Annotated in this window: 99 protein-coding genes, 1 tRNA gene and 1 pseudogene (1 of these 101 cut by a window edge); 31 read left to right on the top strand and 70 right to left on the bottom strand. The window is 70.0% G+C overall.

All coding sequences use genetic code 11. The features are described 5' to 3' along the window. Window positions 1-29: 29 nt before the first annotated feature. Complete coding sequence (locus tag AC3IF1_RS15220) at window positions 30-275, top strand: hypothetical protein (RefSeq protein WP_243967646.1); 246 nt, start codon at window positions 30-32, stop codon at window positions 273-275. 71 nt (window positions 276-346) lie between these two features. On the opposite strand, the gene AC3IF1_RS15215 is transcribed toward AC3IF1_RS15220, so the two are convergent. Next, window positions 347-1894, bottom strand: coding sequence for a sensor domain-containing diguanylate cyclase (locus tag AC3IF1_RS15215; protein WP_489218266.1), 1548 nt, complete (start codon window positions 1892-1894; stop codon window positions 347-349). Between the two features lie 297 nt (window positions 1895-2191). On the opposite strand from AC3IF1_RS15215, the gene AC3IF1_RS15210 reads away from it, so the two are divergent. Next, complete coding sequence (locus AC3IF1_RS15210; RefSeq protein WP_489218265.1) at window positions 2192-2419, top strand: hypothetical protein; 228 nt, start codon at window positions 2192-2194, stop codon at window positions 2417-2419. Between the two features lie 466 nt (window positions 2420-2885). Continuing rightward, window positions 2886-3761: an FkbM family methyltransferase gene (locus AC3IF1_RS15205; protein WP_489218264.1), complete on the top strand. Its 876-nt coding sequence runs from the start codon at window positions 2886-2888 to the stop codon at window positions 3759-3761. A gap of 446 nt (window positions 3762-4207) precedes the next feature. Here the strand turns inward: AC3IF1_RS15205 and AC3IF1_RS15200 are convergent, their stop codons facing one another. Next, window positions 4208-4471 carry a hypothetical protein gene (locus AC3IF1_RS15200; protein WP_489218263.1) on the bottom strand — a complete coding sequence of 88 codons (264 nt, stop codon included), beginning with the start codon at window positions 4469-4471 and terminating at the stop codon, window positions 4208-4210. A 272-nt stretch (window positions 4472-4743) separates the two neighbouring features. Here AC3IF1_RS15200 and AC3IF1_RS15195 point away from each other — a divergent pair, with 272 nt between their 5' ends. The 5 genes from AC3IF1_RS15195 to AC3IF1_RS15175 all read left to right on the top strand — a co-directional run bounded on the left by AC3IF1_RS15195 (window position 4744) and on the right by AC3IF1_RS15175 (window position 10077). Continuing rightward, the gene (locus AC3IF1_RS15195) at window positions 4744-5034 is read left to right on the top strand and encodes a BTB/POZ domain-containing protein (RefSeq protein ID WP_243967656.1); all 291 of its coding nucleotides are present in this window, start codon (window positions 4744-4746) and stop codon (window positions 5032-5034) included. Between the two features lie 246 nt (window positions 5035-5280). Continuing rightward, on the top strand, window positions 5281-6000 hold the full coding sequence (locus AC3IF1_RS15190; RefSeq protein WP_489218262.1) for an FkbM family methyltransferase: 720 nt from the start codon (window positions 5281-5283) through the stop codon (window positions 5998-6000). A 44-nt stretch (window positions 6001-6044) separates the two neighbouring features. Then, window positions 6045-7160 carry a class I SAM-dependent methyltransferase gene (locus tag AC3IF1_RS15185; protein WP_489218261.1) on the top strand — a complete coding sequence of 372 codons (1116 nt, stop codon included), beginning with the start codon at window positions 6045-6047 and terminating at the stop codon, window positions 7158-7160. A gap of 569 nt (window positions 7161-7729) precedes the next feature. Beyond that, entirely contained in the window at window positions 7730-8776 is a 1047-nt protein-coding gene (locus AC3IF1_RS15180; protein ID WP_243967663.1) for a radical SAM/SPASM domain-containing protein, read from the top strand. Continuing rightward, window positions 8773-10077, top strand: coding sequence for a glycosyltransferase (locus AC3IF1_RS15175; protein WP_489218260.1), 1305 nt, complete (start codon window positions 8773-8775; stop codon window positions 10075-10077). The genes AC3IF1_RS15180 and AC3IF1_RS15175 overlap by 4 nt, the downstream gene beginning before the upstream one ends. On the opposite strand, the gene AC3IF1_RS15170 is transcribed toward AC3IF1_RS15175, so the two are convergent. Beyond that, entirely contained in the window at window positions 10014-11264 is a 1251-nt protein-coding gene (locus tag AC3IF1_RS15170) for a glycosyltransferase family 2 protein (protein WP_489218259.1), read from the bottom strand. The two genes, AC3IF1_RS15175 and AC3IF1_RS15170, sit on opposite strands and share 64 nt — an antisense overlap. Before the next feature lie 550 nt (window positions 11265-11814). Beyond that, window positions 11815-13248: a phosphohexomutase domain-containing protein gene (locus tag AC3IF1_RS15165; RefSeq protein WP_409564793.1), complete on the bottom strand. Its 1434-nt coding sequence runs from the start codon at window positions 13246-13248 to the stop codon at window positions 11815-11817. 173 nt (window positions 13249-13421) lie between these two features. On the opposite strand from AC3IF1_RS15165, the gene AC3IF1_RS15160 reads away from it, so the two are divergent. The 3 genes from AC3IF1_RS15160 to AC3IF1_RS15150 all read left to right on the top strand — a co-directional run bounded on the left by AC3IF1_RS15160 (window position 13422) and on the right by AC3IF1_RS15150 (window position 15209). Beyond that, window positions 13422-14015 (top strand): acyltransferase, encoded by a 594-nt coding sequence (locus AC3IF1_RS15160; RefSeq protein WP_489218258.1) that lies wholly within the window; start codon window positions 13422-13424, stop codon window positions 14013-14015. 269 nt (window positions 14016-14284) lie between these two features. Further along, the gene (locus AC3IF1_RS15155; RefSeq protein ID WP_489218257.1) at window positions 14285-14668 is read left to right on the top strand and encodes a Dabb family protein; all 384 of its coding nucleotides are present in this window, start codon (window positions 14285-14287) and stop codon (window positions 14666-14668) included. A gap of 58 nt (window positions 14669-14726) precedes the next feature. Then, complete coding sequence (locus AC3IF1_RS15150) at window positions 14727-15209, top strand: hypothetical protein (protein WP_243967673.1); 483 nt, start codon at window positions 14727-14729, stop codon at window positions 15207-15209. A 630-nt stretch (window positions 15210-15839) separates the two neighbouring features. On the opposite strand, the pseudogene AC3IF1_RS15145 reads toward AC3IF1_RS15150, so the two are convergent. Continuing rightward, window positions 15840-16478, bottom strand: a pseudogene (locus AC3IF1_RS15145) (DedA family protein); the annotation flags it as partial. Between the two features lie 84 nt (window positions 16479-16562). After that, window positions 16563-17162, bottom strand: a complete 600-nt coding sequence (locus tag AC3IF1_RS15140) for an acyltransferase (protein WP_489218256.1) — start codon at window positions 17160-17162, stop codon at window positions 16563-16565. Window positions 17163-17570: 408 nt separating this feature from the next. Between AC3IF1_RS15140 and AC3IF1_RS15135 the strand changes: the two genes are divergently transcribed. Both AC3IF1_RS15135 and AC3IF1_RS15130 read left to right on the top strand, forming a co-directional pair. Continuing rightward, window positions 17571-18644, top strand: coding sequence for an FkbM family methyltransferase (locus AC3IF1_RS15135; RefSeq protein ID WP_243967677.1), 1074 nt, complete (start codon window positions 17571-17573; stop codon window positions 18642-18644). A 228-nt stretch (window positions 18645-18872) separates the two neighbouring features. Further along, entirely contained in the window at window positions 18873-19223 is a 351-nt protein-coding gene (locus tag AC3IF1_RS15130) for a hypothetical protein (RefSeq protein WP_243967679.1), read from the top strand. Window positions 19224-19335: 112 nt separating this feature from the next. Here the strand turns inward: AC3IF1_RS15130 and AC3IF1_RS15125 are convergent, their stop codons facing one another. The 16 genes from AC3IF1_RS15125 to AC3IF1_RS15050 form a co-directional block, all read right to left on the bottom strand. After that, window positions 19336-21393 (bottom strand): glycosyltransferase, encoded by a 2058-nt coding sequence (locus tag AC3IF1_RS15125; protein WP_489218255.1) that lies wholly within the window; start codon window positions 21391-21393, stop codon window positions 19336-19338. Further along, the gene (locus AC3IF1_RS15120; protein WP_489218254.1) at window positions 21390-21974 is read right to left on the bottom strand and encodes a hypothetical protein; all 585 of its coding nucleotides are present in this window, start codon (window positions 21972-21974) and stop codon (window positions 21390-21392) included. Before AC3IF1_RS15120 ends, AC3IF1_RS15125 begins: the two co-directional genes overlap by 4 nt. Before the next feature lie 306 nt (window positions 21975-22280). Further along, window positions 22281-23711 carry a mannose-1-phosphate guanylyltransferase/mannose-6-phosphate isomerase gene (locus tag AC3IF1_RS15115; protein WP_489218253.1) on the bottom strand — a complete coding sequence of 477 codons (1431 nt, stop codon included), beginning with the start codon at window positions 23709-23711 and terminating at the stop codon, window positions 22281-22283. Between the two features lie 88 nt (window positions 23712-23799). Next, window positions 23800-24798, bottom strand: coding sequence for a GDP-mannose 4,6-dehydratase (gmd, locus tag AC3IF1_RS15110; RefSeq protein WP_489218252.1), 999 nt, complete (start codon window positions 24796-24798; stop codon window positions 23800-23802). A gap of 419 nt (window positions 24799-25217) precedes the next feature. Beyond that, window positions 25218-25712, bottom strand: coding sequence for a hypothetical protein (locus tag AC3IF1_RS15105; protein ID WP_243968884.1), 495 nt, complete (start codon window positions 25710-25712; stop codon window positions 25218-25220). Between the two features lie 169 nt (window positions 25713-25881). Beyond that, the gene (locus tag AC3IF1_RS15100) at window positions 25882-26787 is read right to left on the bottom strand and encodes a hypothetical protein (RefSeq protein ID WP_489218251.1); all 906 of its coding nucleotides are present in this window, start codon (window positions 26785-26787) and stop codon (window positions 25882-25884) included. Between the two features lie 11 nt (window positions 26788-26798). After that, window positions 26799-28667: an O-linked N-acetylglucosamine transferase family protein gene (locus AC3IF1_RS15095; RefSeq protein ID WP_489218250.1), complete on the bottom strand. Its 1869-nt coding sequence runs from the start codon at window positions 28665-28667 to the stop codon at window positions 26799-26801. Between the two features lie 10 nt (window positions 28668-28677). Beyond that, entirely contained in the window at window positions 28678-29184 is a 507-nt protein-coding gene (locus AC3IF1_RS15090; protein ID WP_489218249.1) for a hypothetical protein, read from the bottom strand. A 267-nt stretch (window positions 29185-29451) separates the two neighbouring features. Then, the gene (locus tag AC3IF1_RS15085; RefSeq protein ID WP_243968876.1) at window positions 29452-30309 is read right to left on the bottom strand and encodes a hypothetical protein; all 858 of its coding nucleotides are present in this window, start codon (window positions 30307-30309) and stop codon (window positions 29452-29454) included. 288 nt (window positions 30310-30597) lie between these two features. Next, complete coding sequence (locus tag AC3IF1_RS15080; RefSeq protein ID WP_489218248.1) at window positions 30598-33741, bottom strand: glycosyltransferase; 3144 nt, start codon at window positions 33739-33741, stop codon at window positions 30598-30600. Window positions 33742-33999: 258 nt separating this feature from the next. Further along, a complete protein-coding gene (fcl, locus tag AC3IF1_RS15075; RefSeq protein WP_489218247.1) occupies window positions 34000-34974 on the bottom strand; it encodes a GDP-L-fucose synthase in 975 nt (324 codons plus the stop codon). A gap of 277 nt (window positions 34975-35251) precedes the next feature. Beyond that, window positions 35252-36295 (bottom strand): hypothetical protein, encoded by a 1044-nt coding sequence (locus tag AC3IF1_RS15070; protein ID WP_243968298.1) that lies wholly within the window; start codon window positions 36293-36295, stop codon window positions 35252-35254. A gap of 329 nt (window positions 36296-36624) precedes the next feature. Further along, complete coding sequence (locus AC3IF1_RS15065) at window positions 36625-37344, bottom strand: class I SAM-dependent methyltransferase (RefSeq protein WP_489218245.1); 720 nt, start codon at window positions 37342-37344, stop codon at window positions 36625-36627. Window positions 37345-37669: 325 nt separating this feature from the next. Then, complete coding sequence (locus AC3IF1_RS15060) at window positions 37670-38638, bottom strand: alginate O-acetyltransferase AlgX-related protein (protein WP_489218244.1); 969 nt, start codon at window positions 38636-38638, stop codon at window positions 37670-37672. A gap of 197 nt (window positions 38639-38835) precedes the next feature. After that, window positions 38836-39966, bottom strand: a complete 1131-nt coding sequence (locus AC3IF1_RS15055) for a DegT/DnrJ/EryC1/StrS family aminotransferase (protein WP_489218243.1) — start codon at window positions 39964-39966, stop codon at window positions 38836-38838. Next, on the bottom strand, window positions 39963-40976 hold the full coding sequence (locus AC3IF1_RS15050; RefSeq protein ID WP_489218241.1) for an NAD-dependent epimerase/dehydratase family protein: 1014 nt from the start codon (window positions 40974-40976) through the stop codon (window positions 39963-39965). The genes AC3IF1_RS15055 and AC3IF1_RS15050 overlap by 4 nt, the downstream gene beginning before the upstream one ends. A 662-nt stretch (window positions 40977-41638) precedes the next feature. Here AC3IF1_RS15050 and AC3IF1_RS15045 point away from each other — a divergent pair. From AC3IF1_RS15045 to AC3IF1_RS15035, 3 genes are all read left to right on the top strand, one after another. After that, complete coding sequence (locus AC3IF1_RS15045) at window positions 41639-42094, top strand: hypothetical protein (RefSeq protein WP_489218240.1); 456 nt, start codon at window positions 41639-41641, stop codon at window positions 42092-42094. 75 nt (window positions 42095-42169) lie between these two features. Then, the gene (locus AC3IF1_RS15040) at window positions 42170-44347 is read left to right on the top strand and encodes a glycosyltransferase family 4 protein (RefSeq protein ID WP_489218239.1); all 2178 of its coding nucleotides are present in this window, start codon (window positions 42170-42172) and stop codon (window positions 44345-44347) included. A gap of 225 nt (window positions 44348-44572) precedes the next feature. Further along, window positions 44573-45316, top strand: coding sequence for a class I SAM-dependent methyltransferase (locus tag AC3IF1_RS15035; protein ID WP_489218238.1), 744 nt, complete (start codon window positions 44573-44575; stop codon window positions 45314-45316). Between the two features lie 57 nt (window positions 45317-45373). Here the strand turns inward: AC3IF1_RS15035 and AC3IF1_RS15030 are convergent, their stop codons facing one another. From AC3IF1_RS15030 to AC3IF1_RS15005, 6 genes are all read right to left on the bottom strand, one after another. Continuing rightward, window positions 45374-46489 carry a glycosyltransferase family protein gene (locus AC3IF1_RS15030; RefSeq protein ID WP_489218237.1) on the bottom strand — a complete coding sequence of 372 codons (1116 nt, stop codon included), beginning with the start codon at window positions 46487-46489 and terminating at the stop codon, window positions 45374-45376. Beyond that, window positions 46486-48168 carry a hypothetical protein gene (locus AC3IF1_RS15025; protein ID WP_489218236.1) on the bottom strand — a complete coding sequence of 561 codons (1683 nt, stop codon included), beginning with the start codon at window positions 48166-48168 and terminating at the stop codon, window positions 46486-46488. The genes AC3IF1_RS15030 and AC3IF1_RS15025 overlap by 4 nt, the downstream gene beginning before the upstream one ends. Window positions 48169-48511: 343 nt before the next feature. Beyond that, window positions 48512-48586: transfer RNA gene (locus AC3IF1_RS15020), tRNA-Gln, on the bottom strand. Between the two features lie 60 nt (window positions 48587-48646). Beyond that, window positions 48647-50224: an aldehyde dehydrogenase (NADP(+)) gene (locus AC3IF1_RS15015; protein ID WP_489218235.1), complete on the bottom strand. Its 1578-nt coding sequence runs from the start codon at window positions 50222-50224 to the stop codon at window positions 48647-48649. Between the two features lie 36 nt (window positions 50225-50260). Continuing rightward, on the bottom strand, window positions 50261-51931 hold the full coding sequence (locus AC3IF1_RS15010) for a thiamine pyrophosphate-binding protein (RefSeq protein WP_489218234.1): 1671 nt from the start codon (window positions 51929-51931) through the stop codon (window positions 50261-50263). Window positions 51932-52049: 118 nt separating this feature from the next. Beyond that, a complete protein-coding gene (locus tag AC3IF1_RS15005) occupies window positions 52050-52739 on the bottom strand; it encodes a GntR family transcriptional regulator (protein ID WP_489218233.1) in 690 nt (229 codons plus the stop codon). 179 nt (window positions 52740-52918) lie between these two features. On the opposite strand from AC3IF1_RS15005, the gene AC3IF1_RS15000 reads away from it, so the two are divergent. Genes AC3IF1_RS15000 through AC3IF1_RS14985 form a run of 4 tightly spaced genes read left to right on the top strand, consistent with a single transcriptional unit; the run spans window position 52919 to window position 57839 of the window. After that, the gene (locus tag AC3IF1_RS15000) at window positions 52919-53638 is read left to right on the top strand and encodes a ribonuclease activity regulator RraA (protein ID WP_243966529.1); all 720 of its coding nucleotides are present in this window, start codon (window positions 52919-52921) and stop codon (window positions 53636-53638) included. Window positions 53639-53692: 54 nt separating this feature from the next. Continuing rightward, window positions 53693-55039 (top strand): MFS transporter, encoded by a 1347-nt coding sequence (locus AC3IF1_RS14995; RefSeq protein ID WP_489218232.1) that lies wholly within the window; start codon window positions 53693-53695, stop codon window positions 55037-55039. Window positions 55040-55055: 16 nt separating this feature from the next. Then, window positions 55056-56786, top strand: a complete 1731-nt coding sequence (araD, locus tag AC3IF1_RS14990) for an L-arabinonate dehydratase (RefSeq protein WP_489218231.1) — start codon at window positions 55056-55058, stop codon at window positions 56784-56786. 48 nt (window positions 56787-56834) lie between these two features. Beyond that, window positions 56835-57839: an SMP-30/gluconolactonase/LRE family protein gene (locus AC3IF1_RS14985; protein WP_489218230.1), complete on the top strand. Its 1005-nt coding sequence runs from the start codon at window positions 56835-56837 to the stop codon at window positions 57837-57839. A gap of 237 nt (window positions 57840-58076) precedes the next feature. Here the strand turns inward: AC3IF1_RS14985 and metH are convergent, their stop codons facing one another. The 8 genes from metH to AC3IF1_RS14945 form a co-directional block, all read right to left on the bottom strand. Then, window positions 58077-61829 (bottom strand): methionine synthase, encoded by a 3753-nt coding sequence (gene metH, locus AC3IF1_RS14980; RefSeq protein ID WP_489218229.1) that lies wholly within the window; start codon window positions 61827-61829, stop codon window positions 58077-58079. Between the two features lie 253 nt (window positions 61830-62082). Then, on the bottom strand, window positions 62083-62334 hold the full coding sequence (locus tag AC3IF1_RS14975) for a hypothetical protein (protein ID WP_489218228.1): 252 nt from the start codon (window positions 62332-62334) through the stop codon (window positions 62083-62085). A 46-nt stretch (window positions 62335-62380) separates the two neighbouring features. Further along, the gene (metF, locus tag AC3IF1_RS14970; RefSeq protein ID WP_243966505.1) at window positions 62381-63301 is read right to left on the bottom strand and encodes a methylenetetrahydrofolate reductase [NAD(P)H]; all 921 of its coding nucleotides are present in this window, start codon (window positions 63299-63301) and stop codon (window positions 62381-62383) included. A 59-nt stretch (window positions 63302-63360) separates the two neighbouring features. Then, complete coding sequence (locus tag AC3IF1_RS14965; RefSeq protein ID WP_489218227.1) at window positions 63361-64401, bottom strand: ArsR/SmtB family transcription factor; 1041 nt, start codon at window positions 64399-64401, stop codon at window positions 63361-63363. Window positions 64402-64507: 106 nt separating this feature from the next. Continuing rightward, entirely contained in the window at window positions 64508-65404 is an 897-nt protein-coding gene (locus AC3IF1_RS14960) for a bestrophin family protein (protein ID WP_489218226.1), read from the bottom strand. 112 nt (window positions 65405-65516) lie between these two features. After that, window positions 65517-67268, bottom strand: a complete 1752-nt coding sequence (locus AC3IF1_RS14955; RefSeq protein ID WP_489218224.1) for a hydrogenase maturation protein — start codon at window positions 67266-67268, stop codon at window positions 65517-65519. Window positions 67269-67602: 334 nt separating this feature from the next. Further along, window positions 67603-68523, bottom strand: coding sequence for an ROK family protein (locus AC3IF1_RS14950; RefSeq protein ID WP_489218223.1), 921 nt, complete (start codon window positions 68521-68523; stop codon window positions 67603-67605). Next, window positions 68523-69896, bottom strand: a complete 1374-nt coding sequence (locus AC3IF1_RS14945) for a dicarboxylate/amino acid:cation symporter (RefSeq protein WP_243966495.1) — start codon at window positions 69894-69896, stop codon at window positions 68523-68525. The genes AC3IF1_RS14950 and AC3IF1_RS14945 overlap by 1 nt, the downstream gene beginning before the upstream one ends. A 253-nt stretch (window positions 69897-70149) precedes the next feature. Between AC3IF1_RS14945 and AC3IF1_RS14940 the strand changes: the two genes are divergently transcribed. After that, complete coding sequence (locus tag AC3IF1_RS14940; RefSeq protein WP_489220395.1) at window positions 70150-70572, top strand: L,D-transpeptidase; 423 nt, start codon at window positions 70150-70152, stop codon at window positions 70570-70572. Between the two features lie 107 nt (window positions 70573-70679). Here the strand turns inward: AC3IF1_RS14940 and AC3IF1_RS14935 are convergent, their stop codons facing one another. The 3 genes from AC3IF1_RS14935 to AC3IF1_RS14925 form a co-directional block, all read right to left on the bottom strand. After that, window positions 70680-71702 (bottom strand): hypothetical protein, encoded by a 1023-nt coding sequence (locus AC3IF1_RS14935; RefSeq protein WP_489218222.1) that lies wholly within the window; start codon window positions 71700-71702, stop codon window positions 70680-70682. A 374-nt stretch (window positions 71703-72076) separates the two neighbouring features. Further along, window positions 72077-72487, bottom strand: coding sequence for a peptide-methionine (R)-S-oxide reductase MsrB (msrB, locus tag AC3IF1_RS14930; RefSeq protein ID WP_489218221.1), 411 nt, complete (start codon window positions 72485-72487; stop codon window positions 72077-72079). Window positions 72488-72555: 68 nt separating this feature from the next. After that, entirely contained in the window at window positions 72556-73746 is a 1191-nt protein-coding gene (locus AC3IF1_RS14925; protein ID WP_243966424.1) for a YihY/virulence factor BrkB family protein, read from the bottom strand. Between the two features lie 121 nt (window positions 73747-73867). Here AC3IF1_RS14925 and AC3IF1_RS14920 point away from each other — a divergent pair, with 121 nt between their 5' ends. The 3 genes from AC3IF1_RS14920 (at window position 73868) to AC3IF1_RS14910 (ending at window position 76054) form a co-directional block, all read left to right on the top strand. Further along, window positions 73868-74941, top strand: a complete 1074-nt coding sequence (locus AC3IF1_RS14920; protein ID WP_489218220.1) for a UV damage endonuclease UvsE — start codon at window positions 73868-73870, stop codon at window positions 74939-74941. 42 nt (window positions 74942-74983) lie between these two features. Next, the gene (locus AC3IF1_RS14915; protein WP_243966412.1) at window positions 74984-75535 is read left to right on the top strand and encodes an RBBP9/YdeN family alpha/beta hydrolase; all 552 of its coding nucleotides are present in this window, start codon (window positions 74984-74986) and stop codon (window positions 75533-75535) included. A 294-nt stretch (window positions 75536-75829) separates the two neighbouring features. Further along, window positions 75830-76054 (top strand): hypothetical protein, encoded by a 225-nt coding sequence (locus AC3IF1_RS14910; RefSeq protein ID WP_243966409.1) that lies wholly within the window; start codon window positions 75830-75832, stop codon window positions 76052-76054. 52 nt (window positions 76055-76106) lie between these two features. On the opposite strand, the gene AC3IF1_RS14905 is transcribed toward AC3IF1_RS14910, so the two are convergent. From AC3IF1_RS14905 to AC3IF1_RS14870, 8 genes are all read right to left on the bottom strand, one after another. Further along, a complete protein-coding gene (locus AC3IF1_RS14905) occupies window positions 76107-77132 on the bottom strand; it encodes a YcjF family protein (protein ID WP_489218218.1) in 1026 nt (341 codons plus the stop codon). A gap of 163 nt (window positions 77133-77295) precedes the next feature. Next, entirely contained in the window at window positions 77296-78741 is a 1446-nt protein-coding gene (locus AC3IF1_RS14900; protein ID WP_243969670.1) for a YcjX family GTP-binding protein, read from the bottom strand. Between the two features lie 124 nt (window positions 78742-78865). After that, window positions 78866-79987, bottom strand: coding sequence for a hypothetical protein (locus AC3IF1_RS14895; RefSeq protein WP_489218216.1), 1122 nt, complete (start codon window positions 79985-79987; stop codon window positions 78866-78868). A gap of 451 nt (window positions 79988-80438) precedes the next feature. Further along, entirely contained in the window at window positions 80439-81227 is a 789-nt protein-coding gene (gene hisN / locus AC3IF1_RS14890) for a histidinol-phosphatase (protein ID WP_489218215.1), read from the bottom strand. Window positions 81228-81344: 117 nt separating this feature from the next. Beyond that, the gene (locus AC3IF1_RS14885; protein WP_489218214.1) at window positions 81345-83351 is read right to left on the bottom strand and encodes an AI-2E family transporter; all 2007 of its coding nucleotides are present in this window, start codon (window positions 83349-83351) and stop codon (window positions 81345-81347) included. Between the two features lie 113 nt (window positions 83352-83464). After that, window positions 83465-84916 carry an MmgE/PrpD family protein gene (locus tag AC3IF1_RS14880; protein WP_489218213.1) on the bottom strand — a complete coding sequence of 484 codons (1452 nt, stop codon included), beginning with the start codon at window positions 84914-84916 and terminating at the stop codon, window positions 83465-83467. 115 nt (window positions 84917-85031) lie between these two features. Then, window positions 85032-86324, bottom strand: coding sequence for a nicotinate phosphoribosyltransferase (gene pncB / locus AC3IF1_RS14875; RefSeq protein WP_489218211.1), 1293 nt, complete (start codon window positions 86322-86324; stop codon window positions 85032-85034). A gap of 126 nt (window positions 86325-86450) precedes the next feature. Further along, window positions 86451-86954, bottom strand: a complete 504-nt coding sequence (locus AC3IF1_RS14870; protein ID WP_243969658.1) for a pyridoxamine 5'-phosphate oxidase family protein — start codon at window positions 86952-86954, stop codon at window positions 86451-86453. A 198-nt stretch (window positions 86955-87152) separates the two neighbouring features. On the opposite strand from AC3IF1_RS14870, the gene AC3IF1_RS14865 reads away from it, so the two are divergent. After that, window positions 87153-87401, top strand: coding sequence for a hypothetical protein (locus AC3IF1_RS14865; RefSeq protein ID WP_489220394.1), 249 nt, complete (start codon window positions 87153-87155; stop codon window positions 87399-87401). Window positions 87402-87414: 13 nt separating this feature from the next. Here the strand turns inward: AC3IF1_RS14865 and AC3IF1_RS14860 are convergent, their stop codons facing one another. Then, window positions 87415-87939, bottom strand: a complete 525-nt coding sequence (locus AC3IF1_RS14860; protein ID WP_489218210.1) for a GNAT family N-acetyltransferase — start codon at window positions 87937-87939, stop codon at window positions 87415-87417. After that, window positions 87936-88247, bottom strand: a complete 312-nt coding sequence (locus AC3IF1_RS14855) for a type II toxin-antitoxin system TacA family antitoxin (protein ID WP_489218209.1) — start codon at window positions 88245-88247, stop codon at window positions 87936-87938. Before AC3IF1_RS14855 ends, AC3IF1_RS14860 begins: the two co-directional genes overlap by 4 nt. 172 nt (window positions 88248-88419) lie before the next feature. Here AC3IF1_RS14855 and AC3IF1_RS14850 point away from each other — a divergent pair, with 172 nt between their 5' ends. Then, on the top strand, window positions 88420-89568 hold the full coding sequence (locus AC3IF1_RS14850) for an Mrp/NBP35 family ATP-binding protein (RefSeq protein ID WP_489218208.1): 1149 nt from the start codon (window positions 88420-88422) through the stop codon (window positions 89566-89568). 4 nt (window positions 89569-89572) lie between these two features. Further along, window positions 89573-90184 (top strand): molybdenum cofactor guanylyltransferase MobA, encoded by a 612-nt coding sequence (gene mobA, locus AC3IF1_RS14845; RefSeq protein WP_489218207.1) that lies wholly within the window; start codon window positions 89573-89575, stop codon window positions 90182-90184. Between the two features lie 81 nt (window positions 90185-90265). Here mobA and AC3IF1_RS14840 read toward each other — a convergent pair whose 3' ends face one another. The 6 genes from AC3IF1_RS14840 to AC3IF1_RS14815 all read right to left on the bottom strand — a co-directional run bounded on the left by AC3IF1_RS14840 (window position 90266) and on the right by AC3IF1_RS14815 (window position 95687). Beyond that, on the bottom strand, window positions 90266-90724 hold the full coding sequence (locus tag AC3IF1_RS14840) for a peptidylprolyl isomerase (RefSeq protein WP_489218206.1): 459 nt from the start codon (window positions 90722-90724) through the stop codon (window positions 90266-90268). A gap of 80 nt (window positions 90725-90804) precedes the next feature. After that, complete coding sequence (locus AC3IF1_RS14835; protein ID WP_489218205.1) at window positions 90805-91302, bottom strand: hypothetical protein; 498 nt, start codon at window positions 91300-91302, stop codon at window positions 90805-90807. Between the two features lie 7 nt (window positions 91303-91309). Further along, the gene (locus tag AC3IF1_RS14830; RefSeq protein ID WP_489218204.1) at window positions 91310-91858 is read right to left on the bottom strand and encodes a peptidylprolyl isomerase; all 549 of its coding nucleotides are present in this window, start codon (window positions 91856-91858) and stop codon (window positions 91310-91312) included. 16 nt (window positions 91859-91874) lie between these two features. Beyond that, window positions 91875-92378, bottom strand: a complete 504-nt coding sequence (coaD, locus tag AC3IF1_RS14825) for a pantetheine-phosphate adenylyltransferase (RefSeq protein WP_243969644.1) — start codon at window positions 92376-92378, stop codon at window positions 91875-91877. Between the two features lie 62 nt (window positions 92379-92440). Beyond that, complete coding sequence (gene gyrA / locus AC3IF1_RS14820) at window positions 92441-95203, bottom strand: DNA gyrase subunit A (protein ID WP_489218203.1); 2763 nt, start codon at window positions 95201-95203, stop codon at window positions 92441-92443. Window positions 95204-95378: 175 nt separating this feature from the next. Continuing rightward, complete coding sequence (locus AC3IF1_RS14815) at window positions 95379-95687, bottom strand: hypothetical protein (protein WP_243969640.1); 309 nt, start codon at window positions 95685-95687, stop codon at window positions 95379-95381. Window positions 95688-95929: 242 nt separating this feature from the next. Here AC3IF1_RS14815 and AC3IF1_RS14810 point away from each other — a divergent pair, with 242 nt between their 5' ends. Further along, entirely contained in the window at window positions 95930-96781 is an 852-nt protein-coding gene (locus tag AC3IF1_RS14810; RefSeq protein WP_489218202.1) for a S49 family peptidase, read from the top strand. Between the two features lie 11 nt (window positions 96782-96792). On the opposite strand, the gene AC3IF1_RS14805 is transcribed toward AC3IF1_RS14810, so the two are convergent. Continuing rightward, a complete protein-coding gene (locus tag AC3IF1_RS14805; RefSeq protein WP_489218201.1) occupies window positions 96793-97662 on the bottom strand; it encodes an NAD(P)-dependent oxidoreductase in 870 nt (289 codons plus the stop codon). A gap of 98 nt (window positions 97663-97760) precedes the next feature. Here AC3IF1_RS14805 and AC3IF1_RS14800 point away from each other — a divergent pair, with 98 nt between their 5' ends. Then, on the top strand, window positions 97761-98792 hold the full coding sequence (locus AC3IF1_RS14800; protein WP_489218200.1) for a P1 family peptidase: 1032 nt from the start codon (window positions 97761-97763) through the stop codon (window positions 98790-98792). Between the two features lie 286 nt (window positions 98793-99078). Here AC3IF1_RS14800 and AC3IF1_RS14795 read toward each other — a convergent pair whose 3' ends face one another. From AC3IF1_RS14795 to AC3IF1_RS14780, 4 genes are all read right to left on the bottom strand, one after another. Continuing rightward, window positions 99079-99360 carry a hypothetical protein gene (locus AC3IF1_RS14795; protein WP_243969633.1) on the bottom strand — a complete coding sequence of 94 codons (282 nt, stop codon included), beginning with the start codon at window positions 99358-99360 and terminating at the stop codon, window positions 99079-99081. Further along, window positions 99357-101747, bottom strand: a complete 2391-nt coding sequence (locus tag AC3IF1_RS14790) for a hybrid sensor histidine kinase/response regulator (protein WP_243969632.1) — start codon at window positions 101745-101747, stop codon at window positions 99357-99359. The genes AC3IF1_RS14795 and AC3IF1_RS14790 overlap by 4 nt, the downstream gene beginning before the upstream one ends. 52 nt (window positions 101748-101799) lie before the next feature. Further along, entirely contained in the window at window positions 101800-102696 is an 897-nt protein-coding gene (gene rarD / locus AC3IF1_RS14785; protein ID WP_489218199.1) for an EamA family transporter RarD, read from the bottom strand. A gap of 109 nt (window positions 102697-102805) precedes the next feature. Further along, window positions 102806-103741: a methyl-accepting chemotaxis protein gene (locus tag AC3IF1_RS14780; RefSeq protein WP_489218197.1), complete on the bottom strand. Its 936-nt coding sequence runs from the start codon at window positions 103739-103741 to the stop codon at window positions 102806-102808. Here AC3IF1_RS14780 and AC3IF1_RS14775 point away from each other — a divergent pair. Continuing rightward, window positions 103731-104417, top strand: coding sequence for a hypothetical protein (locus AC3IF1_RS14775; RefSeq protein WP_489218196.1), 687 nt, complete (start codon window positions 103731-103733; stop codon window positions 104415-104417). The two genes, AC3IF1_RS14780 and AC3IF1_RS14775, sit on opposite strands and share 11 nt — an antisense overlap. Before the next feature lie 362 nt (window positions 104418-104779). Here AC3IF1_RS14775 and AC3IF1_RS14770 read toward each other — a convergent pair whose 3' ends face one another. The 7 genes from AC3IF1_RS14770 to AC3IF1_RS14740 form a co-directional block, all read right to left on the bottom strand. Beyond that, entirely contained in the window at window positions 104780-105382 is a 603-nt protein-coding gene (locus tag AC3IF1_RS14770) for a pyridoxamine 5'-phosphate oxidase family protein (protein WP_489218194.1), read from the bottom strand. After that, window positions 105379-105711: a lipid-A-disaccharide synthase N-terminal domain-containing protein gene (locus AC3IF1_RS14765; RefSeq protein WP_243969625.1), complete on the bottom strand. Its 333-nt coding sequence runs from the start codon at window positions 105709-105711 to the stop codon at window positions 105379-105381. Before AC3IF1_RS14765 ends, AC3IF1_RS14770 begins: the two co-directional genes overlap by 4 nt. After that, a complete protein-coding gene (locus AC3IF1_RS14760) occupies window positions 105705-106490 on the bottom strand; it encodes a glycosyltransferase family 2 protein (protein WP_243969623.1) in 786 nt (261 codons plus the stop codon). Before AC3IF1_RS14760 ends, AC3IF1_RS14765 begins: the two co-directional genes overlap by 7 nt. After that, the gene (locus AC3IF1_RS14755; RefSeq protein ID WP_489218193.1) at window positions 106487-108436 is read right to left on the bottom strand and encodes an ArnT family glycosyltransferase; all 1950 of its coding nucleotides are present in this window, start codon (window positions 108434-108436) and stop codon (window positions 106487-106489) included. The genes AC3IF1_RS14760 and AC3IF1_RS14755 overlap by 4 nt, the downstream gene beginning before the upstream one ends. A gap of 63 nt (window positions 108437-108499) precedes the next feature. After that, window positions 108500-109933, bottom strand: a complete 1434-nt coding sequence (locus AC3IF1_RS14750) for an MmgE/PrpD family protein (RefSeq protein ID WP_489218191.1) — start codon at window positions 109931-109933, stop codon at window positions 108500-108502. Further along, the gene (metC, locus tag AC3IF1_RS14745) at window positions 109930-111120 is read right to left on the bottom strand and encodes a cystathionine beta-lyase (protein ID WP_243969618.1); all 1191 of its coding nucleotides are present in this window, start codon (window positions 111118-111120) and stop codon (window positions 109930-109932) included. Before metC ends, AC3IF1_RS14750 begins: the two co-directional genes overlap by 4 nt. Before the next feature lie 108 nt (window positions 111121-111228). Beyond that, entirely contained in the window at window positions 111229-111402 is a 174-nt protein-coding gene (locus tag AC3IF1_RS14740) for a hypothetical protein (RefSeq protein ID WP_243969616.1), read from the bottom strand. An 88-nt stretch (window positions 111403-111490) separates the two neighbouring features. Between AC3IF1_RS14740 and AC3IF1_RS14735 the strand changes: the two genes are divergently transcribed. Beyond that, complete coding sequence (locus tag AC3IF1_RS14735) at window positions 111491-111760, top strand: hypothetical protein (protein WP_243969614.1); 270 nt, start codon at window positions 111491-111493, stop codon at window positions 111758-111760. A 60-nt stretch (window positions 111761-111820) separates the two neighbouring features. Here the strand turns inward: AC3IF1_RS14735 and ntrC are convergent, their stop codons facing one another. The 3 genes in view from ntrC to dusB are tightly spaced (at most 47 nt apart) and all read right to left on the bottom strand, a layout consistent with a single transcriptional unit that may run on beyond the window. After that, the gene (ntrC, locus tag AC3IF1_RS14730; RefSeq protein WP_489218190.1) at window positions 111821-113287 is read right to left on the bottom strand and encodes a nitrogen regulation protein NR(I); all 1467 of its coding nucleotides are present in this window, start codon (window positions 113285-113287) and stop codon (window positions 111821-111823) included. Window positions 113288-113334: 47 nt separating this feature from the next. Further along, window positions 113335-114477: a two-component system sensor histidine kinase NtrB gene (locus AC3IF1_RS14725; RefSeq protein ID WP_243969610.1), complete on the bottom strand. Its 1143-nt coding sequence runs from the start codon at window positions 114475-114477 to the stop codon at window positions 113335-113337. Continuing rightward, window positions 114474-114574: the 3' end of a tRNA dihydrouridine synthase DusB gene (gene dusB, locus AC3IF1_RS14720; RefSeq protein ID WP_489218189.1), read on the bottom strand. Its footprint extends 925 nt past the window's final position; the window shows 101 of its 1026 coding nt (coding positions 926-1026); its start codon lies off the right edge, out of view; it ends in the stop codon at window positions 114474-114476. The genes AC3IF1_RS14725 and dusB overlap by 4 nt, the downstream gene beginning before the upstream one ends.

The following is a 114574-nucleotide window of genomic DNA, read 5'->3' as shown; positions in this document are numbered from 1 at the left end:
CAGACCGAATCGGCAGTCCGGCGGCCCGCATGCTCTTCATCGTGATCGCGTCTTTGGGCCTCGTCGCCGCCCGTGAGTTCTCGTGGTTCGGCGTGTTCGCCATCAGCACGGTCCTGGCCGTCGCCCTGGGTGTCGAAGGCGCCATCCATGATCGGACTATCCTGAAGGTGCTGCATCGTGACTGGGAGGTCATCGTCACCTTCCAGTCCGCCTATGTCGCGCACATCGTGTGGGACGCCTACGGTCCGCGCCTGATGGCCCGTCTCGGCCGGTAAAGGGCCCGGAACCGAGATCCATCCGCGCGAACCGCGCCGTGTGCGGGCGGTCGCTATCCGGCGCGGTGCGGTCAGGAGGTCTTCACCAGCTGCAGAGGGCCCCGCTGGGACGGCGCCGCCGCGGCCTGCGCGGCGGCCATGCGGGTCTGGTTGCGACCGCCGTGCTTCGCCTCGTAGAGGGCGCCGTCTGCCAAGCGATACAGGTCCGGCGGCGCCGCGCCGCGTCCGCCGTCCGGCCCCGTACAGGCGAGGCCGATGCTCACCGTAACGGCGCCCGCTCCGATCCCCGCCGACCCGACCGCCAGCGCGGCGACCTCGGCATGGACCCTGTCGGCGATGCGCCCGGCGCCGGCCGCGTCGGTATCCGGCAGGAGGATGGCGAATTCCTCGCCGCCGATGCGGCTGACGAGATCCTGGGGACGGTGCACGCTCGCGGCGAGGCTGCGGGCCAGACCCTTCAGGATCTCGTCGCCCACCGGATGCCCGTACCGGTCGTTGTAGCGCTTGAAATGGTCCGCATCGACGATGAGCAGCGACAGCGGCTGGCCGCCGTGTCGCGCCGCCTCCGCGGCCCGGGCGAACCGGTCCTCGAAACAGCGGCGGTTCGGCAGGCCGGTCAGGGGGTCGGTGCGCGACAGCGCGGCCAGGGCGTCCTGCGCCGCCTCGCGGCGGCGCAACTCCCGCCCGAACAGGAACGAGAGCGCGATCGTGAGGCCGCACAGCACCAGGACGATGCCGCCGATGACGACCGCCTTCGCCAACCAATCGGCCTCCACGTCCTGGGTGGCCAGGGCGACGTTCAGGATCAGCGGGAGGGCGCCGATCCGCGTGAAGGTGTAGGCGCGCTCGATCCCGTCGCGCACGGAGGTGCTGACGAAACGGCCCTGTCGCTCGCGCATGAACCGCTTGAAGGTCGCAGCCTTCGCGATGTTCGCCCCGAGGTCCGCGGCCTCGTAGGGATAGCGCATCAGGCGGGTGCCGTCGGTCAGGTACAGGTTGATCGCGCCGCGCGGACCGAGGTCGATCTCGCTGAACAGATGCGTGAAATAGGACAGCTTCACGCTGCCCAGGACCACGCCCCCGAAGCGCCCGTCGGGCTTGTTGATGCGCCGGCTGAACGGGAGCATCGGCTCGCCGGTCAGGCGCGAGACGATCGGGCGGCCGACATAGAGGCCCAGCCCATCATGGTCCTCGTGGACCTTGAAATACGCGCGGTCCGCGTAGTTGCCCTGCCGCGGCGGCACGGCGCCGATGTCGTCGAGGATCTGGCCGTGCTCGTCGATGACCAGCATCACGCCCATGTCCCGGGCGGTCGCGGCGCGGTCGAACAGGATGAGCTGGCGCAGCCGCGGGCCGGCCTCCGCGAGACCGGGTGCAGCCAGGTTCTCCACGGCGGCCCGGAGCGAGAGATCGTAGATCTCGATGTTGCGGGCGATGTCGCGTTCCAGGACCTGCACGAGGTTCCTGGACGTCTGCTCGGCCCTGTCCCAGGCATCCTGACGCAGGTCGGCCAGCATCACCCCGGAGAGCGCGACCATGCCGATCGGCGCCAGAATGCCGAATGCGAGCCACGTTCGGGCTGAGCGGAGCCAGCCATGGAGGCGTCCCAACGAGATCATCGGCACGTCCACGTGAATTCGTCGTCGGACACCAGTATATGTTCAAATGTGACTTAAACGTTACTTTTATACCGCTACGGTTGATGAGCATTCTCGGGCAAAGCTCTGCCGTGCCGCCGGAGCCCCGCGAAGCGTCGGATTCCCGCGGGCCGCGATCAGCGGCCCTGGAAAGGTTCGGCAATCCCGCGATCCGGCGGTGCAAGTATCCACAGTCAATGCGCGGGCGCGCAAGTCTGTACCGATACCGGGAAAGGCCCCGCGGACTTATGCTGCTCCGCATCGAAGTGGGAGAGTGGCATGTGGGATGAGGATGCTTTCGCCCAGGAGATCGCAGCCCTTCTGATCGCCGACATCAAGACGTCCGGCGCACGCAGCCGGGCCGAACTCGAGGAGGCCTGCCGGATCTCGCTCAGGAGCCTCCTGGGCGACGCCGAGGTACCACACCAGATCGCCGTCCTGATGCCCATCGGCCTGGATCGCTGGCCGCGGGTGGTCGTGAAGGGGCGGCGCATCCCGGACCTCTGAGCGCTTGCCCTCCCGGCAGGATTGTTGAGAGCGTCGGTGGCCCCGCGACGGGCGATGCAGCCGAGGCGTCCGGCGCACTCGCGTAAGAGCCCGCCCCGATGGCTGAGTCAGCCGGATGCGCGTTCGATGATCGCCCGCCGTGGTTCCGGCCGGCGTCCGCAACGCCGTCGCCGGGTCAGAACCCGTATCAGATCCGCGAGCGGACTCGTGTCGATCCAGCGCCGCGGACAGCCCGCAGGCAACGCCCGCCGAGGGCCGCCGACCCGCAGGTGCCAGGCACGCGCCCGGCCGCGGCGGTTGCGCCCGGACGGCCGGGTGGAATTCGGGCTCGCACGCGCAAGATCGGGGCGGCTGTTTGAGTCGCTCAAATAGGCTCCTGAATAATTGAACTGTTGCTTGCAATGTTGAGTGAAATACGCAATATGCTGCCTCTTATGTCCGATGCTGTAACTGAGGCAAGATTCGAATGCTGGAGGTGATTTATAGAAATGCTCCCTTCGGAAAGAAAAATTTATATCTACTGATAAACTATTTTCTTAAAAGAACAGGAATATCATTTATAACACAAACAAGATATGGTTTCAAAATATATACTAACACAACTGACTTCATTCAGCGGGCGGTATTTAACTTTGGCGTTTGGGAGCCGGATGTCTCGGCGGCCATTTCAAAAATGCTGAAACCGGGCGATTTGTTTGTCGACGTTGGTGCAAATATTGGATACTATACATTGCTTGCGAGCAAGATAGTTGGACGGACTGGAGAAGTTATTTCGATCGAAGCACACCCTAATATATTTCGGCTGCTAAATAAAAATGTTGAACTCAACTCTGTCGAAAATGTCACGACAATAAATATTGCGGTCAGTGATTTAGAGAAAGAAATTGAATTTTTTACGGGCCCTCAGAAAAGCCTCGGTGAAAGTACAACAGTCAGCAAAAGGGGATTTACGTCGATCGGCAAGGTGGCGGCCAAGCCAATCACACATATTATTTCTCACGATAAACTAAGCAAAATATCATTGATCAAAATTGATATCGAGGGAGCGGAAGCCGAAGTTTTGCGGGATATAATGTCAAATATAGAACTATTTCCCAAAGATCTCAAAATTATTTGTGAGATAGCGTCAGAATCAGAAGAACGGAACTACATTTTCGATACATTGAAATCGCACGGGTTTCTAGCATACGCTGTGCACAACGACTATAGCGAGACGTACTATTTCAACTGGACCGCTGGTAAGGTTCCAGTCAGGATTTCTGAAATCCCCTTGGAACAGTGTGATGTCATATTCAGCCGAAACGATATCTCAGGATTGATCGGAAGCAATCGCAAAAATTGACTTCACGATGAAAGCCCCGTGCGATGCGTATGGCGACGATCATAGCGTCCGCCGGGGCCGACAAGGCGGGCGCAGAGGAAACGGTTGCTTTTTGCCGGCCAGGGCAGAGTTTCATCAGCACGAAGATGGCCCCTGACGGGACGCTGCAAATCCGCGTCGGACGGGACGTCGTCCGGGTACGGGAAAGCGTGTTCCGCCCTCCCGTTGAGACGCCGACCGCGCGCAAGGGCGATGCGGGGTTGATGTGTGCGTGCGGCATCTCCGTGATTGAAGCATGCCGATTCAAACCCCTTCAGAGCCAATCTGCCTGCCGATGGGGCGAAGCCGTGCCGCCCATCCGCCCTCCGATCCGCCCCGTCAGGCGGATGCCGTGGTTGCACCCGAGACAGAGCGGGACGGCCGGCTGAGGCGCCCGCCCCGGAGCCGGCTTCCCGAGGGCGCGGCCCTCAGCGTCCGATCACTCCCGTACGGCCGATGGGGCCGATCGCGTTCGGGCCGGTATTCGGGGCCGGCTCCGCGGCCAGGTTCCGCTGGCTGTCCATGCGGAGCATGTCGGTCTGGGTGGTCTGGTCCTGCTGCAGGGCGCGCAACTGGCCGGTGCGCTCCATCGATTGGTTCGCACCATTGGGATTGTTCTGCTGCACCTGGGCCAGGACGGGCGTGGCGACGGCCGGTGACAGGCAAAGGGCGGCGGCGATGAGGATGCGCATGGCGATGCTTCCGCGGTGGAGGGTGTCATGGGTCCGACGGATCGAGGGCCCGCCGCGTTCCACGCGATCGTCTACGCGACGCGCTCCGGCAAGTTCGGCCATGCGACGACGTAACCCTGCCGCCGGCGCGACGCGGCCGTGCTCCGGAGACAGGCCCGTCGGGCGCATGGCGCACCGGCATGGTTAGCCGATCCCTCCCTCCCGGCCCGCCTCTTTACGTCTTGTTAACGGCTCCGGGCGAGTCTCTCGGCGACGAGCGGGAGAGTCGCCTGATGCGTGTCTTGACGGAGGAGGACGAGCAAGCGGTCGAGCGCCTGACGCTGCAGCTTCTTCACGACGCATATTGCGACCTCGCGGCCGTGCTCCGCGGTGCGCAGCCGCAGGCGGCCGCGGCGATCCTCGGCGCCATGGAGCAGCGGGTGACCGACGTCCTCGGCCGGATCTGCCGGCAGGGTTTGGAAGGGCCGGCCTCGGTGGCGATCGCGATCGCCGTCGGCGAGCGGATCGGCGCCATCATGGATCAGGCTCACGGTCGGGACGGGCGGCCGGCGCTTGCGGCATGAGGATCGGCGCGTCGGAAGGCCCTGAACGTCGGAGCTCTTCGCGGGGCTGAGCCGAACGCGATCGCCGGGTTCGGAACGAGGTTCGAGAGACCTGCCCGGTTCGGCCGCGCGCGGCGGCGCCTCCGGCGGCCGGGTGGCCGGGAGATGATGTGCGGAGGGTCCGGGCCGCGCGCCCGTCCATCCGACGCTCGCGTGCGACGCGGGGCGAAGCTGGTGCGTGACTTCACAGGAAAGCCGTGTGCGCCCATGCAACGTTCCAATGCTGATCGGTTGGTCGTCGACCTGGGCATGAACAACGGCGACGACACCGCCTACTATCTCAGGCAGGGCTTCAGAGTGGTGGCTGTCGAGGCCAATCCCGCCTTGGTAAAGGCCGCGGAGCGGCGCTTCGCGGCCGAGATTTCGGCGCGCAGGCTTGCCATTCTGAATCGCGCGGTCTGGGACGAGCCGGGGTCGGTGACGTTCTATGTGAATGCCGACAACGATCACTGGAGCAGCATCGACGCAGGCTGGGCAGGCCGCGAGGACAGTCGCGTCGAAGCCATGCCGATCGAGACGATCAACCTCCGGGATCTATGTGCGGCGTTCGGAGTGCCGTACTATCTCAAGATCGATATCGAGGGCGCCGATCTGACGGCCCTCCGCCAGCTCGACCAACTGGCTGAACGTCCGGCTTTCGTGAGCGTCGAAGATTGCCGCTTCGGATTTGACTACATTTCCACATTGGGCGCCGCCGGGTACGCGGCCTTCAAGCTGTCCGATCAGTCGATCGTCCCGAGCCTCCGCGATGAGACCACCGGGGCGAACTTTCCGCCGGGCGCGTCCGGCCCCTATGCCGATGCCCTTCCCGGCCCGTGGCGACCGAAGGACGACTTCATCGAGCACTATGCGCGGACCGTGCGGGATCGAGCCGGCCGACGTCTCGCGCCTCGGACACAGTGGTGGGATATCCATGCGGCCCTGTGAGGCCGCCGCGTCGCGCGGATCGACTTTGCATTGAGTGCCAGGGCATGACGATTTCCGAGGTCGCGCTGAAGCGCACGTTGCGGGGCGGGCGTTATGCCCTCATCGGCGCCGGGCAACTCTGTGAGATGGCGCTCGATCTGTGGCCCGATCACGTGGCGCGCCCCGAATTCATACTGGATTCGCACAAGACCGGGACGCTGCGCGGTATCGCCATACGCGATCTGGCCGGACATCATCCCGTCGCGGGCGTGGCCTATCTCGTCAGTGCCTTCAAGATGTCCGCCCGGGATATCCGCGCCTGCCTCGAGCAGGTCGGCCAAGCCGAGATTCTAACGGCCTACGACCTGCTCGAAGAGTACACGCCCGAGACATTCACCAACGGCTGGAGCAACCTGTCCCCGCCGCCGGACATCCTGGCCGACGTCGCCCGGCTTCCGGACGCTTACGCCGATGCGGTCTCCCGCGGCATCTGCGAGGCGGCGAGCGCCTGGCGCTACGAGCGTCGTCTGGTGAGCGATTACCCGATCTGTCGGGAGGACGGGAAATACGATCTGCGCCTGCGCGGGCGGGCCGGCACGCATTACCGGTGTGTCTACGATTGTGGCTCCTACGATCTCAGCCTACCCGCCAGCCTTGCCCGCTCCGGCGTCACCTTCTCGCGTTTCGTCGCCCTGGAGCCCGATCCGAGGCGCTTCCAGGTCTGCGCCGCGCGGATGCCGGAGGTCGACACTGGGGCGGGTGGCGTCTTCGACCTGCGCCGGGAGGCCGTCAGCGATCGTGAGGGGACCGAACCGTTCCTGGCCAATGGCCTCTTCTCCGCGCGCCTGGTGGACGCCCGTGTCGCCCACCCGGCCGTCATGCCGGTTCAGACCTGCACGTTGGACACCCTCGACGAGACCCTGTTCGGTCGGGATGCGGCCGGCGGCGGTCGGGTCCTGATCAAGCTGCACGTGGAGAGCGCAGAGTTCCCGGCCCTGCGCGGTGCCGAGCGCCTGTTGCGCGACGTGCCCTGCGACCTGCTCGTGAACCTGTCGCATGACGAAGTTTCGTACCGGCAGATCCCGCCTTACCTCGCATCGTTCGGCTGCTTCGATGTGACGTTGCACGCGCATGCCCTATTCGGCGAGGGCCTCACGCTCTTCGCACGTCACCGGCTCTGATACGCCGCAGACCGCGTGTCGCTGGTCCCGACCGATGGTCGGGATCGGTGAGGTCCGGCGGACGGCCCCCGCCGCGCCGTCGCGGGGGCGGACCTCGATGAGCCGGGCGCATCAGGGTCCGGTATAAGCACCGCGCCGGATCGGGATGCGTCCGGAGCACCGGTGCCACGGGGTGCCGATGTCCGGAGCCGCTCCCCATCGACACGGCCGAGCGCTTCGCCGGCGCTGCGGCGATGCCGATCACAGGGACACGCCTTCTGTCCATCGTATCCGCCGCGCGGCGCGCGACTGCCGCCGGAGGGCCGAAGCGTTCATCAAGGACGCGCGACGGGCCTCCGGTCGGCGAGGCCAGGTTTCGGCCGTCCACGCATCGCGATCGCGCCGCCTCATAAAATTCGTCTGTTCCGGTGGAGCGGTAACGATTCGGTAACCGAATTTATACGAAATCAATGGGTTTAGCCGTGGTGCCTATTGGATTTCGGCTGTGCGTAGTGGTGGCTGGGTGATCCAGCCGCAATCATCGGGATCTGCGACGTCGAGGCCCGGTCGGGGAACAAGGTAGAGCGCTCATGAAAGCCCAGATCAAGCCGCGCATCAATCTTGAGGGACGCACGCCGCTCGAGACGGTTATTCCATTGGCGACCCCGTTCGTGGTCTTCGTTGATCCGGCGAGCGCCTGTAATTTTCAGTGCACGTTCTGCCCGACCGGTCACCGTGACATGATCCGCGACACGGGGCGCTATCAGGGCGCGATGCGCTACGAGGTCTTCACCAAGATCATCGACGATCTCAGCGAGTTCGAGAAGCCGATCCGGGTGCTGCGCCTGTACAAGGACGGCGAGCCCTTCCTGAACAAACGGCTCGCCGACATGATCGCCTACGCGAAGGCGAGCGGGCGGGTCGAGTACATCGACACGACCACGAACGGGACGTTTCTGACGCCGGACCGCGTCGGCCCGGTGCTCGAAGCGGGGCTCGACAAGATCAACATCTCCGTCGATGGAATGACGAACGCCCAGTATCGCACCTTCACGGGCTTCGACTTCGATTTCGATCGCTTCGTCGAGAACATGAAGTGGCTCTATGCCAACAAGGGTCAGTGCGAGGTCGTCGTCAAGATCCCCGGTGAGTTGATCACGCAGGCGCAGCGCCAGGAATTCTACGACACCTTCGGCGACCATTGCGACCGCATTTTCATCGAGAACTTCGCCCCGTGCTGGCCGGAATTCGACATCGAGGCCCATACGGGTATCAAGATCACGGGCGGCATCTACCAGCAGCCGATCTCCCAGACCGACACCTGTCCCTACATCTTCTACAGCATCTCGGTGAACGCCGACGGATTGGTCAGCTCCTGCTTTCTCGACTGGGGCCGTAAGCTCGTCGTCGGCGACGTGCGGCGGGACTCGCTGCGGGCGATCTGGTCATCGGATGCCTTGAATGACCTGCGGTTGCAGCATCTCGAAGGCCGGCGCTGCGAGAACGCCGTCTGCAACGCGTGCGGGCAATTGAGCCATTGCCTGCCCGACAACATCGACGCGCATCGGCCCCAGATCCTCGAGCGGTTCCGGGCTGCTCTGGCCGTGTCGGGCCCGCCGCCTGTGATCGCCGCGTGAGGATCCTCCACATCGCGCCCCATCTCGGCGGCGGCGTCGGCAAGGCGCACGCGACCGTGATGGAGGCGGAGCGGCGGGACGGGTCTTCGATCCGGCGCAGCTACGTCCTCTTGGAGGCGCCGCGCGACACGACCTATGCCGAGCGCGTCCGGGCGAGTGGTTGCGAGCTCCACGTGTCGCCGGATCCGGCCGAGATCGCCGCCCTCGCCGCCGAGGCGGATATCGTCCAGATCGAGTGGTGGAACCATCCGCGCCTCTACGGTCTGCTCGCCTCCGAGGTTCTGCCGGCGCTGCGGCTCGTGCTCTGGACACACATCTCCGGGCTCGCCGCACCGCTCATCCCCCGACGTCTGGTCGAGACCGCGGACCACGTGCTGTTCACGTCGCCCTGCTCCCTCGACGCGCCGAACCTCAAGGGCGAGATCCGGGCGAGGCCCGGTGCCTTCGGCGTCGCCAACAGCGGCTTCGGCTTCGACGGCATCGTGCGGGCGGACCGGACGCCCGGAACGCCGCTGCGCTGCGGGTATATCGGGACCCTCGACTTCGTGAAGCTGCATCCGCGGCTCTTCGATTTCCTCGACGCGGTCGAGAGCCCGATCAATGTCGGCCTATGGGGGGAGCACGATCCGCAGGGTCCCGTCGCCGCCCGGGCGGCCGCGATGCGCCGACCGGGGCGCGTGCGTTTCGAAGGCTATGCCGACAGGCCGGCCGATGTGCTGGCTGACCTCGACCTCTTCGTGTACCTCCTCGCGCCGGGGCATTACGGCACCGGCGAGAACGCCCTCGTCGAGGCCATGTCGGCGGGGGCCGTCCCGATCGTCTGGGGCAATCCGGCCGAGGCGGCGATCGTCTCGGACGGTGAGACCGGCCGCGTCGTCCGGTCGGGCGAGGACTTCGTCGCGACCATGGCCGAACTGTCGGCCGCGCCCGCCCGCCTCGCGCGGTTGAGCGCTGCGGCCCGGATCGAGGCGGCCCGGCGCCATAGCCCGGCGGCCACCGCGCTCGCTTTGGCGGATGCCTACCGGGCCGCTCTGTCGGGCACGAAACGCAGCCGCCCGTTTCACGAGATTCTCGGCCTCGACGCGCGGGCCTGGTTCGAGTCCTCGGTTGCCGAACTGATGAGCGAGGGGGCCGTGCGGCTCGTGGCCTCGCTGGCTGCCGCCAAGGGCAGCCTCGCGCATTTTCGCGCCTGTTTTCCGGCCGATCCCAGCCTCGCCGGCTGGATGCCCGCCGGTTCTCAGGCCGGTGGGTACAGCCCCGTCAAGAGTTCGGGCTCGCTGATCACGAGGTTCGGCGCGTAGCCCCGATTCAGGCAGGTCTGCCGGTCCGAATCCCGGGCCAGGAAGACGATGGTGTGCTCGGGCAGGGCATCCTCCGGCGGGCTGGCGCCGGCGTTCAGCGCGATGCGCTCTTCGAGGCCGGCTTGGCGCAGGAGCGGCATGAGGTGAGCGGCCTCGTCGACCCCGACGAGTTCCAGGCGCTCGACCCCGCCGACCGCGTTGGCAAAGCGTGCCAGCTTCTGCATGACGAGCATCAGGGGCAGGCGCTCCATCCCGGGTATGTTGCGCACCAGGGCAGGGTCGCGATAGGCCAGGCGGCAGGCGATGTCATGCGCGTTCATGTAGTCGCCGCGCTCCAGCCAGAGCCGCAAGGCGACCTTCATCCGTTCGGCGATGAACTGGTCGATCATCTCCTGAACGGCTTTCCGGTTCTCATCCGCGAGCGACACGCCGTTGCGCTGGAGTATCGTGTAGACAAAATATTCGAGGCCGCCGCGATAGGTGTCCCATCCGGTCATCACCTCCTCGATACCGGCCTGATCCCGGTTCGCCCGGACCGACGTGTTGACCACCGAGCGATAATAGGGCGCTTTCAGGAAGGCGATCTGTCCCTGTCCGATCGTGCCGGCGAGGAATACGAACGCCCAGAAACAGAAACGCGGCCATGCCATGATGCGGCGTACGGCGTCGGCACGGTAGATGACGATCTCCGGAAAGATGTGGCGTTCGATGATCAGGTTGAGGAGTTCGCCCTCCTGGCCAGGTCCGTAGAGCACGTCCCTGTCGATGGTGAAGAACTCTCCGACGGCCCGCTTGGCGACATCGTCGTAGAGCTGCCACGGGGCATACGCGGCTCGAACGTCCGGATGGGCTGTCAGGAAGGCCATCGCCTCCTCGACGGCGGCCGGGTCCAGGAGGTCGTCGTCGGCGAGGTACAGGACGTAGCGCCCGCTGGCGCGATGAAAGGCGGTGAGCAGGTTCGGGCCGCCGCCCTTGTTCTCGGTTTGACGATAGTAGCGGATCGGTAGACCGAGACCGGCGTGCTTGCGCACGACTGCCTCGGTATCGTCGGTCGAGGCGTTGTCGGTGATGAGGATCTCGTAGGGAAAGCTGAACGTCCAGGTCTCGGCGGCTTGGCCGAGCAGATACGCGAGGAAGTCTGCCCGGTTGTAGGTCGGCAGACAGATGCTGAGGAGAAGATCGGACATGGGCAACTCGTGTTAGCCGGTCCCGGCCGTCGCTCACGGGGCCCGCGGGCGAGGGATCGGGTTCTCAACCCCTCGATCTGGTCTCCCCGGCGCACCAAACGGGCGACTTACGCGCCGGAGACCTCGGATATCGTCGCGGAAGAGGCTCCTTGCGATTCGAGGGACGGCACGCCACGCATCAGGGAGATGATCGTGGACTGCGCACGATCTGTCGATGCGAAATCATGCGCCTGCGCCGGACGAGACGATCCGTGTATCGCGGCGGCGCAACGGCCTCGGAGGATGCGTCGAGAACGGTATCGGTGCCGCTCCGATTCTGACCGCACCGTTGCGCACCCCGCGTTCGGGCGCAGGGTCGGGACCTGCCCGACCGGCCCTCATGCGACAGAGGCGGGAGGGGCCATGACGGGCGCGACGACATCGGCCGCGCGATCGGATCCCTGCCGGTGCAGCCCGCGAAACGGTCCGACTCGGGCTGCGCGGGCTCAAGCCGGCCGCGGGGCGGGGACCGCCTATGCGGCCATGCCCCGGACCGGACCGGCTGCGGCCGTCACGTCCGCCCGGCCCGATCCGCCATCGCGGCGGCGGCGGCCCCGAGCCCCCACCGGACGAGATCCTGGGCGTCCCGCGCCGTCCTGGCCTCCGCGTAGCAGCGCAATTCGGGCGCGTTGCCCGACGCGCGGAAATGGATGGTCCGGCCCTGGTCCAGCCCGATCCTGATCCCGTCCTGCTGATCGATGTCCTGCGGCACGCCGACCGGTCGCAGGAAGTCGGCCCGGAACGCGGCCTCGCGGAGCCGTTCGAGGAAGGCGCCGCTCCGCTCCGAGGGCGTGTCGGGCAGCCGGTCGCTCGCCATCTCGCCCGCATCGAGCGACGTCACGAGATCCGCCAGCGACGTCCCGGCCGCGCGCGCGGCGGCGAGCGTGGCCAGGATCGGCAGCATCGCGTCCCGCGTCGGCAGGGCGGGGAGGATCCGGCCGTCGCGGACGACATCCGCGCCGAGCAGGAAGCCGCCATTCGCCTCGAAGCCGACAATGGTCCCCGCCCCGGCGGCCCTCGCCTGCTCCATGCCGGCGATGACGTAGGGCGACCCCACTCTGGTGCGCACGACCTGCCGGAAGCCGCCCGACCGCTCGAGGGCCGAGCCGGCGGTGACCGGCACCACGACCGCATCGGCATCGAGGAACCGCGCCGTGATCAGCCCGAGCACGTCGCCCCGCAGGATCCGCCCCGCGCCGTCCGCGATCAGGGGCCGGTCGGCGTCGCCGTCCGTGGTCACGAGGGCGTCGTAGGCGCCGGCCGCCATGACCTCGGCGATGAAGGCGATGTCCTCCGGGCGATGCGCCTCGGTGTCGATCGGCACGAAGGTGTCGGACCGGCCGATCGGCGTCACCCGCGCCCCGAACCCGGCGAGCAGGTCGGCCAGCAGGTCGCGGGCGACCGAACTCTGCTGGTAGACCGCGATGCGCAGGCCCTCCAGGATATCGGGCGCGAAGGCTTCGCCGTAGCGCTGGCGGTAGCGCGCGACGGCGCCGGGTTCGGGCGCGGCCGGGGGCGAGTCCGGCACCGCGCCGACGGCCGCGACATCGCCGAGGGCCGCCAGGATGGCCGCCTCGTCGGTCTTGGTGATCTCGCCGTCGGGCCGGTAGAATTTGAGGCCGTTGCGGTCCTCCGGGATGTGGCTGCCCGTGACCATGACCGCGCAGGCGCCGCGCCGCATCGCCTCTAGGGCGAGCGCCGGCGTCGGCAGCGCGCCGCAATCGATCGCCGTGAAGCCGGCCGCCGCCGCCGCGGCCGCCACCGTCGCGGCGATGCCCGGACTGCTGTCGCGCAGGTCGCGCCCGATCACGACTTCGCGACGGCCGCCCTCGGCCGGGACCGACCGGAAGAACGCGCGGGCGTAGGCGTAGCTCGGCCCGCCGACGAGATCCGTCACGAGGCCGCGCAGGCCACTGGTTCCGAATTTCAGACTGCTCACGGCGATTCCAACGGCCCGGACTGCGATGGTCTTCCGCGACTGATGCCGCGAATCACCCCCGATCACAATGCCCGATCCGTGGCGGCGCGGCCTCGCCCGGGCAGACATATCATTGCCCCATGGACCGGCAGGGCCCTAGACCAATCTCCGCGCACGCCCCGCGCCGGGAACAGGTTGGCATGACGGTCGAGATCAAAGGCAACCTCAGCGCCAACACCCTCGTGCTGTCCGAGAAATTCCGGCGCTACTCCACGGGCAGCATCCTGTTCACCGGCGAGGGGGCCCGCGTCGAGATCGACGGGCCGGTGACCAGCGGCGACATCGCCCTCGCGGTCGGCTCGCACGCCACGGTCACGATCGGTCCGGACTGCGTCATCGGCCGGCTCAGCCTGAACGCCTTCGGCGAGGGCGCACGGATCGACATCGGACGCGAGGTCGGCTTCGCCGGCATCGTGAACCTCAGCACGCACGAGGGCGGCCGGATCAGCATCGGCGCGCGCTGCCTCATCGCCGGCGACACGGTCTTCAGCGCCTCGGATTTCCACGGGATCTTCGATGTCGCCACCGGCGAGCGCATCAACCTGGCCCGGGATATCCGGGTCGACGAGCATGTCTGGCTCGGGGCCCGGGCGATGGTACTGAAGGGCGCGAATATCGGCCGCGACTCGGTCGTCGGCGCCGGCTCGATCGTCACCGGCAGCTTCGGGCCCAACAGCCTGATCGTCGGCAACCCGGCCCGGGTCGTGCGCGCGGGCGTCTGCTGGCGGCACTGACGCCCGGCGCCGGGCCGTCGGACGCACGCACCGCCGCCGGGCCGGTTGCCACGTCGGCGGAGCGCGCTTTAAGGACGTTCGAGACTGCTACGGGTGTTGTCCGGCCTCCGCACAATCGCACCGAGAGATTTCGTGAGGAACGGCCGCGGTTCGACGCCGTCGGTCCGGCCTCGGCGACAGGGGGAATGCGTGCGCCGCCAACAGGATCGGAGAGGGGCCGCCCGGCCCGGGATATCGGCCCCGGCCGGCGTCGAAACCGGGGCGGCCCGATGATCCGCCACACCCTCCTTCTGCGCTTCGACCACCGCACGCCGCCGCCCGCGTGCGATGCCGTCCTCCTGTCGCTGATCGCGCTGTGCGACCAAGTCGGGGAGGTCGACTCGATCGCGTTCGGTCCGGAAGCGGATCCGCAGGTCCGGGTGCAGGGCTTCACGCATGCCTTCACCGTCGTTTTCGGGAGTGAGGCGGCGCATGACGCGTTCCACGCGCTGCCGGGATACGCGGCCGCGCTCGAGCCGCTGCGGGCCGCGGAGGCCGTACGGGTCGCCCCCCCCGGACTTCGGTGCGGGACGGTGAGAGGCCGTTCCGGCCGGGGCCGTCCGGGCTGCGCGGGCGCCGTCCGATTGTTGCCCGTCCTCGCGCAGACCGATTGACGTTGCGGACGGCTTATGGCCAAGCCCTTCTCCGCTACAGCTTTTCGAGAACGGGACGATGGCAGGAGACGACACGCTGGCGAAGGCCCTGGCTGATGTGCGTCAGCGGCGGGCTGATCTTCAGGCCGAGTACGAGCGCATCCAGACCGAGCTGAACAAGCTCCGGACGGCGGAGCGATCCCTGGCGGTGATCGTCGAGGGCGCCGTGCCGGAGGAGACGGACGCCTTTTCCGGTCCCGAGCCCTCGGACGAGGCCCCCGGCCGCCCCCGGCGGGCCACCGGCCGCGGCAGCCGCGGGCCCCGGACCAACTCCGCGAAGGGGCGGTTGAAGGCGCTTCTGGAAGAGACGGGGGCGCAGGGCCTGTCGCACGCCGAGATCGAGCGGCGCCTGCCCGACGTGGCGGCGAACACGCTGAACACGTATCTCAGCATGATGGTCACCGGGGGCGAGGCGGTGCGCAGGGGCGACTTCTACGTCATCGCCACGCCGGCCCAGTCGGACGACGAAGCCCCGACCGACGACGCATCGGACGAGAGCTAGGGCCTCGTCCCGACTCTCGGGCACGGTCGACGCCGCGCGGACGGATAGGCCGGCCCGTCCGGGGCGGAGGGTGATCCGAGCCACTGCCTCATCCCGAGAGGCCCGCGCCGGCCGGCCGGAGGGTTCCTTCGAGGCCGCCGCTGCGCTCGGGCGCCTCAGGACGAGGGGGATGCGTGGGATCGTCCGGGGGCGACGTCAGGCCGCCAAGCCGGTCGATCCGGGGAGTCCTGCACCGGCGTCCGTGGCCGGACGCGGGCGTCGCAGGCGCTGGCGGAGCACCACCAGGAGGAGAGCGGGCACGGCCAGGATGAGCCCGACGCCGAGGATGCCGACCTGGCCGGCGAGGTATCCGTAGAGGCCGCCCGTCACGCCATCGCGCCACGACGCCGCCGCCATGCCGATGGTCGCCAGGAGGAGACAGAGGGGGGCCTTGAACCACCAGGGGACGGCCTTGGCGGGACTCCGCTCGGCGGCCGGAGCGCCCCCAGCGGGGATGGCCGTCTCCTGGCTCAGGAGCATGGCCATCTGGTCCTCGAAGTCCTGCTGCGCCGAACGGCCGCGCTGCAACGGCGTCGCCGGCGTCTCATTCCGGCCGCCCTGGGGCGCTGCGGAAGCCGGCGTCGACCCCTCCGTGAGCGGGCCCGGGATCGCGGCCTCGGCGGCGACCATCAGGCGGGCCTCGTGCCGGCGCATGAACAGCCACAGCGCCACCGCCCCGAGCAGGACGAAGGCCAGCAGGCCGAGGCCGACAGGCCCCATGACGTTCTCGATCGACCGTCCGCACAGGTAGGCGCCGAAGCCCATGATCGCCGCCCAGGCCACGCCGCCCAGGGCGTTGAAGGCCATGAAGCGGCGCGCATCGAGCTTGTTCACGCCGGCCAGCACCGCCGCGTAGGCACGCAGCATCGCGGTGAAGCGGCCGAAGAACACGATCTTCCCGCCGTGCCGGCGGAAGAGATACTGGCCGAGCTTGAGCCGGCCGTGGTCGAGGCCGATGAGGTGGCCTTTCCGGAGCAGCAGCGGCAGGCCCCAGCGGCGGCCGACCCAGTAGCCGGCATTGTCCCCCAGGATGGCGGCGGTCGCCGCGATCGCCACCACGGCGGCGATGTTGATGTTGCCGGTGCTGCCGGCATAGGCCGCCGAGGTCAGCAGGACCGTCTCGCCCGGCAGGGGCAGACCGGCGCTCTCCAGCGTGATGATGATGAAGATGGCGAGATAGCCATAATGCGCGATCAGGTCGGTGATCGGCAGATCGTGCAAGAAAGCCACCGGCGTCCCTTCGGTTTGCAGCGCGGAGACGGTTGGCCCCGGGAAGGTGGCGGTACTGAGGCGTGGCGGCCGATCGGTCCGGCCTCAGATCAGATCGTTGCGCCACGTCACGTTGCTGCGCAGGACCTTGGCCGGGACGCCGCCCACGAGCACGTTGGCCGGGACCGCGCCGCTCACCAGGGCATTGGCGGCGACGATCGAGCCGTCTCCGATCGTCGTGCCTTTCAGGAGCGTCGCCCGGGTCCCGAGCCAGACCCGATGCCCGACATGGATCGGCCGGGGCGGGTTCACGCGCTCGCCGGTATCCACATCGACGATCGAATGCATGTCGCTGACCGTGAAGCTCACCCCGCCCGCGATCAGGCAATTGTGGCCGATGGTGACGTCCCGCGCCTCGTGCGCGGCGATCGAGGCGTCACCCACGAAGGCGGTGTGTTCGCCAATGATCAGCTTGGCGGTGGCGAGCAGATAGACCCGGAGCGTCTCCAGGCGGACATGGTCGCCGACATGGATCGTCCCGTGCGACCGGCACAGGATCGCCAGGCCGTTGCCACTCGACCCACGCCCGATCGCCACGTGGTTGTGGTGGCCCTCGAACGTGATCGTTCCCTCGTAGGTCTCGAGGAACCCATCCGGTGCATCGACCTGATTGTTCGCACCGCGGTCGTCGATCGTGACAGGCATGGCTCTGAATGTTCTCGCGCCGAGGTCGCTGCGAACGGACGCCGGAGCTGCGCCGCCCGCGAGCAGCCGTCCCCGCTTGTCCGATACCGGCCAGGCCCCTCTCTGTGTCCCGGCCTTGATGATCCGATCCGGGGCAGCGGTCCAGATGGGGCCGCCGATCGGTCAGGGATACCGTGGGCGATCGGTCCCCTCCCCTCCGGGGGACGGCCGGGATTGGGCTCGCCGAACGCACCGCATCGCCAGCGGCCTTGCCCTCGCCCCAATGCCGGGGCACCTCGCCGGTTCGCGACGAACAGTTTCAGGATTGGCCATCAAGGCTACGAAAACAGGCTGATGCCTTCTAATAGCGTGCTCGGCGACGGCGTCGCTCAGCACGATTGATGTCGTATCCGCTACTGCGAGTGAACTATGCTGGAAGCCCTGGAACAGATGAACCACAACGGCCACTGGGTGGAGAGCATTCTCCACGTCGGGGCCAACGAGGGCCAGGAGCGGAACGACTACGAGGCGAGCGGCGCGAGCCCGTGCCTGTACGTCGAGCCCGTCGATTCGGCCTTCGCCATCCTCGAGGCCAACCTCGCCAGCATGCCGTTCCACCGGCCGATCCGTGCGGTGTGCGCGGAGCGGGCCGGTGACGAAGTCCTGTTCAATGTGGCCAGCAACGGCGGCCAGTCGTCGAGCCTGCTCGCGCTCGGCGCCCATGCCGAGCACCACCCGCACATCGTCTACACCGGTGCCCAACGGATGGTGACGACCACCGTCGATCGGATCGTCGCCGAGCACAGCCCGGACCGGGTGCCGAACCTCCTGGTGATCGACGCGCAGGGCTCCGACCTGCGGGTGCTCCAGGGGGCGACGCGGACCCTGACGGCCCTGGACGGGGTCTATATCGAGGTCAGCGAGACGCCGCTCTACGAGGGCGGGTGCACGCTGGACGAGGTCACCGCCTTCCTGAAGGGCTTCGATCTGCGCCTGCGCTGGCTGCGCCTCGACGGTGCGGGACATGGCGAGGCGTTCTATTGCCGGCCGAAGCGGGGCGGCATCAACCTGCCGGACTATGAGGGCGTGATCAGCGCGGGTAAGCCGGCGGCGCAGAGCAGCCTGTGCGAGTGGTCCTACTTCGACGTGGCGAACGGGCCGCAGGGCGGGGTGAACGGCCCGTTGACCGGTCGGCCCGGATTTCACACCGACATCGAGGACGCCCCCTGGTGGCAGGTGGATCTGGAGGCGATCCAGGCCCTGAACGAGGTGCGGGTCTACAACCGCATGGACTGCGCGCGGGAGCGTTCGCGGACGCTGCAGGTACTCCTGTCGAACGACGGAGAGACCTGGCGCCGCGTGCACGATCAGGCCGGCCGCACGTTCGGGGGCGCGGATGGCCGACCGCTGCAGGTTCCGCTCGCGGGTGAGCGTGCCCGGTACGTGCGCCTGCAATTGGCGGAGCGCGCATTCCTGCACCTCGATAAGGTGCATGTCTTCTGAGGGCCTGTGCCTTGACCGGGTGAGCGACGGGCCGGCGCGAGGGCCCCGCGTCCGGGGATTGGCGTTTGGCCCGGGAGTCCGGCGGAGCGCTGCGCCTGTCCCGCACCAGCCGTCGTGCGGCCCGTGACCCCGAAAGGGGGCGCCCCGATTGGGAAACGCGGAGGTGCCAACGAACGGCCCGGCTGCTACACTCTTGCCCTGCCCGAATGGGCCCTTGGACCGGTCGCCATGCGCCTGCTTCTGCTCGGCTGTTCACTCCTTCTCCTGCCGACACCGGCCCTGGCGCTCTGTCGCTGCACCTGCGTCGAAGGCGTCTCGAGGCCGATCTGTCAGCCTACCGACCTGATGGTACCGCTCTGCCAGGATCTGTGCATGGACAGCGTCCGGCCGGAGCGGGTCACGCGTCCGCTGGCGGGCGGTCGCCCGGCCACGGAACCGATCCAGCCCTTCAATCCGGCCCCCGGCGGTCTCTCCGATCCGCAGCAGAATCTGGATACCGACGTGAACGGGTTGCCCCTGGGGACGTCCAGTACGTTGTCGGGCAATGTCGGCGGCTTCTCCGGAGGGGGCGGGCGCTGAGGCCGTTCCCGGGCCCTTCGGTGCTGCCGGATCGGTCGAGGCGCCGGCCGGATCCTGACGGACGCGGCGCCGCTCGGCCCGGCCGTCGCGCGGCGCCGCGATGCCCGGCCCGCTACCCCTGCAGGCCGTGCGCGGCCTCGATCGCCTGGAGCCGGGCCGCATAGCGGCGCGCGATCGCTGCGACGCTGAAATCCTCCCGCACCCGGAGCCGCGCAGCCGTCGCGCGCGCCTGCCGCTCCGCGGGGGCGCTGTACACGGTCCGCATCGCCGTGGCCGCCGCGTCGATCGACGGCTCCGCCCAACGGCTCGCACGCTCGACATAGACGTAATCCGTCGGGAGCGGCCGTTCCAACGTGTAATCAACCAGGAAGGCCGTCTGCGGCGAGCAGAAATCCATATTGCCCGAATAGCCGGTCGCGATGACCGGCAACCCGATCTGCATGGCCTCCAGGAGGCCGAAGCCCCAGCCCTCGGAACGGTGCAGCGAGACATAGGCGTCACTGGACCTCTTGAGGCCGATGAGGGCGTCGTAGCTCAGCGTCTGATCGAGGATGGTGATCCGGGGGTCGCGGGCAGCGAGGGCGTCGATCAATGTCCAGGTCCGCAGCTGCTCGGCGCTCACGATGCGGCTCCGGTTCTGCGTTTTCAGAACGAGCGCCACCGGCTCGCCGGCGGAGGCTGGAAAAGCGGCCTGGAACGCCTTGAGCACGCCGAGCGGGTTCTTTCGCTCGACGAACGAGAACGAGTCGAACGTGGCGAGGAACACGAACGCCTCGTCCGGTAATCCGAGGCCGGCGCGCGGCATGGGAGACACGTCGGCGACCGCTTCCACGGCCATGCCGACGTTGTAGACGGGTGTCGCGGTCGCGCGCGCGTACGTCTCGCGATTGTATTCCGACGACACCCAGATCTCGTCCAGCAGATCGAGGGCGAGGCGGTGGCTTTCCGGAACGGTGTCGAGCTCCCAGAAGAAGTAGCCGATATTGTACGAATCCTGGGTGATGCGGCGATCCAGGAGGGCGAAGGCGTGCGGGACGACCTCTGCGTTGAGATGCATCAGGTTGATCCGACGCGGTCGTTCGAGACGGAGCGCTGGCGTCGCGCGGGCCGTGAACCCGATCGGGGCGGGATTGCCGGGGAAGAAATCGAGCTGTGCCGGTGATCGGCCGGCGCTCTCGAGGATCTCGAGGGACAGCCGCATGGCCTGGCCGAGCCCCGACGTCGCGCGTGTCGGACCGATCACCGCGACTCCGGCTTCCGGACCGTCGCTGAACCGGGGATCGCGCAGAAACGGCAGGCCGGCCCCGCCTTCGAGGGGCGCAGGCCGGAGGGATGCGCGGGCATTCGGGCCGTGATCCCCGTATCGGGCGCGGATCCGGGCGCTCAGGCCTTCGGCGCGCGCGGAGTCCGGCGAACCCGGCTGTCCCAGGGCCACCGCGAGCAGATCCGTAAGGAGGGGGCTCCGATCGCGCTCAATGCTGTGCAGCAGGGGCGATACGGTGTTCCAGGGCAGAAGGCGCACGAGATGCGGCTTCTCCAGGGCGCGCAGCAGGACGATCGCCACCAGCGTCGCGCGTCCGGCGTCGGAATTCAGGTCCAGGGCCTGGAGGGCGGCGTCCGACGCGTGGTAGGTGCGCAGGAAATAGGTCAGCGCGAAATCGCGGGCTGCGGTGCTGTCGTCGGCGGCGCACAGCACCCGGACCTGGGCCGGCGTGATCAAATCGCCGCCGGGGCAGATCTGCGCTGCGCGCTCGACGGCCCACCAGTAGAGTGCCCGCCTCAGCGCAGCGACGTCATGGAGATCGATGCCGGGCTCGAAGTCCTGCGTGATGAAGGCGTACGCGGCGATGCTCACCTCCGCGGCCAATCCGAGCAGCGGCATCGGCGCGTTGAGAAAGTCGATCTGGCTCCGAGAGAGCGGTACGGGCAGGCGGTGGTAGACGTTGCTCTCCGTCAGATACCAATACAACACCCGCATCCGCTCGATCAGATCGCCATCCGGAACGAAGTCCCGATGGCGCTCCGACCGCGCCACTTCGAAGGCGGCGTAGCGCGTGATCAGACCCTCGGGGTCCTGATCGGGCCGCGCCGTCTCGAGGAGCCGATCGAGCTGGCGGCGCGACCGATGTCGTGAACCTTCGGCGCTGCCTCCGCCGTCGCAACCGCTCACGACCGGCCTCCGGAGGCGGTCGAGAGGATGCGCACCGCTTCCGTGCGGAGCAGGTCGAGCGCCCTGCCGTTGCCGAGCGTGGCGACGCGGTTGAGCAGATCCGGCCGGAACGGCGAGCCGCCGAGTTCGAGTCCCAGGGAGACTTCGCGAACGTGGATCAGGCGCCTTCCGACGGCGCGACGGTCGAAGGCGAACTCGAAGCCGCAATAGCCGTCGTTCAGGCCGCTCGCGGCGACGTCCTGGCGGAACTGGTCGGCGACGAGCGTGGCCGTGAGATCGCCGGCGCTGACGGCGACGTGCAGACGCCGTCCCGGTATCGTCCGATCGTGGATCCAGCCGACGATGCGATTGCCATCCACGAAATCGATGTAGCCCTCGATCCCGCAGGGGATCGGCGGGGCGGGCGCTCTGTCCGCGGCGGGATCGATCGGCGATCCCGAGAGCGGGGTTCCGGTCGAGGCCTCCCGGACGTGGATCAGGTCGCGCCCGGCGGCATCGAGATGCAGGGCTGCCGAGAAGCCGCAGAAGCCGTCGTTTCGGCCCGCCGCCGCCACGTCCTTGCGCTCCTCGTCGGCCGTCACCCTGAGGACATCGTCACCGCTGACGATCTCGATACGGAGACGGCGCCCCGGTGCGCTGCGATCGTGGGCCCAGCCTGCAAGACGATGGCCGCTGAATGTGTCGACGAAACCCTCGATGTCGCCGCCCGCTGATCCGGACGCCGCGCCGTCTGTGCTCGCGTGTTGAGGGGGGGGCGCTTGGATCATCGGGTCTGCTGCGGCGCGGCCTGGGGACTTGGAGGGATGCGACTGCGGCCAGGGATATGGGGGCGTATGCGCGTCGCAGGGGCGGCCCCGCCCCGGCGCTGAGCGCCGGCGTAGCGCGCCCTAGCGCCCGTAGATATCCTCGACGCGGATGATGTCGTCCTCGCCGGTATAGGAGCCGACCTGGACCTCGATCAGCTCCAGGGGGATCTTGCCCGGGTTGGCCAGCCGGTGCATCGAGCCGATCGGCAGGTAGATCGCCTCGTTCTCGTGCACCAGAACCACCCGATCGTCGATCGTCACCTCGGCGGTGCCGCGCACCACCACCCAGTGCTCGGCCCGGTGGAAGTGCTTCTGCAGCGACAGGCGCCCCCCCGGTACCACCTGGATCCGCTTCACCTGGAAGCGCTCGCCGATGTCGATCCGCTGGTACCAGCCCCAGGGCCGGTACATCCGCAGATGCGCGTCCGCCTCCGGTTCGCCGGCCGCCCGCAGCGCGTTGACCAGCTCCTTGACCTGGCCCGAATGCGCCTTGGACGCCACCAGCACCGCGTCGGGGGTGGACACCACCACCACGTCCTCGAGCCCGACCACCGCCGTCAGCCCGCCGCCCTCGCTGTGCACGAGGCTGTTCCGCGTCCCGATCAGCGAGACCCGGCCGCGCACGGCGTTGCCGGCCGCGTCATGCTCCAGCACCTGCCAGACCGCGTCCCAGGTGCCGACATCCGACCACGGGAACGACACCGGCAGCACCCCGGCCCGGGCGGTCCGCTCCATCACCGCGTAGTCGATCGAGATCTTGGGCGCCTTCGCGAAGGCCTCGGCATCGAGCCGCACGAAGTCGAGGTCGGTCACCGCCGCCTCCAGGGCCGCGCGCGCGGCCGCCAGCACTTCGGGGGCGAACGCTTCGAGCTCGGCCAGCATCAGGTCGGCGCGGAACAGGAAGTAGCCGGAGTTCCACAGGGCGCCCTCCGTGATCAGCGCCTCGGCGCCAGACCGGTCGGGCTTCTCGACGAAGCGGGCGACCCGGGCCGCGCCCGGGGCCTCGGGGATCGGCTCGCCGCGGCGGATGTAGCCGTAATCGGTGGCCGGCCGGTCGGGCTCGATGCCGAGCGTCATGGTGTAGCCGGCCCGGGCCCCGGCGGCGGCGCGGGCGACCGCCTCGACGAAGGCGGCGGTGTCGGGCACGACGTGGTCGGCGGCCATGATCAGGACCACGGCCTGCGGGTCGCGCGCCCCGGCGTGGAGCGCGGCCACCGCCACCGCGGCGGCGCTATCGCGCCCCTGCGGCTCGAGCAGGATGTCGGCGGAAAGCCCGAGCTGGTCGCGCTGCTCGGCGACGATGAACCGGGCTTCGGCTGAGGCGATCACCGTCGGCCGGGCGAACACCGCCGCGTCCGACACCCGCGCCAGGGTCGCCTGGAAGGTCGAGGCTTGCGCATCCACCAGCCGGGCGAACTGCTTGGGCATGCTCTCCCGCGAGGCCGGCCACAGCCGCGTCCCCGTCCCGCCGCACAGGATCACGGGCCTGACAGTTTCGGTGGATCGGGACACCTGAAGGACTCCAGGATTGGGCGTCGGATCCCGCCGCCCGCGCTGGACGGGTGCAGGATCCGCCGCAAGACGGCAAGGGTGGATCGGTTCAGGCGTTGGCGCTGAGGCGCTTGATGTCGGCGTCGACCATCTCGGTGATGAGATCCTCGAGGCTGGTCTGCGCCGCCCAGCCGAAGGTCGCCTTCGCCTTGGCCGGGTCGCCCAGCAGCACCTCGACCTCCGCCGGACGGAAGAAGGCCGGGTCGATCACCAGGTGGTCGTCGATGTTCAGCCCGACATGCTTGAACGCGATCACGCACATGTCCCGCACCGTCGTCGTGCGGCCGGTGGCGATCACGTAATCGTCCGGCTTCTCCTGCTGCAGCATCAGCCACATCGCCTGCACGTAGTCCCGGGCGTGGCCCCAGTCGCGCTTGGCGTCGATGTTGCCGAGCCGCAGCTCCTTCTGCCGGCCCAGCTTGATCCGCGCCACCGCGTCCGTGACCTTGCGGGTCACGAACTCGACGCCCCGCAGCGGGCTCTCGTGGTTGAACAGGATCCCGTTCGAGGCGTGCAGCCCAAAACTCTCGCGGTAGTTGATCGTCATCCAGTGCGCGTAGAGCTTGGCCACGCCGTAGGGCGAGCGCGGGTAGAACGGCGTCGTCTCGCTCTGCTGGGCCTCCTGGATCAGGCCGAACATCTCCGAGGTCGAGGCCTGGTAGTAGCGCGCCTGCGGGGCGACCGAGCGCAGGCATTCGAGCATGTGCACCGCGCCCAGGCCGGTGACCTGGCCGGTGAGCAGCGGCTGTTGCCAGGAGGAGGTGACGAACGACTGCGCGGCGAGGTTGTAGATCTCGTCGGGCTTGGCGGTCTGGACGATGCGCAGCAGCGCCGACTGGTCGAGCAGGTTGCCGTCGACCAGCTCGACATCGTCGAGGATGCCCAGCCATTTCAGCCGGTGGTCGAACACGCCGGCATGGCTGGAGCGGCGTACGATCCCGGTGACCGCGTAGCCCTTCTGCAGGAGCAGCTGCGCCAGATACGCGCCGTCCTGGCCCGTGACACCCGTGATCAGCGCGCGCTTGTTGTTGGCCATGCTGTCGTCCATTCGCTCCAATGTCTACGATGCGGGCGCATCGAACGCGGCGCCGAACCTTGAAGGCTGCCGGGTACGCGCAGGAAACCGGCCTTCCGGCGCAGCGGCCAGCACCGCTCGTATCCTGTTGCGGACCGCAATAACGTCTGCGGCCGCGCAGGTCGAGGCTGCCGATTCTGCAAAGTCTCTATCGCACCGCGCTGGATACCGGAACCGGGACGATGCGCCGGCTTTTCGATTCGGATCGTCTTTCGTCCGCAGTCCCGCAGCCGCTCTCCGTTCGGGGCAAAGCCTCGATCGGGGCACGGCCTACGGCGCGGCGACTTTCTTAGCCCGTGAGCGTTCGGCGTCGGCAGGTCCTGGACCCTTCTCGGGCGCCGCGCCCGAACGCGGGGTCGCGCGCGCGGTTTGCCCCCGGGAGCCGCCCGATCTCAATCACCGTCGCCTTCGGGGAGCGGCATCGCCACGTCGCCCGCCATGAATCGGATCGCCCCGATCTCGACATCCTCGCCGGCCTCGACCGGCAGATCCAGCTTCGGCGGCTGTCGACCGGTCAGGATGGCGTGAACCGTGATCGCCCGGGAGGCGGCCGTGGGCTGCCCGCACACGGCCTGGAGATAGGCGATGTTCAGCCAGACGCCGCTCTCGCGCGGGACCGTCGATTTGAGGACGTCGAAGGCCCGGAAGGCGAGGCTGACGTTTCGGGTCAGCCCGAGGAAGAGGCCGTACTGGGCGAGCGCCGCCACATCGAGCTCCGGGTGCTGGCGGCAGAGCTGCGCGACCTCGTTCAGCCGGTCGGTCGCGACGAGATGCATCGCGAGGAGCAGCGTGTCCTCCGGCGTCCGAGTCCATGTCGCGTCGCGGGACGAGACCGTTTCGCCCCCATGCCCGACGAGGCCGCACAGGAGCGCGTTCCGGATCGACATCGCAGATGTCTCCTCTAGAGCATCATCCCGGAAGGTGGGTTCCGGCTTTCGGAAAAAATGATGCCAACCCAAAGACCTGGCGCATTGTCCTGATGCCGATGTTCAGGACGATGCGCGCGAGCGCCCGCCCGCCGAGGGGGATACCGGTTCGGCGGGCGCGCGCGTTGACTCACAGGCTCTCGCGGCGCAGCGGATCGAACTGCCACGTGCCGGCCATCTCCATGATCAGATCGACGACGGCAGCGCTGGTGTTGATCTGGTAGCGATGCGCCACCGTCGTCGTGTCGTGCGCGAGGCCGCGCCCCTCGGCATAGGCGAGGTAGCGCTGCGCCAGGGCCTGCGTGGCGGCGATGCCATCCAGCGCCGGCAATTCCGGCGCCCGGTCCGAGCGCCGCAGGGCCTCGAAGCTGGGGGCGAACCGCTGCAGGAACGTGTCGTGGAAATGCCTCCAGCTGCCGAAGTCCCAGCCCGCCCGGTGGGTGAGATGATGCATCGGGAAGCCGTCGATCCAGGCGGCCGTGTGACCCTCGGTCATGAAGGCCAGCGGCAGCATGTAGTCCCACCACGGCAGGCCGATCGTGAACGGATCGCAGGCGAGCGCTGAGGCCTTGGCGATGTCGAAGAAGAACGCGTCGAAGCCGTTGTTGTACAGGACCCGCGGCCGTCCGAACGGGTGCTCGACCTCGTAGCGGCTGGCGAACAGGAGCGCGTGGCGCCCATCGAACGCCATCCGCGCGCCCACGTTTGAATCCGCCGCGTAGACGTCGGCGTTGACGATGCCCCCGTGGGGGGCGCCCGTGGCGCGCAGCGCCCGGATCATCTCGGCGAGGGGGATCAGCGGCTTGCCGCAGAGGGCCGCCATGTCCCGCTCGGCGGTCACGACCTCGACGTCCGGGAAGGCCGCCTTGACGAGGTCGACCTCGGCGGCCGCGTTGACGCTGAAGATCTCGAAGCCGTTCTCGCGCCAGCTCTGGATGCAGCGGTGCTGATAGAGGTGCCCGATCTCGCAATCCTCACCGACGTAGCGTTTGATGAACGGGGAGAGCGAGGTCGCGAGGGGGATGGATCGGGCCATGGAACACTCCGTCAAGCCGCGCCGGACGGCGTCGTGGTGAGGGCGGTGTTCAACTCCCGGGCGAATCGCCGGGCGTACAATTCGGTGTCGAAGAACGGGGCGTCGTGCAGCCCCTTCGCGATGCCGATCTTGTAGCTGGCCCAGTCTGCCGGGTCCTGCGCCAGCCGGCGCGCGGTGTCGACATAGCCGTCGATCGTGTCGGTCACCTGGTCCCCGAGGCCGAGCAGTTCGAGCAGGTCGGCCGACTGGTTCTCACGCTGGGTCAGCCCGCGCTTCGTCACGACCGGGATGCCGAGCCGCAGGGCGTCGAGGGACGACAGACCGCCACTGTGGGGAAAGCTGTCGAGGTAGATGTCGACCGTGGCGAGCAGCGTGCTGATGACCGAGGCCTCTTTCCAGGGCCCCGCGATCGTGACCCGGGCGGGGTCGACCCCGTGGGCGATCAACTGGCGGCTGAGCCGCCGGCAGAACCGCGCGATCGGGTAGGACGAATCCCAGTTGGGGTTGAACGGGTAGAGGACCAGCCGGCTGTTGGGCGTCGCCGCCAGGACGCGCGCCCAGGTCTCCGACAGGACCGGGTGGATCTTGTAGAAATTGGCTCCGCTGGCGAACAGCGTCGTGGTCGCCGGCGTGCGCAGCTCGGTCATGTCGAGCCACTGGCGGGACGGGCCGGTGCCGGCGTCCCGATCGAACACGAGGCAGGAGCCGGGCAGCCGCACGAGGCGCTCGGTGTATCCCTCCTGCGGGTCGGACCCGCTCTCCGAGATCTCGCCCGAGACATAGAGGTCGATCGCCGGAAACCCGGTCGTGAAGACGGCGCAGAAATTCACCGCCTGCCAGCGGGCGAGCCGGAGCGTGGCCAGCGCGACGTACTCGTTGTAGCCGAACGTGATGTTGTTCATGAAGATGAGGCAGTCGAGATCGAGCGCCCGGATCGCCGTCACCTTGTCCTTCAGGGCCGGCTTGCCGTTCAGGTTCTCGATGTCGTGGCTCAACGCCCGGATCGGGCCGATCAGCGTATCGGCATCGTCCGCCGGGGCGCCGAAATAGCCGTTGTGATGGATGATCGAGACCACGTGGAAGCCGTGCGCCTTGAGCCGGCGCGAGGACGCGACGCCGACGAAATTCTCGGTGCGGGCGTCGACGTCGTTCCAGAGCAGGCCGAGGCGGATCGGTCGGTCCGGGGGAAGCGGCTCGGGGCGGCCGGACTCCACCGGGTCGAGGCCGTGCTTGCGCCGGATATAGGCTCGGATCAGGCGGCTCTTGGCCTGCGCGAACGGCACGAGGTAGCCCTCGCACGAATAGATCGCACCGCTCTTGAGGGAGGCGACGCCGTGCTCCAGGAGCGGCCGGATCTGGCCCGGGGGCGATCGCTCCATCAGATCGGCGATGAGATTGTACAGCCTGACCGTGTAGTCGAAATAGACCGTCCGCTCCTCATCCGTCCCGAAGCACTTCGGGTGCCAGGCGATGTAGCGCAGCAACAGATCGTCGAAGCGCTGCTGCTCGATGAACAGGGTCAGTTCCGGCAACGCGTGCGGCGGCACGAGGAACAGGCCGGCGAAGAGCCGCCGCGCATCGCCCCTGGGCAGATCGTTCCAGGTCGCGACGATCTCCGCCGGGGCCGCCGGCAGTTCCAGGACGAAATCGATCAGCTTGGCGTCCTGCACCACCGCGTGGAACAGGGCGGACGAGCCGGTGCTCAGGAGACCCGCGGTCGCGTCCGGGTCATGGTGCAGGACGAGATGCACGAAGCGGTTCCGCGCCAGCGTGGCGAGGCTCGCATTGGCGGGGCTCGGTTCCTCGAAGGCGAGATCGACGCAGGCGCGGAGATGCCGGATCGCGTCGAAGACCGCGTCGGATGCGAGGCGCGTGCTCATGGGACCGCCGTCATGCCACCACGCGCACCGGCGCGTGGTCCGCGAGAGTGTGCAGGTAGGCCGCCACGGCCGCGTCGAGGCTCGCCCGGGCCCGCTCGACGCTCGGATGTGGCGAGGGCCGGGCGCTGACGCGACAGACACCGATCGACAGGCGGCGGGGATCGCCCAGACTCGGTCGGCCACCGAACGGCGCGTCGATGCGGAGTTCCGTGACACCCTGGTGATGGGGGGCCGCCGGGACCCGAAGCGTATAGTAGTTCATTTCGACGGATTGCTGAACGGCCGTATTCTCCCGGACGAACGGCGTCGGGACGCCATCGACGGCGAAGCTGAGCGCATCCCACTTGTCGAAATCGATGATGTAGGGGACGTAGACCAAGATCTCTAAAGCGGCGCGCCGATCGACCGACAGCTCGATCGTCGCGCTCGACTCGCCACTCATCCAGCGGAAGTAATATTGGGGCGTCTTCTCAGTCGGAAACCAGCCCTTGCCACGGAAGCTGCCGTCGAAGAGCATGTCGCATTGGCGTGGCCGGCGCGTCTCCGGGCTGCCCCCGCGCTCCCTGTCCGGATCCCTCATCGCGTCATCCAAGCTCATCCGAGTTCAAACGGCGTACCGTCAACCCTACCGACCGATCAGGACCACGCAGGTCAGCCCCGGGTGTCGTCAGGTTCGCGAAGCCAGATCAGCGATCGACCGGCGCATCCCGCCTGTCCATCCACGCGGTCTGTGGAACAGGGGGGCGCAGCGGCAGCGTGCTATAGAGCCTCGTTCTCATCCGGTCTACAGCCCCGAGGCACCCGACCCGTCCGCGGGGGCCGCGAAAGCCTCGAGGCGGTGCAGATAGGGCAGAGCCGGGGCCGTGAGGATCACGCGCTCGCGGTCCGGCGCCGCGTCGCCGAGGGGGCGAACCGTCAAGCGCGAGACCGCCACCGACAGGCGGCGCGGGTCGGCCGGGCTCGGCTGAACGGCGAAGGGCGCGGTGATGCCGACATCGAGGATGGAGCGGGCGAGGCCGTGACGGGACTCGGCCGCGGCGTTGGGGAACCGACCTTCGGCTTGGCCGTACAGCAGAAAATGCTCCCGCGGATCCTTGCCCGCGGCGGCCACGTCGGCGTAGCGGGCGAGGTACCACGCCGCGTCGATCTGCACGGCGAGGCCGTGGCGGGCCTCGGCGGCCGCGTTGGGGAACCGGTTCTCGTTGCGCCCGTACAGATCGTAGTGCTCGACCGGATCCTTGCCTGCGGCGGCCACGTCGGCGTAGCGGGCGAGGTACCACGCCACGTCGACGGTGTCGGACGATGGATCCAGAGCCCCCGCCCCTGCCGCCCCCAGGGCCGGCGCGCGCATCACGAAGTGCCGTCCGCCATCGGTCCGCGCCTCGGCCTCGACCGGGCGGTCGTCCACGTGGAACGCGATCTCGCCCCAGCGGCCCGCGTCGATGATGTGCGCGAAATGCACCCCGATCTCGAGGTCGGTGCGCCGGTCGATGACGATCCGGACCGTCGCCGTCGCGGCCGCGCCCATCCAGCGGAAGCCCGCGCCGTCCGCCTCGACGTCATGCCAATTGTGTCCGACCAGCGTGCGGTCGAATACGATATCGGCCTCGGTCGGGACGGCGATGCCGGTCAGAAGGTTCAAGGATGGTCGTCCCGGCGCGTCGCTGGGGCGGAGGGTGATCATACGGCTAACCCGGACCTCGCGGATGAGGCCTCGTTCTAGAGCCGTTCCCGATCGTGTTGCAATCGGGACCGGCTCCAAGCCCGTGTTCGGGTTCACGCCCGCGCGACGGACCGGTTCTCGCTCCGGCGGGACGCCCTCACGGGCACCCCCACGAAGGCACGGCGGAGCGGCCCCGGGGGGCGGAACACTGGCCAGGCGGTGTGAGCCAAGCCCACCGGGGCGAGCCCGGCGCGCGGGCCGCATCCGTCACGCCGCACCGCGCACCGCCTCGGCCAATCCCGCGAAAACCTCGACATGCCGCTCGGCACAGGCCGCCCAGGTGAACCGCGCCGCCTCGGCCTCGGCCTCGGCCGCCAGGCGGCGACGCAGGGCGGGATCCGTGGCGATCGCCGTGATGGCGCCGGCTATGGCGGTCGGGTCGAGGGGATCGACCAGCACGGCCCCGGCCCGGGCGATCTCCCGCATGCTGGAGCGGTCCGATGTCACCACCGGCGTGCCGCAGGCGAACGATTCCACGATCGGGAAGCCGAACCCCTCCGCCAGCGACGGAAACACCGTGCAGACGGCGTTGGCGTACAGATCCCAGAGCTGCGCGTCCGGGACGCGACCCAGGAAGCGGATGCGCTGGCTCTCGCCACCCGCCAGAGCCGTCAGGTCGTGCGACGTGACCGACCAGCCCTCCTGACCGACGACCACCATCTCGAGGTCCCGCACGGCCGGGTCGGTGAGGCGGGCCATGGCGGCGATGACGGTACGCAGGTTCTTGCGGGGTTCGATCGTCCCGACGCAGACGAAGTAGGGCCTGCCCTCCCGGCCGGCGCGGGGGCTGCGGCCCTGGTCACGGCCGGACTTGGCGCCGTCGACGCCGAGATGGGCCACGGACGAGGCGGCTCTCAGGGTTGGGAACGCCGCGTGCAGGGCGTCCTCGGTCGCCTTGGAGATGCACAGGACGTGGTCGGCCCGCACCAGATTGTGCAGCTGCCTGCGGAAATTCGCGACTGCGACGGGTGAGAACCAGTCCGGATCGGTGAGCGGGAAGACGTCGCAGATCGTCAGGACGTGCGGGCGATCGCGCAGGCGCGGATCGAGGCCGGCATAGGGGAAATAGGGATAGAACGCCACGCCGTCCGTGACCTGCGTGCCGGGCGCGAGGAACGCGGCGTCGGGCAGGGCACCGCTGTCGCGCAGCCGCGCGCCGCTCTCCGCCAATTCGGGGGCGTGGAAGAGCCGCAGGTCCACCCGAGGATCGCGGAGCAGCGCGTCGAGGACGTTCACCACGTAGCGGTGGACGCCGGTCGCCGCCTTCGGGTCCGTGACCGCCATGCAGGGGACATCGACGTTCATGTAGACCGTCGTGCGCCCTGCCCCCGCGATCGCCGTCGTGCGGGCCGTGGCCTCGGCACGGGACCGGGCGCGCACGAGCGCCCGCGACGGCCTTCGCCCGTCCTCGGCGATCCGCTGCAGCAGCCAGCGTTCGGGATCCGTGAGATCCGTGGTCGCCCGCGCGACGGCCTCCGGCGTCGGGTGTCGCAACAGCAGCGCGAGGAAATCCCGCCGGATCTCCGGCCGCGCGCGCACCTCCGCCCGGCGCAGCGCCTCGCTCAGGATCTCGGCGCGTCCGCGGCCGGCGCGGAGGGCCGCCGCCTGCGCCGCATGCTCGCGATCGGAGCCCGCCCGGCGCAGGATCACCGGGTAGAGCATGACCACGAAGTCGTCGTCCGGCAGGCCGAGGAGGATCTCGACATCCTCGGCCGCGCAGAGGGCGGGCTCCAGCGGCGGGAAGAAGTCGGCGTACGAAACGGTGCGGGGCCTCGCCTGGCGCAGGAACGCGACCGACCGGAGCAGGCGCGACCACGTGCGAAAGCCCGGCCGTTCGACGTGCTTGGCGAAGTAGCGAACCAGGGCGGTCGGAACCAGTTCCGGCGGGCAGTACCGGTCGAGGATCGACAGCAGCGGACGCGCGTAGTTGGCGGATCGGAGCGAGAACAGCCGCTGGTTGCGGGCTGCGAAGATTCCGTCCCCCGTCTCGGTGAAACGGTTGTAGAGCCGTGCCCGCGGGGCGATCCAACGCGGGATGCCGGCCCGCTCGGCCCGCATCGTGAACTCGCTGTCGGCATGGTAATGCGGCGTCGCCTTCGCGTCGTACAGGCCGATCCGCTCGAAGACGGACCGGTGGATCAGGGTCCCGTTGCCGCACAGATAATCCGCTGCGATCAGGCCGTTCGACTGTGCGGGCTCGGCGTCGACGGCATCGTCCCAGCGACTGGCCAGGCGCAATTGAAGGAAGGCGCCCGAACGCCACGCGTTATAGGCTCCGACGCCCCAGAGGCGGCCCGGATCTTCGACATACGCGATGACGCTGCCGACGATCTCGGCGGCGGCCGACACGGCGGCGTGGACGATGCCCGTGACGTAATCGTCGGGGACGATGGCATCGTCGTTGATCGTGAGGATGTATTCGCAGCCGTCCTGCAGAGCCCGCGCGACGCCGAGATTCGTCGCGGCTGTCCAGTAGGCGGCGTCCGACGCGTCGAGGATGCTGACCTCAGGCAGCCCCAGCGCCCTGAGCGCGTCCGGCGTGCCGTCCGTCGAGGCCGAGTCGACGACGTAGAGCCGGAAGACGGGATAATCTTGCCGGCCCAGCATCTGCGCGAAGCCGAGGGTCCATTTCCGCCGGTTGCGGACGGGCGTGACCACGCCGACGAGCGGATAATGGGGGAGGCGCTGTTGAGCGCGGGCGGGCGAGCGCGCGACCGGACCATCGATCGGCACGCACGCGGCGTTGGGGTAGCGGCCCTCCGCATATCCGCGCACCGCGTAGTGCTCCGCCGCGTCGAGCCCGGTCCCGGCGATGTCGGGGTAGCGCGCCCGGTACCATTCGGCGTCGACATGCTCGGCGCGCCGGTGCCGGGCTTCGGCTTCGGCGTTCGGGAAGCGTCCCTCTGTGTGGCCGTAGAGCGCGTAATGCTCCCCGGGATCGGCCTCCGTCTCGGCGACATCGCCGTAGCGCGTCAGGTACCAGGCGGCGTCGACCGACAGGGCGCGCTGGTGCTGGGCCTCATGCTCGGGGCCGGGGAAGCGCCCCTCATCCCGGCCGACGCGCGCGTAGTGCTCGCCGGGCGACAGGCCGGACGCCGCGACGTCGGGGTAACGCTCCGCGTACCACGCCGCATCGATCTCTCGATCGAGCGCGTCCCGGGCTTCGAGCGCGGCGTTGGGGAAGCGCCCCTCGGCGTGCCCATACAGCACGAAGTGCTCGACCGCATCCGTGCCGGTCTGCGCGACATCCTCGTAGCGCGCCAGGTACCAGGCGGGGTCGACCGAACGCCCGAGCGCGCCGGACTCCGACCCGGCACCCGCGCCCGGAGGATGTTCTTCTTCTTCGGCCATCTGACGCGTCGTTGCGAGCCCGGGCGTGCATACCTTGGGTGACGGTCGGCGGTCCACCCTTCGACCCCCGCGGGGTCAAACCAAGGCGGGGCTCGAAGAACCTCGGCGGCCCTGTGCCTTCGGGAGTGCGTTCGCGCCGCCGCCGGCGCCTCCCGATGGGGGAACGCGATGGGCGCCGGATCTGTCAGGCCTTTGGTAAGCCAGCTGGGTCGGGGCCGTAGGGTGTCTGTCGCCGGCTCAGGATCGCCGCGCCCCCGCTCAGCTCCGCAGGGTGGCGTGGTTGTCGAGGAACCAGGCGTAGGTCTGGCGCAGGCCGTCCTCCAGGCCGACCTGCGGCCGCCAGCCCATGGCTCTGAGCCGCGACACGTCCATCAGCTTGCGCGGCGTGCCGTCGGGCTTCGACGCGTCGAACTCCAGCGCGCCGTCGTAGCCGATCACCCGCGCCAGCGCCTCGGCCAGGTCCCGGATCGTGCAATCCTCCCCCGTGCCGACATTGATGTGCGACAGGTCCGGCCGGGTGTTGGCCGCGTAGACCGCGTCGTCCATCTCCATCACGAACACGCTGGCCCGCGCCATGTCGTCGACGTGCAGGAACTCGCGCATCGCCCGGCCCGTGCCCCAGACCGTGACCGCCGGGCGGCCCTCCGCCTTGGCCGCGTGCAGGCGGCGCATCAGCGCCGGCAGGACGTGGGCGTTCTCCGGGTGGAAGTTGTCGTTGGGCCCGTACAGGTTGGTCGGCATCACGCTGCGGTAGCGCCGCCCGTACTGGCGGTTGTAGCTCTCGCACATCTTGATGCCGGCGATCTTGGCGACGGCGTAGGGCTCGTTGGTCGGCTCCAGCACCCCGGTGAGCAGCGCGTCCTCGCGCATCGGCTGGGGCGCGTGCTTCGGGTAGATGCACGAGGAGCCCAGGAACAGCAGCCGGTCGACCCCGTGCCGATGCGCGGCGTCGATGATGTTGGCCTGAATCAGCAGGTTCTCGTGGATGAACGCGGCCGGATAGGTGTTGTTGGCGTGGATGCCGCCGACCTTGGCGGCGGCGAGGTAGACCTGATCGATCCGGTTCTCGGCGAAGAAGCGCCGGACCGCGGCCTGGTCGAGCAGGTCGAGGGCCTGCCGGTCGGCCGTCAGGATCTGCGCGCGCTCCCGCTCCCGCAGGCGGCGCACGATCGCCGAGCCCACCATGCCCCGGTGGCCCGCCACGAAGACCGTTCCAGCGCTGCCGGTCGCCATCCCATCCATTCCTTGCGAACATTTCTGGAAACGGCGCAAAAAGCGTGAGGCTGACGGCGAAAAGATGGCCAGGGGTTGCCGGGGTCGACGGGCCAGAGTGTCGGGCCGAACCCGCTCAGCCCATTGCGGGTGTTGCTGGCTGGCCGCCCGTCCGTTCGCGCCAAGCCCTCACGGCAGTGTTGTGTTGAAGGGTCCGCAGCGGCCCGTTTCAAGATCTCGAAGCCTGTGTCCGCTTGGACGGGATCGACAGGGAGTGCCGCCGCCGATCGGGCCCCCGTCAGGAGCCCCAATGTTTATCGACGATATCTTTGATGGCGTCTGATATGGCGACGTCGAAGATGAGCATTTCTTCCACGGTCCGAATGGCACGTAGATGCTGAGCCAAGTCACGCACGGCGGCGGACGGCTCGGGGATCTCCGGGAGCGGTACGTCGAGGCCGAGCTGATCGAAGAGGGTCCGGGCGAAAGCCCCGAAGCGCGCCTTGTGCCCGACGATGCCGACCCGCGACAGGACCTCGATCGCCGCGATCGAATTGCCCGGATGCAGCCGGTCCTCCGGCATACGGGTTCCGAGCTGGCGGGTCAGCGGATTGTAGAGCAGCCGGTAGGCCGATTCCGGCAGCATGCGGAAGAAGCGCTTGAGGCTCTTCAGATCCGTGAGGTCGTAATCGTTCGTGAAGGCCGCGGCCTCGGCGAGCCCCGCGAGACGCCACCCGCGCGCAGGGTCGGCTGCATCGGCGGCGCGCGCCTTCAACCAATGCAGGCGCGTCGCCATCTCAATATAGGGATCCTGCACCAAGAGTGCCGTGAGCATCAGGTCCGGCGTCATGAAATTCTCGTACCGGGGGATCACCACGGCGCCCGACAGGAGCACCGACCGCGCCGCATTCAAGAAGAGGCTGGTCAGGATCTCGTCCGACATTCGGTGCAGGCCGAAATAGCTGCGCTCGAAATGGGGGAAGAGGGCACTCTGAAGCACCGTCTCAGGATCGATCCCGGTGTTGATCAGGCACATGCGCATCTGGAGCAGGCTGTCCATGGGGACCCGCCGATGCACCAGCACGTTGGTATCTGCATCGTACAATTCCAGCCGCTCCAGACCGGAGAGACCCGGTACGTCGGCTTCGGTCACGACGAAGATGCATTGACCCGTCGCGTGCCAACCGTTGTTCTTGAACGTTGGATCGGTCAGGCTCGCCGCGACCGTGGCAACACGGCGCCCCTCGACGGACACGACCACATGGCTGGTCGCAAGCTGATTATCCGGCACGATCCAGCCACGGATCGAATGGCCGTCATCGTGATCGATGAAGAAGCGCACGGTCAGACTCTAATCATTTCTGCGTCGCGGGCGACTTTGGATGATGTGCGGGCGTGGTCCTATAGCTACTTTGGGTTCCAGTTGCGAGGGGGGAGCTCTCGGGCCGAATTGTAAACACGCGCGCTCCGCCGAAGCCGTTGCCGTGTCGGTGGAAATCACTTCGGTGCGGGTCCATGAACCCGATATTTTATGACGGCATATCTATGGTGCCGATCAGAGGATGCGTTTGCTAAGCGCACCACGCACGGCGCTGATCGGCGTGTCCCGGGTTGAGATTTTGCTAACCCGGTTCAACAGCCTCAGAGGCTGAAGACCGTTGTGTGGGAGATTTATGCCGGCCGCTCTGTCTGAGGCTTGACGAAGCCCATCGTCAGAACGCTGTGCAGCCGCATCTCCTCGACGGGCATCGGGATTGCGGGATCAAGCCAATCATGGCGCTGGCGCACCGCGGACAGGTCGTGCAAGCATTCGTCAACGCTTGGCAGCTCGTCGTTTCGAAGCAGTTCAAAGCCGGCATCCGTAAAGTTTTTAAGATAGCTTCGATTGCGCGGTGCGTGGTCGATGCTGTGTATCGTCACGCCGCCGGGCCGCATGACCCGAAATAATTCATTGCAAAAAGCGTCGCGGGGCTCTTCCTGCTCCTTTGGCCGATAATCCAAAGGCTCGCAATCAAAGTTCGTTTCAGACTGCCCAATATGCTCTATCACGGACACCGTGATAACGTAGTCGAACAGGTCTCCGGGGATGTCGCCGCTATCGACCACCAACGCGCATCGGAAAACGTCGCACCGGTCTGGAATGTCGGGGGGAAGATTCGCGGCACCCATTCCTTCGAGTCCGTCGTAGGGATCGATGATGTACTTGTCTCCAGGAAATTGCTTTAATATTTCAAGATAATCGTTGGCGCCGACTTCGCAGAAAATTTTGCGATCATGGTATGATGCGCACAGTCGCATCGTGTGAATGCGCTGAAACCATTTGGCGTATCCACTCGCAGGATGGTCAAGTTCATCTTTGGAAAAAATGTCGCTGCGAAGTAATTCCAGCATGATAGCACCGATTGAAGCTTCGTCGACTCGATTTATGTGACGCGCCTTGATTCGGCGCGCCCGGCTTCTGACACGGCCGTATGCTTCTCCTAAACGGGTCTTAAGACTTTTTTCCTACGCCGGGGTTTCCTTCAGCGTCGGATCTTCCCATCTTGCGCTCTGTGACATCTATACGCGCAAATGAGCGGCGGCGCGAGGGTCGTAGCCGGGACGGCGAAGGCTCGATCCGGCCCACAGGTCTGACCGCGGCACGGCCTGCGGATCACGGAGGCGGTGGCTTGGCTGGCAGCGACGCTGCCGATCTGTCAATCTGGCGGGGCGACGGTCAGCTCGATCCGTAGCGTTGTCGTGCGTAAAGCTCCAGATTCCATTGATCATCCGCGGGCCGGAACACGAAGCGTTCCGACATTTCCGCCAGCACGAGATCGGGGCGCACGCGCGCGATATAGCCGTAATCGAGCTGGGTGCTCCAGATGAAGTGCAATTCACGGAACGTCTCGGCCAGCAGAATAGTGAGGCCGATCGGCATGAAGTTGGCGTAACTGTCGCCGAACAGGACCACGCGTCGGGGGTCCGGTGCGCGCGCATTCTGATAAACAACGTGGGCGCCCGTGTGGAGCGATCCTTCCAGCCCACGTCGTTCCATGTCTTCGACGATCGGACTGGCATACACGCGTACGGCATCGCGCTGAACGTGATGCAGCGTGGTCCCTTCATAGCGGGGCGGAACGAAGGGCATGCCCAAATCCCCGGCCCAACCGGGGTGATAACTCGTCGGTCGCTCCCAGAAATCGCGGACGGGCTTTGCACCGATCGCGCGGCAGATCTCGCGATAGGCCACCAGCCGCCCGGCAAACGACAAGTGGCTGTCGGTGCGATAGAATAAGTCTTGCTCGTCCCTCCGGCGCCGCATCGGCCCGATCAGATCGATCATCGTGGCACGCCAGCGGGCGCGGCGCTGCAGATAACGGTTCACGCGGAGGCGGCGGAGGGGGAATTTTTTATAATATTCATCTTCATGATATAGTCTAAATGCTGGCGAAAGACGCCATTCTATCTCGAAATCGATCAGAAGATTATCGTATATTGTAATCTTCTCGGGCATCAAGACATGTTTATAGGGTATGCCCAAGCTGCGGAGCCGGCGCTCCCGTTCAGAGATAACCAAGCGCCAATGGATCAGAAAGAATTGCGACTCGGGAGATCTGACATATTGGGAACTGACGTTGTTCGTTCCCTGCAGCAAGAATAGGAAATCATCTTTTCCAGTATGGATTTCCTCGATCGCGGCCATGAGGGCTTCCAAATTTCCGAGCGGATCACGGGTCCGTCGGGGCATGTCCCGTCGAGGCGTTCCGTGCACCCGATCCGGCGCCCCGACGCCAGTGACCGCCGCCAGTGACCGCCCATGGGGGCCTTCACGGAGCCGTCCCGATCATCGGGGCACGCCCGCTCGGCGCGACGGCCGAGCGGGCGTGCCGTTTGGGGCTGTCACGACATCGATGCAGAGATCGCTGCGATCACGCGTTCGACGTCGGTGTCCGTCAGCTCGGGATACATCGGCAGCGACAGGATGACCCGCGCGCTGGCCTCGGTGTTCGGGAGTTCGCCGTCGGCGAGCGCGATGCGTCCGGCATAGGCAGGTTGAAGATGAACCGGGACGGGGTAATGCAGACCGGTCCCGATACCGCGTTCGGCCAGCCGTGCCTTGAGATCGTCCCGTCCCTCGGCGCGTATCACGTACTGATGGAAGACATGACCCGCCTGTGCGCGGCGTTGCGGACGCTCGATCGGAGCGGTGGCCAAGCCCTGATCGTAGAGCGCCGCAATGGCGCCGCGCCGCGCATTGTCCTCGGACAGGGACGCGAGCTTCACGCGCAGGATCGCCGCCTGCATCTCGTCGAGCCGAGAATTCCGGCCGGCACTGGCGCTGACGAACCGCTCGCGCCAGCCGTACTGGCGACAGGCACGGCACTCGTCAGCGAGCGCCGCGACATCCGTGGTGATCATGCCCCCGTCGCCATAACCGCCGAGGTTCTTGGTGGGATAGAAGCTGTAGACGGCGGCCTGACCGTAACGGCCGACCTGTCTGCCCCCGAGGGTCGCGCCGTGCGCCTGCGAGCAATCTTCGAGGACCGGGACGGCGGCACGGGCGGCGGTTGCGCAGATCGGCTCCAGATCCGCCGCCTGACCGTACAGATGGACGGGGATGACCGCGCCGACGCGCCGGCCCTCGCGGAGGCACGCGTCGAGGACGTGACTGACCCCGGACGGATCCATGCCGTAGTAGGCATCGGTATCGACCAGGACGGGTACGGCACCGATCATCTCGATCGCCGAGACCGTCGCCACCGCCGTGTGCGAGACCGTGATCACACGATCCCCCGGTTGCACGCCGAGGGCGAGCAGGCCGATCACCAATCCGTCCGTGCCGTTGCCGACCGCAATCGCCTGCTCGGCCTCGGTCCACGCGGCGAATTCCGCCTCGAACGCCTCCATCTCGGATCCGAGGATATATTGTCCCCCCGACAGGACCCGCGTCACGGCCGCGTCGATCTCGGCCTTGCGCCGGAGGTAGCCGGCACGCGGGTCGGTCTGGGGAATGGGATGTGACTGGCTCATCGGAGAGGTTCCAGATAGGGGCGCCGATGCGCGTGGTAGAACTCGAGGGTCTGACGGAGCCCGTCCTCGAAGGACAGGCGGGGCGCCCATCCGGTCGCCGCCCGGAAGGCGGTGTCGTCGGCGCTGTAATCGCCGACATCGATCAGGCTGCGGTCGGCGGGGAAGTCCTTGATGGCGAAGGCGGCCCCGGGCGTCGCAGCGACGAGGCGCTCAGCGAGGTCCCTCAGCGAAAGCCTGATCTCGCCGCCGACGTTGTAGATCTGCCCGATCGCCGGTTCCGCAACGGCCGCGATCAGCGCGTCGACGACGTTCTCGACGAAGGCGAGTTCCCGGATCTGGTGTCCCCCCCACACCTCGAACGGAACCCCCGAGAGCGCTTGGGCGATCCACCAGCCGAAGAACATCTGCCGGGCGTCTCGCACGCGCATGCGCGGACCGTAGATGTTGGTCAGCCGAAGCACCGTCGGCCGGGACCCGTAGATCCGGCCATAGAGCAGATGATAGAACTCGCCGGAGATCTTGTTGATGGCGTTGACGTCCGGGGGCGCCAGCGGGTGGGACTCGTCGACCGGAATCTTGCCGGGGCGGCCGTAGACCTGGCGCGTCGAGGCATGGACCGTGCGGATCCGCGGGGCCACGCTCCGGCAGGCTTCCACGATGGCGAGCTGCGCGAGGGCGTTGATCTCGATGTCGGTGCGCGGATCGCGCATCGATTCCACGTGGGAGGTCTGCGCCGCGAGGTTGAACAGGACCTCCTGTCCCTCGAGCGCAGCGGTGATGGCGGGGGTATCGCGCACGTCGCCGCGCACGACGCGCAGACGATCGAGGTAACCGTCCAGGTTGAACAGCTCCGCCCCGTCGTTGGGCACGAACGCGTCGAAACAGGTGACCTGCGCGCCCGCATCGACGAGCCGGCGGGCGAGGTTCGATCCGACGAACCCGACCCCGCCGGTGATCAGCACGCGCCGTCCGGTCCAATCCAGGGGCTGCGGCGGAGGCAAACTCGTCATAGTGGAGGTTCCGAGGGCCATGCAGCCGGCACGGACGCATATGCACCTGATAAGGGTTTCGACCCGATTCCGGGTGGATCCCGTTCTCCCAGCACGCCGTCCACGAGGGGCGCTCTTAGCCTTTCGTGGACGATCAGGACAAGCGCGTCCGCCATGCCCGCTGGAGCCGGTACCGACGTCATATGATGTCGGATCGCTCCGGCGGAAGCGGGGAATCCCGCGCCCCTCGACCTCAAGGGCTGCCTCGCGGGCGATCGAACGCCCTCCGACGGGGCGCATTGTCGAATGATGTGGCACGGGCTCAAGCGCAAGTCCGAACCGTGTATCGAATCCCTGGCGGATGGGGTGCCCTCCCCCGGCGCATTCGGGTCACCTGGGCCAGCGTCACAGAAGCCGGGCATAGCGTTTGTGCCGCCGAGCCCGAGAAACCGTCCATGAAACCCTCGTGCCGCCGAGGGCGATGCCGGATCGGGCTAAGCGCGCGTCGGGTCAAGGGTTCTGGGCGTCGGTGAAGACCAGCCGTCGCGCGCGTCACCAAATCCGGCCTGCGAGCGACGGCGGAAGGCGATGCGCTCGACACCGGCTCGGCACTGCCGTAGTGGCCCACGGAGGCGCCCGCCTGCCGGGCCTCGCTCCAGCGACCGAACAGAGGTTGTGCGATCGTGACGACGCCCGATGACCCGCTGATCGCATTCCGGGCGCGCATCGCCGCAGCGCCGAAGCCCGTCGAGCCGCGCACGGACGCCGAGATCTACGACGAGATCCGGGCCGCTTTCGCCGCGCTGTGGGGCACGATCGACGGCATGGATGCGATCGTGCGGGCTGGCTATCATCCCGAGGCGAAGGTCTACATCTGCATCCCGTTCGTCAATCGCATCAACGAGACGATGGTCGGCGAGGTTCGGGCGGAGCGGCCAGGCCACTCGCTGCAGGAGACACGCACGCGCGCGATCCCCTTCACGTTCCAGGGCAACGAGGTATGGATCAGGGATGGTGCCTTCAGCGATGTCGCCGACCTGCGCGGAGAAATGGGCGCGCGCTTCGCGGCGGCGTCACAGGACCGGCTGGCTGCCCGCTTGGCTGAGGTCGTCTCCGATTTCTTCGAGACCGGCTTGTGAGCGCGGTGTGACCTCTGAATCCACCCCTTCGGTCCGCAATCGACCCCCGTCGCCCGGACGACCGGTTGAGCGGACATGCGCCTGACGATCCGGCCGCTCCACGACCTGCAGCGCGACGGCGATTGGTGGTTGGCAACGGGCGATGATCCTCAACTCCTGCTCGCACGCCCCTTCGGCCGCCGGATCGCGGCGGGCCGCTACCGGTTGACCGCCGAGCCCGGGACTGGCCTGGAGGAGGCCGCGGGCGCCGAACTCTACGCGGATACCGGTCAGGGTTTCCGTGCCGAGGAGTGCCAGCCGATCCGCTTCGATCGGAGGGACGGGGAGACGACGGCGGTCATTGTCCTGGACCGGCCGGTCCGTCGGCTGCGCCTCGATCCCTTCGAGCGTGCAGGCCTCCGCTTCCGCCTGCGCCGGGTCACATTGCAGGCGGACCCTGCGGAGGTGCGTGCCGCGCCTGCGGAGGCCCGCACGGCGCAGGCGCCGCTGCCGCATCGGCGCCTGCGCGTGGCGCTGAACCTCGTTCGCCTCCTGCCGGAGAACCGGGGTTCCGGCGGTGCGGGCCGCCTCGCGCTGGCCCTCCTCGCCCATCTGCCCCGGCGGGTGGAATTGCGGGCCGCGATCCCCCCCTACTGGACGGATCTGATCGCGCGTTTTCCGGAGGTCGGCTTCAGCGTCGTCCAGTCGGACAACAACGTCGACCTGCGCCAGCTGATCGCGTGGTGCGAGTGCTACGTCGATCCCCTGAACGGCCTGCGGCCGACGACGATCGACCCGCGCGTCGCCGTGATCAGCCTCGTCCTCGACCTGCAGCACCTGCGCATGCCGTGGTTGTTCGCGCAGGCCGACATGAAATCCCGCGTGGCCGAATACAGCTACGCCATCGACCGCTCGGACCGGCTGGTGGCCATCTCCGCCTACGAGCGGGACAACCTGACGGCGTTCTACGGGGCAGACCGGATCACGGTCGCCCACCTCGCCGGTTTCATGGCCGAAGACAGCGGCCTGAGCGAGGACGAGGCGCGGAACCGACGCGCCGGGATCGGCGAGGGCGACCCCTATCTCGTCTATCCGGCCGTGCCATGGCCGCACAAGAACCACGAGATCCTCGTCCAGGCCGTGGCCGTTCTCGCGCGCCGCGGCGTGCGGATCCCCCTCGTGCTGACCAACACGGCGAGCCGGCCGGCGGCCCGCGACCGGCTCGCGCAGGTCGCGGCCGCCCTCGGCGTCGGCGACAGCGTCGATCTGCGCCCGTTCATGTCGGAATCCGAGCTGCTCGACCTCGTCACACGGGCGCGGGGCCTCGTGTTTCCGAGCCTGTACGAAGGGTTCGGCATCCCCCTCGTCGACGCGATGGCGCTGGGCGTCCCCGTTCTGACCACTCGGACCTCCGCGGTTCCGGAGATTTGCGGCGACGCGGTCGCCTATTTCGCCACCGCTGCGAACGCGGTGGCGATGGCCGACGATCTGGAGCGGTTCTGGACCGACGCGGAGGGCCGTCGCCACCTGGCCGCGAAGGGCTTCGTCCAGGCCCGACACTTCTCATCGGCCGCCATGGTCGGCAAGCTCGCCGAGGCGATCGAGGTGGCGGTGTCCGCCAAGGCCTCGGCGCCCGGAGGCCTGCCGGTTCCGAGCCGGTTCTCGCCCCCCCGCTATGCGGGGCTCGCGGTGTTCGTGATCTATGCCGACCTGACGCCGGCCGATCGGGCGGCACTGCGCGAGGCGGGCGACATCGACGCCCTGCACGCGGCGGCGTTCGGCGGTGAGGCCGATGTGACCGTGGGTCTGGAGATCGGCCTCGTCGACGACCCGGACCTTCGCGCCCTGTTCGCCCGCACGCGCAAGCTGATCTGCTTCGATCCTGCCCAATCGTCCAGCCGCGAGGCCGCGGTCGAGGATTTCAGCCTTCGCTACGATCATCGGGAATTCCAGCTCATCACGGCCTTTCGTGACGGGCGCCCCGGCTTCCATGGCGCGGCGGCGGTCGAGTCGGCCGTCATGGCGCTCCGGCTGTTCGGCGACGCCGATTACGCCGAATTCGACCCGCGGATCCAGGATTGCGCGGTCGACGCCGTGCCGGACGAGGGCGCCGGCGTGCTCGCCTACGATGAGCGGCGGCGGGACGGCCTCGTCGTCGCGGACGCGATCCTGCGGCGCAGTTCGGCCGACGATCGCCGGAACGGAACGGTGCCGTTCCTGTCGCGCTTCTGCACGGGCTACCGGCGGCTCCGGGTCCCGATCCCGCGCGTCTAGCGCGGGGCCGGGCCTCGCGACCGGCACCCCGCGCCGAGTCCGCTCGGGCTGCGTCTTGCCCTGAGAGCCTGCGCGACCTGTCTCAGGGGGCAACGCGTCCCGAAACCGGATACCTCCGATCGCCCCTCCCCCGGGGCGCCGCGTCTTTGCCGTTCGCGTCCCCTTCATGATAGGCGGCCGGCCGGCGGCGGACGGTGCCGCGATCGACCGCGCAGGATCTCCCGGATGACGCCCGTCCCCCCGCAACAGACCGACTACGAGAACCAGCTCCTGGTCGACGTCGTCTTCGAAAAGAGCCGCCGCGTCACCCCGGAGATGCTTTCGAGCTTCCCGAGCGATGCTTCGGCGCGCCGGGCCGTGGTGCTGGCGCAGGAGATGCTGGGTAAACCCGCCGCCGTGCGCGTCCTAGACTTCGGGGGCGCCTGCGGGTTGCACCACAGGATGGCCCGCGCGACGGGGATCGCCGTGAAATGGGCGGTCGTGGAGACGCCCGCGATGGTGCGGAAGGCCGCGAGCGCGGGGCTCGACCCGGATCTGCGCTACTTCGATACGATCGACGCCGCCCGCCGATGGCTGGGAGGCGTCGATTGCGTCTACTCGTCGAGCGCCCTGCAATACGTCCCCGACGCGAAGGACACGGTGGCGCGCCTTCTCGCCCTGAGGGCCCCCGTCGTCGCCTGGGCGCGCCTCAACCTCACGGACGGGGTCACGCACAGTTTCGAGCAGGTCTCGCGCCTGGCCGACAACGGCCCCGGGCCGCTCCCGCCCGGATTCGAGGATTGCAAGATCCGCTACCTCTGCACGCAGATCGCCGAGCGCGACTTCCTGAGTTGGCACACCGGTTACGCGATGATCGAGCACCTCGGTCCGCTCGACAACGCGACCTACGTCTTCCGGCCTGTTCCGGAGCGGAAGACGGCCGGATCCCGCCTCTGGCCGTTCAGCCGCTGGTTCGCCGGGACCCGCTGAGCGTCACGAGGCCCGCGGCACGACGGGGCCGCGGGCCGGGATCCTGCCGGCGGACGGTCAGAGATAGCGTTCGGCCACGGCGATCAACTCCTCGACGCGGTGATGGTAGGTGTGCTCGCGCATCACACGGGCCGTTCCGGCCTCGGCGATCGACCGGCGCTCGTCGTCGTGGGTGAGGTAGTGCCGCGCGAGCTGCACGGCGTCCTCCGGGCCCTCGAAGGCGAGGCATTCCCGACCGGGCACGAGGATGCGGTCCATGTTGACCTTGGCGTCCGTCAGGAGCAGCGCACCGCTGCCGCTCGCCTCGTAGAGGCGCAGGTTGTTGGCGAATTCCCCCGCGGCGTCGATGTGGCAGTTGAACACCATCCGGCTGTCGCGCATCGCCTGATACATCTCCAGACCCCACAGGGCCGGATGCAGGCGGGCCCGGGTGTCGGTCCCGAGCGCCTCCGCGCTGTCGCTGAACACGTCGATCTCCATGGCGGCGGCGAGGGCCCGCAGGGTCCGCGCGCGACCGCCATGCTCGTCCGTGACCTGCCCGGGGAAGATCAGACCGAAGCGGTCGCTCCCGGGCTTGAGATGGCGCAGCAGGCGCCGGTCGAAGGCGAGGCGGACCTCGTAGGCGTCGAGGCCGAGCCCCGCGAAGTAGCGCACTTGGTTGGGCAGCGACGAGATGATCGCCTGGTAGCCGGAATGGTCGCCCCACGGGATGGCCGCCGCGTGCTGGCCGATCGCCACGCCGTAATGGCCGGCGATCGAACGCAGGAAGGCCGTGTCGAACTCGAACAGGTTGCCGATCACGAGCACGTCCGGCCGGAAGCGGCGGATCTGCTCGCGCAGGATCCCGACGAAACCCGATTGCGCCCAGGGTTGCAGAAACGCCTCCGGTGTCGCCTCCAGGGTCGCGTCGATCGGCGGGTTGGCGTCCGCGAACAGGTCGAGGGCGCCGTTCTCGACGCACCAGCGATGCTGGAGCGGCATGTGGTTCGCCCACACGTCGAGCACCGTATGGCCTTTGGCCTCGAGCGGCTCCGACCAGGAACTCAGCGTCGGGAAGCCGCCATCGACCGTCGCCCGGTACTGCGAAGCCCAGTCGCGGCGGTGGAGGCCGGTACCCTGATAAAGGTGGTTGACGTAGCCCTGATAGACGGTGTCGACGACGGCGTATTTCATGCGCGATCACTCCCCTCGCGCCGGAGCACGATGGTTCGGTGGTCGATACTCTCGACGCACCCCTGGATGTAGACGGAATCCGACCAGACGTATTCGTCGGCGACCGTCAGCCCGAGCCGGCCGAAAGCCTCGGCCAGTTCCCGCCGCTTGTGGACCCAGATCGGCCGCACCGAAGCGGATCCGCAGACGCGTCGGCGCGCCTGTAGGCCGTCATGGTCGGTGGTCGTATGAACGTCGAGGACGATCCAGGCCACCCCGCTTCCCCGGAGCAGCGCAAGGATCGCGGGCCAGTCCGCGCATTCCGACACGCGCGCGCCCGCCAGGATCACGCGAGGCGGCTCACGCAGGGCGTCGGCGAGGCTGCGGACGATCTCCAGACCGGGATAGGCCTCCGCGAGGTCTTCGGCCGGCACCGGCGCATCGAGCAGGCGGTAGCGCAGCGTCCGCGTTCCCCGGCGCTTGCGCGCCAGCGACAGGGCCGGCAGCCCGGCGCGGGCGCCCCCCCAATCGAGGACGTCGAGCGGGCCGCCGTCGACGGCATCGCGAAAGACACGGTCGAGGATCAGCTCGCGCACGGCGTCGGCATCGAGGAGGCGTCCACCGGGATCGACACGCCGTGCGGCGCCCGCGTCGCGTTCGGCCTCGGCCCTGGCGTCGGCCCGGCATGCCAGGGCGCGGTGCGGATCGATCTCGGGCGGCCGGTTCCACGCCGGTGCCTCCGAGACCTGATGCGACCAGGCGAAGCTGTCGCGCCAGAGCGGCACCTGAACCGCGGCCTCGACCGTCTCGGGCTCCGCAAAGCCGAGGGTCTCGATCTCGGCCCGCGCATCCGCCAGGGCCAGGAGATACGGCAGGTAGATCGAACCGAAGATGACCGTACGGTCGAGGCCGGCCAGGTTCGGGACGTACTCATCGATGCCCATGCCCGACAGATCGAGTTCGGTCGTGCTCTTCAGCGCGTGGAAGTGATAGAAAATCAGCCGATCGTCATCGACGAAGACTTGGCCGTCCCGCAGCGTGAGCCGGTCAGCGTCGATGTTCCAGGGCGCCACGTTGCAGCCGCGGTGGCGCGCCTCGACCAGACGGCTGAACGTCTCGGGCCAGGCGTCGAGGTAGCGCTGGTCGGCGAAGCGGCCGTTCTCCAGGAAGGCGTAGCACCATTCGAGGCACCGCTCGCGGTACGTGTCGAGGCAGGCGCGCCCCTGGCGGTCGTTCCGCCATGTGACCCATCCGACGTTGTAGCGCCCATATTGCGCCCGATGTGCGTTGCGCTCGGAGAAGCGGTGTCCGATGATCAGTATCGACCGATCGCCAAGCTCGGAATAGATTGGCTCCGGAGTGCTGAAAAAAAGTATATCAGCATCAATATAGGTTATGAGGTCGATCTCGGGATCGGCGGCGAGAATGAAGAGCGGCAGGGACGGTGTCAGGGTAAAATAATATTCGACGCGGCGGCGTCGGGCCCGGACCGCCGCCAGGGCCGGATCGAACCGCTCCAGATCAGGCAGCCGGATCGGCACGAGATGCGGCAGCGCCGCCCGATTGAGGGCGTCGTAGCAGGTATCGTTCAGGCAGAGGACGTAGAGCCGGAACGCCGGGCAGTGACGGGCGAGCGAGCGGTACATCGCCAAGCCGCGCGAGAGGTAGCGCGCATCGAAGTAGGTGCAAAAATAGCGCATGGCTGGTCGGCTGATGAACCGCGCGGACCTTCGCCCACTGCGTGCGCTCCCTTTAATCCAGTCCGAGAACGGCGTCGATGCGAGCGCTGCCGATGTGACCGTGTCCAAATCATCCGTCGTGTCGAACGGGATGCTCCCGCGCGACGCTGGCCCCGGAACGCCGCCGCTTCGGAGTCGGGGTGGGAGTGCCTGACAGAACGGGCCCGCGATGGCACAGGCTAGAACAAATCATCAACGGCCTGCCCCTGTGGACAAACGCGTGCGACGGCTCTGCGCACAACCGGCTTCGCCGCAACAACGGCTGACAACCGACTGCAATCCGATCAATGACTTAGCGAAAGCTTGGCTGGGGCGCCAGGATTCGAACCTGGGAATGGCGGTACCAAAAACCGCTGCCTTACCACTTGGCGACGCCCCAATGCAGGCGGTCGCTGTCTAGACGGCGCGCTCCTGCCTGGCAAGCCGTTGGGCGGGCGCCTCAGCGGCGGTCGGGGACGCCGTCGATCCGGCGGGGCAGGCCCAGCGGATTGGCCGCCTGGAGCGCCGGCGGCAGCAGGGCGTCCGGGACGTCCTGATAGCTCACCGGGCGCAGGAACCGGTCGATCGCGAGGCTGCCCACCGAGGTCGTGCGCCCGTCCGAGGTCGCCGGGTAGGGGCCGCCGTGGACCATGGCGTGCGCCACCTCGACCCCGGTCCCGAAGCCGTCCACCAGGATGCGCCCGACCCGCCGCTCCAGGAGCGGCAGCAGGTCGCGCGCGGCCGCATGGTCCCCGGGGGCGAGGTGGAGCGAAGCGGTGAGCTGGCCCTCCAGATGCGCCAGCACCGCGCGCATCGCGGCGAAATCCGGGCAGCGGACGACCAGCGCCGCGGCGCCGAACATCTCCGCCTGCAGCGCCGGATCCGCCAGGAAGGCATCCGAATCGGTGGCGAACAGGCTGGCCCGGCCCTGCGTGGCCGTGCCGTCCGGCCCTTCGGCGAGGCGCGTGACGGCCGCGTGCCCGGACACGCGCGCGACACCCTCACGATAGGCGCGCTGGATGCCCGGGGTCAGCATGGTCGCGGCCGGGCTCTCCCGCAGGGCCGCCCCGGCGGCCTCCAGGAAGGCGTCGAGGCCCGGCCCCGGCAGCGCCAGGACCAGGCCCGGATTGGTGCAGAACTGCCCGGCGCCCAGCGTCAGTGAGGCCGCGAAGGCCCGCCCGATCGCCGCGCCGCGTTCCGCCAGCGCCCCCGGGAACAGCAGCACCGGGTTGATGCTGCTCATCTCGGCGTAGACCGGGACCGGTGTCGGGCGTCCGGCCGCGATCGCCATCAGGGCCGTGCCGCCCCGGCGCGAGCCGGTGAAGCCCACCGCGGCGATCCGGGGATCGGCCACCAGCGCCTGCCCGATCGACTGGCCGGCATCGAAGAGCAGCGAGAACACCCCCTCCGGCAGGCCGCAGGCGGCAACCGCCTTCTGAACGGCCCGGCCGACCAGTTCCGAGGTGCCGGGATGGGCCGGATGCGCCTTGACGATCACCGGGCAGCCCGCCGCGAGCGCCGAGGCGGTGTCGCCGCCGGCCACCGAGAAGGCCAGCGGGAAGTTGCTCGCCCCGAACACCGCCACCGGGCCGACCGCGATGCGTCGCAGGCGCAGGTCCGGGCGCGGCAGCGGCGTGCGGTCCGGCAGGGCCGGGTCGATGCGGGCCTCGACGGCGCTGCCTTCGCGCACCACGCCGGCGAACAGGCGCAGCTGCCCGGCGGTCCGGGCGCGCTCGCCCTCGATCCGCGGTCGGGGCAGACCGGTCTCCGCCATGCAGCGGGTGACGAGGTCGTCGCCGATCGCCAGGATGTTCGCGGCGATCGCCTCCAGGAAGCCCGCCCGGGTCTCCGGATCGGTCTCGCGGTAGGTGTCGAAGGCCGCCTCCGCCAGGGCGCAGGCCCGGTCGAGGTCGGCGGGGCCCGCCCCCGGGAAGTCCGGCTCCAGGGATTGCCCGGTCGCCGCCTCCACGGCCCGGAAGGCCGCCTCGGTTCCCCGCCGGGACTCGGCGCCGATCAGGTTCTCGCCGCGCAGGGTCATGGGCTGGTCCTCTTCGTCTGGCATACGGGCGGGCAGTCAGCCCCGCTGGGCCGCCAGGGCCTTCGCGCGGATCGCCGCGAGGGTCATGGTCGGGGTCAGCGCCTCGGGGTCGACGCGGCAATGGATCATCGCCGGCAGGCCCGAGGCGAGGCTGCGCTCGAAGGCGGGGGCGAAGTCCTCGGTCCGTTCGACCGTCTCCCCGTGCCCGCCGCAGGCCCGGGCGAGCGCCGCGAAATCGGGATTGCGCAGTTCGGTCGCCGAGACCCGGCCGGGATACTCATGCTCCTGGTGCATCCGGATCGTGCCGTACATGCCGTTGTCGAGGATGACGACGAGGATCGCGACGCCGTACTGCACGGCGGTGGCGAATTCCTGCACGGTCATCATCACGTCGCCGTCGCCCGCGAGCGCGACGACGATCCGCTCCGGATGGCTGCGCTTGGCCATCACGGCGGCCGGCAGCCCGTAGCCCATCGAGCCCGAGGTCGGCGCGAGCTGCGTGCCGTAGGCGCGGAACCGGTAGTAGCGGTGGATCCAAGTGGCGAAGTTGCCGGCGCCGTTGCAGATCACCGCGTCCGGCGGCAGCCGCTCCCGCAGCCACGTGATCGCCGCGCCGTACTGGAAGGCCCCCGGCTTCGGCTCGGGCGTCTCAGACCACGCCCGATAGGCGGCGTGGGCCTCGGCGGCGCGGCCGCTCCCGGTGGGCGAAAACTCCGGCAGGGCCGCGCAGAACGCCGCCGGGCTCGCCTGGATCGCCAGGGCCGGCTGGTAGACCCGGCCGAGTTCCGCCGGGTCCGGATGGACGTGGACCAGCGGCAGGCCGGGATCGGGGATGCCGAGCAGGCCGTAGGATTGCGCCGGCATCTCGGAGAGGCGTCCGCCGATCATGAGCAGCAGGTCGGACTCCTTGATCCGGGCGAGGAGCGCCGGGTTCGGGCCGATCCCCAACTCGCCGGCGAAGTTCGGGTGGTCGGCGGGGAAGAGCTGCGCCCGGCGGAACGACACCGCCACCGGCACGTCGTGGCGCTCCGCCCAGGCGGCGAGCGCCGCGCAGGTCTCCGCGCTCCAGCGCGCGCCGCCCAGCAGCGCCACCGGGCGCCGCGCCTCCGCCAGCATCGCCCGCAGGCGCTCCGCGTCGGCCTGGGACGGGGCGGGCTCGGCCGGGACCACGCGGGGGGCGTCGCCGACCGAAGCGACGTCGTCGAGCATGTCCTCCGGCAGGGCGATCACCACCGGGCCCGGCCGGCCTTGCAGGGCCACCCGGAAGGCCCGGGCCAGAATCTCCGGGATGCGGGCCGCGTCGTCGATCTCCACCGCCCATTTGGCGACGCCGCCGAACATCTGGCGATAGTCGATCTCCTGGAACGCCTCGCGGTCGCGCATGCCCCGGGCGATCTGCCCGACGAACAGGATCATCGGCGTCGAATCCTGGCGGGCGATGTGGATTCCGGCCGACGCGTTGGTGGCGCCGGGACCGCGCGTGACCATGCAGATGCCCGGACGTCCGGTGAGCTTGCCGGCGGCCTCCGCCATGATGGCGGCGCCCCCCTCCTGGCGGCAGACCAGGACGTCGATGCCGCTGTCGCGCAGCGCGTCGAGCACTGCGAGGTAGCTCTCGCCCGGGACGCAGGTGACGCGCGCGACCCCCTGCGCCAGCAGTTGATCGACGAGAATGCGCGCGCCGGTGCGTGGGGGCAATCCGCTCAAGCCGTCCTCCCTGGGGATCCCACCGTCCGGCCCTCGGCCGAACAAGGCCCGTCATCCGGTCTGAGATGCCGGTGATATCTCAGCCGAGGATAGAGAGCCCCGGATCGCCGTCAACCTGTCAGACCAGCGGCCGGCGGTCGAGGGCCCTGCGTGTCATCTGGTCGAGAAAGTCGAACAGCGTCCCGATGCCGGAAAGCGCCGTATCGGCGTCGCGGGCCACGACGCCCGCCACGATTCCCGCGTGGATCCGGGCGCAATCGAGGAAGCTCGCGGTCGGCTCGTAGGTGTACCAGAAGCGCCGGGACTGGGCGTGGAGCGCCGCCATGGTGCTGGTCAGGGTGGCGTTGTGGGCGGCCTTGACCATCGACTCGTGGAGCACCCGCTTGGTCCGGAAATAGGTTTCCCGATCCCGGGCCCCGGCGGCGGCGAGCAGCCCGGCAACCCCCTTCTCCAGCGCGGCGAGATCCTGGTCCGTGCCGCGCGCGATCACGCAGCGGGCCACCGTCTCGTCCAGGGGGCGCCGGACCTCGAGCAGTTCGAGATGCGTGATGATGTCGACGGGGGTGACCAGCACGCCGCGGCGCGGATGGACCTCGACGAAGCCGATGGTCTTGAGGCGGGCCAGCGCCTCGCGGACCGGGGTGCGGCCGAGCGCCAGCTCCTCGCCCAATTCGCCCTCCGAGACCATCGCCCCCGGGGCGAGGCGGCGGCTGATGATCATCTGCTCGATGGCGTCGTAGGCGGTCTCCGCGAGGGAGCGCGGACGTCCCGTCGCCGCGAGGCCCGTCTCGCGCGTTTCAATCGACACCAGTTCCGATCCTGCCAATACTCGCCCCGTCGGTTTCAGGATTGATCTGACGCCAAGCCGAGGAGTTGACAATGGCGAGGAACGGCGTGCTACTCAACCCCTGAGATATCAGTCGGCGCTCACGGCGGTTCCCCGGGAACCCGCGGCCGGGCGACACGACCATCGGGGAGGACGAGCGGATGTCGGGGCTGTCCGAGGAGACGCGCGCCAAGCTCAAGACCGTCAGCACGGCGACGCTGATGACCGCCCTGTACAAGCGCGGCTTCCGCAATCAGATGATCCAGGGCGTCCTGCCCCTCAAGAAGGGCGGCGCCACCATGGTCGGCGAGGCCTTCACCCTGCGCTACATGCCGGCCCGCGAGGATCTGAACCCGATCACGGTGTTCCGGGACCGGGCGCACCCGCAGCGCAAGGCCGTGGAGGAATGCCCGCCCGGCGCCGTGTTCGTGATCGACAGCCGCAAGGACGCCCGCGCCGCCTCGGCAGGCTCGATCCTGGCCACGCGCCTGATGGTGCGCGGCTGCGCCGGGCTGGTGACGGATGGCGGCTTCCGGGACGCCGACGAGATCGCGGCGCTCGCCATGCCGAGCTACCACGCGCGGCCCTCGGCGCCGACCAACCTCACCATCCACCAGGCGATCGACATCAACGTGCCGATCGGCTGCGGCGACGCCCCGGTCTTCCCCGGCGACGTGATCGTGGGTGACGGCGACGGCGTCGCGGTGATCCCGGCCCATATCGCCGACGAGGTCGCCGCCGAGGCGGTCGAGATGACCGCCTACGAGGATTTCGTCACCGAGGAGGTGCGCAAGGGCCGCTCGATCCTCGGCCTCTACCCGGCCACCGACGCGCAGAGCCTCGCCGATTTCGCCGCGTGGCGGACGCAGACCGGCCGCTGAGGGCGGGCCCCGGCCCCGGGCCGACACACGCACGATCAGAACAGGGAGGGCGCCATGGCGGCGGGCATTCCAGCGGTCCCGGCTTCGCCGGAGATCGAGCGGCGGACCATCTCCAAGGTCTCGTGGCGGCTCCTGCCGCTGATCGTGGTGATCTACTTCATCGCCTACATGGACCGCACGAATGTGGGCTTCGCCTCCTTCGGCCTGAACCGGGAGTTCGGCTTCTCGGCCACCCTGTACGGCTGGGGCGCGGGGATCTTCTTCCTCGGCTACTTCTTCTTCGAGGTGCCGAGCAACGTGCTGCTGGAGCGCACCGGGGCGCGGATCTGGATCGCCCGGATCATGATCACCTGGGGTCTGGTCGCGGGCGGCATGGCCTTCATCGCCGGCCCGGTGAGCTTCCTGGTGATGCGCTTCCTCCTCGGCGTGGCCGAGGCCGGGTTCTTCCCGGGCATGATCCTGTACTTCACCTACTGGTTCCCGCGGAAATACCGGGCCCGGGTGGTGGCGGCCCTGTTCCTGGCGGTGCCGGGCTCCAACGCCCTGACGGCGGTGATCTCCGGGGCGCTGCTCCAGCTCGACGGGGTGATGGGCGTCCACGGCTGGCAGTGGCTGTTCCTCGTCGAGGCCGCGCCCGCGATCGTGCTGGCCTTCGTGGTGCTCGCGCTGATGACCGACCGGCCCGCCAAGGCGACATGGCTCGCCGAGGACGAGCGCCGCTGGCTGGAGGACACGCTGGAGGCCGAGCGCCGCAGCACCGTCAAGACCCACGGCCATTTCACGCTCCGGCAGGCGCTGACCGACTCCCGCGTGCTGACGCTGGCGGCCCTCTACTTCACCATCGTCACGGCGACCTACGGCATCACCTTCTTCATGCCGCCGATTCTCAAGAGCCTGAAGCTCACCGATTGGGAGACGGGGCTCGCCACGGCTTTGCCCTACGTCATCGGCACCGTCGGCATGATCGCCTGGAGCTGGTCGTCGGACCGGCGCAACGAGCGGCGCTGGCACTTCGTGATCGCGGCGATCGTGGCGGCGATCGGGCTGATCGCCTCCGGCCCGCTGCTCGGCAGCCTCTGGGCGCTCGCGGCGATGTCGGTGGCCACCGTCGGCCTCTACGGCACCAAGCCGGCCTTCTGGCCCCTGCCGGCGGAGTTCCTGTCCGGACCGGCGGCGGCCGGCGGCATCGCGCTGATCAATTCGGTGGGCAATCTCGGCGGCTTCGTCGGCCCCTATGTCCTGGGCTGGCTGAAGGACACCACCGGCACCTACGAGGCCGGGCTCTACTTCCTGGCGGGCTGCGCCCTGGCCTCGGCGGCCCTCGCCTTCGCGACGGTTCGCGGGCAGGCTTCCGCCGCGGGCACGGCCGGCGCCGTCCGCCCCGCCCGCCCGAACGCGTGACACCGGAGAGATCGCGATGACCGCGCGCAAGAAGACCCTCGGCGAGCTGCGCAGCCAGCGCTGGTTCGGCGCCACCGACCTGCGCAGCTTCGGCCACCGCTCGCGCATGCTCCAGATGGGCTACGAGCGCGCCGACTTCAGCGACAAGCCGGTGGTCGGCATCATCAACACGTGGAGCGACATCAACCCCTGCCACCAGCACTTCAAGGCGCGGGTCGAGCACGTGAAGCGCGGCGTCTGGCAGGCGGGCGGCTTCCCGATCGAGTTGCCGGCGCTGTCGCTGTCCGAGAACTTCGTCAAGCCGACCACGATGCTCTACCGCAACCTCCTGGCCATGGAGGTGGAGGAGCTGCTGCGCCAGCATCCGGTCGACGGCGCGGTGCTGATGGGCGGCTGCGACAAGACCACGCCCGGCACCGTGATGGGCGGCATCTCCATGAACCTGCCGATCATCTTCCTTCCCGCCGGCCCGATGATGCGCGGGCATTCCGGCGGGACGATCCTCGGCTCGGGCTCCGACGTGTGGAAGTACTGGGCCGAGAAGGAGGCGGGCAATATCACCACCCAGGAATGGAACGACATGGAGGCCGGCATTGCCCGCTCGGCCGGCACCTGCATGACCATGGGCACGGCCTCGACCATGACGTCGATCACCGAGGCGATGGGCCTCAGCCTGCCGGGCGCGGCCTCGATCCCGGCGGCGGATGCCGACCATCCCCGCATGGCCGGTGCCTGCGGCCGGCGGATCGTGGAGATGATCTGGGAGGATCTGAAGCCCTCCGACATCCTCGACCGCCGCTCCATCGACAATGCGCTGGTGGTCCACAATGCGCTGGCCGGCTCGACCAACGCGATGATCCACCTCGTCGCCATGGCGGGCCGGGCCGGAATCCCGGTCAAGCTCACCGAGTTCGACGAGTTCGCCCAGCGTGTGCCGGTGATCGCCAATCTCCGCCCCTCCGGGCAGTGGCTGATGGAGGATTTCCACATCGCCGGCGGGATCCGCGCCCTGATGGCGCGCCTGTCCCCCCTCCTCCACCTCGACGCCCGCTCGGTGACCGGCGGCACGATCGGCGATGGGCTCGCGGGTGTCCGGGTCTACAACGACGACGTGATCCGACCCCTGGACCAGCCGATCGTATCGACCGGCGGCACCGCGATCCTCTACGGCAACCTCGCCCCGGACGGCTGCGTGATCAAGCCGCCGGCCGCCGACCCGCGCTTCCTGCAGCATACCGGCCCGGCGCTGGTCTTCGACGATTACGATTCCATGAACGCGGCGGTGAACGACCTCGACCTCGACGTCACCCCCGACCATGTGATGATCCTGCGCAATGCCGGCCCGATCGGCGGCCCCGGCATGCCGGAATGGGGCATGCTGCCGATCCCGAAGGTCCTGCTCCGGCAGGGGATCCGTGACATGGTCCGCATCTCGGACGCCCGGATGAGCGGCACGAGCTACGGCGCCTGCATCCTGCACGTCTCGCCGGAATCGGCCGCCGGCGGGCCGCTCGCGGCGGTGCGCAACGGCGATCTCATCACCGTCGACGTGCCCGGGCGGCGGATCCACCTGCACCTCGACGATGCGGCGATCGCCGAGCGGGTGACGGCGTTCCGGCCGCCGGACCGGGCCTATCCGCGCGGCTACAACCGGCTGTTCGCCCAGCACGTGCGGCAGGCCCACGAGGGCTGCGACTTCGATTTCCTGGAGGGCGCGGGCGGCATCCCCGAACCCGAGATTCACTGACAGGCCGAGCCGTCGAAGAACGGCGGGCCGACACGATAGGGAGGCGACATGGCGATGATCGCACGCAGGGGGCTGCTCGCCGGAGCAGCCCTGCTCGGAGCCGCGCGGGCGGCTGGGGCGGGCTGGGAGCCGTCCCAGCGCGTGCCCGACCCGGCCGTGGAGGTGCTCGACCCGGCGTTTGCCAAGTACCGCCTCGCCTCGGCGACGGTGGAGCGCGTCGCCACCGGCTTCCGCTGGGCCGAGGGACCGGTCTGGTTCGGCGATATGGGTGCGCTGCTGTTCAGCGACGTGGTCAACAACCGAATCATGAAGTGGGAGGAGGCGACCGGCACGCTCTCGGTGTTCCGCAAGCCGTCGAACTACGCCAACGGCAACACCCGCGACCGGCAGGGCCGGCTGATCACCTGTCAGCACACGACGCGGAGCGTCACCCGCACCGAGCATGACGGCAGCCTCACCACGCTGCTGGACCGGTTCGACGGCAAGCCCCTCAACTCGCCGAACGATGTGGTCTGCCACTCCGACGGGGCCGTCTGGTTCACCGACCCGGCCTTCGGGCCGAATCCGCACGAGGGGATGGCGGCGCCGGAGCTGCCCGCCAACGTCTACCGGATCGATCCGAAGACCGGACAGGCCAGCGTCGCGGTCGAGGGCGTGGCCGGGCCGAACGGGCTCTGCTTCTCGCCGGACGAGACCAAGCTCTACGTCATCGAAGCCCGGGCCAAGCCCAACCGCCTGATCCGCGTCTACGACGTGGTCGAGGGCGGCACCAGGACCGCCAACGGCCGGGTGTTCTACGACGCCGGCACCGGCACGCCGGACGGGTTCCGGGCCGATAGCGACGGCAATCTCTGGTGCGGCTGGGGCATGAGCGAGGCCGAGGACGGGGTGATCGTGCTCTCGCCGCAGGCCAAGCTGATCGGCCGGATCCGCCTTCCCGAGCGCTGCGCCAACCTGTGCTTCGGCGGCCTCAACCGCAACCTGTTGCTGATGACGGCCACACACTCGGTGTACGCGCTGTACGTGAATACGCGGGGCGCGGGGACCTGCTGAGGGCCAGTTTTGCGACCCGGATCATCGCTTCCGCGAAGGCTTCTGCGGGGGGCCAGCTTCGCCTTCCGCCAGCGCTGCATGCGCCCGGGAAAGGACCCGCAGGTTCAATCTGAGCCCGACCTCGTCTCTACGAGCGGAGCGAACCAATCCAGTTGCACCATGCCTTCCGGCGTCGCGCTTCCCTGGGCCGCTTCGCTGCGCTCGCGATGACGGGTTGCGGGGTCGACGCCCCCGCCCTTACTCGGCGGCTTCCGCCAGGTACCGCGCCGGGTCGTAGTTCAGGATCGGGCCGAGCCAGCGCTCGACCTCCCGGAGATCCATCCCCTTGCGGACCGCGTAATCCTCGACTTGATCCCGCTCCACCTTGGCGACGCCGAAGTAATGCGCCTGCGGGTGCGCCAGGTAGAGGCCCGAGACCGAGGAGCCCGGCCACATGGCGTAGGATTCGGTCAGCTTCACCCCGATCCGGCTCTCAGCCTTCAGGAGATCGAACAGCTGCGTCTTCTCCGTGTGGTCGGGCTGGGACGGGTAACCTGGGGCCGGGCGGATGCCGGCATAGGGCTCGGTGGCCAACTCCGCCGGCGTGTAGCTCTCCTCCGGCGCGTAGCCCCAGAACTCCCGGCGCACCCGCTCGTGCATCCGCTCGGCGAAGGCCTCGGCGATGCGGTCGGCCAGCGCCTTCACCAGGATCGCCCGGTAATCGTCGTTCGCCCGCTCGAAGCGTTCGGCGATGCGCACCTCCTCCAGCCCCGCCGTGACCACGAAGCCGCCGACATAGTCGGCGATGCCGGTCTCGGCCGGGGCCACGAAGTCCGACAGGCAGGTGTTGGGCCGGCCGTCACGCTTCGAGAGCTGCTGGCGCAGGCCGTGGAAGGTCGCGAGCCGCTCCTGCCGGCTCTCCCCCGTGTAGAGCGCGATGTCGTCGCCGACGCTGTTGGCCGGCCAGAAGCCGATCACTGCCTTCGGGTTGAACCAGCGCTCCGCCACGATCTGCTTCAGCATACCTTGCGCATCCTCGTAGAGGGCGCGGGCGGCCGGACCCTGGTCCGGGTCATCCAGGATCGCCGGGAAGCGGCCCTTGAACTCGTAGGTCTGCAGGAACGGCGTCCAGTCGATGTAGGGGACGAGGTCGGCGACCTCGTAGGAACCGTAGACCCGGGTGCCGGTGAAGCTGGGCTTGGCCGGCGCGTAGCCGGACCAGTCGATCTTGAAGGCGTTGGCCCGGGCCTTCGTCAGGGGCAGCCGCTGCTTGTCGAGTTCCGAGCGGGCATGGGCGGCGGAGACCTTGGCGTACTCGGCCCGGACCTTCTCGATCGTGGCGCCGCGGGTCTCCTGGGAGATCAGGCTCGACACCACGCCGACCGCGCGGCTCGCGTCGGTGACGTAGACCGCCTGCCCCCTTGCATAGGCCGGGTGGATCTTCACCGCCGTGTGGACGCGGCTCGTGGTGGCACCGCCGATCAGGAGCGGCACGTCGAGGCCCTCGCGCTCCATCTCGCCGGCCACGTGGACCATCTCGTCCAGCGACGGGGTGATCAGGCCGGACAGGCCGACGATGTCGACCTTCTCGCGCTTGGCGGTCTCCAGGATCTTGGCCGCCGGCACCATCACGCCGAGATCGATGATCTCGTAGTTGTTGCAGGCGAGCACGACGCCGACGATGTTCTTGCCGATGTCGTGGACGTCGCCCTTCACGGTGGCCATCAGCACCTTGCCGGCGGCCTGGCGCTTGCCGTCGCCGCCATTGGCCAGCTTCTCGGCCTCCATGTAGGGCTCGAGATAGGCGACCGCCTGCTTCATCACCCGGGCGGACTTCACCACCTGCGGCAGGAACATCTTGCCCGCGCCGAACAGGTCGCCGACCACGTTCATGCCGGACATCAGCGGGCCCTCGATCACGTGGAGCGGCCGCGCCACGCCCTGCCGCGCCTCCTCGGTATCGGCGACGATGTATTCGGTGATGCCGTTGACCAGGGCGTGCTCGATGCGCTTGGCCACCGGGGCCTCGCGCCAGGTGAGGTCGGCGGTCTTGGCCTGGGCCGAGGCCCCGGTCTTGAACCGCTCGGCCGAGTCCAGCAGGCGCTCGGTGGAATCCTCGCGGCGGTTGAGGACCACGTCCTCGCAGAGCGCGCGCAGCTCCGCGGGGATCTCGTCGTAGACGGCGAGCTGGCCGGCATTGACGATGCCCATGTCCATCCCGGCCTGGATGCAGTGGTACAGGAACACCGCGTGCATCGCCTCGCGCACCGGCTCGTTGCCGCGGAACGCGAAGGACAGGTTCGAGACGCCCCCCGAGATGTGGACGTGCGGCAGGGTCGCGCGGATCTCCCGCGTCGCCTCGATGAAGTCGACGCCGTAGTTGTTGTGCTCCTCGATGCCGGTGGCGACCGCGAAGATGTTCGGGTCGAAGATGATGTCCTCGGGGGGGAAGCCGACCTGCTCGGTGAGGATCCGGTAGGCGCGGGTGCAGATCTCGACCTTGCGCGCCTGCGTGTCGGCCTGCCCCTTCTCGTCGAAGGCCATCACCACCACGGCGGCGCCGTAGGAGCGGCAGATCTTGGCATCGTGGATGAACTTCGCCTCGCCCTCCTTCATGGAGATCGAGTTCACGATCGGCTTGCCCTGGATGCACTTCAGGCCCGCCTCGATCACCTCGAACTTCGAGGAATCGACCATCACGGGCACCCGGGCGATGTCGGGCTCGGCGGCGACGAGGTTCAGGAACTCGACCATCGCCTTCTGCGAGTCGAGCAGGCCCTCGTCCATGTTGACGTCGATCACCTGGGCGCCGGCGGCGACCTGGTCGCGGGCGACGTCCAGCGCGGCGGCGTAATCGCCGTTGGTGATGAGCTTGCGGAATTTGGCCGAGCCGGTGACGTTCGTGCGCTCGCCGACGTTCACGAAGGGAATTTCCTTCGTGAGGACGAAGGGCTCCAGCCCCGAGAGCCGCATCAGGCGCGGGATCTCGGGGATCGGCCGCGGCGCCTTGCCGGCGACCGCCTCGGCTATCGCGCGGATGTGGTCCGGGGTCGTGCCGCAGCAGCCGCCGACCATGTTGACGAGGCCGGATTCGGCGAACTCGCCGACCAGCTTGCCCATCGCCTCCGGGCTCTCGTCGTAGAGGCCGAACTCGTTCGGCAGGCCGGCATTCGGATAGGCGCAGACCAGGGTGTCGCAGATCCGCGACAGCTCGGCGATGTGGCCGCGCATCTCGCGGGCGCCCAGCGCGCAATTGAGGCCGAAGGTCAGCGGATCGGAATGGCGCAGGGCGTGCCAGAAGGCCGCCGGGGTCTGGCCCGACAGGGTGCGGCCGGAGAGATCCGTGATCGTGCCGGAGATCTGGACGGGTAAGCGGATGCCGGTCTCGTCGAAGACCTGCCAGGCCGCCGCCACCGCCGCCTTGGCGTTCAGCGTGTCGAAGATGGTCTCGATCAGGATCAGCTCGGCGCCGCCGTCGATCAGGCCGCGGACCTGCTCCACGTAGGCCTGCTTCACCTGATCGAAGGTGACGGCCCGGAAGCCGGGATTGTTCACGTCCGGGGAGATCGACAGGGTGCGGTTCGTCGGGCCGATGGCGCCGGCCACGAAGCGGCGGCGGCCGTCCTGCTTTTCGGCAAGCTGGGCCGCTTCCCGGGCGAGCCGCGCGCCGGTGGCGTTCAGCTCGTGGATGATCGATTCCATGCCGTAATCGGCCTGGGCGATGGTGGTGCCCGAGAAGGTGTTGGTCTCGCAGACGTCGGCGCCGGCCAGGAAGTAGTCGAGGTGGATCTGCCGGATCGCGTCGGGCTGGGTCAGGATCAGGAGGTCGTTGTTGCCCTTCTGATCGTGGCCGTGATCCGTGAACCGGTCCCCGCGAAAGTCTTCTTCCGAGAATTTGAGGCGCTGGATCACCGTGCCCATCGCCCCGTCGAGGACGAGGATTTTCTCGGCCGCGCGCTGGCGCAGCGCCTGCGCGATCTCGGTGCCGTCGACGGGGGGAAAATCGGTCATCGGGTCATCCCATCGGCCACCTCGCCCTGAGGTGCCGCAGCGGAGAAGGCCTCGCAGGAGGTCTCCAGATGTCGTGTCGATCCCTGGAGCTCTCCGTCGAGGCCGCTCGCGCGGCACCTCAGGATGAGGTTGAGGGTAGATTCTTCGGTCTCTCGTGCGTGCCCGGGCGGTCGGCCCGGGCACAGTTCCGTTTCTGCAAGCGGAGCGACGCCGCCTGGACGGTGCGCCGCTTCGACGTGGCCTCGTCGTGCGGTCAGCCCGTCTTTTCCAGGGCCGCGAGGCGCTTCTCGATCGCCTCCAGGCGCTCCTCCACTTCCGCAGCGGCGTAGCGGCCGAGGATCGATTCGCCGTTCACGGCCTGGCGTAGATTGTCGAAGCGCCGCTCGAGCTTATCGAAGCGCACGTCGTGGTCTTCAAGTTTCCTTGCGACGCGTTCGAAACCTGTATGCATCTCCGTCCTCATCTCCCGAAGGAGCGGAAGAATCATATCCTGCGGCTCGGCCATCGCGAACAACCCCATGCCGCGCCCGCACGGTGCGCGCCGCCTGAATTTAAGCCGCCGCCTTGGCGGCCGCCAGCTTCGGCGCCTGCGCGCGCAGGCCGAGCAGGTGGCAGATCGCGTAGACGAGGTCGGAGCGGTTCATCGAGTAGAAGTGGAAGTCGTTGACCCCCTCGTCCACGAGGTCGAGCACCTGCTCGGCCGCCACCGCGCCGGCGACGAGGCGGCGGGTCTCGACGTCGTGCTCCAGCCCCTCGAACCGGGCGGCCAGCCAGTACGGGACCGAGGCGCCGGTGCGGCGGGCGAAGTTCGCCGCCTGCTTGAAGTTCTGCACCGGCAGGATGCCCGGGATGATCGGGATCGTGATCCCGGCGGCCCGGACCTTCTCCAGGTAACGCAGGTAGATCTCGTTCTCGAAGAAGAACTGGGTGATCGCCTGGTCGGCCCCGGCATCGACCTTGGCCTTCAGGGCGTCGATGTCGGCGTCGAGGGAGGCCGCCTCGGGGTGCTTCTCCGGGTAGGCCGAGACCGAGACCTTGAAGTCGCCGATGCGCTTGATCCCCTCGACCAGCTCGGCGGTCGAGGCGTAGCCCTCCGGATGGGGCCGGTAGGCGTGTCCGACGCCCTCGGCCGGATCGCCGCGGAGCGCCACGATGTGGCGCACGCCCGCGTCCCAGTAGGACTGCACCACCGCGTCGATCTCCTCGCGGGAGGCGTCCACGCAGGTGAGATGGGCGGCCGGCTTCAGGCTGGTCTCGCCGACCATCCGGGCGACCGTGTTGTGGGTGCGCTCCCGGGTCGAGCCGCCGGCCCCGTAGGTCACCGAGACGAAGCTCGGCTGGAGCGGCGCCAGACGCTCGATCGAGGCCCAGAGGATCTTCTCCATCTCGTCGGTCTTCGGCGGGAAGAACTCGATCGAGACGCGGATCGGGTGGTAGCCGTCGCGGCTGGCGCGGTGGGTGGAGCGGCGCATCGGATCTCGTCCTCTATGGCGATCGGTTCAGACGAAGGGTCTGCGATGAGGGGTGGGTCTCAGGCGACGGCGCGCCGGGGCTGTTCGATGTCGTCCTCGGCCAGCCCATCATCGGCGAGGCCGTCTTCCGCGCATCGGTCCTGGGCCAGCCAGAGCGTGACGGTGAGCTGACCCGATTCGCGCGGCGCGAGATCGCGGGTCGTGATCGTGGCGAGTCCGGCCTCGGCGAGCCAGCCGGAGACCTGCTCGGCCGAGAAGCCGAGCCGCCGGTGCGCCTGGCCCGTGCGCAGGAATTCCAGCTCGTGGGGTGCGAAATCCACCACCAGGAGCCGCCCCCCCGGGGCCACGAGCCGCGCGGCGCCGCGCAGGGCCCGGGCCGGATCGTCGAGGTAGTGCAGCACCTGATGCACCAGCACGAGGTCGAAGCTCGCCCGGGCGAAGGGCGGCGCGTGGATGTCGCCCTGCCGCAGGTCGACCCGCGACAGGCCGCGCCGCTCCAGGTTGGCCCGGGCGACCGACAGCATGGCGTGGCTCGAATCGAGCCCGGTGGCGCGCCCGGCGAGGGGCGCGAGCAGGCCGAGCATCCGCCCCGTGCCGGTGCCGAGATCGATCAGGCTGCCGATGGGGCGCTCGCCCAGCGCGTCGAGCACCGCCGCCTCGACAATTGTCTCGCAGATGTGCAGGGAGCGCAGCTCATCCCACTTCGGTGCCAGCCGGGCGAAGAAGGTCTGGGCCGTCTCGGCCCGCTGCGCCCGGACGGCGTCGAGCCGGGCGCGATCCTCCGAGAGGGGCGGTGCCGCCCGGTCGAGCCCCGACAGGAGCGGATCGGCGAGCTCGGCCCGGGCTTCGCAGAGACGGAAGAACGCCCAGGCCCCCTCCCGGTGGCGCTCGACGAGGCCGGCCTCCACCAGCAGCTTGAGATGGCGCGAGATCCGCGGCTGCGACTGGCCGAGGATGTCGGTGAGGTCGGAGACCGACAGCTCGCCCTCGGCGAGCAGCGCCAGGATGCGCAGCCGCGTCTCCTCGGCGGCCGCGCGCAGGACGCCCAGGGCCTCGGAAAAAGGGATCGATCCCGTCTGCTGCCGTCCTTCGATAGACATAAAGATATGTTTATGTGCGTTTCGACCGCGGCGCAAGCGCGATCTTGCGATCCGCGGCGGGGCCTGCGGACAGCCGGGCCGGTCGGCTGCGGGCAACGCGCGTGCCTCACCGCAGCCAGTACCCCTCCGGCGCCAGCGGCTCCGGCATCGGCTCGCCCAGGGCGTGGTGGACGATCCGGTCGACGGTGCGGACCATCGCGTCGAGGGGCAGGTCGTTCGGCTCGGTGCCGAAGGGCTCCTCGAGCTCGTCCCCGAGGGCGTCGAGGCCGAAGAACGTGTAGCCGACCAGCGCCACCACGATCGGCGTCCCCCAGCCCAGGGAGCCCGCGAGCCCCACCGGCAGGAGCAGGCAGTAGAGCCAGGCGGTGCGGTAGACCAGGAGCGTGTAGGCGAAGGGCAGCGGCGTATTGGCCAGCCGCTCGCAGGCGGTGTGGACCCCCGACAGCGCCTCGATCCGGGCTTCCAGGATCCCGAACTGGATGTCGCTGAGCCGGCCGGCCTGTGTCAGCACGGCGAGGTCGCGGGTGATCGCCGCCAGGACCGCATCGGTGGGGTGAGGGCCGGACAGGTCCGCGTCGGGGGCCTTCGCCCGCACGGCCGCGGCCTCGTCGCGGTCTTGCAGGCGCGCCCGCAGGCCATGCGCGAAGGCCGACAGGCGCCGGAGCTGGATCCCCGCCTCCCCCTCCGGCAGCAGCGCCGGCAGGATCCGGGCGAGGTTGCGGACCTCGCCGATCAGGCTGCCCCAGTGCTTCCGGGCCTCCCACCAGCGCTCGTAGCAGGCGTTGTTGCGGAAGCTCAGGAAGATCGAGAGGGCGAGGCCGACCACCGTGAAGGGCGTGACTCCGGCGCTCACCGGGAACAGAGCGGGCCAGCGCGCCTCCGCCCAGACCAGCGCGCAGGAGACCGCGACGATGCCGGCGAGTTTGGGCGCCACCCGCGGCAGGACCGAGCCGCGCAGGGTGAACAGCAGGGTCAGCAGGTTGGGCCGGGTGCGGACGATCATCGGGGGCTCGGGGCTTGGGCGTGCCCTCCTGCCCCGCGCTCCCCGTCCCGGCAAGGACCATCTTGGTGACGGATCGCTCCGGCTCTGCGCCCCGCGGGAGCGATCCCCGGGATCACTCCGCGGCGGTTGCGAGGCAGACGCCGCCGGGTGCCGGGAGCGGCGACGCGCCGGTCTCGTTCGCCGCCGTGCCGGCCAGCATGGCCACCGAGGCCGGAGACCAGCAGGCAGGCCGCTTGTACACGAAGGCGCTGCGGGCCCGGTGATAGGGCGAATCCGGCTGGTAGAAGTTCCTGTACATCTGCGTCAGCTCGGCGCGCCGATAGTGGGCGAGCGGCCGCTGCGCCTCGTCCGCGGTGCGCGCCGCCTGTTTGCGCCCGGTGATCGCGGCGTGCTCCCCCGCCCTGGCGGCGGCGAAGGCCTGCACGGCCCGGTCGAACGCCGCCGCGTCGCCGGCGAGCGCCTCGTCGGCGAGGCCGATCTGCGCGGCCCGCCGGGCGCTGATCGGCAGGCAGGCCTCGGTGAGCGTGACGGCCCGCTCCCATCCGACCCGGCGGGGCAGCAGATAGGTCCAGTATTCCGAGCCGTACAGCCAGCCCATGTTGCGGTAATGCGGGTTGAGCACCACGCCCTCGCGGACCAGCACGAAATCCGCCGCCAGCGGCAGGATCGCCCCGCCGGCGCCGACGTTGCGGCCGACCGCCGCCACCACGACCGTGTCGGTCGCCAGGATGATCTCGCGGATCAGATCGTCCATCGCCACGATGTTGGCCCAGGATTCCGCCGCGGCGTCCGCACTCGCCTCGATCTCGTTGAGGTGGATCCCGTTCGACCAGAGATCGTCGCCGCCCGCGAGTACGATGACCTTGGGCGCGTGTTCCCGTGCCTGGCGGAATGCCGCCTGGAGCGACCGGCACTGCGCGGAGCTCATCGCGCCGTTGTGGAAGTCGAAGCGCAGGCGGAGGACGTCGCCGTCGCGCTCGCCCCGCACCTCCTCGACCGGGTTCGGATAGGGGAGCTTCTCGGAGACGGCGGCGACGGGGAGGTCCGCCGGGAGCGCATCGCCCAGCACCTGGACGGCGGCGCGCTTGATCCCGCCACCCTCCTGCTTCGGCTTCAGCCGGCCGATCCAGACCGCCCCGTCGACCGTGGCGCGACAGAGGGCACCGCTCTCGGACCGGGCGATCACCTGGCCCGGCTCACCCCGCAGGCGCGGCTCGGCGCAGGCGGCGTGCAGGTAGACGGCTCTGCCGAAGACCTCGTCGAGGACGCCCGGCACCCCGTCGGCCGCGTGGATGCGCGCGAGCACCTCGGCCGTCGCATGCCGGCTCCAGTCGATGCGGCGATCCGCCTGCTTCATGGACGGGCGCAGGCGGCCGAGGGCGGTCGGGGCGGAATAGTCGAGCGGCCGCGGTGCAAACCCGGACGTCTGAACGTTGGCCATCGCCTCCCACAGGCAGGCCACCGCACCGTCGATCACCTCGCGGCGGTAGACGCTGCTCTTGGGCGCCTGACGCAGCGGGAACGTCCGCGTCGCCCAGATCGGGCCGGCATCCATCTCGGCCTCGGCCTGCAGCAGGGTGACGCCCCAGCGGTCCCAGCGCTCCTGGATGGCCCAGTCGAGCGCCGACGGCCCGCGGTCGCCCTCGACGCCCGGATGCACGATCAGGGTGAGGTACGCGCGCCAGAGCCGCTCGGGGATCGCACGCGTCAGGAACGGAGCGATCGTCAGGTCCGGCCGGAAGGACGCGAACGCCCCCTCGAGACGGCCCTCGTCGCCGGCGTAAATCTCGACCGCAACCTCATGGCCGGCGTCGGTCAATTCGACGAAGAACCGCTGCGTCATGCTGTTGAAAGCAGACGACACTAAAAGAACCCGCATCGACAATCCCCGAGAGGCGTTTTTCCTAAACCCGCTCGGATTTCCCCCTCATAAGGTTTTGTTTTTGTATTTTTAAGTCGTTATAAGACAAATAGTATCGAGACTGACTATTTTACTCGAATTTGTTTGTTGTCGAATCGACGGCAAACGCATGCGAATCGGAGCAACGAGGATTTTTACTCCGCGTTGCATCGATGCGCAAGAAGATGCGTGGAACTGTGTTTCAAAAGATCTTGGAAGGTCTGGCGGGGGCGTCGTCCTGAACGACGGCCGGCCCTGTCCCTGGCGGGTGCCCGCCACCGACGGGGCGGCCCCTCTCTCAATCGCCGTCCCACAGCCACGCCGCCCCGCGCACGCCCGAGGCATCGCCGTGCAGGCTCGCCCGCACCGGCGTGTCGAAGGCGTCGGAGAAGACGTGGGGGGCGATCGCGCCGGGCAGGCCGGCGATCAGTTCCGGGATCCGCGACAGGCCGCCGCCGATCACGATCACGTCCGGATCGAGGAGATTGACCACCTGCGCGGCCGCGCGCCCGAGCCGTTCGAGGTGGATCGCGAGCGTCGCCTGCGCGTCCGGCTCTCCCGCCCGCGCCGCGGCGACGACGGCCTCGGCGGTGAGGCCTGCGCCGGACTGCCGGGCGTGGTCGGCCGCGAGGCCGGGGCCGGACAGCCAGGTCTCGAGGCAGCCGCGCCGGCCGCAATAGCAGGGGGGACCCGGGCGCTCGTCGTCGCGTGCGCCGGGGAGCGGGCCGTGGCCCCACTCGCCCGCGATGCCGTTGCGGCCCGTGAGCACCCGCCCGTCGACGGCGATGCCCGAGCCGACACCGGTGCCGAGGATCACCGCCCAGACCACCCGCGCGCCGGCCCCGGCGCCGTCGATCGCCTCCGAGACCGCCAGGCAGTTGGCGTCGTTCTCGATCCGCAACGGCCGCGCCAGAAGCCGCGCGAGATCCGTCCCGAACGCCTGGCCGTTGAGCCAATGCGAATTGGCGTTGCGCACGCGGCCGGTGGCCGGGGACAGGCTCCCCGGCATGCCGATACCGACGGTGCAGGCCGTCCCCGCCTCGGCTTCGAGCCGCAGGGCCAGGGCGGCCACGGCCTCGACGGTGGCCCGGTAAGCGCCGCGCGGGGCGGCGACCCGCGCCTCGGCCAGCGTCGCGCCGTCATGGCCCAGGACGATGCCGGCGATCTTGGTGCCGCCGAGATCGATGCCGAGGCGCGCCCGACCCCTGGGCGGTCCCATCACTCGGCGGCGGCGACCTTGCCGTCGGTCGCCATCGGCTGGGGCGCCTCGTCGGCGATGTGGGTGCCGATGGAGATCGGGTGGGCCATGACCTCGTTGAGCTTGGCGACGTCGAGCTCGCCCTCCCAGCGGCTGACCACCACGCAGGCGACGCCGTTGCCCACGAGGTTGGTAAGCGCGCGGCACTCGGACATGAACTTGTCGATGCCGAGCACCAGGGTCATCGCGGCGACTGGGACCGGGCTGTTGGGGATCGCCGAGAGCGTCGCCGCCAGGGTGATGAAGCCCGCGCCGGTGACGCCCGAGGCGCCCTTCGAGGTCAGCATCGCCACCAGGATGATCGTCGCGTATTGCGCGAAGGTCAGGTCCGCCCCGACGGCCTGGGCCAGGAACAGCGTGGCCAGGGTCATGTAGATGTTGGTGCCGTCGAGGTTGAACGAGTAGCCCGTCGGGACCACGAGGCCGACCACCGAATCCGAGGCGCCGAGCCGGCGCATCTTGGTCATGAGCTGCGGCAGCACCGTCTCGGAGGAGGACGTGCCGACCACGATCAAGAGCTCGTCCTTGATGTAGGCGAGGAAGCGCAGGATCGAGAAGCCCGCCACCCGGGCGATCGCCCCGAGCACCACCAGCACGAACAGGATGGCGGTGGCGTAGAAGGTGCCGACCAGCCAGGCGAGGTCGTAGACCTTCTGGATGCCGTACTCGCCGATCGTGAACGCCATCGCGCCGAAGGCGCCGATGGGCGCGAGCTTCACCACGATGCCGATGATCTTGAAGAAGATCTGGCCGGCGGTGTCGATCACGTGGTTCACCGCGGAGGCGCGCTCGCCCAGGCCGGTCACCACGACGCCGGTGAGGATCGAGATCAGCAGCACCTGCAGCAGGTCGCCGGTGGCGAAGGGATCGAAGAAGCTCTTCGGGATGATCGCCAGGATGTGGGCGACGGTGGAATCGGCCGCGGCCTTGTTGGCGTAGGAGGCGACCTTGCTGGCATCGAGCTTCGACGGATCGGCGTTGAAGCCGGCGCCGGGCCGGATCACCTCGCCGACCAGCACGCCGACCAGCAGGGCCAGGGTGGAGACCAGCTCGAAATAGACCAGCGCCTTCACGCCGACGCGGCCGACCTTCTTGAGGTCGCCCACTGACGCGATGCCGTGCACGATGGTGCAGAAGATGATCGGCGCGATCATCATCTTGATCAGGCCGATGAAGGCGTCGCCGAGCCACTTCATCGCCTTGCCGGTGGCGGGATCGTACCAGCCGAGCAGCACGCCGAGCGCGATGGCGATCAGCACCTGGATGTAGAGGACCTTGTACCAGGGCTCCCGGGGCGCTGCGGCCGAACCTGTCGCGTGGATTGCCTGTGCCATATCCATCCCGTGCGACTGCCGCGCACCCTCCCGCTGTGCCGGCACGCTAGCGACTATCGTCCCGCGCCTCAACGGTCGCTCGGTAATCTGCGGGGAACCAATCGTGACAAAAACCTGTCGATTCCCGCCGCGAAGTACTTTTGCAATTCGATAATCGCGCTCATCCCGGAAAGCGCGGTTATTTTTCCAACCCCGCCGGATTTGGCCGTCCGTCCAGCGGCTTTCAGAGGCTTTTCGGAGGTGTTCCGTGGCTATGCGTCATTGGGCCGGGACCGCGTTGCTCGGCGGCCTCCTGGCCTGTGTCTTGTCCGCTCCGGCGACGGCCGGGGTCGTCGCGCGGATCGACCAATCGAACCAGCGGATGCGCGTCTTCGTCGACGGCTATCCCGCCTATGACTGGCCGGTCTCCACCGCCCGGAGCGGCTACGTCACGCCGAACGGCCGGTTCCGGGTCGGGCTGATGGCGCCGATGTGGCGCTCGCACAAGTATCACGGCTCGCCGATGCCGCACGCCATGTTCTTCCGCGGCGGCTACGCGATCCACGGCACCTACGCGACGGGCGCCCTCGGGCGCCGGGCGAGCCACGGCTGCATCCGCCTGTCGCCGGGCCACGCGGCCGCCCTGTTCCAGCTCGCCCGCAACCGCGGCGGGGCGGCGGTGGTGATCCGCAACTGAGACGGTTGCGCCGGCGGCCCGAGCGCCGCCGCCGATCCGGCATGAAAAAGGGCTGCGGCGCATCGTGCGCCGCAGCCCCGATAGCGGCGTCCGCGCCGGCCCGAGGTTCAGGTCTGCTGCTGGGTCCGGCGGGGACGCACGGTCCAGCGCTCGAACATCGACCCGGCCTCGTCACCCTTGGCGTCCTTGGACTCGGCCCCGTGTTCCGGCTGCTGATGGATCGCCGCGCCGAGCGCCTGCGACAGGCTCTCGATCACGTCGTCGATGCGGGTGTCGCCGTGCAGGGCATCCCCGCGCGGCATGTCCGGAGGGGCGGCCTGGGCCGCGGGGGCCTCGTGGTGGAGGGGCTCCGGGGCGGGCGCCGGATGCGGCTCCGGCTCGACATGGGGCTCGGGGATCGGCTCGGCGGGCATCGCCGCCACGGGCATCGCTGCCGCGGGCATGGGCGCGGGCTCCGCGGGTTCCGGTGCGGGGGCTGCAGCCGCGACGGCGGGGGCCGCCTGGACCGGGGCGGCCGGGGCCGGCGTCACGATCCGGCGCATCGCGCCGAGGGCGCCCTCGTCGGATTCCGCGGACCGGGCGCTGCTGCCGTAGCGACCGAAGCCGAAGCGCGGCTCGATCAGATCGAGCACCGCGTCCAGGGCGGCGTTATTCAGGGGGACCTCCTCGGCGGCGGGGACGCCCTGGATCGCCAGGGATTGCCGCTCGAAGCTCGGATCGGCGCTGACCTCGCGCCCGAACCAGTTCGGCGCGTGGAAGCCCGCCGCCTCGCCGTCGTTGTCGAAGGCGATGCTGATCAGATCCAGGCTACCGGGGCTGACATAGCGGTCGATGGCGATCTCGCGCCCGCCGACATTCAGGGTGGTGCGGTCATAGGCGGCCTTGCCGGGGCACACGTCGAGCAGCGCGTCGCCGTGGGCGCGCGGCACGTCGGTGCGCTCCTCGACCGGGATCCCGTCGGGCCCCTTGTTGACCAGCACCAGCTGGCATAGCTGCCCGTCGACCCGCACGAAGGAGGCCCGGCCGCCCTGCGGCGCGAAGTGCCCCTCGGTGATGCGGGCGCCGCCGCGCTCCTTGCGGATCAGGCGGACCAGGGACGGGGCGACCAGAAATCGGCGAACGGTGCTCATGAACTCAATACCCCTCCCGCTTGGTCGGCGGCGCGCCGATCCGGCGGACACCCTCCGGGCCGCCAGCCCGGGCTTGAGGACGCAAGTGGAACGGCAGCGAGCGGCGTACAAGCTGGACCGCAACGCCGTATTCGCCCGTACCCAACCGCTTCCTTCGCCAAACTCCGAGCGGCGACAACATGAGAGAATAGAGCGCTAAGCAAAAACGCGACGAAATCAAGACCGGACCGAGGCCAGGACTCGGTCAGGCCGATTCCTATCCCCGATATCCCGCATCCGCGCCCGGTTTTCTCAACCCAGGTTAAACCGGATCCGTATCCTTGCCTCGACGCGCCCGCTTGCGCCCCACCGGTCTCCCCTTCGGTGGCCGGCGCTCAGGCCGCCGGCTCGAAGGTCATCGCCGCGCCGTTCATGCAGTAGCGCAACCCGGTCGGGGCGGGGCCATCGTCGAAGACGTGGCCGAGATGGCCCTGGCAGCGGGCACAATGCACCTCGGTGCGGACCATCCAGTGGCTGCGGTCCACCGTGGTCGCGACGGCCCCGTCGAGGGGCTCGAAAAAGCTCGGCCAGCCGGTGCCGGACTCGAACTTGGTGCCCTGCTCGAACAGCGGCTGCCCGCATCCGGCGCAGGTGAAGGTGCCGGGGCGCTTCTCGGCGAGCAGGCAGCTCGTGCCGGCCCGCTCGGTGCCGTGCTCGCGCAGGACCCGGTACTGCTCCGGCGTGAGGACGTCGCGCCACTCGGTGTCGCTGCGGGTATCGGGGCTGGTGGTCGGCGTATCCGCCATGGCAATCTCCCTTTTCGCGCCCTCATATAGGCGCGTGACGGGCCGTTCGGCAGTCCCGGCGCGCGCGGTCAGGCCGCCGCACCCACCGTATCGGCCATCCTGGCCCGCCGCCGCCCGATCGGCTGGGGCGCCCCCGTGGTGGTGTCGCGCCCGGTCTGATGCTCCAGCTCCGCGTTGATCTCGCCGCCGAGGAGCACGATGGTCGAGGAGATCCAGATCCAGGTCATGAAGCCGATGACCGCGCCCAGCGAACCGTAGGTCTCGTTGTAGGTGCCGAAATTGGCGACGTACCACGAGAACAGCAGCGAGGTGACGAGCCAGAGAAGGCCGGCGATGACGCTGCCGACCCCGACCCAGCGCCAGCGCGCACGCTCCCGGCTCGGACCGAACCGGTAGAGCACCGAGAGGCCGCCGAGCAGGACGACGAGGATCGCCGGCCAGCGCAGAGCCGCCAGCAGCCATGCGGTCGAGCCAAGGCCGAGGAAGTTCAGCACCACCGGCACCACCACGATCACGTTGAGCGCGATGATGATGAACAGCAGGGCGCCGATGGTGAAGGTCAGGGACCGGAGGTTCAGCCAGAAGAAGTTGCGCTTCTCCTCCTCCTCGTAGACGACGTTGAGCGCGTCGAACATCGCCTTCATGGCGGCGTTGGCGCTCCAGATCGACAAGAGCAGGCTGGAGAAGAACGTCACGCTGAGCGAGCCGCTGCCCCTGGCGGCGATGCGCTTGACCTGATCGCCGATCAGCTCGACGGCCCCGGTGGGCAGCATCGCGTGCAGCTGGGCGAGGTGGTCGTTGATGACGTTCACGTCGGCGAACAGGCCGTAGCAGGTGACGAGCGCGGCGATCGCCGGGAACAGCGACAGCAGGGTGTAGAAGGTCACCCCGGCCGCGACCGCCAGGACCCGGTCCTTGTTGAACTCCAGGTAGACCCGGACCACGATGTCCTTCCACCCGGCCCGGGTCATCTCGGTGGGGTCGTCGGCGGCGCGGCCACGCTCGGCCTGCGTCGCCACGGTGAACTGGGCGGCCCGCCCGGAGATCGAGCGCGCCCCGGGGGCGACACCCTTGCGCAGCGCAACGTCCCTCTCCGTGGATTCGGGATCGAGCGGCGGTTCCGCGGGGGGATGGAGGCCCGGCACGCCCCGCCGCGCCGGCGCCGCGGCGAGGGCGACCAGCGCCGACCCCAGCATCAGGATCCACAGGATCGAGCCGGTCTCGGCGGGTCCGGTCGAGCGCGAGGGCGACGGAGGCATGGGTCGGGGACGGCCGTACGCGCGGAACGGCCGCGCTCTCGGGTCTCAAACGTCGTCGCGCAGCGGCTGTTCCGCGCTTCGGTCGCGGGCACACCGGCGGCGCGGGCGCGTTCTGCCTCCTATGCGCGATCAGCCCCGCCTCGGATTCTGCTGCAAGTTCGTCCTGGACGAGCCGCCCGGCACCCACGCCACCCTGAAGGCGGAGCGCGCGGCGACGCTCCACATGAACCTGACCAGCGTGACGATGGCCCATCTCGCCAAGCTGGAGCCGGCCGCCCGGCGGGCGAAGCTCTCCGGTCTCGTCGCCCACAATCTCGACGCGCTGGCCCGCCAGATCGCCTGGGTCGGGGCGCGGCCGCCGCTGGAGCGCCTGCTGCGCATGGCGAGCAACGTCCTGCCCGGCTACACCCACCCGGTCGCGCAGGCGATCTACGCGGAGCCCGGGATGGCGGCCCTGGTCGAGCGCGGCCTCGCGGAGGCCGGGGCGCTGGCGCGCCGGCTCGGGGTGCGCCTGAGCTTCCATCCCGGCCCGTTCTGCCTGCTGGCGAGCCGGAACGCGGCGGCCGTCGAGAACGGCCTGTCGGAACTCGACTACCACGCCGAGATCTTCGACCGGATGGGCTACGGCGGCGGCTGGCACCCGCACGGGGCGCACATCAACATCCATGTCGGCGCGGGGGACCCGGGCGTTGCCGGCTTCCGCGCCACCCTGCCCCGGGCGAGCCGGGTGGCGCGCGACCTCGTCACGGTGGAGAACGACGAGAACGTCTTCGGCCTCGACGCCGTGCTGCAGCTCGCCGACCTCGTGCCGGTGGTGCTCGACCTCCACCACCATTGGGTCCAGAGCGGCGGCGCCTATCTCGAACCGGACGAGCCCCGCATCGCCCGGGTGCAGGAGTCCTGGCGCGGGGTGCGGCCGGTCGCCCATATCAGCGTGTCGCGCGAGGCGGTCGCCGCCGAGTCCGACCCGGAGGCCCTGCCCGACTTCCCGGCCCTGCGCGCCGCCGGCCACGCGGTCCGGGACCTCGCCGCCCATTCCGACCTGATGTGGAACCGGGCGGTGAACGACCTCGTCGCCCGCCACCTCGCCTGGGCGGATTTCGAGATCGAGGCCAAGGCGAAGAACCGCGCCTCCATGCAAATCGCCCGTTACATCACCGGGCTGGAGCGGGCGGATCCGATCGCGGCGGAATGACGGGTCTCGACGCCTTCGCCGGACGGCTTTAGGCATCCGGCCATGAAGACCGCCGATTGCGACATCCTCATCGTCCCGGGGCTCGGGGGTTCGGGGGAGGACCACTGGCAGGCCCGCTGGGCGGGCCGCCTCGCCACCGCGCGCGTGGTCGCGCAGGACGATTGGCACGCGCCGACCCCGGAGGCGTGGTGCGGACGGATCGCCGAGGCGGTCTCGGCCGCGACCCGGCCGGTGATCCTGATCGCCCACAGCCTCGGCGTGGTGGCGAGCGTCAAGGCGGTGCCGCGCTTCCCGGCGGGCGTGGTGCGCGGCGCCCTGCTGGTGGCCGTCCCCGACGTGGAGGAGGCCCCCGACCTGCCCGAGGCGGCGCGGGCCTTCGCGCCGCTGCCCTGGGATCCCCTGCCCTTCCCGTCGCTGCTGGTCGCCAGCCGGACCGATCCCTATTGCCGCTACGACCGCGCCGACGATATCGCCCATGCCTGGGGGGCCCTGACGGTCGATGCCGGCGAATCCGGCCACATCAACGCGGCGAGCGGGCACGGGCCGTGGCCCGAGGGGCTGATGCGGCTCGCGGGATTTTTAAAGGGGCTGTGACGCCTGCGGGATCCGGTCGCGTTGCCCGGGATGGGGCTGCCGGCCTTCAGGTCGCGGTGGATCGGCCCGCCGCCGCGACGCGAGGCGCGCCAGGGATATCAGCACGCTGATTCAGGAGGGGCAGGCGGCGCCGTCAGCGACGCGAGCGTGGCTCTGGACGGCCGGATTCCGGGCCCGGCTCCGGCCCGGGGCCGGGGCTTGAGACGCACGCCGCGTTAACGCGCCGTTTACCACGGCTGCCGTCAGTGGAGGCACGGGCGGTCCTTCGGCCCGAAGGCGCCCCTGGAGAGCACCGTGACGCGCAAAGAGCTTCTGGAACGACTCGACGCCGTCCAGGCCGCCCTCGGGCCCCGGGCGCAGGCCAATTTCAACAGCTCGCTGTTCAACGATATCGCGCTCCTCAAGCGCATCGAGGCCTTCGAGGCGAAGGTCGGCGAGGTCGAGAAGCCGAAGGTCGCCGACTACACCGGCAACATGTTCACCCGCATCGCCAACCGCCGCGCCGCGGCCGGCAAGTAAAAGCGCGCCGCATTCCTCTCCGGAAGCCGGCGGCGTCCTGCGGGACGCGGCCTCATGGCGTTTCGGCCTCGACCGTGCGCAGCAACTCGCCGGCGACGTCCGCGAGCCGCGGCGGCGCCTGCCGGACGAAGGGCAGCGGCCGGCAGACATTGACGGCGGCGAGCCCGAACCGGGCGGTCATCAGCCCGTTGAGCACGCCCTCCCCCAGCTTGGCGGAGATCCGGGCGGCGATCCCGAGGCCCAGCACCTGCTGCATCACGCTCTCGCCGACCGCCATGCCGCCGGTGACGGTGAGGTGCGCCACCGCCGCCCGCGCCAGCCGCAGGAAGCCGAGGAAGCCCGGCCGCCCGCCGTAGATCGCCGCGATCCGGCGCAGCAGGCGCACCGCCGCGTAGACCACGAAGGCGACGTCCACGATCGCCCGCGGGCTCAGGGCCGTCACCGCCGAGACCTGCTTGGCCGCCGCCGCGACGGCGTTGCAGGCCTGCCGGTCGAGGCCCGCGAGCAATTCGTACTCGGCGAGCCCGATCCGATCGTCGACATCGAGGATCGCGTCGGCGGCGGCATCGATCCGGGCGCGGCCCGCCGACAGCGCGTCCCGGTCGGCGTAGAAGGCCGAGAGCGCCTGCACCACCGCCTGCGCGCCGGTATGGTCGCGGCTGCCGAGGGCGTCGACGGCCGATTGGCGCAGGCGCTCGATCTTGCGCTCGCGCCGCAGGCCGGCGAGTTCGCGCACGACGATCGCCAGGAGCGCCAGGGCGGCGATGGCCAGCAGGGCGAGCGCCACCCAGCCGAGCCAGGGCGCGGCCTGGAAGAGATCGGCGATCATCCGCTCGACCGAGAGCCCGATGCCCAGCGAGACCAGGCCCCCGACCGCCGACAGGAACAGCGCCATCCAGGGCGACCGCCGCCGCGGCGCCACCGGCACCGCGACGCCGTCGGCGGCATCGACGATCTCGAAGGGCTCCTCCACGATCCGGGTCTGCGGCCGGGCCGAGAGGGGCGTGGTCGTCACGCGCGAGTCCGGCGGTGGCTCGGGGGTGATCCGGAAGGCGCGGGGTTTCTGGCCCGAGGTCATGGCTGAGGGCTCCTCAGGAAGCAGTGGCGCCCTCGCGTTCCGACGAGCGCGTTTGGCGATCGCTTGTGGATCTGAGCAAGAGTCGGATGCGCGCCTTTCCCTCCCCCGCAGAGGGGGGGAGGGAGAGACCGCGCGTCTGCGAGCGCCTCTCCGAGATCCGCCATCACGCCAGCCTGTCGCCGATCAGGAACTGCATCGCCCGGTCCAGCCGGATCTGCGGCAGGTGCCCGGGGCGGCCGAGGCCGTCGGGCCGCACCAGCGGCGGCCGGAACCGGGGGAAGCGCAGGGAGCCCGGCTCCACCGCCCCTTCGAGCACCGCCTCGGCGCGGGCGGGCAATTCGCCGGGGAAGATCGCGGCCTCGCCGTTGCCGTCGAACACCTCGTCGCCCACCACCTCGCCGGCCTCCGGGGTGCCGGCCACCGCCCGGAGGGTCTCGGCGCCGTCGTGGACCGTGGTCTCCCGGGTGGCGCGCACGGAGGCCAGCGCCACGGTGCCGACCCGGGCGCCCGCCGCCTCGGTCCGGCGCATGGCCCGGGACACGAGCAGCCGCAGCAGCGCCTCGAGCCGGTCGTGGCTGGTCTGATGGAGATGGTCGGCCTTGGTGGCGGCGAACAGAACCCGGTCGGCCCGGGGGGCGAACAGCCGGGACAGCACCGTGTTGCGGCCGATGTTGAGGCTGAGCAGCACCGCGTCGAGGGCCTCCTCCAGCTCCGCCAGGGCGGCGGGGCCGGCATCGACCGCCGAGAGCACGTCGACCAGGACGATCTGCCGGTCGACCCGCTGGAAATGCTCGCGGAAGAACGGCGTCACCACCTTGGCCTTGTAGGCCTCGAAGCGCCGCTCCATCAGCCCGGCGAGGCTGTCGGGGGCGATGCTCTCGGAGAGGCGGTCGAGGGGCGCGAAGGTCAGCGCCGGGGAGCCCGCGAGGTCGCCGGGCATCAGGAAGCGGCCCGGGGGCGTCGTGGCCACCGATTCCGGACCGGCCCGCAGACCCGCGAGGTAGGCCTTGAACGCGTCGCTGGCGCGTTCGGCCGCGATCTCGTCGAGGGGGCCGTTCGGGTCGAAGCCCGTGAGCGCGTCGAGCCAGGGGGCCGCGACGGCGGCGCGGCCGGGCCGGCGGGTGCCGTTGATCGTGGACCGCGACCACGCCGTGTAGCTGGTCTCGATCAGGGCGAGGTCGAGGAGCCACTCGCCCGGATAGTCGACCACGTCGAGCATCAGGGTCGCCGGGCCCGAGCGCCACGCGGCGGCGCGCTCGTAGGCGATCTCCAGGCGGAACTGGCTGATCCGGTCGGTGGAGCGCGGCCAGCGCCGCGCCTCGGTGAGGGTGCCGAAATGCTCCTCGAAGGGGAAGCGCGGGACGTCGTCGTCGGGCTGCGGCACGAGGCGGGCGCGGCGCAGGCGGCCCTCCTGGGCGGGCGCGAAGGCCGGCAGGGCGTGCGTCTCCACGAGGTGGTGGATCAGCGCCGTGGTGAACACCGTCTTGCCCGAGCGCGCGAGCCCGGTGACGCCGAGCCTCAAGGTCGGCTGGACCAGCAGGTCGTGCGAGGCTTCGGCGAAGGCTTTGACGGCCGAGCCGGCGCGCGCGGCAAGGTCGGTCAGGGGCACGGGCGGGCTCGTCGTGAGGGGAACAGGCCGGGCACAGGTGGCGCGATTGCGGCCGAACCGCAAGGCTTGCGGCGCGCGCATCGTCCCGGACCGCACGGCGGCGGCCGTCTTTCGGGGCGATGCGCTACGGCGGCGCGCCATCGGCGGCCGGCGTGAGCGGGCGCAGCCGGGTGATCGCCCCGGCGACGAGGTCGGGGCTGGCCCGGAGCGTGCCGAGTTCCACCGCCGACATCGCCAGCATGACCGGCGCGAGATGGGGGCGCGGCGCGCCATCGGGCCCGAACAGGTCGAGATCGTCGCCGGGTTTCAGCCCGACGCTGCCGCTGATCCGGGCGGCATAGGCCTGGATCCGGCCCTCGTCGCCGCTGCAGAGCGGCGCCGGCAGGCGCAGGTCGAGGATGGGCATCCCGGCCGCGATGGCCGGCAGCAGCGCGGATTCCGCCACCATCCGGTCGGGGCTCGGAACGGGGCGGTCCGCCGCCCGGTCGAGGAGGGCGGCGGGGTCGGCGGCGCCGCGGACCGGGCGCGCCGGGCCCGCCGACGGGGCGATGCCGGCCGCGATATCGGGCACCGGCTGAAGCGCCGCCACATGCGGCACGGCCGGGCGCCGGGCCGGCCGCCCGGCCATCCGGGCGAGGGGCGACCAGGGCTGCACCCGCAGGGCCGACGCCCGGCGCCGGGGCGCTCCCCCGGGCCGGTGCGCCGCGAGGAAGCGGGCGCGCAGCGTCCGCCCGAGCCCCCTTGGCGCCAGGGCCGCCGAGATGGCGGGCGCGGCGCCCCCCCGGGCCGGTGCGGCGCCGACGCGGCATTCCGCCGGCGCCCAGCGGCGCACGATGGCGAGCGCGGTGCGCCGCCCGTAATCGCGATAGTAGCGCCGCAGCAGGCTCGCCGCCGCGTCGGCGCCGTCGTCGAGGGTGGCGAAGGCGGTGTGGCCCTCCCCGTCGGCACCGATCTCGCCGGGCCAGCGGGCGGACTTGATGCACCAGCCGTTGTTGAGCCGCACGCAGCGGGCGACGTAGGGCGGGTCCACGCTGAGACGGGCCGTGACGGCCAGCGCCCGCGGCAGCAGGTGCGTGCCGGTCTGCGCGTGCCAGTTGGAGACCGAGCGGGTGGCGGGGTCGAAGCGCGGCGGCGCCTCGACGGCGACGGCCGGCTCCGGGGGCGGCACGGCGTGCAGGAGCGCGTCGACGCCGGTCTCGGCGCGCGGGATCAGGCCCGTGAGCAGGACGAGCGCGTTCAGCAGCACGCGGACGGGCCCTCGCCGGGGTTCGCAGCGGCCTTCCCGTGTGGGCGATCGGAGGCGGAAACCTTCATCAAGCCACCCGACTGCCGGAACCCGGGCGTCTTCCGTCCCCCTGTCCTCCCGAGTTCATAAAGCGCGGTCGGAGACGGGGAGCAGCCGGCCGTGCGCCTCTCGCTTCCTGCTCTGCAGGCTACGGGATCCGCAGCTTTGACGCTGACCGCGATGGCGGCGCGCGGCAGGCTCCCTCTGCGGCTCGGGACAGGGTTCGGGTGAGGGGCGGGAAGGATCAGGATCGGGCACATCATCGAGGCATGTCCGGACCTGTCCGCCTCCGGTGAGGTCCCGCCTTTCACCCTGTCCCCCGACCGCGCGTGACTGTACCGCGCCCCAAACCTGTGGAGGCCGTAGCTCCGCGTGGGAGGGAGGGCGCGGGGCCGGGTCCGTCGCTCCACCCTCACGGGTTCAGCACCGTCAGCGCCGCCGCGTGCAGCCGCGGATCTCCGGCCGCCACGATGCGCCCGCCGCCGGCCGCCGGGCCGCCGTCCCAGGCCGTGATCCGGCCCCCGGCCCCCTCGATGATCGGGATCAGCGCGACGATGTCGTAGGGCTTCAGCCCGGCCTCGACTACGAGGTCGATCTGGCCGGCCGCCAGCATGCAATAGGCGTAGCAATCGGCGCCGTAGCGGGACATCCGAACCCGTCCCTCCAGATCCCGGAACCGCTCGGCCTCCGCGCCGGCCGCGAACAGCCGCGGATCGGTGGTGGCCAGGATCGCCTGGGCGAGGTCCGCGCAGCGCCGGCTGCGCAGGGTGCGCGTACCGGCCGGTCCGCGCAGGCGGGCGCTGCGCCCGTCCCCGGTGAAGCGCTCGCCGAGATAGGGCTGGTGCATCATTCCGCGGACCGGCACGCCGGTGCGGGTGAGCCCGATCAGGGTGCCCCAGGTGGGCAGGCCCGCGATGAAGGCGCGGGTGCCGTCGATCGGGTCGAGCAACCAGACGCACTCGGCGTCGGTGCGCTCCGCGCCGAATTCCTCGCCCAGGATGCCGTGGCCGGGAAAGGTCTGGCCGATCATGGCCCGGAGCACGACCTCGGCCGCCCGGTCGGCCTCTGTGACCGGATCGAACGGCGCGCCGCCGCGGGCCTTGTCGTCGAGGCCGAACTGGGCACGGAAGAACGGCAGGATCGCCTTGCCGGACGCGTCGGCGAGGTCGTCCAGGAATCGCCCGAGTTCGACCACGCTCATCGGATCACGTCCCCGTTCCATCTGCGGCCGGCCCGCTCGACCGGCCGATGCGCGACGAAACCGGTGCGCCCCCCCGGCCGTCAAGTCCCCGGAGCGGTCCGGATTCATGCCCCGGATTCATGCCTCGGCCGGGGCCGGCGCGCGGCTGGCCCCGTCGCGGGTCTCCGAACGGCGGGCCTCCCCGGCATCCGGCGCCTGCGCGGCGGCCAGGACGGCCTCCACCATCGCGCGCAGCGAACCGGCCTGCCGGTCCCCCTCCGTCATCGGCTCCGCCGCACCGGATGTGGCCCCGTCGCCGGCCTGGGCGAGCCAGAGCCCGAGCAGCACCGGCACGCCTGGCATCCGCGCCTCCAGGCGCTGGACCAAGCGGCGCAGGTGGGTCGGCGCACCCTCGGGCGCCAGGGTGACCACGCAGGCCATCCGGGCCGGACCGGGCTCGAATCGCCCGATCCGCGCCGCCGCCGCCTCGGCGAAGGGCACCGTGCGGACGCCGATCCCGCGCTTCTCCAGGATCTGGGCCAGGATCGCGGCGGCGGCCTCGTCGAGGAAGCCGCGCCCGGAGACGCAGAGCACCGTACCCGACCGCCTCCAGGCCTCCGGCAGGCCGTCCGGGGCCGGACCCATCGGCAGCGGGCTGCAGGCGCTCCCATTCCCCGCTCCGGACGCCTCCGCGACCGCGTCGCTCCGGTCGGACAGGTCGGCGATCAGCTCGCCGAGGGCAGCGCGCATCGCCGCCTTCTGCCCGGCGGTCAGCACCCCCCGCGCGGCGTCCCGGGCGGCGAGTTCGAGGGCCTTGAGGACGACCTCGTCGTAGTAGGACGAGAGCGCGCAGTCCTGTAGGATCAATTCGGCATGGCCCAGCACCTCCTCGGCGTCACCCGCGAGGATCCGCTGGTAGAAGTTCTGGACGGGCGTGAGCGCCGGCCGGTCGCCGAACAGCACGTCCAGGAATTCGAGATGCTCCACGTGGCGCCCGAGCACCACGAGGCAGGCGGTGAGCGGCGTCGAGAGCAGGAGCCCGACCGGGCCCCAGAGCCAGGTCCAGAACAGGGCCGAGACCAGCACGGCGAAGGGCGAGAGCCCGGTGGACTGGCCGTAGACGATCGGCTCGAAGACCTGGCCGGTGAGTGGCTCCAGGACGACGAACAGGAGCGCCACCGCGATCATCATGTTCCAGCCGGGATCGACCGCGGCGGCGAGCGCCATCGGTAGGATCGCCGACAGCACGGCCCCGAGATAGGGGATGAAGCGCATCAGCGCCGAGAAGATCGCCCAGAGCGCCGGGTTCGGCACGCCGATCACCCAGAGGCCGATGCCGATGACGACCCCGAAGGCGGCGTTGAGGGCGAGCTGGACCACGAAGTAGCGGCTCAGCCGCTTGGCCGCGTCGTCGATCGCCCCGGTGGTCCGGTGCAGGTCGCTCGACCCCGCCAGCCGGATCATGCGGTCGCGCAGGTCCTCGCGCTGCATCAGCACGAACAGCAGCACCACGAAGACGATGCCCACGGTGGCCAGCGGCGGCATCACCGGCGACAGCACGGTCCGGAGCATCTCGATCGGACCCGGCGGCGTCGAGATCAGCTCGACCAGCACGGGCTTCTGCGCGGGCTGGGCCTGGTCCGGCGCCGGAGGCGGCGGGGCGGTCTGTCCCTGCGCGCCGGCCGGCTCCTGGCCGCCGCCGTGCAGCGCCTGTCCGGTCTTGGCGAGGGACTCGATCAGGTGTCCCGCGGGGGAATCGCGCAACCCGGCGAGCTTGCGCTCGATGGTCGCCCGGTAGCGCGGGGCGTCGCCCGCGAGGTCGGCCGCCTGGAAGCCGATCAGGGTCGCCAGGGTCGCCACGATCCCCAAGGTCAGGACGACGCTCAGCCCCACCGCCACCAGCCGGGGCAGGCGCAGGCGCCGCAGGCGGTTCACCAGCGGCGTGAGTACGAAGGACAGGAGCAGCGCGATCGCGATCGGGATGAAGATCTCCCGGCCGAAATACAGGGCCGCGATGAGGGTGGCGGCAACCACCACCGGCGAGGCCATCGCGGCCCGCGGGGTCTCGGCGGCGGCGACGCGGGCCGCCCGCGGCGGAACCGGGGCGCGTTCAGGCTGCGCCCCGACCGGGGTTCTGGTGCCCATGCTGCGATCCACGCCCCGAACGCCACAGGCGGGCGCCCGCCGGGGTCGGACGAGGCCGCGCGCACGGGGAACGGCACGGGGCCGGAAAACGATCCCGCGGAGCGTTCGGCGGCTTACGCCCCCTGCACCCCAGCCCGGGCCACCGCGCCCGCATCCTCGAGATCGGGCAGCGACCAGCACAGCTGCATCACCCACTTGGCCTGCGCCTCCGGCAGCACGCCGGCCGCGAGGTCGGCGAACTTCGCCTCCAGCTGCGCGTCGGACATCGGTGTCTCGACGCTGCCGATGGCGTGCGCGATGAACCGGTGGAACACCCGCCCGTCGTTCAGGGTCACGGTCATGTCGACCTGGGCGGCGTCGATGCCGGGGGTGACCACCGGCATCACCTTCCGGCGCAGAGCCACCACCCGCGGATCGTTCACCGCCCGGTCGCTGAACTGCTTCTCGCCGCCCGCCCCCTCCACGAAGGCCACCGCGGCCGCGTGGTAGATGCTGAACTTGCCCTCCAGGCCGGTCTTCGGGGCGGTCTTGCCGGTCAGCTCCAGGACGAGGGGGTGGACCTTCAGGTCGACGCGGGCGATGTCCTCGGGCCGGACGTGGTCCTGATCGCGGATCTGGACCGCCGCGTCGATCGTCGGGTGCATGACGATGCCGCAGGCGAAGGGCTTGTAGGTGTTCAGCAGGGACTCGTAGCGGGTGCCGAGGCCGTCGGTGATCTCGGACCAATCCTGCTTGGTGGAGATCGTGTTGGCCCAGCCGCGCCTGGCCTCGATCATCCCGTCCGAGGAGGTGTAGCCCTTGGCCGCCAGGATCGCCGCGAACAGGCCGTTCGCCGCCGCCCGGCCCGGGTTGAAGCTCTTGTTCATCGAGCCGAAGGATTCGCGCAGGCCCACCGGCTGCGAGGCGGCGAGCCCCAGCGCGTAGACCATCTGCTGCTCGGTCAGCCCCATCAGCTTGCCGGCGGCCGCGGCCGCGCCGAAGGGCCCGCAGGTGCCGGTGATGTGCCAGCCGGCATCGTAGTGGTTCGGATAGACGGCGTTGCCGATCCGGCACTCGGTCTCGATCCCCACCACCAGGGCGTCGAGGAAGGCCTTGCCGGAGACCGGCTTCATCTCGGCATAGGCCAAGATCGCCGAGGCAACCGGGCCGGCGGGGTGGATGATCGTCTTCAGGTGGGTGTCGTCGAAGTCGAAGATGTGGCTCGCCACGCCGTTGAGGAAGGCGGCGTTTATGATGTCGAACCGCTCGGTCCGGCCGAACAGCCCGGCCTGGGGCGGCCCCGAGAAGGGCTGGAGGGCTAAGACCGCCACGTCCACGGTCTCGTGGTGCGAACCGCCCACCGCCACGCCGACCCAGTTGAGGAAGCTGCGCACGCCTTCCCGGCGGACGGGCTCCGGCAGGGTGTCGTAGGAGGATCCGAGGATCCACTGCGCGAGGATTTTCGTGACGGGCGGCGGCGCCTTCGCGGCGGGCTTCGAAGCCTCGGCGGCCTGCGCCCCTTCGAGGGCCGGCCCCGCGAGGGCGAGGCCCGCGGCACCGATGAGCGAGCGGCGATTCATCGACATGGCGTTCTCCCGTGGGGGCGGCCGCGGACGGCGATCCCATTGGTCGACGCCATACCACTCCGCGCCGCCCGCCGTCAGCCGGCCGGTTTCACGCCGCGGCCGGTGAAACCGGCGCTCACACCACCACCGGCACCGCCTCCTGCGCGCCCACGCCGAAAACCCGGCGGTAGCGGGCGATGTCCTCGGCCGGACCCTGCGCCTTGGTGGGGTTGTCGGAGAGCTTGACGGTCGGCCGCCCGTTCGCCTCCGTGACCTTGCAGACGATGGAGACCGGGTCGAGCTTGCCGTCCGGGAGGAGGCCGCGGAAGTCGTTGGTGAGCAGGGTGCCCCAGCCGTAGCCGATGCGCATCCGCCCATGGAACCGGGCGTGGATGCGCTCGATCTCGTCGATGTCGAGCCCGTCGGAGAAGATCGCGAGCTTGTCCCGGGGATCGTGCCCGCGGCCCTGCCAGAACCGGATCACCTCCTCGCCGCCCTCGATCGGGTCCTTCGAGTCGATGCGGATCCCGGTCCAGCCGCTCACCCATTCGGGGGCGTTCGCCAGGAAGCCGGTGGTGCCGTAGGTGTCGGGAAGGATCACCAGGAGGTTGCCGCCGTAATCCTCCTGCCAGTCGGCCAGCACCGCGTAGGGGGCGGCGGCGAGCGCCGCATCGTCCTCGGCGAGCGCCGCGTAGACCATCGGCAATTCGTGGGCGTTGGTGCCCACCGGCTCGACCTCCTGCCGGGCGGCGATCAGGCAGTTCGAGGTGCCGAGGAACGCGTTCCCCAGACCCTCCGCCATGGCCTGCACGCACCAATCCTGCCAGAGGAAGCCGTGGCGGCGGCGGGTGCCGAAATCCGCCACCGACAGGTCCGGCAGCTTCTGCAGCCGCTGGATCTTCTCCCAGACCCGGGTCATGGCCCGGGCGTAGAGCACCTGCAGGTCGAGCTTGCCCAGCCCGCGCAGCACGGCCCGGGCTCGCAGCTCGTTGAGGATCGCCAGCGCCGGCACCTCCCATAGGGTGGTCTCGACCCAGGGGCCGTGGAAGGTCAGCTCGTACTGGCCGTCCTGGACGGCGAGTTCGTAGTCCGGGAGCCGGAAATCCTCCAACCACGCCACGAACTCGGGCTCGAGGATCCGGCCCTGGCCGCGGAAGACGTTGCCGCGCAGCCACGTCACCTCGCCCTTGCTGAGGCGCAGCGTGCGGGCGTGATCGAGCTGCTCGCGCAGCAGCTCGGCATCGACCTCGTCGGCGATGCGGATCCGCCGCGTCCGGTTGGTGATGCCGAAGGTGGTGCGGATATCCGGGTGCCGGCGCAGGATCGATTGCGCCATCAGCAGCTTGTAGAAATCCGTGTCGAGCAGCGACCGCACGACCGGGTCGATGCGGAAGCTGTGATCGTAGACCCGCTTGGCCAGATCGAGCATTCTCTTGGCACTCTGCCGCGCTTCGATCGCGCAGAGCGCATGCCCCACCCGCCCGCGTCAAGAAAAAGGGCGGCCCGCCGATCCGGCGCGCCGCCCCCGAGACCCGCGTCGTCCGAACGCGGACGATCAGGCGAGATCGACCTTCTTGGTGTCGGTCTTGGGGCTCTCGCCGGTGAGCGAGGCCTTCACGTAGCCGTAGAGGTGCAGCATTGTGCTGTTGGGGCTGTCCCAGTACTCGCCCTTCTCCGGATGGACACGGAGCAGCGCCACCTCGGGGTCGTTCTTGCCGTTCGGGAACCAAGTCTTGAGGCTCTCATTCCACTTCGCGTCGATCTTGGCCTGATCGCGCACGATCTCGGCCTTGCCGGCCACCGACACGTAGGTCTGGCTCGACGGGTCGGAATAGGCGAGGTTCACTTGGTTGTCCTTGCTGATCTCCTCGGTCTTGGGCGAGTGCAGCTTGGTGAAGAACCACAGGTCGCCGTTCTCGTCGGCGTCGTTGTTCCACATCGGGCGGCTGTTGAGCGTCCCGTCGGAATCGGTGGTGGTCATCATGGCGATCTTCACGTCCTTGATGAGCTCGAACAGCTTCTTCGCGCCCTCGTGGTCGCGGTGGTTGCCCTGATGCATGAATGTCGTCTCCTAACGCGTCTCGTCGGTCTGTCCGGACGGCGATTCGCCGGTGCGCGGGCGCGCGCCGGAGAGGTCCCCGCCTGAAGGCTGCCCCGACAACGGATCAATCTCCCGTTGGTTCAGCGTGCTCGCGCGGTGAGGGAGGTTCGCATGGGGGCCGTTCGGGTTGGAAACCGCAGTGCCACGCTGCTGGTGATGGGCGCGCTCGGCTTCCCCGTCCTGCCGGCGGCCGCGGAGGTGCGCTTCGGCGCGGGCGTGCGCATCGCCGGCCACGACTTCTCGCACCGGCGCTCCGGCAGCGTGCATATCGAGCGCGTGAAGCGGCTCCGCGGCCCGCTCGGCTGCCGCCACCAGCGCCACGGCCTCGACAGGCGCGGCGACGGGACCGTGGTGCGCGGCCCGATGGAAACCTACACCCTCATCGCGCGCCCGTCGGCGCGTTGAGCGTCCCGTCGTTTCACGAACCCGCTTTCGCGAACAGCGCCTCGATCTCAGCCATCGGCTTGAAGAGCCGGTCAGGCAGATCGGTCAACCGCAGGAATTCGTGGCGCTCGTAGAACGAGGCTGCGGCCGCGTCCTTCGCGTCGACGACGACCGCCAGGGTGGCTGCCTCGCTCCTGAGGCAGCGTCGGAACGCGTCGAGGAGAAGGAGCGTGCCGAAGCCCTCTCCGCGCCGCGTCCCATCGACCGCCAGTCGGCCAAGTAATGTCGCGGGCAGGATGGGGTAGCGCGGCAACTTCTTGACGAGCGTCGCCGGCAGCTCAGCCGACCGGATCGAGGTGTTCGAGAGGGTGTAGAACCCGATGACGGCGGCCGATGGCGGTTCCAGAAGAACGTAGGGGGCAGCCACGCGCCGCCGCGCATCCTGTCCGGCCTGCATGCAGAGGTAGCGGTCCAGCGCCTCGACGCCGCAGGCGAAACGGGACCGGTCGTGCCGCGCTGGGTCGAGGGCGGCGATGACCGGCATCGACGAGCCGTTCACGTCGCGTCGTCGCCCATCCGCGTCCGGAAGGTCGCGACCCGTTCCCGCATCCGCCGGCCCGGTTCGCGAGGCTCGACCAGGGCCTCCACGAAGGCGCGGGAGTCCCGGACACTCAATTCGATCATCGCGTGCTCGGCGATGGCGCGCTTGGCGGCATCCTGGAGGCTTGTCAGGACGAAATCGGTGACGCTGCGCCCTTCGAGGGCCGCAGCGTGCGTGATCAACGCCTTCTGTTCCGCCGTGACGCGCGTTTCCAGCCGTTCCGCCCGTCGCCGCCGCACACCGTCAGATCGCTCTGCATCGGCCATTGCCGCCTCCGATCGGGCAAAGTGTACGGCCAGCGACCGGATCTTTCCAGAGCGGATCGGCGCATCCTGCGTGAGAGCCCGGTCTGACCCGAATCGCTGTCCGGGGTCTGGTGTTCTCGCCGCGCTTAGTTACATGCAGCTGGCATACCGACTTTCCCCCGTGGAGGACGACTTGGCGATCACCCGCGACGACGTGCTGAAGGCGCTCGCCAGCGTCACCGTCGATGCCGCCGGCACCACTCTGCCCGGCTCGGGCCGGCTGTCGGAGGTCGTGGTCGATCCGAGCAATCGGGTGATGTTCTCGATCCTGGTCGATGCCAGCGAGGCCGAGCGGTTCGAGCCGGTGCGGCGGCAGGCGGAGGGGCGCGTCCTGCAGATGCCGGGCGTCTCGGGGGTGTTCGCGAGCCTGACCTCCGAGCGGGGCCCGGGCCATCCGGCCCAGAGCGGCGCCGCGCCGCGCCCCGTGACACCGCCCCCGGTCGCCCCGCCCCGGCCCGGCGCGCCGCCGAACCAGGGGCCGCAGATCCCGGGCGTGCGCCACATCGTGGCGGTCGCCTCCGGCAAGGGCGGCGTCGGCAAGTCCACGACCGCCTGCAACCTCGCCCTCGCGCTTCAGGCCCAGGGGCTGAAGGTCGGCCTGCTCGATGCCGACATCTACGGGCCGTCGGTGCCAAAACTGTTCGGCCTGTCGGGCAAGCCCAATGTCGTCGACAACAAGGCCATGGAGCCGATGGTCGGCTACGGCCTCAAGGTCATGTCGATCGGCTTCCTGATCGAGCCCGAGACGGCGATGATCTGGCGCGGCCCGATGGTGCAATCGGCCATCACCCAGATGCTGCGCGACGTGCTCTGGGGCGAACTCGACGTGCTCATCGTCGACATGCCCCCTGGCACCGGCGACGCGCAGCTCACCATGGCGCAGGCGACGCCGCTCTCCGGCGCCGTGATCGTCTCGACGCCCCAGGATCTCGCGCTGATCGACGCCCGCCGGGGCGTGACCATGTTCAAGAAGGTCGCGGTGCCGATCCTCGGCGTCATCGAGAACATGGCGACCTTCGTCTGCCCGAATTGCGGCCACGCCTCGCACATCTTCGGGCATGGCGGCGCGCGGATCGAGGCGCAGCGCCTCGGCGTGCCGTTCCTCGGCGAGGTGCCCCTCGACATGATCATCCGCGAGACCTCGGATTCCGGCCGGCCCGTGGTGGCGACCGATCCCGATGGGCCCCACGCCAAGGTCTACCGCGCCATCGCCGCCCAGCTCTGGGCGAACCTGTCCGGGGCGCCGGCCGGGCGGACGGCGCCGAAGATCGTCTTCGAGTGATCGTTTGGACCGCCCGCCGATCCTGGGTCTGATCCTCGCCGGCGGCCTCGGCCGGCGCATGGGCGGGGGCGACAAACCCCTGCTCCGGCTCGGCGGCCGGACCCTGCTGGAGCACGTCGTCGCGCGGCTCGGGCCGCAATGCGCGGCGGGCCTGGCGCTCAGCGCCAACGGCGATCCGGCGCGGTTTTCCGGGTTCCCGGGGCCGGTCCTTCCGGATCCCCTGCCGGGGACGCCCGGGCCGCTCGCCGGCATCCTCGCCGGGCTGGATCACGCCGCGGAAAGCGGCATCGCGCGGGTGATCAGCGTCTCGGGCGATACGCCCTTCCTGCCGGCCGATCTCGTGACGCGGCTTTCGGCGGTCGCGCCTGAGGCCGGCATCGCGCTGGCGGCGTCCGGGGCGCGGCAGCACTACACGATCGCGCTCTGGCCGGCGGCCCTGCGCGGCGCTCTGCGGACCTATCTCGAACAGGGCGAGCGGCGCGTCGGCGCGTTCATCGCCCGCCACGGGGCGGCTTCGGCGTCCTGGCCGGCCGAGCCCGTGGACCCGTTCCTGAACATCAACACGCCGGAGGATCTGGCGGCGGCGGAGGCCATCAGTCTCACAGCCGGCATTTGAGGCGGTATCCCATCCGAGGCCTCAGGCCAGGATGCAAAGGAGTGAGATCGCCCGCGCGTGATCGAGCGGGCGATTCGAGGCTCAGGCCGCGCCCACCGTCGCCTTCACGATCTTGTCCGGGGAGCGCGGCGGCTCGCCCTTGTTGATCGTGTCGACCACGTCCATGCCCTCCACGACCTTGCCCCAGACGGTGTATTGCTTGTCGAGGAAGCGCGCGTCGTCGAAGCAGATGAAGAACTGCGAGTTCGCCGAGTGCGGGAAGTTGGTCCGCGCCATCGAGCAGGTGCCGCGCACGTGCGGCTCGGCGTTGAACTCGGCCTTCAGGTCCGGGAGCTCCGAGCCGCCCGAGCCGGTGCCGGTCGGGTCGCCGGTCTGGGCCATGAAGTTCTCGATCACCCGGTGGAACGGCACGCCGTCGTAGAAGCCCTGGGAAGCCAGGGTCTTGATCCGCTCCACGTGACCCGGGGCGAGGTCGGGGCGCAGCGCGATCACGACGCGGCCCTTGGTGGTCTCCAGCACGATGGTCTCGTTGTCGGCCATAGATCGATCCTTTTCCGGTTGAGGGAACTGTATCGGCGCGCGCCGGATCCGGCCAGCGCCTGTGAGGGGATCGCCGGCGCTCAGGCCGGCGGGCGATAGACGAAGCGCAGCGCCACCGGCCGCCCGGCGATGGCGCGGCCGAGGCCCAGGGTGATGTGGGCCGGGGTGCAGCGCGCCATCGCGTCGAGGGTGCCGCGCACCAGGGTGGTCCGCTGATCCGTGGAGACACCGGCCACGTAGGTGACGCGCGGCGGCCCGATCAGGCTGCCGTCGCGGCGCAGCGACAGCCGGAGGGTGATCTCGATGTCGTCGGACTCATGTGTCGGCCGTCCGAGCCCGGCCGGCACCTGCCAGCAGGCGGCGAGCGCCGGGTAGAGTTCGGCGAGGGTGTCGGCGGGCTTCGTCGCCACCCGGGAGACCGGCACTGCGATCGTGGCGCGCAGGGTCTGCGGCAGGCTCAGGGGATAGGCGCCGCCGGGTTCGAGGGCGTAGCCGTAGAAGGGCCCGCCCTCGTAGGCCCTGGCGACCGCCGGCGCGAAGGTCAGCAGGAGGATCGAGGCGGCGCGCCGGCCCAGCATCGAGCCTCTACTTGGCCTTCTCGGCCATCGTCATGCTGACGATCTTGTCGGGGTCCTGCACGGAGCCCCCCGGCGCGCCGGGGGCGGCCTTCTTGATCTTGTCGAGCACGTCGAGTCCGTCCGTGACGTTGCCCACGATCGTGTACTGGCCGTTCAGGTTCGGTGCGTCGGCCAGGCAGATGAAGAACTGCGAGTTCGCCGAGTTCGGATCCTGCGAGCGGGCCATGCCCACCGTGCCGCGGCGGAACTGGGCCGATTGCGAGAACTCCGCCGGGATGTTCGGCAGGCTGGAGCCGCCGGTGCCGTTGCCCTTCGGGTCGCCGGTCTGGGCCATGAACCCGTCGATCACCCGGTGGAACTTCAGGCCGTTGTAGAAGCCCTGGTTCACCAGCGTCTTGATCTGCTTGACGTGCTTGGGCGCGAGTTCGGGACGCAACTCGATGGTGATCCGTCCATCCTTGGTCTGGAGATAGACCGTGTTGGCGTCGGCGGCGCGGGCCGCCGTAGCGGTGCCGAGCGTCAGGGCGAGCGCGAGGAGGGCGTGGCGTCGGTTCATCGAAGGCCTTTCGGGTTCAGGACTGTGCGGCGAAGCGCTGCCGGAGGCGCGCGGCCACGGCGGCGGGCACGAAGGGCGAGACGTCCCCGCCCATGCCGGCGATCTGGCGCACCAGCGTCGCGGTGATCGGCCGCGCCTGCGTCGAGGCGGGCAGGAACACGGTCTGCACCTCCGGCGCCATGGCGCCGTTCATGCCGGCGAGCTGCATCTCGTAATCGAGATCCGTGCCGTCGCGCAGGCCGCGGATGAAGATCGCGGCGCCGCAGCGCCGGGCAGCCGAGACGGCGAGATCGTCGAAGGTGGCGATCTCGAGCGTCGCGCCCTCCGCGGCAGCCACCGGTCCGCAGGTCTCGGTGAGGAGCGCGGCCCGCTCCTCGGCCGAGAACAGCGGCGCCTTGCCGGGATGCACGCCGATGGCGATCACGAGGCGGTCCACCAGCCGGCAGGCTTGGCGGACCACGTCGAGATGGCCGTTCGTGACCGGATCGAACGAGCCGGCATAGAGGGCGGTGCGGGTCATCGGGGCCCGGCCTAGAGCATTTTTGCGCCGGACGGAACCTCGGGGTGAGACGGCCGGGGGCCTCACACCTCCTCGGGGCCGCCCTCCAGGCCGCCCTCAATGCCGCCCTCTGGGCCAACCTCCGCGCCACCCTCGTCCTCGCCCTCGATGTGCTCCACCGAGACGACCTTCTCGTCCTTGGCGGTGTTGAACACCGTCACGCCCTGCGAGGCGCGGCCGACGATGCGGATGTCGTCCACCGGCACCCGGATCAGCTGGCCGCCATCGGTGACCAGCATGATCTGGTCCGTGGCCTCGACCGGGAAGGAGCCGACGAGGCTGCCGTTGCGGTCGTTGACCCGCATGGCCGTGATGCCCTTACCCCCGCGGCCCGAGGTCCGGTACTCGAAGGACGAGGAGCGCTTGCCATAGCCTCGCTCCGAGAGCGTGAGCACGTATTGCTCGGCCGCGCCCATCTCGGCGTAGCGCTCCGGCGAGATCGCGGCGGCCTCGGCGCCGTCCTCGGCCTCGATCTCGGCGCCCTCCTCCGCCTCGCCGGTGACGGCACGGCGCATCTTCAGGTAGCCGGTCCGCTCCTCGGCGCTGGCGTCGAAGGCGTTGAGGATCGTCATGGAGATGACCCGGTCGTCTGGGGCGAGCAGGATGCCGCGCACGCCGGTGGAATCGCGGCCCTTGAACACGCGCACGTCCTCGACGGGGAAGCGGATGCACTGCCCCTTGGCGGTGGTGAGCAGCACGTTCTGGTCCGGCCGGCAGATCTCGACATGGACGATGTGGTCGCCCGGATCGAGCTTCATGGCGATCTTGCCGTTGCGGTTCACCGTGGTGAAGTCCGACAGCTTGTTGCGCCGGACGCTGCCGCTGGCGGTCGCGAACATCACGTCCAGCGTCTCCCAGGAGGCCTCGTCCTCCGGCAGCGGCATGATCGTGGTGATTCGCTCGGAGGTGTCCTGCAATTGCAGGATGTTGACCAGCGCCTTGCCGCGGGCGTTCGGGGCGGCCATCGGCAGGCGCCAGACCTTCTCCTTATAGGCCTGGCCCTGGCTGGAGAAGAACAGCACCGGCGTGTGGGTGTTGGCCACGAACAGGCGGGTGACGAAATCCTCGTCGCGGGTGGCCATGCCGGAGCGGCCCTTGCCGCCCCGGCGCTGGGACCGGTAGGTCGAGAGCGGCACGCGCTTGACGTAGCCGGCATGGGACACGGTCACCACCATGTCCTCGCGGGCGATTAGATCCTCGTCCTCGACGCTGCCGTCGAAGTCGACGATCTCGGTCCGGCGCGGGGTGGCGAACTGCTCGCGCACCTCGACCAGTTCCCGCTTCACGATCGCCTGGATGCGCACCCGGGAGCGCAGGATGTCGAGATAGTCGGCGATCTCGTCGGCGAGCGTCTTCAGCTCGTCGCCGACCTCGTCGCGGCCCAGGGCGGTGAGGCGCTGCAGGCGCAGGTCGAGGATGGCCCGGGCCTGGGTCTCGGACAGGCGGTAGGTCCCGTCCTCGGCGACCCGGTGGCGCGGGTCGTCGACCAGCGCGATCAGCGGCGCGATGTCGTGGGCCGGCCAGTCGCGGCCCATCAGCGCCTCGCGGGCCGAATTCGGGTCCGGCGATGTCCGGATCAGCCGGATCACCTCGTCGATGTTGGCGACCGCGATGGCCAGGCCGCACAAGACGTGGGCGCGCTCGCGGGCCTTGCCGAGCAGGAACTTGGTGCGCCGGGAGACGACCTCCTCGCGGAAGTCCACGAAGGCCTCGAGCAGGTCCTTCAGGTTCATCAGCTCGGGGCGGCCGCCGTTCAGCGCCACCATGTTGCAGCCGAACGAGGATTGCAGCGGCGTGAACCGGTAGAGCTGGTTCAGCACGACATCCGCCATGGCGTCGCGCTTGATCTCCACGACGATGCGCATGCCGGTGCGGTCGGATTCATCGCGCAGGTCGGAGATGCCCTCGACGCGCTTCTCCTTCACCAGCTCGGCGATCTTCTCGACCAGCGTCGCCTTGTTCACCTGATAGGGGATCTCGGTGAAGATCAGCGCCTCGCGCTCCTTGCGCAGCTCCTCGACATGCGACTTGGCGCGCATGATCACCGAGCCGCGTCCCGTCGCGTAGGCCTGCCGGGTGCCGGCCCGGCCGAGGATCATGCCGCCGGTGGGGAAGTCCGGCCCGGGGATGATCTCGGTGAGCTGTTCGATGGTCAGCCCCGGATCGTCGATCAGCGCCATGCAGGCGTCGATCAGCTCGCCGAGGTTGTGCGGCGGGATGTTGGTCGCCATGCCGACTGCGATGCCGCCGGCGCCGTTGGCCAGGAGGTTCGGGAACCGGGCCGGGAGGACCTTGGGCTCCTCCCGCGATTCGTCGTAGTTCGGCTGGAAATCGACGGTGTTCTTGTCGATGTCGGCGAGCAGCGCGGTCGCGGGCTTGGCCAGGCGCGATTCGGTGTAGCGCATGGCTGCCGGCGGATCGCCGTCGACCGAGCCGAAATTGCCCTGCCCGTCGATGAGCATCAGGCGCATGGAGAAGTCCTGCGCCATCCGCACCAGGGCGTCGTAGATCGATTGGTCGCCGTGCGGGTGGTAGAGACCGATCACGTCGCCGACGATGCGCGCCGACTTGACGTATTTCCGCTCGGGCAGATGCCCGGATTCGAAGGCGGAATAGAGGATGCGCCGGTGGACCGGCTTGAGGCCGTCGCGGGCGTCGGGAAGCGCCCGGCTCACGATCACGCTCATCGCGTAATCGAGGTAGGAGCGGCGCATCTCGTCGGTGATGGAGACGGGGCGGATGTCGCTGGCGGGCGGGGCGGTGCCAGTCGGATCGTTCTCGGCCAAGTCGATTTCCGTTCTGAAGCCCGGATGGGCGGTGCTCGCGGCCGTCGACCGACGCGCGATGCGCCGGGACGGTCCCGCGGAAGAGCAGTGATATCAGACGGTTAAATAAAGTTTTCCGAGGCCCCCCGCAAGGCCGCCTCCCGGCCTGTCCGGGCCGGGCGGCGGGTCGGTCGGCTCAGTAGAACGTGAGGTTCCGGTGGCCGACGGCGCGGCCGGGCCGGGCGTGATGCGGGCGGACGTGATGAAGGCGGTGCCCGTGATGGCGATGCCAGTGATGACGGTGGCGGCGGTGATGCCAGTGGCGCCGCCCGTGATGGCGCCGGTGCCAGTGGCGCCGGTAGTGCCAGCGGGCCAGCTGCACCGCCGGGGCGGGTGCGGCGGCCGCGGCGGTGACCGGGACCGGAAGGGGGGCCGCACGCGCGGGCACCCCCGCCAGCCCGCCGATCAGGGCGGCAAGGAGGACCAGGATAGGCCAGGGTCGCATCGTCTCTCTCCCGTGTTGGCGCCCAAACGATCCTGCGGATCCGGGCCGGCACGAGGCTCGCGCCGCGGGCAGAAACGGCCAAGGTCGGCCAACGGTTCGCCGGTCATGACTGCGCAGATCGGAAACCCGCCCCGGCCCGCCGCCGCACCGCCCTTGCGCCCCGGGGCGGAACGCCCAGTTTCCCGATGCCCCGCCCGGGCCGTTCGCCGCCCGGGCCCCCGACGAGCCCGCGCCAGATCTCCATGCCCTTCGCGTTCCCCGACACATTCCGGGCCCTCCTGCCGCGCCGGTTCCGGAACCGGCGCCCGCGGGTCGCCGTGGTCCGGCTCTCCGGCACGATCGGGGCGGTCTCGCCGATCCGCCCGGGCCTCTCGATCGCCAGCGTGGCGGGCAGCCTGGAGCGGGCCTTCGGGATGCCCGGGGTCAAGGCCGTGGCGATCGTGATCAACTCGCCCGGCGGCGCGCCCGCGCAGTCGCACCTGATCCACCGCCGGATCCGGGCGCTGGCCGCGGAAAAAAGCCTGCCGGTGATCGCCTTCGTGGAGGATGTCGCGGCCTCGGGCGGCTACATGATCGCCTGCGCGGCCGACGAGATCGTCGCCGACCCGACCTCGATCGTCGGCTCGATCGGGGTCGTGTCCGCCGGGTTCGGCTTCCACGGCCTCCTGGAGAAGCTCGGCGTCGAGCGCCGGGTGCACACCCAGGGCGAGGCGAAATCGATGCTCGACCCGTTCCGCCCCGAGGACCCCGCCGACGTGGAGCGGCTGAAACGCATCCAGGCCGACATCCAGGACCTGTTCACCGGCCTCGTCACCGCCCGGCGCCCGGCCCTGTCTCCGACCGAGAACCTGTTCACCGGGGCGGTCTGGACCGGCCGGCAGGCGCTGCCGCTCGGCCTCATCGACGCCCTGGGCGACCTCCGCACGACGATGCGCGCGCGCTTCGGCGAGACGGTCGACCTGCGCCTCGTGGCGGAGGCGCGGGGCGGGCTGGTCGCCCGCCTTCTGCGCCGGGGTGGGGCGCCGGGCGGGATTGCCGCGGACGCCCTGGCCGCGTTGGAGGAGCGCGCCGCCTTCGGCCGGTTCGGTCTCTAGGCGCGGGCGTCTCAGCCCTGCCCCGCGCGCCGGGCGGAGACGCGCGCCAGGGCGGCGAGGTCCTTCTCGCCGTCGCCGTGGCTGATCGCCTCGATCAGGCCGTCGCGCAGGACGCTGGCGAAGGGCATCGGCACGCCCGCGCCCTCGGCGGCCTGGAGCGCGAGGCGCACGTCCTTGGCCCCGAGCTTGAGGATGAAGCCCGGCGGCTCGTAGCGGTTCTGGGCGATCGAGGCGCCGTAGCCCTTGTAGACCGGCGAGGCGAACAGGGTGTTGGTCATCAGGTCGAGGAAGTCGGCGCCCGCGACTCCGTGGCCCTCGGTGAGGGCGCAGGCCTCGCCCATGGCCTCGATCGCCGAGATCAACATGAAGTTGCCGGCCAGCTTGACGGCGTTCGCCCGCACCGGATCGTCCCCGAACCGCCAGGTCTTGGCGCCCATGGCGTCGAGCAGCGGGCCGGCCCGGTCGATCAGCTCCGCAGCCCCGGCGGCCACGATGTTGAGTTTGCCGGCCTCCGCCACGTCCGGTCGCCCGAAGACCGGCGCCGAAATGTAGGGGACGCCCGCCCGGTCGTGCACGGCCGCGAGCTGCTTGGCGAGCGCCACCGAGACGGTGCTCATGCCGATATGCAGGCCCGGGCGCTCCGGCCGGTCGAGCAGGCCGCCGGCCACGATCACGGCCTCGAGCGCCGCGTCGTCCGCCAGCATGGTGACGACGGCGTCGCCCGCAAAAGCCTCCGCGGCGCTGCCCACCGGGGTCACCCCGTCGATGCCCTGCGCCGCTGCCAGCGTGCGGTTCCAGGCCCGGACCCGGTGGCCGGCCCGCGCGAGGCTGGCGGCCATGCCCCGGCCCATCCGCCCCATCCCGATGAATCCGACGTCCATGGCGTTCTCCTCGCTGCGTCCGCCGTATCGACCCGGACCGGGCTGCGACGGCGCAGGCGGGGATTTGTCCCGATCGCCGGACATGGCAAGCTCGCGTCATGCTGCGCAATCGCATCACAGATATTCCCGGCCTGCGGGTCGGCCACGCCAGCGACCTCACGCTCGCCAGCGGCGTCACCGCGATCCTGTTCGACGCGCCGGTGGCCGCCTCCGTCGATGTGCGTGGCGGCGGGCCCGGCACCCGCGAGACCGATCTGCTCGATCCCGAACGCACCGTGGAGCGGATCGACGCGCTGGTGCTCTCGGGCGGCTCGGCCTTCGGGCTCGACGCGGCGGCGGGCGTGACCGCGTGGCTCGCCGAGGCCGGGCGGGGTTTTCCGGTGGGCACCATGCGCGTGCCGATCGTGCCGGGCGCGATTCTGTTCGATCTCCTGAACGGCGGCGACAAGGCCTGGGGCCGCTACCCGCCCTATCGCGAACTCGGCTTCCAGGCCGCCGCGGCGGCCGCCGAGGCTTTCGAGCTGGGCTCGGTGGGGGCCGGGACCGGCGCGCGCACCGGGCGCCTGAAGGGCGGGATCGGCACGGCCTCGGCCCTGGTGGCGGGCACTGGCTTCCGGGTCGGGGCGCTCGCGGCCGTCAACGCCTTCGGCAACGCAACGATCGGCGACGGGCCGCATTTCTGGGCGGCGCCGTTCGAACAGGCGGAAGAATTCGGCGGCCTGGGCTCGCCGGCCCGGGTGCCGGACGATGCCCTCGCCTTCCCGGCCCGGACGCTGCCGGGGGCCGCCACGACGCTCGCCGTGGTGGCGACCGACGCGGCGCTGACCAAGGCGCAATGCCGCCGCCTCGCGGTGGCGGCCCAGGACGGCCTCGCCCGCGCCCTCGTGCCGGCGCACACGCCGCTGGACGGCGATCTGGTCTTCGCGGCGGCCACCGGCGCCGTGCCGCTCGCCGACCCGGTGGCGGACCTTGCCCGCCTGGGCGATGCAGCCGCGCGGGTGCTGGCGCGGGCCGTGGCGCGCGGGGTTTTTTGCGCCACGCGGCTGCCGGGTCATGCGGTGGCGTCGCCACTGGCCTGGACGGGCCTGCCGCCGGCTTGGGGTGACGTGTTTCGGGGCGTTCAAGTTTAGAAATTGCGCACGCGGGACTTGTCAGTTCGGCGCCAGGAAGAACCACTTGTCTGGCGCGAAGCGTATCACCTTGCCCTCGAACCGATCGTAGAATTCCGGCACCGTGTTGAACACGACTTCGCGTCCAGCAAGGATCTGGATGGCATGCTCGATTCTTGGTCGTTCCGACATGCCGAAGACGCTTACGACGACGTGGCTCCAGGATCGTCCGTCGCATCCCATCGTTCTGCAGTATCAACACACCAAATCCCTCAGCGCGGCATCCAGCCCGCGATGAGGGGCCGTCTCACACCTCCCCGCGGGCATCCTCGATCAGCTGTGCCAGCCCGGCATCGACCTCCGCGCCGAGCATCTTCCGCTCGGCGTCGGTGAGATCCTTGGCCCAGGCGGTGCCGCCAAACCCCTCCGCGCAACGCGCCCGCTCGGAGGCGATGTAGGCCTCGGTCTCTTCGGGCTGCGTCTTCATGGCGTGGACGAGGCCGAACCACGCCGCCCGCTCCACCACGGCGAGCCGCGCCCGCAGGCGGATTGCCGCCGCCTTGTTCGGATCGATGCCTTCGTCGCTCATGGCCGCTCCTGCGTATCCTGTTCGGCGAGCCGCGCGATCAGACCCTGGAGTTGTCCAGGCACCGGCTCGCTCGCCGAACGCGCGTAGAGCACGCGCAGTTGCCGGCCGATCTCGGCGAGGCTCATGGAGCCCTTGGCGATCACCCGGTCGGCCTGCTTGTTCAGGCTCTCCTTCTCGGCATGGGTGATCTCCTTGGCGGTGAGCACCACCACCGGCACGTCGCCGTCGGGCCGGGCGCGCAGGGCCCGCAGGAAGCCGAACCCGTCCATCTCGGGCATCATCAGGTCGAGGAGGATCAGGCTCGGGCGGGCCTGGCTGAACCGGTCCAGGGCGATGCGGCCGTTCTCGGCCTCGTCGACGGTCCAGCCCTCCCGGCCGAGCGACCGGCGCAGGCGCTCGCGGGCATCGGCGTCGTCGTCGACCACCAGCACCCGGGCCTCGTTGGGCGCCGCCGGCCGGTAGCGCTCCATCAGCCCCTTGAGCCGGTCCCAGTCGATCGGCTTGACGAAGTAGTCGGTGGCGCCGAGCGCCTGGCCGAGGCCCTGTTCGGCCACCACCGAGGTCATGATCACCGGCGTTCCGACCAGATCGGGATCGCTGCGCACCGCGTGCAGCACCGCCCAGCCGTCCATGCGCGGCATCTCGACGTCGAGCAGGATCGCCCGCGGCTTCAGGGCCCGGGCGAGGGTCAGGCCGGCGCGCCCGTCATTGGCGCTGCGGACGTGGAAACCCTCGCGTTCGAGGAAGCGCTGGAGCAGCTCGCGGGCGGCCGGATCGTCGTCGACCAGCAGCACCGTCTCGTGCTGCTCGTGCGGCTCGACCGGTTTGTGGGCCTCGACCTCGGCCGCGGGCGACTCCTCGGGACTGAGCGTCGCGGGCAGGCGGATCGTGAAGGTCGCGCCCGCGCCCGGGACGCTGGTGACGTCGATGTCGCCGCCCATCGTCTGGCAGAAGGCGCGGGTGATGGCGAGCCCGAGGCCGGTGCCGCCGAACTGGCGGGTGGTCGATTCGTCGGCCTGCACGAAGCGCTCGAACAGCCGTTCGATCTGCTCCGCGCTCATGCCGATGCCGGTATCGGTCACCGCGAAGGACAGCCAGTCCGCCTCCGCCTCCCGGTGCCGGCGCACCGTCAGGGTGATGGTCCCCGTCTCGGTGAACTTGGCGGCGTTGCCGATCAGGTTCAGGAGGCACTGGCGGATCTTGGTCTGATCCTGGTGCATGGAGCCCAGTTCGGCCCCCGCGTCCTCGCCCGCGTCGAGCACGAAGCGGTTGCCCTTCTTCTCCACCAGGGAGCCGGTGGAGTCGGAGACGTCCCGGAGCAGGTCCGACACCGAGAAGGTCTCGGCCGAGGCGGTCATGCGCCCGGCCTCGATCTTGGAGATGTCGAGCACGTCGTTGATCAGCGACAGGAGGTGGCGGGCCGCCGCCTCGATCTTGCGCAGGTCCGGCAGGAGGGCGGCTTGGCCGATATCCTCCAATTCCTCGCCGAGCATCTCGGAATAGCCGATCACCGCCGAGAGCGGGGTCCGCAGCTCGTGGCTCATGTTGGCGATGAACTGGCTCTTGGCGCGGTTGGCCGCCTCGGCGGCCTGCCGGGCCCGCTCCACCGCCTCCTCGGCCTCCCTGCGCTCGGTGACGTCGATGCAGGTGCCGACCCATTCCCGCAGGGTTCCGTCCTCGGCGAGCACCGGCACGCCGCGCACCTCCATGGCGCGCCACGCGCCGTCGTGGCGGCGCAGGCGGTACTCGACCTCGTAGGTCCGGCGCGCCTCCACGCAGGCCGCCCAGGTATCGGCGGCCTGCGCCCGGTCGTCGGGATGGACCGCGTCCAGCCAGCCCCAGCCCTGATAGGCCTCCTCGGTCTGCCCGGTATAGATGCTCCAGCGGACCTGCGGCGGCATCAGTTCCCCCGCCGCGTTGGTGTTCCAGATCACCGCCGCCGAGGCGTCGACCAGAGCCCGGAAGCGCTGCTCGGAATGGCGCAGGCGCTCCTCGATCGCCCGCCGCCCGGAGATGTCGGTGTTGGTCCCGTACCAGCGCAGGATCCGCCCGGACGCGTCCCGGTGGGGCCGCGCCTTCGACAGGAACCAGCGGTAGGTCCCGTCCTGGCCCCGCAGGGGGAACGTGTCCTCCCAGGTGCTCCCGAGGGCGATGGCGGCCTGGTAGCGCTCGGTCACCGCCGCGACGTGGTCGGGATGGTGGACGGTGCGCCAGCCCCAGCCGCGCATCTCCGCGAGGGACGTGCCGGTGTAGTCGTACCAGCGCTGATTGTACCAGACGATGGTGCCGTCCGCCTCGGCGATCCAGGCGAGCTGCGGCAGCGTCTCGGCGAGAATCCGGTAATCGGCATCCGTGACGGCCTGCGCGCCGCCCTCAGTCTCGCTCATCGGCTAAGCGCTATCCCCTCATCCGCCCGCGGCGGCCCTGTACCGGTATGCCTTATACACGCATCCCGTCCGGATCCGATCGCAACCGCGCGGGCGCGGCGTTGCGGCGGTCGCGCAGGGCGTCGATCGTGTAGAGGGCGAGCGCCGCCCAGATCAGGGCGAGCATCGTCGCCCGCGGCGGCGCCACCCGCTCGCCGAAGGCCAGCACGCTGAGGCCGAGCAGGCAGGTCGGGGCGACGTATTGCAGCAGCCCGAGGGTGGTCAGGCGCAGCCGCACCGCGGCGGCGGCGAACCAGATCAGCGGCAGGGCGGTGGTGAGCCCCGTCAGCATCAGGAGTGTGAGGCCCGCCGTCTCCGCGGGCAGGAACGGCTCCGGGGACAGGGCCAGCCACACCACCGCCGCCGGCAGGAGCACCAGGGTCTCGGCCAGGAACCCAACCAGCGCGTCGACCCCGACGATCTTCCGGACGAGCCCGTAGAGGGCGAAGGTCACGGCCAGCGACAGGGACAGGACCGGCAATTCGCCGGCCCACACCACCGCGATGGCCACGCCCGCCGTCGCGACGGCGACCGCCGCGGCCTGCATCGGCCGCAGGCGCTCGCCGAGCACCACCCGCCCCAGCGCCACGCTGACCAGGGGGTTGATGTAGTAGCCGAGGCTCGCGTCGAGCAGGTGCCCGCTGCTGACCGCAGAGAGGTAGAGCAGCCAGTTCACGCCGATCATCACCGCCGAGAGCAGCAGCAGGGCGTGGCGTGGCCGCAGGGGCAGCGGCAGGTTGAGGCGGTGGCGCGCCGCGAGCACCAGCGCCAGCGTACCGGCGAACAGGCTCGACCAGACGATCCGCTCGGCCAGGATGTGGTTCGGGCTGTAGGCGCCGAGCAGCCGGAAATGCAACGGGACCAGGAGGCCCCAGCTGAGGTAGGCGGCGAGCGCGTAGACGAGGCCCACGGGTTCCTCCCGGCCGGCCCGGCGGGCAGCCGGGTGCCGGGGCTTTAGCCCGGGGCCGCGGCCCCGGTCAGGTGGGGCGGCGCAGGGCTGCCATCCCGGCGACCGGCGCTCAGGCGGCCCGGAGCGTGGCGAGGAAGCGCCGCACCTCGCCGCCGAGATCCTCCGACTGGCACGCCAGCGCGGCGGCGGCGGCCAGGACCTGATCGGCGGCCGCGCCAGTCGCCTCCGACGCCTCGGCCACGCCCGCCATGTTGCCGGTGACCTCGCTGGTGCCGGTGGCGGCCTGCGCGACGTTGCGGACGATCTCCTGGGTGGCGGCGCCCTGCTCCTCCACGGCGGCTGCGATCGAGGAGGCCACCATGTCGATCTCGCGGATCCGCGCCGTGATCGTGGCGATTACCGAGACCGCCTGGCCGGTCGCCCCCTGGATGCGGCCGATCTGCTCGGAAATGTCGTCGGTCGCCCGGGCCGCCTGGGCGGCGAGCACCTTGACCTCCCCCGCCACGACCGCGAAGCCGCGGCCGGCCTCCCCGGCCCGGGCCGCCTCGATGGTGGTGTTCAGCGCCAGGAGGTTGGTCTGGCTCGCGATGGCGGCGATCAGCTCCACGACGGTGCCGACCTTGGCGGCGGCGGCGCTGAGGTCCTGCACCAGGGCGGCGGTCCGGGCGGCTTCCGAGACGGCGTTCTGCGCGAGCGTCGCGGAGCCGCTGACCTGCCGGCCGATCTCCAGGACCGAGGAGCCGAGCTGCTCGGCCGCGCTCGCCACCGTGTTGACGTTGGCGGCGGCCTGCTCGGCGGCGGCGGCCACGGTGGTGGACCGGTCGGCGGTCCGCGCGGCGGTCTCGGTCATGGTCCGGGCGGTGGCCTGCAAGGTGGCCACCGAGGCGGAGACCAGGCCGATGATCCGGCCGACCGTGTCCTCGAAGCCGCCGGCGAGCTCCAGCAGGGTCCGGCTGCGCGCGGCGGCGGCCGCCTCGTCCGTCAGCCGTTTGCTCTCGGCCCGCTCGGCCGCGTTGCCGGTGACCAGCGCCTTGATGCCCTCCACGGCCTTGCCGATGGCGCCGATCTCGTCCCCGCGCCGCGCCTCCGGAACCTCGGTGCCGAGGTCCCCCCTGCGCCATGGCCTTCAGGGCGGCCGTCAGCCGGCCGAGGGGGCGCGTGACGCCGAAATTCACCACCAGCAGGCCGACCAGGATGCTCGCCGCGATGCCGCCCGCCGACAGGCCGATCACCCAGAACAGGGTGGTCTGCGTCTCCGCACCCAGCGTCGCGGACCCCGTCTGGATCGCCGCGCCCAGGTCGTCGGCGAAGGTATCGAGTTCGGCAAACAGCGTCTTCTGGAGGGGATCCACCTTCCTGTGGGCGAGGGTCAGCGCCTGGGCGCTCATGCCCTTCTTGACCATCGCGCACATCTCGCCCGTGAGCGTGACGTAGCTGTCGAGCAGAGCCGCGATCCGGTCGGTCCGCTCGTGGAAGGCCGGCGCGTTCCGACGCACGCCATCCACGAGCTTCGCGGCTTCGGGCGGCAGCGGCTCGAAGGCGGCGCCGATCCGGTCCGACTCGTCCGGATCGGCCTCGCCGAGGGCGCGGAAGGCGACGTAGCTCATCTGATAGACGACGCGGCCGAGGCGCGCGGCCATGGTGGCCGCCGTGGCGTCGTTCTCCAGATAGGCGCTATAGGCCGCGTCGACCGCGACCGTACGCTTCGAGATATACCATAGATACCCGACGGAATTCGCAGCAATAAAAGCAAAGGCGAATGCAATCTTCAGGGAGATTGAATTTTTCAACAGACGATACACGGCCGATGCTCCGGGTCGGATGCAGCTTAGATCCGGCAAACTAACCAAGTCGATAACAATTCTGAACCCTGGCACGGTTCGGGTCGAAAATGAGACGCTGCGAACAGGTGCACTATCTTGAGATGGCAATGCGCTTGACGATGCAACTTTCAGCGCAGAACGTTGCCACGCTCCGATTCTGCTGACGGATCCTGCGCGGATACGGGACGCGACACAGGCCCGGGCGGGCTCCGGCGGCCGTCTGGCCCCATCATCCGTGGTGCCTTCGCCAATCGGGCGCCTCAGGGCGCGCGCCACGCCCCGTGCCAGCCGGCCTCGCGCCGGTCCCACGCCGCCCGGCGGTGGCCGCGCCGGTCGAGGTAGAGGAAGTCCAGCCGCTCGGCCCGGACCAGCACGGCGGCGAAGTTCGGGCGGCCGGTCGCGGCGGCGGAGGTCTCGTCCGGCAGCGCGTAGGCGCCCCCCGCCGGGAGCGCGGTCCCTGGGCCGGGCTCGGCCCCGTAGCAGACCCGGCTCATCGCCCGGGATCCGTCCCAGGCCGCCTCGGCCACGGCGTCGTCGGTGTGCAGCGTGGCGCGGCCCTCGACGCGGATCTGGACCTTCGCGGCCGCGTCATAGGCGGCGAGCGCGCAGGCCGATTTCGCGCCGAGCTCGGCCGCCTTGTCGGAGCGGCGGTCGCAGTGGAACCGGAGGGTGCCGGATCCCGGGTCGGCGGCGCGCAGCACCACGGTGCGCAGCCGCGGCGCGCCGTCCGGGCCGATCGTCGCCAGGGCCGGGAGGTGGAATCCGCCGCGGCCCTGCGCGGCGCCCTCGGCCAGGAGCCGCCACGCCTCGGCGAAGGTGGCGTCGAGGTCGTCGTAGAAGGCGGGCAGCGGCGTGCGGGTCACGCGGCCCCCCGCTTCCGCCGGTGCTCGCGAAAGATCAGCGCGAGGTTGCGCAGGTAGATGCCGGTGGACAGACCCTGGCCGATGATGATCACCGGCTCACGCCGCACGAAGCCGTAGACCAGGGTCATCAGGCCGCCGAGGATCGACAGGAACCAGAACGACAGCGGCATCACGCTCCGCCCCGCCCGCTCGCTGGCGATCCATTGCAGGATGAAGCGCGAGCCGAACACTAACTGGGCGACGATGCCGAAGACCAACCAGAAATCCATCCGCGTGACGAACACGTCGTAGAAGTAGTCCGGCAGGTCGTGGGCGAGCTGGATCAGCATCCGACATCCTGGTCTGCCGGCGCGGGGGCCGGGATCGCGATCTCCGCCGGCCGCGGATCCGCGCGCTTGCGCCGGATCAGCCACCAGACGCCCGCGAGATCGAGGAGCCCGACCCAGAGACGGTCGAACAGCCCGTAATTGGAGACCCCCGTCAGGCGGGGCCGGTCGACCACATCCCGGTGGACCACCGAAAACCCCTCCCGTGCCACCAGGGCCGGCATGAACCGGTGCAGGGCGTCGAAATAGGGCAGCCGGAGGTAGACGGCCCGGCGGAACACCTTGAGACCGCAGCCGGTGTCGCGGGTGGAATCCTTCAGGATCCGCCCGCGCACGCCGTTGGCGATGCGCGACTGGAGCATCTTGAAGCGCCCGTCCCGGCGCCCGCGCCGCTGGCCCTGGGCGAGCCCGGTCCCCGGGCCGGCCGCGTCCAGGGCGGCGAGCAGGATCGGGATGAAGGCGGGGTCGTTCTGGCCGTCGCCGTCGAGGGTCGCGACGGTGTCGCCCCGGGCCGCCAGGACGCCGCTGCGCACGGCGGCGGACTGGCCGCCGCTCCGGGCGTGGCGCAGGACCCGCAACCAGGGCCGCCCCGCCCGCGCCGCCGCGAGGGCGGCCGGGGTGCCGTCGGTGGAGCCGTCATCGACATAGATCAACTCGAAGGCGAGACCCGCGCAGGCGGCCGCGATCTCCGCCACGAGGGGCGCGATGTTGCCGGCCTCGTTCCGCACCGGCACGACGACGCTGAGCCGCGGGCCGTCGCCGAGCTGCGGGGTATCGTTCACGGGGTCACCGCGTAGGCCGTCACGAAGACCCGCCGGCCGGTGTTGAGGTTGAAGCCCTCGACCTCGGCCCGCGGCGCCGGTGCCCCGCGCCCCACCGGCCAGGCCGCGTTGAACTCGTCCCGGTCCCGGGCCTCGACGAACAGCAGCCGGCAGCCGCCACCCTCCAGGAAGTCCCGGGCGGCGGTGCCGTCCGGCGGCAGGACGAGCCCGGTGCCGATCAGGAACACCAGGCTCGGCTCCCGGTAGCCGAGGCTCGCCACGCGCGGGTCCGCGCAGGGCATCCGGTCCCGCAGGGCGGCGAGACGCGGGGAGACCTTGAGGGCGGGCAGCGACAGCTGCGCCACGCCCAGCACCGCCGGCCCGAGCAGGGCGGAGGCCAGCACGCCGAGCACCAGGGCGCGCTCGGCGGAGCCCTGCGCAAAGGCGAACCACGCCAGCGCCGCCACCGCGCAGGCGGCGGCGAGCAGCGGCAGCGCCGGCCAGGGGATCGTGTGGCCGTCGAGGCGCCACCCGACCACGCACAGGCCGAGGGTCAATCCGACCGGGATCGCCGGCACCAGCAAAGCGGTCAGGCGCGCGCCGCGCAGCCGCGGGTCCAGCGCCCCCCGCGACAGCGCCAGCAGGGTCAGGATCGCCAGCCAGGGCATCAGCGGCAGGACGTAGTGGGGCAGCTTGGTCGGCACCGCCTCGAAGATCAGCCAGGCCGGCAGCACCGTGGCGATCAGGAACGCCGCCGCGGGTTCGCGCCGCGCCCGCCACGCGAAGGGGAGGCTCATGGCGGCGAAGGCTGCCCCCGGCCAGAAGGTGGCGAAGACAGCGAGCGCGTAGGCGCCGGGCGGTCCCCAATGCCGCTCGGCCGCGCCGCCGAGCTTGCCGAGCATGTCGTGCCCGACCGCCTCGGCGTAGAAGGCGCCGCCGCTCTTCCAGGCGATGGCGGCGAACCAGGGGGCCACGATCACCAGTGTCAGGCCGAGGCCCGCCAGCGGCCGCAGCGGCAGCAGCCAGCGCCCGGAGCGCGCCACGGCCGACAATCCGAGCGCCGGGAGGGCGACGAAGAGCGGGACCATCGGGCCCTTCACGAGGATGCCGACGGCCATCCCGAGCCAGAAGGCGGCGAAGACGGCGCGCCCGGGCGCATGCGCCCTCCCTCCCCCCTCTGCGGGGCTCCGATGTTCGCGCTGCGGCGTCTGCCAAGCGCGACCGGCCCCCTCTCCCGTGCGGGAGAGGGGACTTGCGCCCCGTTCTGCGACCGCGTCCCCGCACGGGCTGTGCAAATCCCGTCGCTCCGCGGGGGTAGAGAGAGGCGCGTATCGCCGGCCGTCGGCCTCGTTCGTCGGCGTTGTGAGCCGGTCGTCGGTGCGCAGGCGGAGCGGATGCGCGGCCAGCCAGACCCGGGCCAGCGCCCCGAGGCTCGCCGTGGCGCAGGCGGCGAGCAGCGCGTCGGTCTTGGCGAGATGCGCCTCGGCCGTGAGCATCAGGCTGGCGCCGAAGAGGGCGGCGGCCAGCAGCGCCGACCGCCGGGGCAGGACGGCGAGCGCCGCCCAGTAGGCCAGCAGCACCGAGGCGGCGGCGCCGATCAGCGAGGGGATGCGGTAGAGGGCGATCTGCGTGCGCGCCCCCGGCACGCCGAGCGCTTCGCCTGCCGCCACCGCGGCGGCCTGCGCCCAGTAGATCCCGACCGGCTTCTTGTTCCGCGCCTCGCCCTGGAAGCGGATATTCACCAGATCGCCGGTCTCCAGCATCTGCTTCGAGGCCTGGGCGAAGCGCGGCTCGTCCCGGTCCATCGGCTGCAGCGAGATCTGGCCCGGCAGGAACAGGATCAGGCACAGCGCGATCAGGGCCGCCACGGCCCGGGCGTGGGTGAGGCTCAGGGCGTCGAGCCCGCGCCCGATCCGGTCGGCGGGGGCGAGGCGCGCGGGGCCGCCGGCGGAGAGGCTCGTGGTCATGCCAGGCCGGTCAATCAGGATCGTGCGGGCGCGTCAAATGCACCGCCGCGCGGTTCGTCGGCCTCAGGCGGTCAGGAGGGGCCGCAATGCGCGCATGTCGGCGACCGTCTCGAGGGCGTTGACCTGCGCGATCAGGCGCTCGGTCGCGTCCGGGCCGAGCACCGGCGCCATCAGGTCCCGCGCCTTGGCGTTCACCGCCTCCGTGCTCAGCGGATTCTCCTTGGTGCCGGGGGGATGCCGGGTGTGGTGCTCGATGATCCGGCCGTCCGCCAGGGTCATCGTCACCACGGCGCCGCGCGGGGCGGCGGGGTCCATCAGGGCCGGATCGCCCGCCAGCTCGACCTTGGCCTGCTCGGCCGCGATCACGGGATCGTGCATCAGGCCGGCATCGTGGCTGTCGGCGAAGGAGACCGCGCCCTTGACCAGCGCCAGGGCGACGAGGTGCTGGCAGCTGACATCGGGCATGGCGCTCGACCCGACGATGCCGACCGCGTCGGTGGGCAGCCGCACCAGGATGTGCCGCACGGCCTCGGGCGTCAGGCCGTATTGCCGGCGCAGCGTCAGGGTCGCGTCCAGGGGCGACTGGATCGGGTAACCGACCGAATAGGTCTTGATCGCCGTCTCGGTGACGAAGAACCGGCTGCCCAGCCCCTCCAGCATCAGCTCCGGCCTCGGCGCGGTGGAGAGGGCGTTCAGCAGGTTGTGGCGGCCGTCGAGCACGTCGGCGACGCCGGTCAGCCCGGCCTCGACCATGCCCACCGCCGTGACGCCGTTGCGCGCGCCCATACCGGCGAAGTCGAAGGCCTTCTCGACATGGTCGTGGTCGCGCACCCAGCTCCACAGGCCGGAGACCTGCTGGGCCCCGTAGGAGAGCGCGAAGCGCATGCCGCGCTCGTCGAGGCGGGCCAGGGCGGCGGCGGCGCCCAGCGCCCCGAAGGTGGAACTGGTGCCCTCGGCGCTGCGATGGGTGCCGCGCACGAGGTCGGGTCCGAGCGCCAGCAGCAGGCGGCAGCAGAGATCGTAGCCGAGCGCCACGGCCCGGACGAACTCGGCGCCGGAATTCCCGTGCTGCTCGGCGAGCGCCAGGGCCGCCGGCACGGTGGCGCAGCCGGGATGGGCCTTGGTCACCGGCTCGAAATCGTCGGTCTCGTCGGCATGGGCGCACATGGCGTTGGCCAGCGCCGCGTTCACCGTGGTGGTCCGGAAGCCGGAAGCCACGACCCCCGCCTGCTCGGCGCCGCCGAGGGTTCGGACGTAAGTCAGCGCCATCTCGCCCGGCCGCATCCGGGCACCCGAGACCATGGCGGCCAGGGTGTCGAGGATCCGGTGCTTGCAGGCGGTCAGCACCTCGGGCGGCAGGTCTTGCCCCCGGGCGGCCGCCATGTAGCGGGCGAGCCGCCCGGTCACATCCGTCTCCGCGGCGGTCACGGGAAGGCCGCCCGCGAGGGTGAGCGCCCCGGCGCCCTGGATCAGACGGCGCCGGGTCGGCGCGCTCACGCGGCCGCCCGCAGGCGCGCGAAGCCGGCGTCGAGATCGGCCTTGAGGTCGGCCACGTCCTCGAGCCCGATGTGGAAGCGCAGGGCCGGTCCGCCGGGCGCCCATTGCGTGGCGGTCCGGTAGCCGGCGCAGTCGAACGGGATCACGAGGCTCTCGAAGCCCCCCCAGGAGAAGCCCATCCCGAACAGCTCCAGCCCGTCCAGCATCGCGGCCAGAGCCGCCTCGGGGACGGGCTTCAGGATCACCCCGAACAGCCCGGAGGCGCCGGAGAAGTCGCGCGTCCAGATGGCGTGGCCGGGATCCTCCGGCAGGCCGGGATGGAGCACCCGCAGCACCTCGGGCCGCGCCTGGAGCCAGCGGGCCATCTCCAGCCCGGCGCGGCCGTGCTCGCGCAGCCGCAGCGCCATGGTCCGCATGCCGCGCAGCGCCAGGAAGATGTCCTCCGCGCCGGCACACATGGCGAAATGGTCGAAGGTCCGGCGCACGGCCGGGAAGTACTGGGCGTTGGCCGAGGTCAGCCCGATCAGCAGGTCGGAGCCGCCGCTCAGGTACTTGGTCCCGGCCTCCACGGCGATGTCGACGCCCCGTTCGTGCGGCGGGAACAGCAGCGGCGTCGCCCAGGTGTTGTCCATGATCACGCAGGCGCCGCCGGCATGCGCCACCGCGGCGATGGCCGGGACGTCCTGCATCTCGAAGCTCTGCGAGCCGGGCGCCTCGACCAGCACGGCCTTCGTGTTCGGCCGCATCAGGTCGGCGATGCCGGCTCCCACGGTGGGGTCATAGTAGGTGACCGCGACACCGAAGCGGGCCAGCACGCCGTCGCAGAACTGCCGGGTCGGCCGGTAGGCGGAATCGGTGACGAGGAGGTGGTCCCCCGCCGAGACGGCGGCCATCAGCGCGACGGTGAGGGCCGCGAGGCCGGAGGGCGTCACGACGGTGCCGGCCGCGCCGGCGAGTTCCGTCCAGGCGCCGGTCAGGGCGTCCATCGTGGGCGTCGCCGAGGTGCCGTAATTGTAGCGCCCGCGCCGGTGCTTGATCGCGTCGTAGGTCGGGTAGAGGACCGTGGAGCCGCGGTAGATCGGCGTGTTGACGAAACCGTGCTGCTCGCCCGGATCCCGGCCCGCATGGACGAGGCGCGTCGCGGGGGCGAAACTCTGCTTGGACTCGGGCGAGGGCTTCAGGGACATCGGGGACCGGGGCTCGCGTCGGGAAGGCGCCGCACGAAGCGCCCGGCGCCGGGCGAGGTCAAGCCTGGGCGGACCACGCGAACGTCCGGGCGCGCCGGGGTTTCCGCCTTAGGCCGTCTCGGGCGGATCGGAGGCTGCGGCCTCCTCGTAAGCTTGCATCCAGCCGGCATAGTCCTCGGAGCCCTCCGGATAGGGACATTCGCTCACGGGCTTGCCGTAGAGGCGCGCGTTGCGACCCTGGATGAACGGGCTGTCGCTCGCGGTGGCCTGGACGTTGGTCAATATCGCCTCCCGAAGATTTGGGGTGGGGCTTCGTTAACGGCCCCGCGCCTATTCTGTTGCCGTCTCAAGTCGCGTCCCGGGTCATCGCGTGCCTGTCCTGCGTTCCCTCTTCGGCGGCGTCCTGATCCTGGCCTCGACGGCGATCGTCGTGTTCGTCAGCGCCGACCGGCTCGCCCATCTGGCGCCCAGTCCGGTGGTGCGCGCGGCCCAGGTCGAGCCGTCCGCCACCGGTTCGCTACCGGCGCCGGCCAAGGCCGCGCCCGCGCCGAAGCCGGCCATGCCGAGCATCCCGAACGGGTTCGACACGGAGCGGCTCCACGCGCTGATGCGCGGCGATCCGATCCTGCCGCGGCGCTGACCGGGCGTCTCGGGGCTCCGCGCCCCGAACCCCGCCGACGCGCTCGGCCTTCGTGACCCCTTACCGCGCCGTCCGGAACACCTGGAGGTCGAGGTCGCGGACCTTCTTGCGCAGGGTGTTGCGGTTGACCCCGAGCAGTTCCGCCGCGCGGATCTGATTGCCGCGGGTGGCGGCGAGCGCTGCGCCGATCAGCGGGCCTTCGATCTCCCGCAGGATCCGGTGATACAGCCCGGGGGGCGGCAGCGTGTCCCGGTAACCCGAGAAATAGTCCGAGAGGTGCCGCTCCACCGCGCTGGACAGGCTCTCGGCATCGGCGCCGGACTTGCGCGCCCCGCCGTTGAGGGCCGGCGTCGAGGGCGTCGCCAGCGGCAGGGTGTCGAGCTCCGCCTCGATCACCGGGCCGGTGATCGTCTCCTGCGGGTAGAGGGCGGCGAGCCGCCGGACGAGGTTCTCCAGCTCGCGGACGTTGCCGGGCCAGCGGTAGCGCTTGAGCCGCTCCATGGCGTCGCCGTCGAGCATCTTGCGGGTCAGACCCTCGCGCTCGACCTGTACGAAGAAGTGGCGGACGAGGTCCGGCACGTCCTCCGAGCGCTCGCGCAGGGCCGGCAGCCGCAGGGGCACGACGTTCAGGCGGAAGAACAGGTCCTCGCGGAAGATGCCCTGCTGGATCGAGACCCGCAGGTCCTTGTTGGTGGCCGCGATGATCCGGACGTTGGTGCGGATCGGGACGCGTCCGCCCACCGTCGTGTACTCGCCCTGCTGGAGGACGCGCAGCAGCCGGGTCTGCGCCTCCATGGGCATGTCGCCGATCTCGTCGAGGAACAGCGTGCCGCCCTCGGCCTGCTCGAAGCGGCCTGCGGAGCGCTGGAGGGCGCCGGTGAAGGCCCCCTTCTCGTGGCCGAACAGCTCGGACTCGATCAGGTCCCGCGGGATCGCCGCCATGTTGACGGGCACGAACGGGCCGGTGCGGCGGCGGCCGTAATCGTGCAGCGCCCGCGCCACCAGCTCCTTGCCGGTGCCGGATTCGCCGGTGATCATCACCGTGAGGTCGGTGGGCATCAGTCGGGCGAGCGCCCGGTAGATCTCCTGCATGGCCGGGGAGCGCCCGACCAGCGGGATGTCCTCGTTCTCGGGCGGTCCACCGGGGGCGGGCGCCCCGCGCGGACGGGAGAGGGCGCGGCCCACGATGGCGATCAGCTCCTTCAGGTCGAAGGGCTTGGGCAGGTACTCGTAGGCGCCCCGCTCCGAGGCGCGGATCGCCGTCATGAAGGTGTTCTGCGCGCTCATCACGATGATCGGCAGTTCCGGCCGCACCCGCTTGATGCGCGGCAGCAGATCGAACACGTTCTCGTCGGGCATGACCACGTCGGTGATGACGAGGTCGCCCTCCCCCTGCGCGACCCAGCGCCAGAGGGTCGCGCAATTGCCCGTCGAGCGGACCTCGTAGCCCGCCCGGGACAGCGCCTGGTTCAGCACGGTGCGGATGGCAGCGTCGTCGTCGGCGACGATGATGTGGCCGTTCGGCATGACTCTCTACTCAGACCTCCGACGGGGAGCCGACTCACAAAACGTGATCATGGGTCGACCGCCGATTCGCGCCCGTCCCGGGCACTCGACATCGGCAGAAGGATGCGGAACGTCGTGCGGCGGGGGGCGGGATCGCACTCGACGATGCCTCCGTGATCGCCGACGATCTTGGCCACCAATGCAAGACCGAGGCCGGAGCCCTGCGCCTTGGTGGTGACGAACGGGTCGAACAGGTCGGGCAGGAGATCGGCCGAGATGCCCGGGCCGTTGTCGCGGATCGCGACCTCGATCGGCAGGCTGACCCGCTCCCGGGAGCCCGGCACCTGGAGGCGCAGGCCGGTCCGGAAGGCGGTCGACAGGGTGATCTCGCCCTCGACCGCGTCCTGGCCGATCGCCTCGGCGGCGTTCTTCACGAGGTTCAGGATCACCTGGATCAGCTGGTCGCGGCTGCCCAGCACCGGCGGCAGCGACGGGTCGTAGGTCTCGACGAAGCGGATGTGCCGGGCGAACCCCGACTGCGCGGAGCGCTTCACCTGGTCGAGCACCCCGTGGACGTTGACGGCGCCGCGATCGGCCGGACGCTCGTCGCCGAACAGCTCCATGCGCTCGACGATCCGGACGATCCGGTCGGACTCGTCGCAGATCAGCCGGGTGAGCAGCCGGTCCTCCTCGGCGCCGGTGCTCTCCAGGAGCTGCGCGGCGCCGCGGATCCCGGCCAGCGGGTTCTTGATCTCGTGGGCCAGCATCGCGCCGAGCGCCACCATCGAGCGCGCGGCGCCGCGATGGGTGAGCTGCCGGTTCATCTTGTCGGCGATGGTGCGCTCCTGGAGCATCATCACCACGGCGTCGCCGTCGTCGCCCAGCGGGGTCGCGAACACGTCGACGCTGCGCTCAAGCCCGAGCCGGGGCTGGGTCAGCTCCACCCGGTACTCGCTGACGCTGGCGCGGCGGCGGCGCACCTCGGTCACCAGGGCGATGATCGGCGAGGCGAAGGGGATGATGTCGCGCAGGCGGCGGCGCTGCATCAGCCGTGCGGAATAGTCGAAGAACGCCTCCGCGGCGTGGTTGCAGTGGAGGATCCGCTCGTCGCCGCCGATGGTCAGGACCGGCAGCGGCAGGGCGTTGAGCACGGCCTCGGCGGCCGTGTCGCGCCGGCTCTCCGGCTCCTGCAGAACGGGTTCGTCGCTCATGCGGCCTCCCGGATCGGATCCTGCGCCCCGGCGAAGGCCCGGGCCAGCAGCGCCAGCGCGGCGTCGGGATCGGCGGTGGTGAGGAGCGCGGTGCGCT

Source organism: Methylobacterium sp. E-012 (genome assembly GCF_057836545.1).
This window is presented reverse-complemented; position numbering and strand designations above follow the sequence as displayed.

Coding starts and splice junctions, on each gene's coding strand:
- AC3IF1_RS14835 (WP_489218205.1), bottom strand. CDS start 91,302: ATGCTGGGCCGGCGCGCCGCCTCGATCCTCCTGCTGACCTTCGCGCCG.
- AC3IF1_RS14805 (WP_489218201.1), bottom strand. CDS start 97,662: ATGGACGTCGGATTCATCGGGATGGGGCGGATGGGCCGGGGCATGGCC.
- AC3IF1_RS14810 (WP_489218202.1), top strand. CDS start 95,930: ATGCCCTTCGCGTTCCCCGACACATTCCGGGCCCTCCTGCCGCGCCGG.
- AC3IF1_RS15030 (WP_489218237.1), bottom strand. CDS start 46,489: ATGAAATACGCCGTCGTCGACACCGTCTATCAGGGCTACGTCAACCAC.
- AC3IF1_RS14800 (WP_489218200.1), top strand. CDS start 97,761: ATGCTGCGCAATCGCATCACAGATATTCCCGGCCTGCGGGTCGGCCAC.
- AC3IF1_RS14905 (WP_489218218.1), bottom strand. CDS start 77,132: ATGACCTCGGGCCAGAAACCCCGCGCCTTCCGGATCACCCCCGAGCCA.
- AC3IF1_RS14775 (WP_489218196.1), top strand. CDS start 103,731: ATGCCCTCCACGGCCTTGCCGATGGCGCCGATCTCGTCCCCGCGCCGC.
- AC3IF1_RS15215 (WP_489218266.1), bottom strand. CDS start 1,894: ATGATCTCGTTGGGACGCCTCCATGGCTGGCTCCGCTCAGCCCGAACG.
- AC3IF1_RS14815 (WP_243969640.1), bottom strand. CDS start 95,687: ATGCGACCCTGGCCTATCCTGGTCCTCCTTGCCGCCCTGATCGGCGGG.
- AC3IF1_RS15015 (WP_489218235.1), bottom strand. CDS start 50,224: ATGACCCTGCGCGGCGAGAACCTGATCGGCGCCGAGTCCCGGCGGGGA.
- AC3IF1_RS15210 (WP_489218265.1), top strand. CDS start 2,192: ATGTGGGATGAGGATGCTTTCGCCCAGGAGATCGCAGCCCTTCTGATC.
- AC3IF1_RS15140 (WP_489218256.1), bottom strand. CDS start 17,162: ATGCCTGTCACGATCGACGACCGCGGTGCGAACAATCAGGTCGATGCA.
- AC3IF1_RS15205 (WP_489218264.1), top strand. CDS start 2,886: ATGCTGGAGGTGATTTATAGAAATGCTCCCTTCGGAAAGAAAAATTTA.
- AC3IF1_RS15220 (WP_243967646.1), top strand. CDS start 30: ATGCTCTTCATCGTGATCGCGTCTTTGGGCCTCGTCGCCGCCCGTGAG.
- AC3IF1_RS15170 (WP_489218259.1), bottom strand. CDS start 11,264: ATGTCCGATCTTCTCCTCAGCATCTGTCTGCCGACCTACAACCGGGCA.
- AC3IF1_RS14995 (WP_489218232.1), top strand. CDS start 53,693: ATGGCGGCGGGCATTCCAGCGGTCCCGGCTTCGCCGGAGATCGAGCGG.
- gmd (WP_489218252.1), bottom strand. CDS start 24,798: ATGGACGACAGCATGGCCAACAACAAGCGCGCGCTGATCACGGGTGTC.
- AC3IF1_RS15100 (WP_489218251.1), bottom strand. CDS start 26,787: ATGGCCCGATCCATCCCCCTCGCGACCTCGCTCTCCCCGTTCATCAAA.
- pncB (WP_489218211.1), bottom strand. CDS start 86,324: ATGCTCGATCTGGCCAAGCGGGTCTACGATCACAGCTTCCGCATCGAC.
- metC (WP_243969618.1), bottom strand. CDS start 111,120: ATGTCCCTGAAGCCCTCGCCCGAGTCCAAGCAGAGTTTCGCCCCCGCG.
- AC3IF1_RS14945 (WP_243966495.1), bottom strand. CDS start 69,896: ATGGCACAGGCAATCCACGCGACAGGTTCGGCCGCAGCGCCCCGGGAG.
- AC3IF1_RS15035 (WP_489218238.1), top strand. CDS start 44,573: ATGACGCCCGTCCCCCCGCAACAGACCGACTACGAGAACCAGCTCCTG.
- AC3IF1_RS14935 (WP_489218222.1), bottom strand. CDS start 71,702: ATGAGCACCGTTCGCCGATTTCTGGTCGCCCCGTCCCTGGTCCGCCTG.
- AC3IF1_RS15180 (WP_243967663.1), top strand. CDS start 7,730: ATGAAAGCCCAGATCAAGCCGCGCATCAATCTTGAGGGACGCACGCCG.
- metF (WP_243966505.1), bottom strand. CDS start 63,301: ATGCGCCGCTCCACCCACCGCGCCAGCCGCGACGGCTACCACCCGATC.
- AC3IF1_RS14795 (WP_243969633.1), bottom strand. CDS start 99,360: ATGAGCGACGAAGGCATCGATCCGAACAAGGCGGCGGCAATCCGCCTG.
- AC3IF1_RS14765 (WP_243969625.1), bottom strand. CDS start 105,711: ATGCTGATCCAGCTCGCCCACGACCTGCCGGACTACTTCTACGACGTG.
- AC3IF1_RS15105 (WP_243968884.1), bottom strand. CDS start 25,712: ATGTCGATCCGGAACGCGCTCCTGTGCGGCCTCGTCGGGCATGGGGGC.
- AC3IF1_RS14725 (WP_243969610.1), bottom strand. CDS start 114,477: ATGAGCGACGAACCCGTTCTGCAGGAGCCGGAGAGCCGGCGCGACACG.
- msrB (WP_489218221.1), bottom strand. CDS start 72,487: ATGGCGGATACGCCGACCACCAGCCCCGATACCCGCAGCGACACCGAG.
- AC3IF1_RS14870 (WP_243969658.1), bottom strand. CDS start 86,954: ATGCATCAGGGCAACCACCGCGACCACGAGGGCGCGAAGAAGCTGTTC.
- AC3IF1_RS14920 (WP_489218220.1), top strand. CDS start 73,868: ATGCGCGATCAGCCCCGCCTCGGATTCTGCTGCAAGTTCGTCCTGGAC.
- AC3IF1_RS15160 (WP_489218258.1), top strand. CDS start 13,422: ATGACGGTCGAGATCAAAGGCAACCTCAGCGCCAACACCCTCGTGCTG.
- AC3IF1_RS15025 (WP_489218236.1), bottom strand. CDS start 48,168: ATGCGCTATTTTTGCACCTACTTCGATGCGCGCTACCTCTCGCGCGGC.
- AC3IF1_RS14755 (WP_489218193.1), bottom strand. CDS start 108,436: ATGACCACGAGCCTCTCCGCCGGCGGCCCCGCGCGCCTCGCCCCCGCC.
- AC3IF1_RS14940 (WP_489220395.1), top strand. CDS start 70,150: ATGCGTCATTGGGCCGGGACCGCGTTGCTCGGCGGCCTCCTGGCCTGT.
- AC3IF1_RS15000 (WP_243966529.1), top strand. CDS start 52,919: ATGTCGGGGCTGTCCGAGGAGACGCGCGCCAAGCTCAAGACCGTCAGC.
- fcl (WP_489218247.1), bottom strand. CDS start 34,974: ATGGCGACCGGCAGCGCTGGAACGGTCTTCGTGGCGGGCCACCGGGGC.
- AC3IF1_RS14975 (WP_489218228.1), bottom strand. CDS start 62,334: ATGGCCGAGCCGCAGGATATGATTCTTCCGCTCCTTCGGGAGATGAGG.
- AC3IF1_RS15130 (WP_243967679.1), top strand. CDS start 18,873: ATGCGCCTGCTTCTGCTCGGCTGTTCACTCCTTCTCCTGCCGACACCG.
- AC3IF1_RS15095 (WP_489218250.1), bottom strand. CDS start 28,667: ATGAGCACGCGCCTCGCATCCGACGCGGTCTTCGACGCGATCCGGCAT.
- ntrC (WP_489218190.1), bottom strand. CDS start 113,287: ATGCCGAACGGCCACATCATCGTCGCCGACGACGACGCTGCCATCCGC.
- AC3IF1_RS15190 (WP_489218262.1), top strand. CDS start 5,281: ATGCAACGTTCCAATGCTGATCGGTTGGTCGTCGACCTGGGCATGAAC.
- AC3IF1_RS15195 (WP_243967656.1), top strand. CDS start 4,744: ATGCGTGTCTTGACGGAGGAGGACGAGCAAGCGGTCGAGCGCCTGACG.
- AC3IF1_RS15150 (WP_243967673.1), top strand. CDS start 14,727: ATGGCAGGAGACGACACGCTGGCGAAGGCCCTGGCTGATGTGCGTCAG.
- AC3IF1_RS15135 (WP_243967677.1), top strand. CDS start 17,571: ATGCTGGAAGCCCTGGAACAGATGAACCACAACGGCCACTGGGTGGAG.
- AC3IF1_RS15040 (WP_489218239.1), top strand. CDS start 42,170: ATGCGCCTGACGATCCGGCCGCTCCACGACCTGCAGCGCGACGGCGAT.
- AC3IF1_RS14840 (WP_489218206.1), bottom strand. CDS start 90,724: ATGGCCGACAACGAGACCATCGTGCTGGAGACCACCAAGGGCCGCGTC.
- AC3IF1_RS15200 (WP_489218263.1), bottom strand. CDS start 4,471: ATGCGCATCCTCATCGCCGCCGCCCTTTGCCTGTCACCGGCCGTCGCC.
- AC3IF1_RS14790 (WP_243969632.1), bottom strand. CDS start 101,747: ATGAGCGAGACTGAGGGCGGCGCGCAGGCCGTCACGGATGCCGATTAC.
- AC3IF1_RS14865 (WP_489220394.1), top strand. CDS start 87,153: ATGGGCGCGCTCGGCTTCCCCGTCCTGCCGGCGGCCGCGGAGGTGCGC.
- AC3IF1_RS15050 (WP_489218241.1), bottom strand. CDS start 40,976: ATGACGAGTTTGCCTCCGCCGCAGCCCCTGGATTGGACCGGACGGCGC.
- AC3IF1_RS15185 (WP_489218261.1), top strand. CDS start 6,045: ATGACGATTTCCGAGGTCGCGCTGAAGCGCACGTTGCGGGGCGGGCGT.
- AC3IF1_RS15055 (WP_489218243.1), bottom strand. CDS start 39,966: ATGAGCCAGTCACATCCCATTCCCCAGACCGACCCGCGTGCCGGCTAC.
- metH (WP_489218229.1), bottom strand. CDS start 61,829: ATGACCGATTTTCCCCCCGTCGACGGCACCGAGATCGCGCAGGCGCTG.
- AC3IF1_RS14950 (WP_489218223.1), bottom strand. CDS start 68,523: ATGGGACCGCCCAGGGGTCGGGCGCGCCTCGGCATCGATCTCGGCGGC.
- AC3IF1_RS14830 (WP_489218204.1), bottom strand. CDS start 91,858: ATGAACCGACGCCACGCCCTCCTCGCGCTCGCCCTGACGCTCGGCACC.
- AC3IF1_RS14925 (WP_243966424.1), bottom strand. CDS start 73,746: ATGCCTCCGTCGCCCTCGCGCTCGACCGGACCCGCCGAGACCGGCTCG.
- AC3IF1_RS14915 (WP_243966412.1), top strand. CDS start 74,984: ATGAAGACCGCCGATTGCGACATCCTCATCGTCCCGGGGCTCGGGGGT.
- hisN (WP_489218215.1), bottom strand. CDS start 81,227: ATGAGCGTGGTCGAACTCGGGCGATTCCTGGACGACCTCGCCGACGCG.
- AC3IF1_RS15060 (WP_489218244.1), bottom strand. CDS start 38,638: ATGGCCGCGATCGAGGAAATCCATACTGGAAAAGATGATTTCCTATTC.
- AC3IF1_RS15155 (WP_489218257.1), top strand. CDS start 14,285: ATGATCCGCCACACCCTCCTTCTGCGCTTCGACCACCGCACGCCGCCG.
- AC3IF1_RS14965 (WP_489218227.1), bottom strand. CDS start 64,401: ATGTCTATCGAAGGACGGCAGCAGACGGGATCGATCCCTTTTTCCGAG.
- AC3IF1_RS14960 (WP_489218226.1), bottom strand. CDS start 65,404: ATGATCGTCCGCACCCGGCCCAACCTGCTGACCCTGCTGTTCACCCTG.
- AC3IF1_RS14985 (WP_489218230.1), top strand. CDS start 56,835: ATGGCGATGATCGCACGCAGGGGGCTGCTCGCCGGAGCAGCCCTGCTC.
- AC3IF1_RS14855 (WP_489218209.1), bottom strand. CDS start 88,247: ATGGCCGATGCAGAGCGATCTGACGGTGTGCGGCGGCGACGGGCGGAA.
- coaD (WP_243969644.1), bottom strand. CDS start 92,378: ATGACCCGCACCGCCCTCTATGCCGGCTCGTTCGATCCGGTCACGAAC.
- AC3IF1_RS14880 (WP_489218213.1), bottom strand. CDS start 84,916: ATGTCGATGAATCGCCGCTCGCTCATCGGTGCCGCGGGCCTCGCCCTC.
- AC3IF1_RS15080 (WP_489218248.1), bottom strand. CDS start 33,741: ATGGCCGAAGAAGAAGAACATCCTCCGGGCGCGGGTGCCGGGTCGGAG.
- AC3IF1_RS14885 (WP_489218214.1), bottom strand. CDS start 83,351: ATGGGCACCAGAACCCCGGTCGGGGCGCAGCCTGAACGCGCCCCGGTT.
- AC3IF1_RS15090 (WP_489218249.1), bottom strand. CDS start 29,184: ATGCTCTTCGACGGCAGCTTCCGTGGCAAGGGCTGGTTTCCGACTGAG.
- araD (WP_489218231.1), top strand. CDS start 55,056: ATGACCGCGCGCAAGAAGACCCTCGGCGAGCTGCGCAGCCAGCGCTGG.
- AC3IF1_RS15065 (WP_489218245.1), bottom strand. CDS start 37,344: ATGCTGGAATTACTTCGCAGCGACATTTTTTCCAAAGATGAACTTGAC.